Raw genomic sequence first — 114945 nt, 5'->3', positions numbered from 1 at the left:
AGCAGGAACAGCGGGTTGGACCGCTTGGCCTTTTTCATCGACTGCACGACTTTGCCGGGCATGGAGCCAATGTAGGTCCGGCGGTGACCACGGATCTCAGCCTCATCACGCACGCCGCCCAGCGCCATGCGGACATATTCACGTCCTGTGGCCTTGGCAATCGAGCGGGCGAGCGAGGTCTTGCCGACACCCGGAGGACCGACGAGGCACAGGATTGGGCCTTTCAGCTTGGTGGCACGGGCCTGCACAGCCAGATATTCAACGATCCGTTCCTTGACCTTGTCGAGGCCGAAATGATCCTCATCGAGGATTTTTTCAGCCGCGTTGAGGTCGATCCTCACCTTGGACTTCTTGTTCCAGGGTAGGCCGAGCAGCCAGTCGAGATAGTTGCGCACCACGGTGGCTTCCGCAGACATCGGGCTCATATGCTTGAGCTTTTTCAGCTCCGCATCGGCCTTGTCCTTGGCTTCCTTGGATAGCTTGGTCTTGGCGATGCGCTCTTCCAGTTCGGCCATCTCGTCGCGGCCTTCCTCGCCATCGCCGAGTTCCTTCTGGATCGCCTTCATCTGCTCGTTCAGGTAATATTCGCGCTGGGTCTTTTCCATCTGGCGCTTAACGCGCGAGCGAATACGCTTCTCCACCTGGAGAACGGAAATTTCGCCCTCCATGAAGCCAAGCGCCTTTTCAAGCCGTGTCTTGATGCTCACCGTTTCCAGCATTTCCTGCTTTTCGGTGATCTTGATCGACAGATGCGAGGCAACCGTATCAGCCAATTTCGAATAGTCTTCGATCTGACTGGCAGCCCCCACCACTTCCGGCGAGATCTTCTTGTTGAGCTTGACGTAATTTTCAAACTCCGACACCACCGACCGGCTCAGAGCCTCGACTTCGACCGGATCTTCGGCGGGTTCGGGCAACAGATCGGCATGGGCCTCGTAGAAGTCCTCACGTCCGGTGTAGCTAGAAATCCGGGCGCGCGCCTTGCCTTCGATCAGCACCTTGACGGTGCCGTCAGGCAATTTCAAAAGCTGCAAGACATTGGCGACAGTGCCAACCTCATAGATGGCATCTGCCGATGGATCGTCATCACTTGCATTGATCTGGGTGGCCAGCATGATCTGCTTGTCAGAGCCCATGACTTCTTCGAGGGCACGAATAGACTTCTCGCGCCCTACAAAGAGCGGCACGATCATGTGCGGGAACACCACGATGTCACGCAGCGGCAATACCGGATAGGTATTGGTTTCGCCGGTGACAGAGGTCACTTTAGTCATTCCAGTTCCTTTCATCGTCCCGTTGCCGGGACCCAAATCCGCGCTCAAAAGCCGCGGGGGACATGGTCCTGTCTCACCGGTTAAAGTGGAGACCCAAGAGCTAAAATTCAAGCCTTTGTGCCCTGTGCCACCACCGTGGCGCAACAGCTTGAGGCCTGCTGCATGATTCTGGCTCAGACCTATCCGGGTCGAGCCCATCATGCTGAAACACACTACAAATGGTTGATTGACGCGACAGCAAGCAACAACAAAACGCACCGGCGCGGCCCAACCACGGCGACCGAAGCCACCCTACCCTGATGCGCGCGCCAGGCATTCCAGCATTCGAAGAGATCAAACACTCGCCTGGGGCAAACCTGCCTTCGACCGAATCTGTCACATCGCGCGAAGCACCTTGTCATAGTCATAAACTATTCAAAAACGCCCTGCAAACGACTTAGAGTTTGGCAGGGAAAAGTGGGGTCCTGTTTTCCCGAAAAGACAAACGACGAGAAACATAGATCCAAGCACCGATACGGCCCCAGCCCGTAGAAACGCCGAAGCCCGCACGGTGGCGGGCTTCAAAGCTGTTCAGAGATTTGCGGAGGTTCACGCCGAAGCGTTAGCCTTTTCTTCCTGGCGATCCGCATAGATGTAGAGCGGACGGGCGGCACCGCGCACCACTTCATCGGAAATCACCACTTCGCGCACGCCTTCAAGTTCAGGCAGTTCGAACATCGTGTCGAGCAGGATCTTTTCCATGATCGAGCGCAGGCCACGAGCGCCGGTCTTGCGGGTAATCGCCTTACGAGCGATTTCGCGCAGCGCGTCCTCGTGGAAGGACAATTCGACGTCCTCCATTTCGAACAGGCGCTGATACTGCTTGACCAGTGCATTCTTAGGCTCGGACAGGATCTGGATCAGCGCGTCTTCGTCCAGGTCTTCAAGCGTTGCCAGAACCGGCAGACGACCGATGAATTCCGGGATCAGGCCGAACTTCACCAGATCTTCCGGCTCCAGTTCGCGCAGCACTTCGCCGACGCGGCGATCTTCCGGCGACACAACCGTCGCGCCGAAGCCGATCGAGGTCTTTTCGCCACGAGCAGAGATGATCTTGTCGAGACCGGCAAAAGCGCCACCGCAGATGAACAGGATATTGGTGGTATCCACCTGCAGGAATTCCTGCTGCGGATGCTTGCGACCGCCCTGAGGAGGAACCGAAGCGACAGTGCCTTCCATGATCTTCAGAAGCGCCTGCTGCACGCCTTCGCCAGACACGTCGCGGGTAATCGACGGGTTGTCGGACTTCCGGCTGATCTTGTCGACTTCGTCGATATAGACGATGCCGCGCTGGGCGCGCTCGACATTGTAATCGGCCGATTGCAGCAGCTTCAGGATGATGTTTTCAACGTCTTCACCGACATAGCCGGCTTCCGTTAGCGTTGTCGCATCCGCCATGGTAAAGGGCACATCGATGATGCGCGCCAGCGTCTGGGCAAGATAGGTCTTGCCGCAACCCGTTGGCCCGACCAGCAGGATGTTTGACTTCGCCAGTTCCACATCGCCGCCCTTTGAGGCATGCGACAGGCGCTTGTAATGATTGTGGACCGCGACGGACAGGATCTTCTTGGCCTGTCTCTGGCCGATCACATATTCGTCGAGGATCTTGATGATGTCCTGCGGTGTCGGCACGCCATCGCGCGACTTGACCATCGAACTCTTGTTTTCCTCGCGGATGATATCCATGCAGAGTTCGACGCATTCATCGCAGATGAAAACCGTCGGGCCGGCAATCAGTTTCCGGACCTCGTGCTGGCTCTTGCCGCAGAACGAACAATACAGGGTATTCTTCGAGTCACCGCCGTTGCTTCCGCTGACCTTGCTCATAACTTTTTCCTTCCAGCACGCCGCACCGCCATTTACCGGCTCGCGGTCTAGTCATGTCGCCCGATACCGCACGCCCGGCCATCCGGGCGACATTCGGTTCAGAGGTACTATTCAGCTCTCAAAAGTCACATTCATGAGCTGACGGCAACGAGAACCTCTGAGAATATTCAGGCTATGTCATAAAAGCTCAACATAGCCTTAATAACTATTAGCGCTTTCGGCGGCAGTTTAAACCCCCTGGATGGATCCGGCCTTGCGTTTCCATCGAAAGCCCGCCGCCAAAAGACATCAAGAAGGCGTTACCCCTTCGATTTCGGAACGCGTCGTCAGGATCTTGTCGATCAGACCCCAGTCCTTGGCTTCCGTGGATTCCATGAAGTGGTCGCGGTCGAGCGTATGCTCGACTTCTTCCAGCGTGCGGCCAGTGTGCTTGACATAAACCTCGTTCAAGCGACGCTTCATCTTGATGATGTCGCGGGCATGACGCTCGATGTCGGAGGCCTGACCCTGGAAACCGCCGGACGGCTGATGCACCATGATGCGGGCGTTGGGGGTCGCAAAGCGCATGCCCTTTTCGCCTGCAGCCAGCAGCAGCGATCCCATCGAGGCGGCCTGGCCGACGCACAGCGTCGAGACGGCCGGACGGATAAACTGCATCGTATCGTAGATCGCCATGCCGGCAGTCACGACGCCGCCGGGAGAATTGATGTAGATCGCGATTTCCTTCTTCGGATTTTCCGCTTCCAGAAACAGCAGCTGGGCGCAGACAAGCGACGCCATGTGATCCTCGACCGGTCCGGTCAGGAAAATGATGCGCTCCTTCAACAGACGCGAGTAGATGTCGTAGGACCGTTCGCCGCGATTGGTCTGCTCCACAACCATAGGCACCAGAGCCATGGCGGTATCAACTGGATTTCTCATGTCCGTCCTTTTCAACCCATTCCCGAAGCCTGTCAGGCCCGATGCCGATCCGGGCTGAGGGAATCAATTCAAATGCTGTCAATCCCTACATAGAGTGTTCGCCCCCAACACTTCAAGACGCGAGCATGCGATATCCTTAATCGCTTGCATGGATTGGTTCTCGCATTCTCGCTGTTTTACCGAAAGCGGCCCGTGGGCGGCGGCTTGCCCAGCCAAGCCATACACAGAAAATCGACAACATGGTGAATAGGGCGTGATAGGTCCAATCGGAATTTGCAACCAAAAGAAAAAATCGATTATGATCGCCGCGAACTCATCCCGGCTTTCGTTCGGAAGCATAAAACCAGAGAGTAATGAGGGCCGACCGCCTTGCTCGACATCAAGACAGCTTTTTTGATGTGGGGGACCCAGGCGATCACGCTGGCGGTCCTGCTGATCACCATATGGCTGCGTGCGCCACGGCATCGCTATTACGGTTACATGGCCATTGGGTTTGCCTGTCACGGCATCGGCGCAATACTGATCGCGCTTCGCAACGACCTGCCGCTGCCGCTGGCAATTTACGGCGGCAACGCCATCGTGCTGTGCGGCTTCTGTTTCTGGATCTGGGCGCTGCGGCTGTTTGACGGGCGCAAGCCCGGCTGGTGGATCGCTGCACCGCTGCTGCTCTGGGGCCTCGTCCTGATCCATCCGGTCATACGTGAGACCTACGCCTATCGTCTGGCGACCCACCAGTTCGCCAATGCGCTCTGTTTCGTGATGCTCGCGCTAACAGCCATGACATCGCGCATCACGGCACGGAAATATCGTCGGATGCTTGCCGCCTTGTGGACGCTGCAAGCGCTGTCATGTGCGGTGATCGGTTCCGCCAGCCTGATCGGCATGCCGGAAGGCCAGCACGAGGTTGCTCTCAGCGACTACATTGGCCTATTTGTTATCGTCTGCCTGGTATCGGCCATGGTGCTTCTGGCCCGAATCGTCATGGACAAGAACGAACGGGAACTTAAGCAATTGTCGCGCACCGATCCCCTCACAGGTATATTGAACCGGCGTGGTCTGATCGAAACCGTAGGCGAGCTGAAACACACGGTCGCCAAAGACCGGCTCCTGGCACTTCTGGTGTTCGATCTCGATTACTTCAAACATATCAATGATACATTCGGACATCAGGCAGGCGATGCGGTCTTGTCCAGCTTTGCACAGATGACGGGCAACGCACTTGGCAATGGCGCGATTTTCGCCCGCTCCGGCGGCGAGGAATTCTGTGCCGTCATGCCTGTTGAGGACCTTCGCCAAGCCGCCGGCGTTGCAGAGCGGGTCCGCTACATGATCGCGTCAACCCCGATCACCACAGAACAGGGCGTTGTCAGGCTGACCACCAGCATTGGCCTGTCTGCGGCCTCCGTCGAGGCCTTTGACTTCGATACAGCCATGCGCCAAGCCGATCACGGCCTCTATACAGCCAAGGCAGATGGCCGAAACAGAACCGCCGTGGCGCGCGGTGAAAGCGTTTTTTGCCTGACGCCCAACGAGGAACGCGGCACACCGGCGGCAATCGACAATGAGGCCGACCGCCAGGTCGCAGCCCTGCGCCGTCTCAGCCAGCGTTCCACACAGCAACATCTCGAGTGAGGAGGCTCTTTCAGCCTCGTCAAGAAAGCATCTGCGAACCGATCATGCCGCATTCCTCGTTTTTCTCAGTCGATTCCGTCCAGAGGTCGGTCAGTCTCGACACTGGTCATCCCGGTTTTTTCGAAGCCCCGAATGCGGTCTATGCCATGCTACATGCGCAGGCGCCGACATTTTTCTGGCGTGAGCAGCAGCAATGGTTTTTCACCGGTTACGATCTGGTCAATGGTTTGCTGCGCGACAAGCGATTCGGCAGGCAGATCCTGCACATCGCCAGCCGTGAAGAACTCGGCTGGCCGGAGCCTGCCGCCCACACGAGAGCCTTCGATGCTGCCGAGGCCTGGTCGCTGCTGGAACTGGAGCCGCCGGAGCATACGCGACTGCGGACGCTGGTTAACCGTGCGTTCGTGTCCCGCCATGTCGAGAAAATGACGCCGGATATTCTCGCGCTCGCCAACAGGTTGATTGATGATTTCGAAGCGCAAGGCAAAACGGAATTGCTGTCTTCCTTCGCCGAAATCATTCCGGTGACGATGATTGCCCGGATGATCGGCATTCCCGACGAGATGGGCCCGCAATTGCTGGCCTGGAGCCATGATTATGTCGGCATGTATGTGTTCAACCGCACCCGCGCCCATGAGGACGCCGCAGAGCGCGCTGCCCGGGAGTTTTCCGATTATCTGCGCGGCGTCATTGCCGAGCGCCGCAGTGAGCCGCGTGACGACCTGCTCAGCCACATGATCCATACCGAGCATAAGGGCCAATATCTCACTGATGACGAGCTGATCTCGACGACCGTGGTGCTGCTCAATGCCGGACATGAGGCAACCGTCCACCAGATTGGCAATGCGGTGCGGATCATTCTCGAAAGCGGACTGGACCCAACAGGGTTGTTTGGCAATACAGCCGCCACCGAGCGGACGGTCGAGGAATGTCTGCGGATCTGCGCGCCGGTGCATATTTTCCAGCGCTATTGCCTGGAGCCCTGCGAGATTGATGGTGTCTCCTTCAGCCGAGGCGATAAGATCGGCCTGATCCTGGCCGCGGCCAATCTCGACCCGCGCAAGCTTCCAGATCCACTGACCTTCAAGCCGCAGCGCAGTGACGGTGCCAATCTTTCTTTCGGCGCCGGCATTCATTTCTGCATCGGTGCGCCACTCGCCCGGCTGGAACTGTCGCTAGTGCTGCCGCTGCTGTTCCAGCGCCTGCCTGGTCTGGCGCTGGCAGGCACCCCAAAGGTCAAGGATCTCTATCATTTCCACGGGTTGGAAAAACTGGATCTCGTCTGGTAAGGCCAATGCTTGGTAAAGGCAGCGGCCTCAAAACCGAACGACGTAATCCTTCGTCGTGGTTTCCACCACTTCCCAAAGGCCTGTGAAGCCGGGCCGCAGAATCATCCTGTCACCCTTGCGCAGATGCATCGGCTCACCACCGTCTTCCGTGACGATCGAATAGCCTTCCAAAACGGAAAAATATTCCCATTCGTCGTAGACGATTCGCCACGTGCCGGGTGTGGATTGCCAGACCCCGGCGTAGAGCCCTTGACCGGGCTCATCGATACTCCAGGTCAGGAAGCGCGGATCTCCGGCGACCAGCCGGTCCGGCGCCGGAGCGCCCTCTTCCGGCTGAACGGCAGATAAATCAAAACGAAGCGATGTGATCATGATCTCTGTCTCGCACATCCATTAAATGGGGTTCATCAATGCCATCAATTGTCGGCAATGCTGATTTGATTGGAGAATAGACTTGGCTGCGCCAAATGTCTCCACCAAGGCAGCGACTTCCACATCTGTACGGCAGCAAGCTGCATGATTTTCTTTTGTAGCCGTAACGCGTTTAAAGAATCATGCAGCAGCATCACTGATCCAGATCGGCGTTTGCGCCGTTGTAGCCGATGACCTCTTGTCCAACGCACGGGTGCGACCAACATTCAAGGCCTTGACCAAATCAAGTCGCTACCTGCTGCGACCTCCGATCGTGACAGTGAAGAAGCCGGAAATAACAGCACGGAACAGGTCGCCTTGCCCGTCTACACCCCGAAAGAATAGAATTGATGTTTCATCTCATTTTTGGACTTCCCTGGCTGATCGTTGTCATCCGCTTCATCCAGCCCTTGCCCTGGATCTGGTCGGCGAAGGTGGCGCTGGCGGTTCTTCTGTTGATCGCCTCGCAATATCATTTCTTCAGCCGCCTTTCGTCCGGTTCGGTGTTTTCGCCCGAGTTCCCGCGCCCGCTGATTATCGCGTTCAATCTCCTGTTTGGCGCAATCGTCCTGCTCGCCGTGTTCCAGATCGCGCTGGATGTTATTTCCCTTGTGATCATGCTATTCAAGGGCAATTTCCCGTCGATTCCGGCCAGTCTGCGCTATGCCCTTGGAGGCGTGGCGCTGTGCCTTTCCGCATACGCGGTCAGCCAGGCAATCCGGGTGCCGCCATTAAAGGACATCGAAATTCCAATTGCAGGACTACCACCGGCGTTTGACGGCTACCGCCTCGTTCAACTGACCGACCTGCACATCAGCCGGCTGTTCCCTGCCCGCTGGGCAGAGGAGGTCGTAGCGAAAACCAACGGGCTCGATGCCGACCTGACCGTCATCACGGGAGACTTTATCGACGGAGACCTTGCCAGCAGGCGTGATGATGTCGCACCGCTTGCAAACTTACGGGCGCGCGACGGGGTTTATGCCATTCCCGGCAATCACGAATATTTCTTCAGTTACCAGGACTGGATGGCCCATCTCGCCACATTGAACATGACGATGCTGCCGAACGCTCATGCTGTGCTGACAAGAGGCGACGCCAAAATCGCCTTGGCAGGTGTGACGGATCGCTCCGCCGCCACGCACGGAGCACCGGCACCAGACCTTTCAGCAGCACTCCAGGGAGTGCCGTCAGATGCGCCGATCATTCTCCTCGACCATCAGCCGATGTCGGCAGCCAAGGCCGCCGCATCAGGGGTTGCCCTTCAACTGTCGGGTCATACGCATGGTGGCATGGTTCTCGGCCTTGACCGCATGGTCGCCCGCGCCAATAACGGCTTTGTTTCGGGCCGTTATGTCATCGGTGGCATGACACTCTATGTCAACAATGGCACGGCACTCTGGCCCGGCTTTGCGCTCAGGCTCGGCGTACCATCAGAACTGACAAGGATTACTCTCAGAGCTAAGAGGCCAAGCGGGATATAGAGCATTTCAGCGTTTCCATGGAAACGCTGAAATGCTCTGAAAGCAACCATCGTCGGCAAGCCTCGTCAAAGCTTCGACAAGGCCTGTTGAAGATCCGCAATAATATCATCGGGGTCCTCGATCCCGATGGACAGACGCACGACCTCCGGCCCGGCACCGGCCGCCACCTGCTGCTCCGGGGTCAATTGGGCATGGGTGGTCGAGGCGGGATGAATGACCAGCGAGCGGGTATCGCCGATATTGGCAAGGTGGGAAAACAGCTGCAATCCCTCCACCAGCGCCTTGCCCGCCTCATAGCCACCCTTCAGCCCGAAGGTGAAAACGGCGCCAGCCCCTTTCGGCGCGTAGCGCTGTTGCAGCGCATGGTTCGGATCATCCGGCAGGCCCGCATAATGCACCCAGGAGACTTTGGCATGGGCCTTTAGCCAGTGGGCGACTTTCAGGGCGTTGTCGCAGTGGCGCTGCATGCGCAGCGGCAGGGTTTCGATGCCGGTCAGAATGAGGAAGGCATTCATCGGCGCGATCGCTGGTCCGAGGTCGCGTAGGCCGAGCACCCGGCAGGCAATGGCAAACGCCATATTGCCGAAGGCCTCATGCAGAACCACATCGCCATATTCGCCGCGCGGCTGTGACAAGCTCGGAAACTTGTCCGATTGCGACCAGTCGAACGTGCCGCCATCAACGATCACCCCGCCCATGGAATTGCCATGGCCACCGAGAAATTTGGTGGCGGAATGCACGACGATATCGGCACCGTATTCCAGAGGCCGAACCAGATAAGGGCTGGCCATGGTATTATCGACGATTAGCGGTAGGCCATGGCGACGCGCAACATCGGCAATGGCGGCAATATCGACGAATGTCCCACCGGGATTGGCAAGGCTTTCGATGAAGATCGCCTTGGTTCGCTCATCGATTTGCGCCTCAAAGCTGACCGGATTGTCCGTATCGGCCCAGCGCACCTGCCAGCCGAAATTCTGAAAGGCGTGGCCGAACTGGTTGATCGATCCACCATAGAGCTTTTTGGCGGCGACGAAATTATCTCCCGGCTGCATCAGGGTATGAAAGACCAGCATCTGCGCGGCGTGCCCCGACGCCACCGCCAATGCCGCCGTGCCACCTTCCAAAGCAGCGACTCGCTCTTCCAGCACGCCCTGGGTCGGGTTCATGATCCTTGTATAGATATTGCCGAATTGCTTGAGGCCGAACAAGGCGGCAGCATGATCGGTGTTTTCGAACACATAAGCGGTGGTCTGGTAGATCGGCGTCGTACGTGCGCCGGTCGTCGGGTCCGGCTGAGCACCGGCGTGCACGGCCAGCGTCGCAAAGCCCGGATTGTTGTTTGCCATGGTTATCCTCCCTGAAATAGTGCGGCAGAGCATTACACCGATGCCGATGAAACGCTACCTCATGCCCTGTTTGAAAGTCCTGGCTTTTTTGGGCAATTGCACAATCGTTTGATGCCTATAGATTTCTTATCCGATCAGCCTAATGCCTGTCCGGCCCCAGTGTCCCTTGAAAAATTCTGGGATATTCGATGGCCGGGCAACGGTTCATCACCACCTTGACCCCGGCTGCCTCGGCGCGGGCGGCGGCCTGGTCGTCGCGCACGCCAAGCTGAGCCCAGATCACCTTCGGCAAATGTGTGAGCCCCAAGGCCTCATCCACCACTGCGGGCAGATATTCGGAAGCGCGGAATACATCGATCATGTCGACAGGCTCGGGAATGTCCCCAAGCGAAGCAAAGACAGTCTGCCCCAGAATGTCCTTTCCCACCTGCCCCGGATTGACCGGAATAACGCGGTAGCCTTGGTTCAGCAGAAAATGCATGACCCCATGGCTTGGCCGCGCCGGATTGGGCGAGGCTCCGGTCAGGGCAATGGTCTTGACCGTTTCCAGAATGGTCTTGAGATAAGCGCTCTCATAAACATCATGCTGCATGTCATTCTCCCAAGCACGCTGCTGTGATCCTTTGGAATTGCACCCTGTCTTGATCGTAGGCGCAACCGCCCCAGTTAAGAAGTGATATACAGCATGTCGCCCGAAAGTGTGCGCAGGGCTGGGGAAAAGGACATGCTATAGGCATTGGCCTATGATTTTTATGGAGATGTTTCAATGAACCCGATGATACGGCTAGGTTTTTGCGTTGCCATTTCCTTGTGGGGCAGCAGTGCCCTGGCGATCGAGCGCTACAATTCGACCACGCTTGCCTGCGAAAATGTCCGGCAAATCCTGCGAGACCAGGGGGCTGCCGTTCTGCGCTATCCCTCAAAGCGGGTGCCGGGCATGGCGCTTTACGATCGCTACGTTCGCAACACCAATTCCTGTTCGCCAGGCGAGTATGCCGAACGCGCCACGGTACCGACACGCGATAACCCTGCCTGCCCGGTGCTGAACTGCAAGCCGGTGGACAACCTGCAGGACGGCTTTATCCGCTTCGTCCCGCATTACTCCCTCTGAGAGAGCGCCTGGGCCATGGATAAGCCCACAAGACGGCGATAACCGCGCCATGCAGCACGATTATCGCCGGGGCCGCTATCAAGCGGCGGTGGGGGAACGATGGGCAATATGACTGGCCTGGTAGACCAGTGGATATTCTGCGACCAGCGCTCGGTTCATCACGACATCGATACCTGCCGCCTCGGCTTTTGCCGCAGCTTCATCGTCGCGGACACCCAATTGACCCCAAATCGCCTTTGGTCGTCTCTCCAATGCCAGGGCTTCATCCACCACCTCACTGAGGGCTTCCGAGCGGCGAAACACATCGATGAGATCGATCGGCACCCCTATATCGGCAAGGCGTGCATGCACAGGGCGACCAAGGATTGTCGTGCCAGCAAGTGCCGGATTGACGGGAAAGACCTGATAGCCCTTGCCGAGCAGAAAACCGAGCACCCAATGGCTTGGCCGGTCATCGCGTGCGGACGCTCCAACCAGCGCGACCGTGTGGGTGCGCGCCAAAATCGTGCAGAGATAGTCATCGGAATAATGGTCGTGGTTCATGGCTTATCCTCCCCGGCTTGACAGCCGTTTCTTCAGACAATCCGCCTCCATAGCATCGTGCAGAAAACCGGTTCCCACTTTTCAGTCCGATGCTGTACAGCATCTCCCAAAACCATGGGGAGCAGTTTTGCCAATCTGAAATGCTCTGGCTCCCAGGATAGGATAGCAAATTTGGCTTAACGGTTTGCCAAGACACAAATCCCGCAATGACACATTGGGCGCCACCGTTCTCCTCAACCAGCTCTCCCCTTGATTGAGTTTTTCATGCAGCAATCAATCTACTGACGTCGTAAGCACACAGCATCAGATAATTCCCCATCAACACTCTTACCAAACTCTGACAGAACAGGGAGGCTGGTTTCATGTTATCGCTATCATTAGCCCACTCTTTTTAAGGGAACTTTCATTTGATGTGTGACCAGCATCACATCAATGATGATCAATGCCAATATGTTCACTTTTAATTCACTATTTGTTCACGCGCATTTTAGCACCCTCAAACATTGAATTCCCTAATGATTACAAGTAGTTTTAGGTAAAAATCATTTACCCTGAAATCCGGACAAACGGAGAAGAGTTTAAATCGATTTGATCGCGTTTAGCTGTCCTTTTGTAAGCCCTCATTGACACAATAGTGTGCGATCAAGCCTGCAAAAACTCGGCAAATGCCACTTTTGATTGCAACTCACCCAATCCAGGGCGGACTGGAATAGCGCAGTCAATCTGTCTCGAAACGAGACAAGCACCTTACAATCCATCCAACATCTATTAAGCACCAATCACAACTATCTTTTGCGCCCGTCCGAGAGCGGAATCAGGCGATTACACAAGCCAGAAAAGCACTACGCCTGACCGGAAGACAGGGGGATAAAAAGCAAACGTTCTCAATGCAGCCTTATCGGCCTGCAGATATCAAATCGGGCGTCCTAACAGGGCCTCCCCGGCACCAGGCCCAACAAAGCAATATTGGTAGACTCCCTTCAGGCGCCCGTGCCGATAACGCAAAAATCCAACCAACAAAGCAAAGAATTTTGCGGTAAAATAATACCACATCATTAAACGCTTGTTTTATCTGTATATTTCCAGCACCATCGCGGATCAGCCATCCTTGACCGAACCCGGCACCGCGACTATAAAGCCGCCAGCTTGCGGCCCTTATGGACCGCATTCTTTTTGTGCGGGTCAAAGCGCACAAGACAAGCAACAAGAAACGCCCGACCGGCTCCCTATAAGAGCTGAAAGGGTTCAAAAGAAAGTTGAACCTCATGTCTACCTTCGTTCAGAAGCCTGCAGAGGTGGAGAAGAAGTGGATCATCATCGACGCCGAAGGGCTCGTTGTTGGTCGCCTCGCCACCGTGATCGCCACCTATCTGCGTGGCAAGCACAAGGTCACGTACACGCCTCACGTCGATGATGGCGACAACGTCATCGTCATCAATGCCGAAAAGGTCGTCCTGACCGGCAAGAAATACACCGACAAGACCTATTACTGGCACACCGGCTATCCGGGTGGCATCAAGGAACGCACGGCGCGCCAGATCATCGAAGGCCGCTTCCCGGAGCGCGTTCTTGAAAAGGCTGTCGAGCGCATGATACCCCGCGGTCCGCTTGGCCGTCGCCAGATGAAGAACCTGCGCGTTTACGCCGGGTCTGCACACCCCCACGAAGCCCAGCAGCCTGTCGCTCTCGACGTGGCCAAGCTGAACAGCAAGAACGTAAGGAGCGCCTAAGTATGGCTGACCTCTCTTCCCTGAAGGATCTCGGCACTGCGCAGGAAGCTTCGGCTCCCGTTCACGTCCGTAAGGTCGACGCTCAAGGCCGCGCCTACGCGACCGGCAAGCGCAAGAACGCAATTGCCCGCGTTTGGGTCAAGCCCGGCACCGGCAAGATCACGGTCAATGGCCGCGATTTCCCGGTTTACTTCGCCCGTCCGGTTCTGCAGATGATCCTGCAGCAGCCTGTCGTCGCTGCTGCCCGCACCGGTCAGTTCGACGTTATCGCCACTGTTACCGGTGGTGGTCTGTCCGGCCAGGCTGGCGCTGTGCGTCACGGCATTTCCAAGGCCCTCACCTACTTCGAACCGGGCCTGCGCTCAGTTCTGAAGAAGGGTGGCTTCCTGACCCGCGATAGCCGCGTTGTTGAACGTAAGAAGTACGGCAAGGCAAAAGCTCGCCGGTCCTTCCAGTTCTCCAAGCGCTAATCGCGCTTCTGGAATTTTACATTGGAAAAGCGGGGCTTCGGCTCCGCTTTTTTCATTTGTCCGATCACCAATTTGAATTGGTCTATTTCGACTGAAGGAGTAAACTGGCGGCACCCCTTTTCTCACTCGAGCCGAAAGCCGCAAGCGATGTCCCGTTTTGCCAAACGGCCTTCTCCCCCTTACTACGTCGTCTGTTTTTCCTCGGTCAGAACCGAAGTCGGCAATGGCTACGATGACATGGCCGAGGCCATGGTTACGCTTGCCAGCCAGCAGCCAGGCTTTCTCGGCGTGGAATCCGCCCGTGACGCGACCGGCTTCGGCATAACCAATTCCTACTGGAGCGATGAAGCCTCGATCCGGGCCTGGAAAAAGGTCGTGGATCATCTGGCGGCGCAAAACCAGGGCCGTGCGGAATGGTACAGCCGCTACGAGGTGCGCGTCGCAAAAGTGGAGCGGGCCTACAGCTTTGCGAAAGCCTGACACAGCAAGGATTGCGCAGCGCGATCGGTTTCATTTTGACCGATGCCGCGGACGTAACCTTGGAATTGAAGATGATAAAACGGCCTTACAATATTTGCATCGTGGAGCCGAAAGGCTTTGGTCACTCGAAGGCCTTCGAGGAGGTCGCTGAAGCTCTCGATTATTCTCTGAAAGAATTGGGGTATCCGACGGCTCTTAGCATCAATCGAGTGACCGACGACGCCGTCAACATCATCTTCGGCGCGCATCTCCTCCCCTTACAGGACCTTCACGACCTTCATCCGAGCACGATCATCGTCAATGCCGAACCTTTGTCGGTAACCTCGGAGCGGATACGAGACCGGGTTCTCATCTGCCTCAACGCCGGTTTGGAAATCTGGGACTACAGCCTCGCCAATATCGAAATCCTCAACCGAATCGGTGGCCGGCCAGCCAAATATCTGCAATTGGGTTTCCAGAAAGAACTGGACCGCATAGCACCCGCCCCGGTCCGGGATATCGATGTGCTCTTCTATGGCTCAATGAATGAACGTCGCGCAGATATTCTCTACGGCTTGCAAGCCCGGGGACTTGTCATCGAGCATCTGTTCGATGTGTATGGACGTGAGCGCGACGCCTGGATCGCCAGGTCCAAAGTGGTTTTGAACATGCATCTGCTGGAATCGCAGATTTTCGAAGTTGTGCGCGTGTTCTATCTGCTCATCAATGGCGTGGCCGTCGTCGGCGAGGTGAATGGGCCGGAAACGCTGATCGATGATCGGTTTGCGCAGGGTATCGTCGCCGCGCCCTATGGTGATCTGGTCGACGTTACAGAACAGTTGGTGCGCGATGCTGCCAGGCTCGAAAAACAACGCATCCTCGCCCGCGACGCTATCAAGCGCCATCCACAAGTGACCTTCACCCAACAGCTACTTTGATATGCTGTTGGAAAAAGTGGACGGCCTACAGGTTTGCGAAAGCCAACTGCGCCATGGTCACAGCTCTTACCGTCATGCACCGCGCGTGCATCACGGCCTCGTAACGACTGGTCGGCGACATGAGTTCTGAAAAATATAATATCTGCATCGTGAGGCCTGATGGCTTCATACACTCCATGGCTTTCGTGGAGGTCGCTGAAGCGCTGGGCTATTCGCTGCGAGCGCTGGGGCATCAATCGGTGGTGAATTTCAATGCCTTCGCGCATGACGCAATCAACATCATTTTCGGCGCCCATCTGCTGACGCCGCAGGATTTCGCCGATCTCAAGTCGAACACTGTCATCGTCAATGCCGAACCGCTCTCGGCGATCGATGCGCCGGTGCGTGAGCGCATTCTCACCTGGCTTGAGACCGGCCTGGAAATCTGGGATTACAGCCGGGCCAATATCGAGATCCTTAGCCAGATCGGCGGACGGCCGGCGAAATATCTGCAATTGGGCTTCCAGAATGAACTGGATCGCATTACTCCTGCGCCGCACCAGGATATCGACGTGCTATTCTATGGCTCGATGAATGAGCGGCGTGCCGCCATCATTGATGGTCTGCGCGACCGTGGCCTTACCGTCAAACGCCTGTTCAACGCCTATGGGCGCGACCGTGACATTTGGATCGCCAGGTCCAAAACCGTATTGAACATGCATTTTTTCGACGCGCAGATTTTCGAGGTCGTGCGGGTCTTCTATCTGCTCAGCAATGGCGTGCCTGTTGTCGGCGAGGTCAACGGACAGGCAACGCAGATCGAGGAGCGATTTACCCAGGGCATCGTGGCCGCACCCTATGGCGAGTTGATTGATGTCACCGAAAAGCTGGTGCGCGATCCCGAAAGGCTTGCACGGCAGCGCATCATCGCCCGCGATGCCATCACGCCCTATCCCCAGACCGTCTTTACGCAAATGCTGCTTTGACACAGGCTGAGTCCTCTATAGGATTGCTGCATAGATTTTGTCAGGGACAAGTGGAACCCGGTTTTCCCGAAAAGACAAACTAAAACAAGAGAAGCTAGAGTGTGTCTGGTTCAATATGAACCTGACACACTCTAGAATACTGGATGCGGATCAAATACTTTGGCAGATAAATCCATAGACCACGCCTTCACGGCAAACGATCTCACATCGGCAGCCACTGACCCGACCTATGCCGGGGTGCTCTCCTTCATGCGCCGGCGCTATACCAAACTGCTGGATGGGGTGGACACGGCGGTCTGGGGCATTCCCTTCGATGCCGCCACCTCCAACCGGCCCGGCGCCCGATTTGGGCCGCAGGCCATTCGCCGTGCCTCGGCCATTTTCGACAACGACCCGCAATATCCGTTCGAGCGCGACCTGTTTGCGGCCATGCCCACCGTGGATTACGGCGATTGCCGTCTGGACTACGGCAACCATTGGGAAACACCGGCTACCATTGAAAAGGAAGCGGCCGATATTCTCTCAAAGGCAAACTTCCTGCTGACGCTTGGCGGCGACCATTTCATCACCTGGCCGCTGCTGAAGGCCCATGTCGCCAAACATGGGCCGCTGGCGCTGGTGCAGTTCGATGCCCATCAGGATACCTGGTTCGACGATGGCAACCGGATCGACCACGGTTCCTTCGTCGGACGGGCGGTGCGCGAAGGCCTGATCGTCCCGTCCCGTTCGATCCAGATTGGCATTCGCACCCATGCGCCTGACGATTGCGGCATCCGCATGCTCTATGGTCATCAGGTGGAAGAGATGCGCGCTGCCGAGATCTCTGCGCTGATTGTCGAACATACGGCGGGCCAACCCGCCTATCTCACCTTCGACATCGATTGCCTCGACCCTGCCTTTGCCCCCGGCACCGGCACACCTGTGGCAGGTGGACCATCCAGCGCAAAAATCCTCTCGGTTCTGCAAAACCTTCATCCGCTCGACATAAGAGGAGCCGATATAGTCGAGGTGGCGCCCGCCTATGACCATGCCGATATCACTGCCATTGCAGGGGCAACGGTGGCGATGTATATGCTGGGTCTGCGCGCTGAACGACTGGCGCGATCTGGTTGATAAACTGATTCAAGCAATTCAGGATTTGAATCCGCAAAAGCGGGCAATCTCCTGAAAAGAGAGGGTAAAATGACAGCGAAAATCTTCATTGACGGCGAACACGGCACCACCGGTCTGCAAATCCGCAGCCGCATGGCCGACCGCCGCGATGTGGAGTTGCTGTCGATTCCGCAAGAGCAGCGCCGCAATGCCGCCCTGCGCGAGGACATGCTCAACAGCGCCGATATCGCCATTCTGTGCCTGCCCGACGACGCTTCGAAAGAGGCCGTGTCGATGCTAGCCGGCAACAACAGTGTGCGGATCATCGATACGTCCACCGCCTTCCGCGTCGCGACGGATTGGACCTATGGTTTTGCCGAAATGGACAAAGCCCAGGGTGACAAGATCCGCTCGGCCCGCTGCGTTGCCAATCCCGGTTGCTACCCGACCGGCGCTATCGCGCTGATCCGGCCGCTGCGGGCGGCTGGCATCCTGCCGAACGGCTACCCGGTGTCGGTCAATGCCGTGTCCGGCTATAGCGGCGGCGGCAAGCAGTTGATCGCGCAGATGGAAGACAAGAGCCATCCCGAGCATCTGACCGTCAATAATTATGTCTATGGCCTGAACCTTAAGCACAAGCATGTGCCGGAAATGCAGGCCCATGGCTTGCTGGATCGCGCCCCCCTGTTTTCGCCTTCGGTCGGTCGGTTCCCGCAGGGCATGATCGTGCAGGTTCCACTGTTCCTGGAGGATCTGGCCGATGGCGCGACCGTAGAAAGCATCCATGCGGCGCTTTCCGCCCATTACGCCGGGCAGGACATCGTCAAGGTCGTCGCCCTGGAAGACAGCGCCAAACTCGGCCGGGTCGATGCCGAGGAATTGGTGGGCAAGGATACGATGAAGCTCTTCGTGTTCGGCAATTCAGGCAATGGCCATGTCAATCTCGTCGCCGTGCTGGACAATCTCGGCAAGGGAGCATCCGGCGCTGCGGTCCAGAACATGGACCTGATGCTGTCGGCTTAATTGTTTGAGCAGCCCTTTGAAGGCCCCCGTGTTTCGTCAGTCTCTGATAGAGAAATGGGGGCTTTCGCATGTCAGTCTGATCGCCGATACCCCTAGCAGCCTCGTTTACCGCGCCATGCAGGACGAACGCCCCGTCGTTGTCAAAGCCCTGAAGCCGGAGGGTAGAGGCGAACGACCCGGCCTGGATTTTCTGCGCTGGCGGGCTGGCGATGGAGCCATCCCGCTCATCGATCAGGCTGGCGATATCGCCCTGCTGGACGATGCGGGTGACATGCTGCTGCGCCATCATCTTGGCAAGGTCGGAGATCCCGCAGCCACGGAGATCATCGTCAAGGTGCTGGCGCGCCTGCATGCGCCCTCGCCCTACCCTGTTCCCGATGCGCTGATGCCCCTAAAGGCCCATTTCAACGCCCTGTTTGCGCTTGAGAAAACCATGTCTGACCCGGCCATCGCCGAGATCATCCATTGGACGGCAGCACTTGCCCGCAGCCTGCTTGCCAAGCAACAGGATATCAAGCCGCTGCACGGCGACCTGCACCACGATAATATTATCGGCGATGACAGTGGCAATTGGCTGGCCATCGATCCACAGGGTCTGCTGGGCGATCCGGCCTATGATGTCGCCAATGTCTTCGGCAATCCGCTCCACGCCCCGGATCTCGTTCTTGATCGCCAGCGCGCGCTAGACCTCAGCCAGCGGTTTTCATTGGCATTGGGCTGTTCGCCACGCAAAATCCTCAGCTATGCCGCAGCCCATGCGGGTCTTTCCTGCGCGTGGACGCTGAGCCGCCCGCTGACCGCATCCGGCAATACCAATCTTGCCGAGCGGCTTGGCTTTGCCCGGCTTGCCCGGTCCATACTTGCTGAACAGTTTGTCGACTGATCCGCCTCTCGTGCTGGTTCCTCCTGCGGCGTACAATCGAGCCATATGTTCAGGAGCCACCCATGACCGATAGCCGTCTTCCCGTTTATTTCATCCCCCATGGCGGCGGGCCATGGCCCTTCATGGAGTTCCCGAAAGACGATCAGGGTAAAGGCCCCTGGGACGATCTGGCAGCCTTTCTGCAAGGCCTGCCTGCCGATCTCGGCGTCACGCCGAAGGCCATTCTCATCGTCTCCGGCCATTGGGAAAAGGAACCGCAGGTCACCGTCAGCACGGCAGCAGCCCCCGGCATGCTCTATGATTATTATGGCTTTCCCGCTCATACCTATGAGATAACCTATCCAGCTAAAGGCGATCCGACGCTGGCCGCCCATGTCCGCGAGTTGCTGCAACAGGCGGGCATTCCCTCGGCTGAAGACGATTCGCGCGGCTTCGATCACGGCGTCTTCGTTCCGCTGATGGTCGCCTATCCGGATGCGAATGTGCCTGTCGTGATGCTGTCGCTGAAGAATACGCTGGATGCGGAAAGCCATCTGGAGATCGGCAAGGCCTTGCAATCGCTGCGCGATGACAATGTGCTGATCATCGCGTCCGGCATGAGCTACCATAATATGCCGATGTTTCGCCGCCGCGATGCCGACCATGAGGCCGTTGCCAAGCGGTTTGATGATTGGCTGACCGCAGCGGTGGAAATATCCGATCCGGATGCCCGTGCAGCAACGCTCAGCCTCTGGAATCAAAATCCGGATGCACTTGCCTGCCATGTGCCTGACCATGACCATCTTGTGCCGCTGTTCGTGGCCGCAGGGGCTGCGGGTGCGGACAAGGGCGTGCGGACGTTTAACGGTCTGGCACTGGGCAAAGCCTATTCAGGCTACCGGTTTGGGTAGCGGATAGGCACCATAGAAGCCGCGCAGATGCGCGACTGTAAAGCCGAGCAGGATCAGCGCGCCGCCCTGATGGGCAAGCGCCGCATGAAGCTGCACCTGCATCAACAGCGCGGAAATCCCCAGCGCCGCCTGACAGCAGACGATGGCAAACAAGACGACGCTGCGGCGCGCATGGGTGGTTCCCGGTGCCGCCCGCAACGACGAGACCATGTGATAAAGCGCCACCAGAAACACGGTATAGGCGCCAATGCGATGCACGAACTGCACTGTTTTCGGATTTTCGAAGAAATTCAGCCAGACGGGATGCTGGACCAGCAGATCACCGGGTATCAGCGCGCCATCCATCAGCGGCCAAGTATTGTAGGACATGCCCGCATCCAGCCCTGCCACCAGCGCCCCCAGATAGATCTGGAACAGCACAAGGCACAGCAGCGCTATCGCCCAATGCCTCGAATGCGCGGTCGGGGCCGGGTCGGCGCTATGGCGGGCAAGGCCACGCATCACCCAGACACAGGATGAGAAGATCAGACAGGCTGTAACCAAATGAGTTGCCAACCGGTATTGGCTGACCTCCGTGCGCTCCGACAGGCCCGACGATACCATCCACCAGCCGATGAAGCCCTGAAAGCCGCCGAGCGCAAGTATGCCGACCAGCGGCCAGCGCAAACGCTTCTCGATCCGTCCGGTGACCCAGAAAAACACCAGCGGCAAAGCAAAGATCACGCCGATGCTGCGGGCCAGGAAGCGATGCGCCCATTCCCACCAGAAAATCGTCTTGAACGCCTCGACCGTCATGCCCTTGTTAACCAGCTCATATTGCGGGATTTGCTGGTAGAGCTTGAACTCCTCCTCCCATTCCGCCGCGCTCAACGGGGGAATGACACCGTGGATCGGCTTCCATTGGGTAATCGACAAGCCCGAATTGGTGAGCCGCGTCGCACCCCCAACCAGAACCAGGGCAAACAGCGCGAGAATCACCAGGCCGAGCCAGATGCGCAGGGCACGACGGTTGCGGCTCTGCCGATCGAGGGCGGCGGCTGCCGGGACGGGTGAAGCGGTGCTGGCGATGGTCATCGGTCCAATCTCTCCATTCTACGGCATAATCCCGGTCAGAACGCAGTCTTGCCAGGGGAACGGGTGCATTCCAGTTGATTTGCATCAGCACCCGGTGCAAAACAAGGGCGGAAGGTTTGCGACATCGCGTCGCGTCCTGCAATCAGGGTCATAGCATGCCGGTCAGACTGCGCAAATTCATCGGGACGATTTTGATCGTCGTGCTTGTCATGCTTTACGCGGTGCTGGCCACCACCATTGCCACATTGACATTGGCACAGTCACCCTGGTGGGTGCATCTCACCTATTTCCTGCTGTCCGGCGTGGTCTGGATCCTGCCAGCCATGGCGATCATCAAATGGATGGCGGGTCCGGTTCGCAAATAATCCGCTGTGTTGCATGATCCTTAAATACAAACCGGATAAGCTGGTGCTGCCTCGACAGGACCGGAGAATGCAGCGTGGCGATGATCGATCCGAAACGGCTGACTGAAACCGCCAGCGGCCAAGCTTCTGCGGCAGATATCGCTGTGGACGTTCTGCCCGCGATGGAGCCGCTGGAGGCCGACTGGCGCTGTCTGGAGCGCAACAACCAACTGTCGCTGCACCAAGGTTATGACTGGTGCCGCGCCTGGGTAAAAACCCATGGCAATCCGCTGGCCATCCTGCATGGCCGCAGCAACGGACGCAGCCTGTTCATCCTGCCGCTGGAAATCACCCGTCATGCGATGATCCGCAAGGCAAGCTTCATTGCCACCCGCTTCACCAATATCAATACCGGCCTGTTCGACCCGGATTTTTTCCAGCAAATCGAGCCGGACACGGTCAAACAGTTGGGAAAGCAGATTGTCCAGGCGATGACCGGGCATGCCGATCTCGTTCATCTCGGCAATATTCCGTTCTCCTGGCGTGGATTGTCTCATCCCCTGGCTGGCCTACCGGCTGTCGAACATCAGAACCATGCTTTCCAACTGCCGCTTCTAGGCGACTTCGAACAGACACTCTCCCAGATCAACGCCAAACGGCGGCGCAAGAAATACCGCAACCAAGTCCGCAAGCTGGAAGCGAGCGGTGGTTTCGAACATATTATTACATCCGGTGAAGAGCAGAAAGCCTGGCTGCTGGATATGTTCTTCCGGCAAAAAGCCGTCCGCTTCGAAACCCTCGGTCTGCCGGACGTGTTTCAGGAGCCGGAGACACAGGCATTCTTCCAGTTGCTGCTGCAAAGCGAGGCAGGCGGATTGAACGTGCCGCTGGAGCTGCATGCGCTGCGGTTATCGGGCAGTCATCATAACGGCAATATTGCCGCCATCGCCGGTCTGTCACGCAAGGGCGATCACGTTATCTGCCAGTTCGGCTCGATAGACGAAAGCATTGCCCCGGAGACCAGCCCCGGCGAATTGCTGTTCTGGCTGATGATCGAACAATGCTGCGCCGAGGGGGCCACCCTGTTCGACTTCGGCCTCGGCGACCAGATCTACAAGCGAAGCTGGTGTCCTATGGAAACCGTGCAACACGATATTTTGCTGCCAGTGACCCCTCTGGGAAAGCTAGCCGCCACAGCGGAGCGTAGCCTGATCCGCTCCAAGGCGTTCATCAAGGGGCATCCACACCTTTACAGCGCCCTGCAAAAACTCCGCGCCCGTAGCAATGCGCAGGCGGATGATCCGGGCAAGGATTAGAGCCTGAAGTCTACAAGGGAAAACCGAATCTGCCTTTTCCCGGACAAAGTCTAAGCCACCCGCTGGCCACCATCATCCGGCGTCATCGCACTGTCGTCACTCATCAGCACCAGATCACTATAGCCCACAGCTTCGAAGGCGGACATAATCTGCGCCAATTGCTTGCGGTCCGGATTGGGCGCGGAAAGAATGACTTCATGGTCCTGGGCCTTGCACAGGCCAACGACATTATCGGCGCTGGCCGGGCCGCATTCGATCAGGACCAGATCGTAAACGTCGGCAAGCGCCTCGACCACCATGGACAGCCGCTCGATGCCACGCAGCGCCTGACGGATATCGCTATTGCCCTTCGGCACGATATGGGCGTTTGACAATCGGTCGGAATGGATGGTTTCGCCGAAGGCCACGTCGCCGCACAGCAGATCGGTCACCCCGGGCAGATCGTTTCGCTCGGCCATCAGCGCTGTCGGATAACCGGAGCCGGTCATGTCGATCAGGATCACCGTGCGTTCGGCTTTGGCCACGGCGCGTGCCAAAAGCACGGTTGCCGCTGAACCATCATCGCCGGAAGGCGAGATGACCACCGCTTTGGAAACACCATGTCTCGTCAGATAACGCGCCACCGACGCGATTGAAAACTCATGATCGGCATCGGTGAAGGCCGCGTGATGTTGACCGCTTTCACGTTCAGGATCTACCGGTGCGATGGGCGGGGTTTCCTTTTCGATCCTTTCGGCCGCTGCCGTCGCTGCGATCGCCGCAGCCGCCGTATCCAGTCTTGGCCTCTGCCTTGTGGGCGTGGCTAGCGGTTCGTCAAAGGCAGGCTCACCGGTCCGGCGGCGGGGATATTCCTGCGCAAACCGCCCGCTGCGGTCTGGATCGACCGGGCCGACAGGCTTCAGCGCCCGGCCACTGAACAACTCCGCCAGCATGATGACGATCATGCTCAACACCAGAGCCGCCATGGCGGCCACCACTGTAATTGGCAGGACCTTGGGAAAATTCGGTTCACTCGGCTCGGAGGCGCGGGAAATCACCCGGGCATCGGCAGGCGTTGCATTGCTGTCCAACCGGCTGGTGGCTTCGCGGTAGCGGGCAAGATAGGTTTCCAGCAATTGCCGCTGCGCGCTGGCTTCCCGCTCCAATGCGGCAAGTCCGACCTGGCTGTCCCCAGCCTTGGCGCTTTGTGCCTTGAGGGTCGTCAGCTGCCGGTCAAGTTCCGCTTCGCGCATCCGCGCCACATTGGCCTCGGTTTCCAAGCTGGAAACCACTTTTCTGGTCTCTTCGGCCAGTTGCTGGCGCAGGTTGGCCAATTGCGCCCGCAGCGCCTTGATGCGTGGATGACCGTCCAGAAGGCTGGTGGAGAGGTCGGAAATCTGCGCCTGTACGGCGGCTTCCGCCTGTTTCAACTGTTGCACGGCAGGAGAGGCCATGACGATATCGAGATTGTCGGTTGATCGCCCGGCCTTCAACGATGCCTTGGCATTTTCGGCCCGTGCCTGCGCACTGGCCCGGTCGGTGCGCACCCGCGCCAATTCCGTCGATATATCGTTGAGCTGCTTGGAGGCGAATGTGCCGCCCTCGCCGGTCGACAGCAGATCGGCATTGCGGCGATAGTCCGCGACTTTCTTTTCCGCGTCGGACACCTTCTGGCGCAGGTTGGAAATTTCAGGTTCCAGCCAGCGGGCCGCGTCCTCATTGCTATCAAGCTTGGCGCCGCTCTGGAGCGCTAGATAGACCTTGACCATTTCATTGGGAATGGCGGCGGCGAGCCGTGCATCCTTGGAGGAAAACTCGATGCCGATAACCCGCGACTTCTCCACCTGATAGACCTGAAGCTTTTCCAGGAAGGTGCGGATCACCCGGTCTTCAGGCGCCAGATCGAGTGGGTTCTTTTTCAGATGCAGCATCACCATCAGATCCGACAGGGCGGAGGGATGCAGATCGGGATCGAATTCGGTCAGTTCATAGAGCTTGAGATCCTTCACCACCTGGCGGATCAGATCCACCGAGCGGAACAATTGCACCTGGCTGGCAATATTCAGCTCGTCCAGCACCGGTTCCGAGGCCGCCGACTTGGCATTTTCTGCATCGTAATTGGGCGCGCGCGGCTCGATCAGCACCGTGGTTTCGGCGCGGTAGGTTGGACGGATCATGCTGGCCCCGGCGAAGGCTACGCCAGCCGCCAGACAGGTGACGAGCAATACCCTGCCCTTTCGCTGCCAGACGGCGCGAAACAGCTGCAAGAGATCGATATCTACGTCCTGATGGGCGGCGACCGGTTGACCCGACATTCCATCCCTCCTTCAAATCTGTCCGGAGCGTAAACGAACATAGTAACTCAAGCGTTAACCGCCTGTGGTCATGGCAGCGATTGCAAGATAAGCTTGCCGGACTTGCGCTGCGATCTTTACACTCCCTTAACCATACTGGCCGATAAGAACATGATTATCTTCTATGGGAGCGTGCGCATGGTCACCGCCAAACAGATCTTGCTGGCTGTTGCCGTCACCCTGCTGGCGGCGCTTTCCAGTTGCGCCACCTACAAGCCGGCTTCGAAAGTCTTCCAGGAAGCGACGATCCAGCCCTACCGGCTGGACAGCGGCGACCGGCTGCGCATCACCGTGTTCGACCAGGCCAATCTGAGCAATACCTATACCGTAGACCAGGCCGGCTATATCGCCTTTCCGCTGATCGGCCAGGTCGCGGCGCGGGGCACCACCATGCCGCAGTTGGAAGGCACCATTGCCCAGCGGCTGCGCAAGGGCTATCTGCGCGATCCCGATGTCAGCATTGAGATCGACCGCTACCGCTCGATCTTCGTCATGGGCGAAGTCGGCCAGCCGGGGCAGTATTCCTATGTGCCGGGCATGACGGTGCAGAATGCCATCGCCGTAGCTGGTGGGTTCACCAGCCGCGCCAACGAACGCGATGTGGATGTGACCCGCAAGGTCAATGGTACCATCGCCACCGGTCGGGTGCCGATCACCGACCCGATCATTGCCGGTGACACGGTTTATGTGCGCGAACGGCTGTTCTGATGCCGGATGAAAATAGGCTGCGGATCATTCATTGCTTCCGCTCGCCAATTGGCGGCATTTTCAGGCATGTGCGCGATCTGGTCGAGCATCACGACGCGCTTGGCCATTCCGTCGGCATCATCTGCGACAGCAGCACCGGCGGCGACCATGAGGCCGCCCTGTTTGAGGAATTGTTGCCCCGCCTGAAGCTCGGCCTTATCCGCCAGCCGATCCGGCGCGCCATCGGCTTTGACGATATCAGCGCGGTACGCTCCTGCTATCGGCATATCAAGAGCCTGAAACCCGATGTGCTGCATGGTCACGGCGCCAAGGGCGGCGCGCTCGCCCGCATCATTGGCACGACCCTTCGCATGCAGGGATCAAAGGTTGTCCGCATCTATTCGCCACATGGCGGCAGCCTGCATTATCGCCGCAACAGGCCAGTTGGCAGGCTGATCTTTGCACTGGAAAAGCTGTTGGAACGCCAGACCGAAGCCATCGCCTTTGTCTGTGGCTTCGAGCAATGGTCCTACGGGTACAAGGTGGGAAAACCAAGCTGCGACTCCCGACTGATTTTGAACGGGATCAGCGACAGCGAATTTCGACCTGTGCCACTGCGTGACGCAGCCGTGGATTTCGTCTTTATCGGCATGTTACGCGATCTGAAAGGCCCTGACGTCTTCATCAATGCCGTGCTGGAGGCTGAACGGCTGCTGGGTCGTCCGCTGACTGCCGCTGTCATCGGCGACGGCCCAGATCGCGACACCTACGAGCACCAGATTCACCAGCGCGGCCTTGGCCTTCGCATGCAATTGCTGCCTGCCATGCGGGTCTCGGAAGCCTTTACCTTCAGCAATATTGTCGTCGTCCCCTCCAGGGCCGAATCCATGCCCTATATTGTGCTGGAGGCGATTGCAGCCGGAAAATCAGTGATTGCCAGCGCTGTCGGCGGCATTCCAGAAGCCCTGGGCAAAACCAGCGCCGCACTTGTTGCGCCCGACAATGTCGAGGAACTGGCCGCTACCATGGTCAAGGCACTGACCGAGCCCGACTGGAAACAGGTGGTCATGCCGGACCCAACGCTCTTCCATGCCCGATTTTCAGCCTCTGCCATGGCTGAGAAAATGCTGACGCTTTACCGCGATCATTCGGTTTGACAGCCGCTGCGACCTGCATCATCGTGGGACGGGTCCTGCCGAAGCTAAAGGTTTTTTAGCACATTTGCGGTATACAAACGTTGCAAAATGAATTGCCGCGATGAAGGCGCTAGAGACTTTGGATGTAGCAAAGCTCCGTCAAAAACTGAAGGAAGAGGCTGAACAGACCGGCGCAAGCGGCTCTTCATCGTCTCCGACCGTCGAATTGTCACCGCTCGCCAGCCGGGTGGCGGAGCAATTACGCCGTGCCAATCGCTCGCCCAGCATCATGCTCGGGCAATTCGGTCTGCTGGAATTTTCCTGGTTGATCGCCACCAGCCTGCTTTCCGGCTGGCTAACAATGGACGGACCGATCGACACACTCCTGCACATCGGTGCTTTCGGCGCCCTTGGTGCGGTGGTTTTTGTCCTGTTCACGCAATTTGCCGACGGCTACCAGATACATACGCTGCGCCGTCCGTTCCGCTCAGTAAAGCGAGCCCTGACCAGTTGGCTTCTGGTTGTCGCCTTGATGGTCGGCATCCACTTTGCCTGGAATGCCCAGTTGTTTAGCGCCAGCTGGCTGGCGACCTGGGCGGCAATCTCGGCTCTGTTTCTCCTGCTTGAACGCTATGGCATGGCACTGGCCATTCGCAGCTGGACCCGTAACGGCATCATAGAGCGACGCGCCGTGGTGGTTGGCGGTGGAGAGCCTGCCAAACAATTGATCCGCACGCTGGAAAGCCAGCAGGATAACGATATCCGGATCTGCGGTATATTTGACGATCGACAAGGCGACCGGTCGCCCAATATCGTCGCGGGTTATCCCAAGCTCGGCACCGTTGCCGAACTGGTGGCCTTTGCACGCGAAACACGGATCGACATGCTGATTATCGCCCTGCCAATCACCGCAGAAGCGCGTATCCTGGAATTGCTGAAACTGCTTTGGGTCCTGCCAGTGGATATTCGGCTGGCGGCCCATTCGAACGGCCTGAGATTCAGACCCCGCGCCTATTCCCATGTCGGCGATCTGCCGATGCTGGATCTGGTCGACAAGCCTATCCGCGACTGGGACCAGGTTGCCAAACGGGCCTTCGACATCATTTTCAGCCTGGCGGCCTTGGCCGTGTTCTGGCCGGTCATGGTTCTGGCCGCCATAGCCATTAAATCCACGTCCAAAGGGCCGGTGCTGTTTGTGCAGAAGCGCCATGGTTTCAACAATGAAGTCATCAAGGTCCTGAAATTCCGCTCGATGTATACGGAAATGAGCGACCCGACCGCCAAGCTGGCCGTCACCAAGAACGATCCGCGCGTCACAACCGTCGGCCGCTGGCTGCGCAAATCGTCGATGGATGAATTGCCGCAATTGTTCAATGTATTGCGCGGCGATCTTTCGCTGGTCGGGCCACGTCCGCATGCGGTCATGGCGCAAACCCGCAACCGCCATTACAGCGAAATCGTCGAGAGCTATTTCGCCCGCCACCGGGTCAAACCTGGCGTGACAGGCTGGGCGCAGATCAAGGGATGGCGCGGCGAAATCGATAGCGACGACAAGATCAAGGGCAGAACCGCCCATGACCTCTATTATATCGAAAACTGGTCATTGCTGTTTGACCTGAAAATCCTGTTGATGACGCCGATCAGCCTATTCAACACGGAAAACGCTTATTGAGTGCGGTCAGCCACCATAGCAGCCCGCCTTTCCGGCCAGGCTTTGCGGCCATAACCCTGACGGGATCGGCACTGGTCGGCTTTGGCGTATTCTTGCTCGGCTTCGTGTTCATGGAGCCAGCCCCTTACGAATTGTTCATGGCAGCACAGATCCCCCTGTGGTTCCTGCTGGGCCTGAAAATTTCTCGCAGCGTCGCACCGCTTCTGGCGCTGATGCTCACCTTCAATGTCGGCGGCCTGATCTCGCTGACAACAATGACGGACCTCAATGAAGGCCCGCTCTATGTTGCCGTCTCGACCTTCTTGGCTGTGACTTCGGTTTTCTATGCAGCGATCATCGAGGAACGGCACGAACGGCTGCGACTGATTTTCAACGCCTGGGTTCTGGCCGCAGTCGCCACCGCCCTTCTGGGCATCCTGGGCTATTTCCACGCCTTTCCCGGCGCTGCGATGTTTACGCGCTATGACCGGGCCATGGGGGCTTTTCAGGACCCCAATGTGTTTGGCCCGTTTCTGATCGCGCCGTCGCTCTACCTGATCCATGGCCTTCTGACTGGCAGGCTGCTGGACGCGCCCTGGAAGATCCTTTGCCTACTGATCCTCGCACTTGGCGTGTTCCTGTCGTTTTCCCGGGCGGCCTGGGCGCTTTTTCTGTTTAGCGCCATTGCCATGGTGCTGATCCTGCTGATCAAGGAGCGCAGCGGTGCCTTCCGCCTGAAAATCGTGCTGCTGGCACTGACGGCGGCCATCGCTCTTGTTGTGGCGCTGACCGTAGCCCTGCAATTCCAGCAGGTGCGCGACCTGTTTTCCAGCCGCACCCAGCTTGTACAGGACTATGATGGCGGCCATCTCGGGCGCTTCGAGCGCCACAAGATCGGCTTCCTGATGTCGATGGAAAAGCCCCTCGGGATCGGGCCGATGGTGTTCAGCAAGATCTTTCCGGAGGATGAGCACAATATCTGGCTGAAAACCCTGACATCCTATGGCTGGCTCGGCTTCGTCTGTTTTATCGCCATGCTGGTCTGGAGCATTTGCTTCGGCTTCAAATGTCTGCTCTACGACCGTCCTTGGCAACCCTATCTGATGATTGCCTGGATCGTGCTGATCGGCCACGCCCTGATCGGCAATGTCATCGATATCGATCACTGGCGACATGTGTACCTGCTGTTCGGAATCCTTTGGGGATGCAGGGCACTGGAAATCAATTGGCAAAGACACAACTGAACATCAGGGGAAGCGTTTGGTGGAGGAAAACGTGAGAGATGGCCAGGGAATTGCCGATGGGCAGCATCTGCGGATCTTGCAGGTCTTGGAGCCGAGCGGCGGTGGCTCCGGCCGGCATTTCATCGATCTTTGCGCAGGCCTCGCCGCCTGCGGCCAGACGGTGACGGCGGTCTATTCTCCATTAAGAGCCGAAAGCCGGTTCGTTGACGAATTGCTGGCCCTGCCGCTGCACGAGATCATAGCGCTGGACATGCACCGTGCAGTTGGCCCCTGGGATCTCGCCTCCTATAGGGCGCTAGGGCGGCTGATCCGCGACAAAGGCCCATTCGACATCGTCCATGGCCACAGTTCCAAGGCAGGTGCGCTGACCCGGCTGGCAACCCTGCCCGGGCGCAATCCACCGGTGCTTTACACGCCCCACGCCTTCCGCACTATGGACCCGACGCTCGGCTCCAAAGGCCGTCTGGTTTATGGCGGCGTGGAACGGCTGCTTGGACGATTTTTCAGCGACCGGGTCATTTGCGTTTCACCGGACGAATATCATCACGCCATCGCGCTGGGCATTCCGGCGCGTACACTCCGCATTGTCGCCAATGGCGTCAAATATCCGCCCGGCGACGTACGCTCGCAGACACGCGCGCACTTCGGCATTGCCCATGAGCACCTGGTTTTCGGTTTCATCGGCAGGCTCGTGGCCCAGAAAGCCCCGGAGCGGTTAATCCGCGCCTTTGCCAGTATTGCAGATCAGATGCCCCAGGCTCGCCTGGTGATGATCGGCAGCGGCGAGCGGGAAGCGGAATTGCGCGCCATGATCCAGACCCTTGGCCTTGACGGCAAGGCCCAGATCCGCAGCGACATGAGCGGACATGACGCCATCCAGGCCTTCGACATCCTGGTTGCTCCGAGCCGCTACGAGGCTATGTCCTATGCGATGCTGGAGGCCGCAGCCGGTGGCCTTCCCCTCGTTTTGACAGCAGTGGGCGGAACGAGTGTGGTGCTGGAAAATGGCGTCAACGGCTTTGCCGTGCCCAATAGCGATGAGATCAAGCCGCTTGCAGACGCCATGGTCGCCTTTCGCGATCCCTTGATGCGGGCGCAGCTTACAGCGGGGGCCTTGAGCCGCCGTAACAACTACCGGCTTGAAAAAATGGTGGCCGAAACACTGGCGATCTACCGGGACCTACTGCCGCAAACCACGCCATGCCCGGTGATTAAACACGAAACCGACAGCAGACTTCGAACGCCCGGAGACCACACGACCTTGCGGCTCGCCAATCAGATTGGCGAATGACCCAAGGCAACTGACAGGTATTTTTTCGCACGCATGGAACAATTTCTCTTCTGTCGCATTAAGCAGCGCGTTCAGCCGAAACAGTTGGCGGACGGACAGAAGAGGGACAGCATGAACCGCACAAACGGTCTTTACTTGATCATCGGCGCATTGGTCGTCATCGTCGTTGGCCTCGGGGCCTATGCCTATCACGAGGAAACCAAGCCAAAGGGCGTTGAGCTCAGCATTGGCAAGGACGGCGTCGCCGTCGAACAGAAATAATCCTTAGCCCGCGCGTTTGCCTTACAGAGCTGTGCGTTTTAAAACGCACAGCTCTGTAAGGCTTTATAATTCATGCGTAATTTTCAAATGTCGGCGGATCATGCGACCTTGCGTTTGCCTTCCGCCACGTCGAGACCCCAGCTTTCTACGAGCAGGGATGGCAAATGCAGGTCGCCAGGCAGCATATAGGGCATTGCCTGCCCCTCACCCGCCTTGATCGGCAAGCCATGCCCCAGGCCATCCATTACGGCATATTCCACCTTGATCGCACCGTCTGCGTCATGCCAGACATAGCCGTCGCTCCGGCCATAGGCCACGGGCTTTGCCTTGCCGTCCAGCAAGCCATGCACGGCAAGCCATTGAATGACCAGCGCATCGGCATTCTTCTGATGGACGACATTGTCATCCCTGCCCTGCCAGATCGAAATCCTTGGCCAGTCCTGACCTTCGGGCGCGGCCTGATAAACCAGTTGCGCCCATTCATCCGGGGCTTTGGCCACACCATTATGCATGATGTTCAAGGCATTCATCGCATCCCGTGCGCCACCAACTGGTAGGCCTGCGACTACGGCACCCGCCTTGAAGATATCGGGATAGGCGGCGAGAGCCGCAGCGGCCAGCGCACCACCGGCTGACAGGCCCATGATGAAAATATTGTCGGTGCTGAGGCCATGGGCCTCGACCATGGTGTCGATCATCTGGCGGATCGAGCCAGTCTCACCACGGTCACGGGCAACAGCACTCGGGCGAAACCAGTTGAAACACCCATTCGGATTGTTGGAACTGCGCTGTTCGGGGTAAAGCAGCGCAAAACCGTGCTGACGTGCCAGACGGCTCCAGCCGCTGCCATCATCGAAATCCTTGGCCGTCTGTCCACAGCCGTGCAGCACGACCACCAGCGGCGCGCTCGGCGGCAAGCCAGGAGGCACATAGGTCATCATCCGCAAATGTCCGGGATTGCTCCCAAAGCTGGTGTTTTCAACAAGGCGTGGCTGGGCGGGCTTTCTTGGTTTCGGCGCGACCTTCTCGCGCGGCGTGGCGCTCTCAACCAAATCCACAAATGCCTTTTGTAGTTTTTTTTGGCGGCGAACCATGGCGGCCACCGATTTTGGAACATTCAATCGCATCGCATCTGCCTTCCTGACGGCTGCATTCTCTCGTCTGCTTCACAAGCCGCCAATACTTCTGGCCCTCAAAAACTCATGGTGAATATCATCGCATGCTAATCTCGAAGGTTATGAGGACCAACGACAAGGCATATTGCTGCACTGCACCCAATATAAGGCAGAGACCGGACTTTATCGATACCGGAGCTACACCATTCGGTGCTTTTGCAGCCTGTCCAGTCTCTTCAAAGCCCAGAAAACCTGAGAATAACCCTTAAAATATAGAGGGTTACAGAAAAAATCTGTCTATTATGTGCACCGCAAAAAAAGCATTATACATTATAAACATAAAACTATTGAGATTAACTTACGCCCTGAAAGGAATACGCGAGCACAAAGCCGCCGCCTCTCCCCACAATAAAAGGGCTTCAGCAAACCTGAGTGTAAGGCACTGTAACGCTCAAAATCGCCATATGGTTTGAAGAGAGGCAATCACCCAAACCTGGGGGGGAGTGATTGAAATAAATGGTCGGGACGGCAGGATTTGAACCTGCGACCCCTTGACCCCCAGTCAAGTGCGCTACCGGGCTGCGCTACGCCCCGACCCGCTCCTAAGAGCAAGGTTCACTTAGAGTTTTTGACTTTCGGGCGCAAGCGGAATTTTGCCCGGACAGATCAAAAACGCGCAAAACACACCTCAAAGCTCATTCCGCCAAGATCGACGGTGGAAGCCTGACGGTATACGTCGTGCCGTTGGAGCTTGTCGCGCTGGCCAGGGAACCGCCGAGTTGCTTGACAAAGGCTTTGACGAACTGGGTGCCAAGCCCCGACCCTTCCGATTTGCCGCTGAGACCGATTCCATTGTCGCTGACGGTCAACGCGACTTCACCTTCCCGGCGCTGAAAGCCAAGAACAACCTCGCCCTGCCCCGATGGAAAGGCATATTTCACGGCATTGGTGGCGAGTTCATTGACAATCAAGCCGATCGATACGGCATAATCGGGTTGAATGCTCAACGGCTCGGTCTTGGTGCTGATCGTGATGTTCGAATTCGGGCTCAAAAGGCTCTTACGGATCGTGGTGGTGATGCCTTTCAGATAGGTTTCCATGTTGACGGGGCCAAAGGCACTGGATTGAGCAATCACGTCGTAAAGCTCGGCAACGGCCCTGATCCGCGCCTGCATGGCCTTATATCCTTCAGCGCAGGGTTCTGCGGCACGGCGAATCTCATGAGAGACGAAAGAGGAAATGATCTGCAAGCTGTTTTTGATACGGTGCGCCAGTTCCGCTGCCAATATATCCCTGTGTCTGTCAAGCATCACGGCCTCAGTCGCATCCTCGAACACGACGAGCATCCGAGTGACATGATTGCCTGGTCGAAATATTTTCCTGGCATTGATCTTGAACACACGCCGGCCCAGACCGGGAAAATCGTCCTCCAGCAGCAAGCCATCGACATGCTCGTCGCGCGGCAGAACACGTTCCAGAAGATCGTTGAGCGCCGCCACATTCCACTGGCCGTCCCCGAGCGTTTTCAACTGCTGGCCGACAACCTCCGTGGATTGAACGCCGAAAAGTTTCAGGAAAGAACGGCTGGCAAAAACAACGCTCATGTCGTGCTCCAGCACCAGCAGTGGATCACGGACCGTATCGACAATATTCTGCGCAAGAATCCAGCTCCGCTCAGCCTCTGCGCTAGCAAGACGCGCTTCTGTAATGTCGTCAATCGACATCAAAAACAGGCTTTCAGCATCGCTCGTGCGTTGAACCCTCCGCACGTTGACCAGCATGATCCTATGGCCCAGATCCGGAAAAACAACGTCAACTTCGTGAGCATTAACGACGGTATCGAGCGGAACGATCTGCTCCAACAGCGATCGAAGCCGAGGAATATTCCAATGGCCGCCCTTCAGGTCGTATAATTGCCGCCCCAGCGTCTCTTCTGACGCGATCTGGAAGTTGGCGTAAAAGGCTTGATTGGCGGCAAGCACAGTCAGATCCTGGCTCAGAATCAGCACTGCGTCACGGGATGTATCGATGATGTCCTGAGGCAGGATTTCGTTGAGCGGAAGATTGGTCAAGGGGTGTCGCTTTTCTAAGATGAGATAGGCTGTTTCCAGGTGCGGCTAGGCCGCGCGTGAAATAGGTGAGCTATGCCACGGTCCAAAGATACCAATGCATCACTGGCTTTGGATAGAGATCAGTGGAATAGCAAACATCGTTTTTAATGAAACATTTGCATCGGACGACCAAAACGGCATGCATGGCAACCAGCGGCTTGTCCCCGTCCGTCAGAGCATGCTTTGGCTAACCGCTCATTTTGTGGCACTGTCTCTCGAGGTTTTCGTGGGTTCATCTGGCCCGGGTCCTGCAATCAAACTCTCGAAAATCGCATCGTTTGTCTTGCGCCATGTCTCGTCGGTCAACCATTGATAATCCTGGTCCGGCATCAAAGGAACCGCCTTTACCTGCGCATTCGAAATCCGCAGAAAGAAGCTCTTCCTTTCCCGATCGACAAGCAGGTAGCGAAGCGGAACAACGAGACTATCCTTGCCCGGTACAAAGAACCCGCCAGCCGCAACGATTGCATAGTCCTGCCGGTCCCGGGTGCCGATGACCACATTGCGAACTTCGCCAACGATCTTGTCATCGGCAGTCCGAACCTCGGCACCGACAATTTCATTGACCAGCAAGCCAGGATCAAGATCGTTGATGCTGATCAAAGCCCCCTCATTGGCAGTGCCACGGCTTCCCTTGACCTGGCCCAGCCTATGCCATTGCGGCTCGCCGGCGGCCAATTGCTGGTCGGTCGCGTCTTCGTCATTGGTCCCCAACCGCGCCATGAACGGAGATGCGATCAATTCACGAATATTGCCCAGTAACCGCTCGCAATCTTTTTCCAGCCCGTAATTCCACAGAAGAAAGGCCGCATCGCGCAATTTGCGCAGGTCATGCACGAGATAACGGTTTTGAGGATCTCGAAATTCCGGCTTTTCCAGAATGGCTTCTTCAAGTCTCGCGTCGGAAATATTGCAGGCGGCTATCGCTGGCGTGCCACAAAGCGCAAGCAAAAGCGCTCCAGCCGCGGCTGATTTCATAAACATCATTCCTGGTCCGATCGGCGGGTTTTGCTATGACTTCGTGTTGCCCAGCACACTGATCGGAAGGAGGCGCACCGCATGACGCTATTCTTCACGAACCATAACGCGCGCCATCCTGATTTGTTCCAAAATTTAAGAAAATATTCCTTTTTGACATTCTTTTCTTATTGCCGAAACACACGCCAGACACGTCTTTGCCGTCGATCCCACAGCCCGCGATATACGGCCAAAATTTATTATTCGCATCGGATTTTTTCTGCGGAACCAATGGTTAACCGTGGCGTTATGAGCCGCGGAGAACATGACATGACATTAGACAGAGACTTTCAGCGGCCGGTCGCCTTGGTCATTGCCGGAACCACCCACATGGTAAGGTCGATTCGTGAAGCAGCCTGGCTGCTTGCCGATCAATGGCCGGATTTTTCCTGCGAATATTTTCGCAAGGCCTTGTCCGCCTGCGCAGCCGCCCTGGAAGGACGGCGTTCCGCCACCTATGCGCGGCGCGCGCTGATCCTTGCCGCGCATCGCGCCAATGTGGCGATTGCGCCTGAGCAAACTCAGGCGGCGTGAGGGGTGTTTTAGCGGACCTGATCCAATAGCCGCTTGCATTCCAGCAGATCGAACAGAGTTTCCTGAAGCAGCGCCCGGTCTTCCTTGCCGACCGAACCACGGCCAGCGGAAATGTCGAGAGCGCTATCGTCGCCACCGCCGAAGTTAAAGAATCGGCTGCTAGTACGCGACTTTGCATGACCGACGACCTGATCGTCGTCGCTGCCGAGTTTGGGATCGTCATTGCTGGATTGGCCAGCAGCAACCAGGGCTTCCATCGTCGCCAGATCGCCGGAAGCGACAGCCATGACGAATTTATTGCCATTGGTTTTCAGAAGCTTCTGCACACCTTTGATCGTATAGCCGTGATCATAGAGAAGATGGCGAATGCCTTTGAGAAGTTCGATATCGTCAGGACGGTAGTAACGCCGACCGCCGCCGCGTTTCAGCGGCTTGATCTGCGGAAACCGGGTTTCCCAGAATCGCAGCACATGCTGAGGCAAATCAAGATCGTCCGCCACTTCGCTGATCGTACGGAAAGCATCAGGGCTTTTATCCAAGACGGGCTCCATCATCTCACTCTCAACGACAGCATATCTCTCATCAGAAACTGAGGCTGTATCATCTTGTATTGCAGCCAGTGTTTGGAGGACTATTCAGTAAGTCGCCCATCCGTATGGCAGCTCGAAAGCGCCGTCCGCAACCAATAGGGACCGACATAATCAAGCTCAAAACTTGCCGGAACCGCTGGGTTGCTCCCAAGACCATTAAGCAGCCGGATTGGCCGGTTTCTGCTTGGCTTTGCGGGCCAGATGCGAGCGTAGGATACGCTGTTTCAACACGTTGGAGGCCTTGAACGTCATCACCTTGCGGGGCGAAATCGGCACTTCTTCGCCGGTCTTCGGGTTGCGGCCGATCCGCTCGTTCTTGGCGCGCACCTGGAAGGTAGCGAAAGAGGAAAGCTTGACCATTTCGCCACGCACGATGGCATTGCAAATCTCATCGATAACAGTTTCGACAAGTTCGGCGGATTCCGTCCGGGAGAGACCAACCTTGCGGAAGACCGATTCAGCCAAATCCGCGCGTGTTACCGTTTTGCCAGCCATAGCATCCCGTCCATTTATCAGTTCTGATCGTTATACTCAGAGACTATTGATATGAACGCAATCGGTCAAGCACCGTTAACAACTTGTTTTTGCGGCAACTACCAGCGCAGCAGCAGTGCACCCCAGGTAAATCCGCCGCCCATGGCTTCCAATAGCACCAGGTCGCCTTGCTTGATCCGGCCATCGGCGACCGCAACCGAAATCGCCAGCGGAATCGAGGCGGCAGATGTATTGCCGTGCTGATCGACGGTGATCACAACTTTTTCCAGGGGAATATCCAGTTTTTTCGCAGCGCCGTCGATAATGCGGCGATTGGCCTGATGCGGCACCAGCCAATCGACATCCTCAGCCGTCAGGCCCGACGCCGCGAAGGATTGCTCGATCACATCGGCGATCATGCCGACCGCGTGCTTGAAGACTTCACGGCCTTCCATGCGCAAATGGCCGACAGTGCCTGTCGTCGATGGGCCGCCATCCACATATAGCTTGTCCTTGTGCGAGCCGTCCGAGCGCAAATGCGCCGTCAGCACGCCGCGGTCGGCAATGGTTCCCTGCCCTTCGACCGCTTCCAGCACCAGAGCGCCAGCGCCATCGCCGAACAGCACGCAGGTGGTGCGGTCCTGCCAGTCGAGAATACGCGAAAAGGTCTCGGCACCGATGACCAGCACCCGCTTCGCCAGTCCGCCGCGAATATACGCATCCGCCGTCGTCATCGCATAGACGAACCCGGTGCAGACGGCCTGAACGTCAAAGGCAAACCCATGGGTCATGCCAAGCCGGTTCTGGATATTCACCGCAGCCGACGGAAAGGTGTTGTCGGGCGTCGATGTGGCGCAGATGATCATGTCGATATCGGCAGGCGCGAGACCAGCGGCCTCCAGCGCCTTCAAGGCAGCCTCAGCGCCAAGCGAGGCTGTAGTCTCCCCCTCACCGGCAATATAGCGCTGCTTGATGCCGGTGCGTTGAACGATCCAGTCGTCCGACGTGTCGACAAGCGTTTCCATTTCGCGGTTACTCAATAGCCGCTTGGGCAAAGCCGAGCCAACACCGCGAACAACTGAACGAATCATTTTATATTTATCCTGTCTTTCACGCTGCTTCCGGCCCGGCGCTGGAGGAACCAGCCCTGGACGTCGATGGAAAGCGAGTGTGATAAAGTTTCAAATCATTTTCAATTTTCTGGGTCAAACCGTTGCGCGCCATGTCATAGCCAACCTCGATGGCTGAACCGAAACCTTCCGCGTCCGTACCGCCATGGCTCTTGATGACGATGCCGTTCAGACCGAGAAAGACGCCGCCATTCACCTTGCGCGGGTCCATCTTGTCCTTCAGCGCATCGAACGCCCCCTTGGCGAAGAAATAGCCGATCTTCGACATCAGGCTGCGCGACATGGCAGCCCTCAAATAGGTGGCAATCTGGCGCGCCGTGCCTTCGGCAGCCTTCAGGGCGATATTGCCGGTGAAGCCTTCCGTGACGACGACATCGACCGTGCCCTTGCCAAGATCGTCTCCCTCGACGAAACCAGCATAGTTTAGGGTGTCCAGACCTGCCTCACGCAACATGCGGCCCGCTTCGCGCACTTCTTCCTGACCCTTGATTTCCTCGACGCCGACATTCAACAAGCCAATCGAAGGACGATCAATCTGGAATAAAGCCCGGGCCATAGCGCCGCCCATCACGGCGAAATCCAGCAGTTGTTGCGCATCGGCACCAATGGTGGCGCCAATATCGAGCACAATGCTTTCCCCTTTCAGGGTCGGCCAGATCCCGGCAATGGCCGGGCGTTCCACATTGGCCATGGTGCGCAGGCAGAACTTGGACATCGCCATCAGTGCGCCGGTATTACCGGCAGACACGACAACATCCGCCTCGCCTGTTTTGACGGCCTCAATCGAGCGCCACATGCTGGAGACATAGCGGCCACGCCGCAGCGCCTGGCTTGGCTTTTCGTCCATAGCGATTGCCACTTCGCAATCGTGGAAGACGGATTTTGCTTTCAATTTTGGATATTTGGCAAGAAAAGGCTCGCACTTTTCCCGCTGGCCAAACAGGATGAATGTAATCTCCGGATGGCGCTCCAGCGCCCGGGCGGCGCCCGGAATAACGACTTCGGGACCGAAATCGCCCCCCATGACGTCGAGAGAAATTTTGACCACGCGTCTTAATCCCTTCTTTTTCACCCCCAGGTGAAATTTTCGGCCAAAATACCGGTTTTGGTCTGGCGTACAACTTATTTGTGGTTCATCGTCAAGGCGCGACTGTCAATCTAGTCCTTTTTCCAGTCTTTAAGCGCGGCAAAGGGCGATGGGCGAATAATCTGCGCGCCTGTATCCTCGTTATGGCCTGAAAATTCAACGCCCGGCTTGCGCGGATAGGGGTCGATTGCCATGGCGGCAAACTCGGCGACCAGCGCGCCCGCATCGATCGTGTCACCGACGAAGGGTTCCGGCGCGTCCGGTCCATCCGGGTCCAGCACCATTTCGCCCTGGCCGTCCAGCACAATGCGGGCAAGCTTGGAGCCTTCAGGCACGAAAACCTGCTCCACCTGTTCGCTAATCTGCGTCAGCACCGGCTCCAGCGTCACGACGCAGGCCTGCTCGATCTCGCCTTCCACCACGCCCTTGATTCGCACACCGTCGCGCTTCCAGCGGCTGATCTGAAGTTCAGCCTTCAGGGATCGGACAGCCAGCACTTTCCACAACTGCGCCAGGCCTTGGCGCTCGGCGTCATTGGCCTCAAGGCGCACCCGTACGGCATTGGCGGAGACATGTCCGACCTTGACGTGATAGGAAAAAGGCGTGTTTGCCAGGGTTTGGCCTTGCGATTTCATCGATGAACCTGCTGCTCTGGAAGAGGAAATGCCAGCGATCCGGTGATCACGGCCTCTTCCGTCGTTTGTAAAAGATATGTTTCCGCTGTGATGGCCCAATGGGCCAGATCCGTCATGGCCGGAAGCGCAGCTTCTGGCACGTCTGGATGGATATTGCGCCGAAAGCCGGCGGCAAGCGCACTCTCATCCTTCAAATCGAGTGCCTTGCCGTAGGTTTCAAGGCGGCCGTAGAACATTCCCGCCAATTTTTTCATCCTCTTGGGCACGGTCTGGTCGCCGACGCCCAATTCCCGGATGGAATGATCGACATCCTGAAAAAACGCGTCAATGATTTCCTGCGCCACTTCCTGGCCGCTACGCTCAGATTTCGCCGTGCGGCGTAGATAGAGAATCAGCACCAGCGACAGCATTTCGAAACGGCCCATCACGGTATCCGGCACATTGAACGTCTCGTAGAATAGCGGTACGCGGGCGGTTTCCATCAGCACGGCATATTGGCGGTCGATAATCTGGCGGTTGTTGCGGCGGGTCTTGAACAGGGTGAAAATCATGGCAGCGCCTATTTTACGTGTTGCCGGCTATTCGTCCGATCCCTGGAGAAAGAGGCGCGACGGCCCGACCGATGTTGCATGATGACTAAAGCTGGTTTACCGAAGCAGTGATGAATTGCAATGCCGTTTTACCGGACAGGCCCTGCCGATGGCAATCGCATCGGCCAAAGCGGGTTCTGGTTTGAAACATATCGTTGCTCAGTCTTTTCAGTTTCCCCGGAAAGGCCACAATGATATGGGCAAGACGCAAGCGGATAAGTACAAGAAGCGACTGGCGCAAGAAATGGCTGGCGCAAGAACGAACCTGGCCTGCAGGCGGGCAGAAGAGAGCATGATGGGAGATGCATCATTGAAGAGACGGTATTTCCGGCCCGACGCCAAGGCAATCGGCCTGGCCGCGATGACCTTGCTGATCGCAACCGGCGGCTTGACCGGCTGCACGACCGGTGAAGTTTTCCATAACGGCTATATTGTAGACCCGAAGGCGCTGGATCTGGTGCCGGTCGGTGCCAGCCGCGAACAGGTCCTGCTATCGCTCGGCACGCCGTCGACCACGGCGACCTTCGATGGCGAGGTATTCTATTATATCTCCCAGACCCGCAAGCGCCCCGTGGCCTTCATGAAGCAGCAGCTGGTGGATCAGCAGGTTCTGGCGATTTACTTCGACAAGAACGGCACTGTCGCCCGGCGCGCCAATTACAGCATGAAGGACGGTAAGGTCTTCGACATGGTCTCGCGTACCACGCCAACCGGCGGCAAGGACCTCAGCTTCCTGCAACAGATCCTGTCGGGCGGCAACGGCGCTACCAACAGCATCAAGAACATGCTCGGCTTCCAATAAGCCGAGCCTCAATACCAAAACAAAACCCGCGGCCTCACGGTCGCGGGTTTTTCTATGTTTACACTGTTTAAAACCCTCAGCCGGCAAGAATGGCCAGCAGCAACAGGGCAACGATATTGGTGATCTTGATGGCCGGATTGACAGCAGGGCCTGCCGTATCCTTGTAGGGATCGCCAACCGTATCGCCGGTAACGGATGCCTTATGGGCGTCTGACCCTTTCAGATGCGTTGTGCCGTCCTTGTCAACAAAGCCGTCCTCGAAGCTCTTCTTGGCATTGTCCCAGGCGCCGCCGCCAGATGTCATGGAAATTGCCACGAACAGGCCGTTAACGATCACGCCCAGCAAGGATGCCCCCAAAGCCGCAAAGGCCGAGGCCTTGGAGCCGGAAACCAGCAGCACGCCGAAATAGACGACGATGGGCGCCAGCACTGGCAACAATGACGGCACGATCATCTCACGGATTGCCGCCTTGGTGAGGATATCCACAGCGCGGCCATAATCCGGCTTTTCGGTTCCCTGCATGATGCCGGGCTTTTCGCGGAATTGGCGGCGCACTTCCTCGACGATGGAGCCAGCGGCCCGGCCCACCGCCGTCATGGCGATGCCGCCAAACAGGTAGGGAATGAGACCGCCGAAGATTAGCCCGGCCACCACATACGGGTTGGAGAGGCTGAAGGAAATGTCGCCGATCCCGGCGAAATAGGGATATTGATCGCCATTGGCCGCGAAATATTGCAGGTCATTGGAATAGGCGGCAAACAGCACCAGCGCGCCAAGCCCTGCCGAACCGATGGCATAGCCCTTGGTGACGGCCTTGGTGGTATTGCCAACCGCATCCAGCGCGTCAGTAACCTTGCGCACCTCCGGTGGCAGATGCGCCATTTCGGCAATGCCGCCAGCATTGTCGGTCACAGGACCGAAAGCATCGAGCGCAACGATCATCCCGGCCAGCCCCAGCATGGTGGTGACGGCGATGGCTGTGCCGAACAGACCGGCCAGTTGATAGGTGGAGATGATACCGCCAATGATCACCAGCGCTGGCAGCGCAGTTGACTCAAGGGAAACCGCCAGACCCTGGATGACATTGGTGCCGTGACCGGTCACCGACGCCTGGGCGATGGAATTGACCGGGCGTTTGTTGGTTCCGGTATAGTATTCGGTGATGACAACGATCAGCGCGGTGACGACCAGGCCGAGAACGCCGCAGATGAACAGGTTAACCCCGGTAATCGCCTGACCCGCAACGCTGCCAATCGCACCCCAGCCGATAGTAAGCTGAGTTGCCACGGCCAGACCGATGATGGAGAGCAATCCGGTGACGATCAGGCCTTTGTAGAGCGCGCCCATGATCGAGCCATTGACGCCGAGCTTGACGAAAAACGTGCCGGCAATCGAGGTCAGGATGCAGGTGCCGCAAATCGCCAGCGGATAGATCATGGCACTTTCCAATATCGCACTGCCCGCGAAGAAAATCGCCGCCAACACCATGGTCGCAACCACGGAGACCGCATAGGTCTCAAACAGGTCGGCGGCCATGCCGGCGCAATCACCGACATTATCGCCAACATTATCGGCAATGGTCGCCGGGTTGCGCGGATCATCCTCGGGAATGCCCGCCTCGACCTTGCCGACGAGATCGCCGCCGACATCGGCGCCCTTGGTGAAGATACCGCCGCCAAGCCGGGCGAAGATCGAGATCAGCGACGCGCCGAAGCCGAGCGCCACCAGCGCATCGATCACATCGCGCGAGCCGCTGGCATGGTCGAGACCATAGGTCAGAATGAGATAATAAACGGAGACACCGAGAAGAGCGAGGCCCCCACCAACATGCCGGTAATGGCCCCGGATTTGAAGGCGATGTCGAGACCGGCAGCCAGGCTCTGGGCCGAGGCCTGCGCGGTGCGAACATTGGCGCGCACCGACACATGCATGCCGATAAAGCCCGCTGCACCGGAGAGAACCGCGCCGATCAGGAAACCGACGGCGGCCTCACCTGACAGCAGGTACCAGACGCCTGCGAACACCACGGCGCCGACGATGGCGATGGTCAGATATTGCCGGGCCAAATAGGCCTGCGCCCCCTCGCGGATATAGCCGGCGATTTCCTGCATACGCGGCGTGCCCTGGTCAGCGGCCAGAACCGCCTGCGTTGCCCAGACCGCATAGGCCACGGAAATCAAGCCACATAGAATTACGCCTAACAGAACTGCCATTCCAACGCCTCCCTGTTGTACACCGCCCTCTCCTCAAAGGACGTTGCCTGTTTCGAAGGCAGAGTGCGCTTCTCACGCCGCAAAGGTCAAGAGTGTGCAACCGGATTTCAAAGCGTCCTGCCGTGCCTGAACGCAACCAACAACCGTCGGGAAATGTTCCGCCGTGAAGAGCTGTGTTGGAGGGTAACAGGAGCTGTCAGGCCTTGACGTGACGCTCGGCAAGCAATTGCAGCGCAATCAGCACGAGGCAAAGCACGGTCACCGGCCAGATCACCAGGTTCATCACCGACCAGCCATAGGCGGTAAACACCTTGCCGGAAGAAAAGGACGAGAGAGCAACCGTGCTGAACAGGATGATGTCGTGGAAACCCTGGACCTTGTCAGCCTCCTGCGGCCGATAGGAGGAGGCGACGATGGCGGTAGCGCCGATGAAGCCGAAATTCCAGCCGATGCCGAGCAGCACCAGCGCGCCCCAGAAATTCCATAGCTCGACGCCCATGTGGGCGACGACGGCGCACCCCATCAGGATCAGCAGACCGGCGGCAACGATTTTTTCTGCCCCGAACCTGCGGATCAGTCGTCCGGTGAAGAAGCTTGGCGCGAACATGGCGATGACATGCCATTGAATGCCGAGAGTTGCCTGATCGGAGGTAAAGCCGCAGCCGATCACCATGGCGAGCGGCGCACCCGTCATCATGAAGGTCATCAGCGCATAGGTGCAGATACCGCAGATCATCCCGGTGATGAACCGTTGCGTCAGCACGATCTCGCGCAGCGGGCGCGCGGGCTTGGCGCTGTCATCCTGGTGGCCGAGCGGCTGCCCCAGATGAACGAAGCTGAGAATCCCAATGGCCAGCAGCATCAGCGGCGCCAGTGCCAGGAATGCACCGGCAAACAACACCGGCTCGAACAGATCTTTCAGCCAGATCGCCAATTGCGGACCAAGGATCGCCGAAACAATGCCGCCTGCGAGAATCCAGGAAATGGCCTCGCCCTTGAAATAGCTGGGCGAACTGTCGGCGGCGGCAAATCGGATCTTCTGGGTAAAGCCGCTGGACAGGCCGATCAGCAGCAGGCCGAAGGCAAACAGCCAGAAATCGATCCTGAACAGTGCCAGCGTGGCAACCAATCCGCCAATCGCCGCCGAGCCTGCCCCCATGATGAATGCAGCCTTGCGACCAAACAGCCGGGCCGCGACGGCAATAACCACCGCGCCGAGGGCAACGCCAATGTTGAAGCCGGTGAGCGGCGCTGTCGCCAGCGATTTATCGGCACCCAGCATTTGGTAACCGGCAAGCCCGCCCAGGGAAAAGGACAGGGGGGCAACAGAGCCCAGAACCGCCTGGGCAGCGGTCAGAATAGCAACGGTACGCTTGGCACCGCGCAACTGATGTTCAAGGCCAGTGCTGCTTTCCACTGCCATGGTCCTGCCCCCTCCCCCGAAGGGCTGTTACTTGACTGCGGGAGCCCTGACCTGCTTGGCAATCCGGTCCAGCACCGCATTCACCAGCTTGGGTTCGTCTTCCTGGAAAAAGGCGTGGGCAATCTCCACGTATTCCGTGACGATCACCGCAATGGGTACGTCTTTACGCTCCAGCAATTCGAACGTACCGGCGCGCAGAATGGCCCGCACGGTGCTGTCCACCCGGGCCAGCGACCAATCGTCCTGCAAGGCCTGACGGATCAGCGGATCGATCTTGGTCTGGTCGCGGACCACACCGGCCACGATGGAACGGAACCAGGAGGCATCGGCCTTCAGATAGGTTTCGCCGTCGATTTCCTGACCGAGACGATGGGTCTCGTATTCAGCAACGACTTCAAGAACGCCGGTGCCGCCGATATCCATCTGGTAAAGCGCCTGCACAGCGGCAAGCCGTGCCGCGCCGCGCTGGTTGGCGGTCTTGACCGGCGGTTTGTTATTTTCGGTCGTCATCGGTTCAACCACCAAATTTCTGCTTCAAGGCAATCATCGTCAAGGCGGCGCGAGCGGCAAAGCCACCCTTGTCCTTGTCCGTCCGCTTGACGCGGGCCCAGGCCTGTTCGTCATTCTCTACCGTGAGGATGCCGTTGCCGATGGCAAGCGATTCTGACACGGAAAGATCCATCAGGGCGCGGGAGGATTCGTTGGCGACGATATCGAAGTGATAGGTCTCACCCCTGATAACCATGCCGAGAGCCACATAGCCATCATAGACCACGCCGCCATTGTCGGCGCCGTCAAGCGCCATGGAAATAGCCGCAGGGACTTCGAGCGCGCCCATGACGGTAACGATGTCATAGCTGGCGCCAGCCTCATCCAGCACCGCCTTGGCGCCGTCCAGAAGCGCATCGGCCATGTCGTCGTAGAAACGGGCCTCGACAATAAGAAGGTGCGGTGCGGAATACTGGTCAGACATAAGCGGTCACCCCGGAACGGATGGAGAAAATGGCAATGATTGGATGCGGGGTCAAACCATGCCCTACCCCGAATGGCAAGTGTTTTTCCGCAAAACCCGCCGAAATGCCGCCAAAGCCTTGCAATCCGGCTCCCTTGGCCTCCCAACGCCAGCGCTATCGCACATTATTGTGACCAAGCCCGCAAAACACCGGTTTTGCGGCAGATGCAGACATTTTACTGACTCATCAGTCATTGGAAGGCGCGCCAATGAGATAGCCTCAACAGAGGACACGCTTCGTCAACCTGCTGATAAATATCAGTAATCTTGCGAAAATCCGAGCCAGAAAACCGGTAGTGATAATTGGTCAGCAGCGACACTTTCGCCCGCGCTAAAAATGGCGATTTGATGAAAATCAAGATGACGGATTTGTAACCCATCAAGGCGGTCCGAGGGCTGGAAATCGCCTTTGTTGCGACGCACATCAATCATCACCGGCAAGCGTCTTGGACGAGATAAGCCGGGGGATAATTTGGATCAGGAGATTACCGATGAACCGTGTCGGACATATGCTCAGTGCTTCTACCGTCGCCGCCATCTCTTTCGGTGGCGCATCCCAGGCCGCTATTGAAGTGGCCTCCGAAGATGGTCATCCCCAGTCAGTGCAAGCAATTGTCGGCAACCGACTGACAGTCGTGCCGCTGCGTGGCCTTCAGACATCCGACCCAATGCGCCAGGCGCTGGATGCCCAGGACCCGCATTCCGCCCAGGCGCGCAAGTTGCAGGCCGCTATTATTGCCAATCCGAAACTGATGCGTCAGCTCGATGGCCAGGGCGTCGATGTCACCACCATTGTTGGCATGGTGACGGTCGATGACGGTAGCATCTCAGTGTTTACCGCCTCGGCTTGATGGATGTGTGCGGAAGGAGCTACCCGGCCCTTCCGCCCTTTCTCACAAAGCGCATAAGTTTTTACGCCTTTGGAAATTCCGCGAGCCTTGCCGCATAGCGCGCCATGGTATCGACTTCGAAATTGACGAAATCGCCGACCTGCCGGTCGCCCCATGTCGTCACTTCCAGCGTGTGGCGGATCAGCAGGATGTCGAAGTCGCAGCCCTCGACACCATTGACCGTCAGCGAGGTTCCGTCCAGCGCAACTGAGCCCTTCGGGGCGACGAAACGGGCCAGGTTCTCAGGCACCCGCAGAGTGAAGCGGGTCGCATCGCCTTCGGCTTTGATCGCCAGAATCTCGGCCTTGCCATCGACATGGCCGGAGACGATATGCCCGCCCAGCTCATCGCCGATTTTCAAAGAGCGCTCCAGGTTGATCCGTGTGCCCTTTTGCCAGCTACCGATGGTGGTCAGCCGCAGGGCTTCTTCCCAGGCTTCCACTTCAAACCACCGTGCATTGCTGCCCGACTCTGGCAGACCGGTGACGGTCAGGCAGGTCCCGGAATGCGCAATGGAAGCGCCCATGTCGATTGTATCAGGATCATAGGCTGTGACGATGCGCAGCTTTACGCCTTCCTTCAGAGGCACGATGTCTTCCACGGTGCCGATATCGGTGACAATGCCTGTAAACATCAGAAATCCCGCTCATATTCACCAAACCTATCCGCGCCGAAGGTCACACCGCGCAGATGACGAAAATTTTCCGGTATATTGGCAGGCGTGAGCGGCGATGCAAGTCCACTATCGCCGATTTCATCCGGTCCTTGATAAAGATGGATGCGATCCACCAGGCCCGCGTTCAGAAAGGCTTTTGCCGCAGCGGCCCCACCTTCCACCAGCAGGGAAGACATCCCCTGCACAGCCAGTTGGCGCAGCAGATCGTCAAGATCGGCCACCGGCCAGACATGGACACCCGCAGCCTGCAATGCCGTGCGGCTCGCCTCGAAACTTTCCGTGCAGGTAAAGGTGGAAGGCTCACCGCAGGCGCAAACCGTTGGCACTTGACCTGCCGTTTGCACCAGTTTCGACCCAAGGGACAGGTCCAGCCGCCGGTCAAGCACGATGCGCAGCGGCGAAAGATGGGTCTGTCCAGCCAGCCGCACCGTCAGATCTGGATCATCAGCTTTTGCCGTGCCGAACCCGACCAGAATGGCATCAGTCTCGGCGCGCAGCAATTGCACCTGGATACGGGCCAGTGGTCCGGTGATCGCCACCTGCCCCTCGCCCGCCCGGCCAATCATGCCATCGCGCGATAGCGCCAGTTTCAGCGTTACATGCGGGCGCTGTTTCGTCTGCCGGGTCAGATAGGCAGCGAGGCCATAGCGCGCTTCACGCTCCAGCACGCCGGTTACCACCTCGATCCCCGCATCCGTCAGGATGGAAAGGCCACGGCCTGAAACGCGCGGGTCCGGGTCGGTCACGGCAACCACAACCCGTGCCACGCCAGCCTCAACCAGCGCATCCGCACAGGGCGGTGTCTTGCCATGATGAGAACAGGGCTCAAGCGTTACATAGGCCGTTGCGCCACGTGCTTTTTCGCCGGCCACGGCAAGAGCCTGACGTTCGGCATGCGGGCGTCCGCCAATCGCTGTGACAGCGGAGCCAACGATGGTTCCATCAGCAACAATCACGCAGCCGACAGACGGGTTGGTCAGGGTTTGCCCCAGATGACTGCGACCAAGCCTAATCGCCGCTGCCATAAACCGCTGATCGTCAGGCTGGTCGCACACCATGTTTACCCCGGTTCGTGATCCTGGGAAATCTTGGCGGTAATTTCAGAAATGACCTGCTCGAAATCCTCAGCATGGGAAAAATCACGGTAGACCGAGGCGTAACGCACGAAAGCCACGTCATCGAGGCTTTTCAGCGCTTCCAGCACCTGCAAGCCGATCTGTTCGGAGGAAATTTCCGTCTCGCCGGAGCTTTCCAGCCGTCGCACGATTCCCGAGACCGCCCGTTCGATCCGGTCCCGATCAACGGGACGTTTGCGAAGGGCAATCTCGAAAGACCGCACCAGCTTGTTGCGGTCGAAAGGCGCCTTGCGGCCCGTCTTTTTCAACACGGTCAGCTCGCGCAGTTGCACGCGCTCGAATGTGGTGAAGCGGCCGCCGCAATCCGGGCAGATCCGACGCCGGCGGATGGCGCTATTGTCCTCCGCCGGTCGGGAATCCTTGACCTGGGTATCGTCCGAACCGCAAAACGGGCACCGCATCTCTTCGCCTTACAGGTAAGGATACATCGGGAAGCGGCCGGTCAGGCCAACGACCTTATCGCGAACGCTTGCCTCGACGGCGCTATTGCCCTCGTCGGAATTGGCAACTTTCAGACCGTCGAGAACCTCAACGATCAGATTACCGATCTCGATGAATTCGGCCTCCTTGAAGCCACGGGTCGTGCCAGCTGGCGTGCCGAGGCGAACACCCGAGGTGACGAAAGGCTTTTCAGGATCGAACGGAATGCCGTTCTTGTTGCAGGTGACATAGGCGCGGCCAAGGGCTGCCTCGGCGCGCTTGCCGGTGGCGTTCTTCTTGCGCAGATCGACCAGCATCAAATGGTTGTCGGTACCGCCGGAGACGATATCGAGGCCACCCTTGACCAGGGTTTCTGAAAGGGCCTTGGCGTTCTTGACCACCTGGGCGGCATAATCCTGGAATTCCGGCTGCAAGGCTTCGCCAAAGGCAACCGCCTTGGCAGCGATCACATGCATCAGCGGGCCGCCCTGGAGACCGGGGAAGACAGCCGAATTGAACTTCTTGGCCAGATCCTCGTCATTGGTGAGGATCATGCCGCCACGCGGGCCACGCAACGACTTGTGTGTCGTGGTGGTGGCGACGTGGCAATGCGGGAACGGCGACGGATGCTGATTGCCAGCGACCAGACCGGCGATATGGGCCATATCGACCATCAGATAGGCGCCGACTTCGTCTGCGATCTCACGGAAGCGCTTCCAGTCCCAGATCCGCGAATAGGCTGTGCCACCGGCAATGATCAGCTTGGGCTTGTGTTTGCGGGCCGATTCAGCCACCGCATCCATGTCCAGAAGATTATCGTCCTGACGCACGCCATAGGAGACGACGTTGAACCACTTGCCTGACATGTTGACCGGCGAACCGTGGGTGAGATGGCCCCCGGAATTCAGGTCGAGACCCATGAAGGTATCGCCCGGCTGCAACAGCGCCAGGAACACGGCCTGGTTCATCTGCGAACCGGAATTGGGCTGAACATTGGCAAAATTGACGCCAAACAGCTTCTTGGCGCGTTCGATCGCCAATTCCTCGGCAATATCCACGAACTGACAGCCACCGTAATAGCGCTTGCCCGGATAGCCCTCGGCATATTTGTTGGTCATGATCGAGCCCTGCGCTTCCAGCACGGCGCGCGAGACGATGTTTTCAGAAGCAATCAGCTCGATTTCATGGCGTTGACGACCGAGCTCCTTTTCAATCGCACCAAAAATATCCGGATCGGTTTCGGCAAGCGGACGGGAAAAGAAAGCATCGGTATTGGCCATGATCGCAGTCTCCTGAAAGCGTTGATGCGTGCGCGTCTTAACGTCCTCGCGCCCCAAGAGCAAGACAACAGAACGACATTTGCGGGTCAAAGCGCGGAAGACGATGCTTGTTCTTGTATCACCCAGCCTGCTGCCCGCGTAAAAACGCAGAAGGCCGCGCAACTTGAGCGCGGCCCTTGATAAAAATGCCTGGAAGCAAGACTTACTGCGGCAAATTGTCGTCCTCAATCCGGCCTGGATTTTGCTCCACCCCAATGTTGGTTTGCAGCGCCAACTGGGCATCGCCATCACGCTTGTAGATATCATCACGGAACTGCACGACATTGTCCTTGGCAGACCACGCCGTGATGTACACGATATAGACAGGCACTTCCTGCGAAAGCTTGATCACATTGTTCTGGCGCGTGGAGATGACCCGCTCGATTTCCTGACGGTTCCAGCCGGGCGTATCCCTCAGCAACCATGTGATCAGATCGCGCACGTTCTGGACGCGCATGCAGCCGGAGGATTCAAAGCGCATCAGTTTGTTGAACAGGCCCTGCTGCGGCGTATCGTGCAGATATTCGTTGTTGGGATTGTGAAAGTTGATCTTCGTCGAGGCCATGGCGTTGATCTTGCCAGGGTCCTGACGGAACATCAGGTTCGGCGCCTTTGGCGCGTTCCAATCCACAGTTTCCGGAGCCACTTCCTGGCCTTTGCCATCGAAGAGACGGATATTGTTGCGCGTGAGATAGGTCGGGTCCTTGCGCATCAGCGGCACGATGTCCTTTTCGACGATCGAGCGCGGCGCAGTCCAGTAGGGATTCAGGATGACTTCATAGATCTTGGAATTGATGGAATGGGTCGGGCGGTCGATACGACCGACAACGGCATTGGTGCGCAGTGCGACGCGATCGTTTTCGACGGCCTCGATGGACATCGAGGGAATGTTGACCATGACATACCGGTTGCCCAGATCACCAGACATTGCCTGCAGGCGCACCAGATTGGTATTGAGCTGGTTGAGACGCACATCGGCAGAAATATTCATCGCTTTCAGCGTATATTCGCCAAGCGCACCATCGGTGGGCAGACCGTGACGAGCCTGAAAACGCTTCACGGCACCGTCGACATAGGTGTCGAAAGAATTGGACATGCCCGCTTCCTGGCCAAGATCGCCCGAGATCATCAGGCGTTGGCGCAGTTGCTGAACGACGGGATCAATGGACCCGAGTTTCAACTTCACCGAGGGATTGACCTGCGGCCAACCGCCCTGAGCAACGATCTGCTGATAGGCGGAAATGGCCAATTGCAGGTTCGGCAGGTTGGTGGCGCTCAACATCGGCGAATTTGATGTCACCGAGGCGACCGCACGTGATGTCTGGGCATCGAACTGGTCGTCCCAATTGCCCCGCGACCGGGCATTGATCAGCTCGTCGACGGCAGATTGCGCCATGGCGGTCCCGGCCAGCGTGGATGCTCCCACCAATGCCGCGCCTCTCAACAATGCTCTGCGAGAGACCGAAACCATATTCATCTTGTCCGCCATAGTCTTCTATTTCCCTACCGATCCACCGATCCCGAAACGCTTTAGCCCATGGGAGACGATCAGGTCCCATGAAGGCATTGTGCTTAATAAAGCCGGAGGCGTTCCGCAATCATTGTTTTCATCGCGGGAAACGTTTGCCGCTATCGCTTGTTCCAAAAGCCCTCTGCCCTAAAGAGTTTCTTTTGAACCCGGGCGAAGGCAAGGCTCTAGCGCGGGTCGAACAACCAGCTTATTCCACAGTCTGGCGGTCCCATATCAATATGGCCAAAGCTTGTCAGGCCCGAGGCGCTCACAACACTGTGTTGAATAAGCATCCACGCATCAAAACAAAGCGAGGCGATATCAACCTGCCGGGATTGAAGGACCGTTACCGGTCTATCAAGGCAGCAAAGCCAGACATTGCAGCCGGTTGGACTACATCCGATAGGCGATCGTGTCGTTCCAGAAGCGATCGAGACGCTGCAACAACCGGTTCATCTGGTTGAACTCGTCCGGACCGATGCCACCGACCTTCTGGATGGAGCCGACGTGACGCTCATAGAGCTTGGCAACGGTTTCGGCGATGTCCTGGCCTTCGGGCGTCAGGGAAATACGGACCGAACGGCGGTCGACACGCGAGCGGGAATGATTGATGAAACCAAGGTCCACCAGCTTCTTGACGTTATAGGAAACGTTGGAGCCGAGGTAGTAGCCACGCGAGCGAAGTTCGCCAGCCGTCAGCTCGGAATTGCCGATGTTAAACAACAGCAAAGCCTGGACGGCATTGACGTCGTTACGGCCCTGACGGTCGAATTCGTCCTTGATAACGTCGAGCAGGCGGCGGTGAAGGCGCTCCACCAGATGCAGGGAATCAAGATAGAGAGAACGGATGGTCTGCTCTTCGTGATCGATAGCGGACACCTGCGGTTTGATCTTTGTCGTGGTCATATCGTCTGCCTCACTGTTTGGGTGGCGGCCTTGTTGGTTTCCAACCGCCTTGTGAGTGACAATATCGAATGCAGATAAAATTCTATTTAAAACGCAGGCTTAACAGAGGCTTACCATTCAGCCTGCTTGTATCAGGGTAAACCATTCCTTATGCCGTGGCGCGCCGGCGCTTTTGCAGCAGGATCGCCAGGCGGAAAGCGATATAAACGACGGCGACAATCAGATGGAATGCGACGATCAGCGGATCGCGCCCGAAAATGCCCGGCCATACGGCGTGCATCAGGATCTGGCCACTGGCGGCAATCACCCAGATGACCGGCCCCCAGGAGACCGTCATCCACAACCCGACCCCTGCCACCGGCAGCATCACGGCAAGCCCGCAGCTGGCAATGCGCCAAGGCACATTCATCAGATCGAACCGCCCAAGGCCGTCGCCTGCAAAGCCCACCAGAAGCCCCCAGAACTGTAAGCCCAGCCAAAGGCAGGCAAGCGCAACAACGCGCAGGAAGAGCACGAACAACAGGTCTACCAGGCTGGGCTTTGGCGTATGGACGACATCATCAATCATGGCGCAACGATATCGCATAATTGACCCGACCGGTATCGGCGACCGGTGAAATTTATGGGGAGACACACGATCCGCAGACGGTTTTATTCGAGCATCGCTATGCCGGGGGGATGGGTGCGGTCAGGTTGCCGCAGTGGGCAAACATCCCAGCGCATGATAAACGGCATCACAAGAGAGCAGGCCTGAAGACTGGAGACCGCGATGACCAACAAGACCCACCTCGTCGACGATATTACCGGCCACCGACGCATGCGCCGCAACCGCAAGGCGGATTGGACGCGCCGGCTGGTACAGGAAAGCCGGTTGACGGTAGACGACCTGATCTGGCCGATCTTCCTCGTGCCCGGCAGCGGCATCGTCGAGCCGATCGCCGCTATGCCAGGGGTCAACAGGATGAGTGTCGACAAGGCCGTCGAGGCGGTGAAGGAAGCCGCCGATCTCGGCATTCCGGCCATTGCCACCTTTCCGAATATCGAGATGAACCTGCGGGACCAGACGGGTTCCCATATCCTGGAAGCCAATAACCTGCTCAACCAGGCGACGGCGGCCATCAAGAAGGCCGTCGCCAACATCGGCGTGATTACCGATGTGGCGCTGGACCCGTTTACCAGCCATGGGCATGACGGCATTTTGCGCGGCGATGATATCGTCAATGACGAAACGGTCGATCAGGTGGTTAAGGCCGCCATCCTGCAGGCCGATGCCGGCTCCGACATTATTGCGCCGTCCGAAATGATGGACGGGCGAATCGGCGCCATCCGCCGCGGGCTCGACGCCGCCGGTCACCAGTCGGTCGGCATCATGTCCTATGCGACGAAATTCTCCTCCGGCTATTACGGCCCCTATCGTGAGGCGATTTCCACCGCCGGTCTGCTGAAGGGCGACAAGAACAGCTATTACATCAGCCCGGCCAACGGCACCGAAGCAGTGCGCGATGCTGCCATGGATGTTGAGGAAGGAGCGGATATGCTGATGGTCAAGCCCGGCCTGCCCTATCTGGATATCTGCTGGCGTCTCAAGGAAGCGTTCAGCCTGCCGGTCTTCGCCTATCAGGTGTCAGGTGAATATGCGCAGATCAAAGCGGCGGGTCTGAATGGCTGGATTGACGAGGAGCGGGTGATGATGGAAACGCTGCTCTGCTTCAAACGGGCCGGATGCGATGGCATTCTGAGTTATTTTGCCGTGGAAGCGGCAAAGCGGCTGGCCAGAAGCTGAGCTTTTTCGGCCTGACATAACAGAGTGTCAGGCAATTGTATTGTGGAGCGGGGCTTCCCATATCATCGTCATCGACCAAGGAGACGATCATGAGCTTCGATCCGAATATGACCACCGTGGCTCCAACCGACTGGCGCGCCTATAGCGGCGTGCTGTCGCGCCGGGTCTTTGCCTTCATCATCGACTATGTCCTGGTCGGGCTCCTGTGGGTTCCCGCCGCCGTCGTGGTGTTCTTCCTCGGTGTCATCACGCTTGGCCTCGGCTGGCTCCTTTATCCCATTCTGTTTTTCATCGTCGCGGGCCTTTATTTCGGTCTGTCGCTGGCCGGACGCACTCAGGCGACGCCTGGCATGCGGGCCATGGGAATTGCAATGATTCGCCTGGACGGCACCAAGATTGATTTCGTCACGGCCATTGCTCATCTGGCACTATTCTGGATCCTCAATTCCGTGTTGACGCCACTGATCCTGCTGGCGGGACTGTTTACCGATCGCTCGCGACTGGTCCATGACTTGCTGCTCGGCACGGCTGCGCTTCGCGCTGGCTGAGTGAAAGCCGGCACCCGCTAAAAATTAGTAGTCGCATTAGAAATGACTACAATTTCACGTTGAGCAACCAAATCGTGAAATGAAAGAGTTGACCTTTTGAAATCTTGAGCCATGCTAGACATGAACTTGAAGGTTATGGGCAATACCGGGAATCATTGAAAGTGACTTTTGGTATTGCACTTTCGAGTATCTCAAGCGCTTGATGCATTTGAGATATTCGGCATTCCTGCAAGGTGAGGATGCGTTAGCACCTTCGATGTCTTGGTGTAATGTGCATTCCCGGCCAATGAAGCAAGCGCGCTTTTCCGGGTGCCTGAGAGGACGCATAGACAAAGCATGAACACGCAGGCTGCTACGTCTCCGCAGTTTTATCTGACAGCGCCCGCGCCCTGCCCTTACCTGGCGGGGGAAATGGAGCGGAAGGTCTTCACGCACCTTGTTGGACCACGCGCGCCGGAAATGAACGATCTTCTGACACAGGGCGGCTTTCGCCGATCGCAGAATATCGCCTACCGTCCAGCCTGCGAAACCTGCCGCGCCTGCATTTCCGTGCGGATCGTCGCCCGGGAATTCCAGCCGAACCGAACCATGCGGCGTGTGGCAGGCGTCAATGCCGATCTCACCAGCAGCGTCTTTGCAGCCCAGCCTTCGACCGAACAATTCTCACTGTTTCGTACCTATCTCGATCATCGCCACCAGCAGGGCGGCATGTCGGACATGTCGGCGCTCGATTTTGCAATCATGGTGGAAGACAGCCACGTGAAAACCAAGGTGATCGAATATCGTCTGCCGAAAGTAGATGAGGACAGCGACCGCCCAGGCGAACTGGTAGCCGTGGCGCTATCCGATATCCTCAGCGACGGACTGTCGATGGTTTATTCCTTCTTCAATCCCGTCATGGAAAAACGGTCTCTCGGCACATTCATGGTTCTCGACCATATCCGCCGTGCCAACGAGATGGGCCTACCCCATGTCTATCTGGGTTATTGGGTGAACGGCTCCCGCAAAATGGGATATAAAATTCGCTTCCTGCCGCAGGAACATCTGCTCAGCCAGGGCTGGACCCGTTATGAGCCAGAAAGCGGCGTCGAAGAGTAAACCGAAGCACTCTTCGTCTTCCTTTGCGATCTCCTCAAGAGGAGGATGCGTCAGCATCTTCGAGACTTGGTATGGATCAGGCGACCTGAGCCGCCTGATCAGCAGCTTCATGCCGATGGCGCAGCCATTCCGGCAGGACGTCCGCCGCCATGGGACGCGACAGCCAGAAGCCCTGGATCTCATCGCAACCCATCGCTTGCAAAAGATCAGCGGCCTCAAGCGTTTCGACGCCTTCCGCCACCACTTCATAACCTAGACTGTGCGAAAGGTTGATCATCGATCGCACCAACACGCGCTCGCGATTGCCTTTTGCCATATCCGCGACGAAAGAACGGTCGATTTTCACAACATCAGCAGGCAATTTTTGCATATAGGCCAGGCTGCTATAGCCAGTGCCGAAGTCGTCGATCGCTAGCCGGATACCATGGGCGCTCAGCGCGTGAAGAAGGTCGAGTGACTTTTCGGTCTCCCCCATCATCGCTGTTTCCGTCAGTTCAAATTCGATCTGACCCGGCAGGACATCGTATTTCTCCAGTTTCTCCTTCAGGAGTTCCAGAAACTCTGGCTCATTCAAATTAAGAGCCGAAATATTGATCGACAATCGCATATCGATGCCTTGACCTCGCAGAACGGCCAGATGGGACAGCGCCCTTTCGATCACCCAGGCGCTCATGGCGCGCACCAGATCGGAGGCTTCGATAACCGGTACAAATTCGGCTGGTGAAATCGACCCCAGTTCAGGGTGGGTCCAGCGCAGCAACGCTTCGGCGCATTCCGCCTGGCCGGTCTTCAAAGACAGCCTCGGCTGGAAAACCAGATGCAATTGGTCCTGCGAGGCCAGAGCGACAGGAAAATCCTGCAACAGGCGGAAGTTACGGCGATGCAGCAGGTCATGATCGTCGGAGAAAAAGGCAATGCCTGTTTCGCTGTCACGCGCGTCTTGAACCGCACTTTGCAGCGAGCGCAGCACGTTTTCCGGCTCCATTGCGCCCGGATTGAACCAGGTCACCCCAAGCGAGGGTGTCATCGTCAAACGAAGATTGGCCACCTCACCCACATCGGACAGCAAGCGTTCCAGCATGGGCAAAAGGCTTTCGGAGGTGGCATCCTCCGGTGGGATCAAGGCGAACTGCATCGCGCCAATGTGATAAGCGGCGGTATGATCACCCATCGACCTCTGTAGGAATTGCGCTACGGAACGGATAACACCATCCAGATGCGAAGGGCCCATGACGCGCGACAACCGATCGAACTGCATGGTGCGCGCAAGATCGAGAACGCCGATCAACCGTTCTTTGGCCCCGCCATGCCTGCTAATATCGGCAAGGTCGCTCAACAATTGGAAGCGATTGGGCAGGCCGCTGGCGGCTTCGATGCGGCCAACGGCGTGCTGCATTTCTATCTGCGCCATGACCATGGCCGCCATATCGGACAACACAGCCATTTCCCTGTCGCCGACCGTGTGAGGTTGATTGTCGAGAACGCAGAGCGCGCCCAGCGAATAACCATCGGTCGTCATCAGCGGCACACCGGCATAGAACCGCACACCGGCCTGACCGAGGGGACTATCGACATAAAAGGCGTCATTGTGAAAATCGTTGACGATCAGCGGCCGACAAGTTTCCGCGACTTCAGCGCAAGGCGCCTTGAACCGTGGAATCTGATTATGATCAATTCCCACTTTCGACTTGAACCACTGGCGATCGACATCTGTCAGCGACACCGCCGCGACCGGCAATCCAAAAAATTCCGACACAATTCGAGTAATTCGGTCGAAGCTTTCGGTCGGCAGGGTATCAAGTATTTTCAGGTTGCGTAGGCTGGTCAGCCTTGCAAGTTCGCGCTCTTGGTCCACGGTCATCGCCTTCTTAGTAGGGCTCGAAGCATTTGATTATCATGCCGAAAGCCGACCACGCAGAAACGCGGTTCCGAAAGGCGCAGCCAGGCAAAAAACTCTTCCGGCTTGCGTATTGAGCACGGTTTGAAATCCAAAACGCTCGCGCACAGCCTTTGTTCCATATGGAGCAGAAGTGATTAAAACCAAGTGATGATATTAACTGCAAAAAGTTTGAATTTATCTATGGTTATAGCATCATGAATCATTGTTTTCATTCAAAACAAAACCCAGAATTCCGAAGAATTCTGGGTTTGAATAATGCAGCCAGTCATTTGGGAGATATGCTGGCTGCAAAATAACTGAAATCGATTTTGTTTGACGCATCACGCACGCCAAAGGCACCAAGCAGGATCGTGTAATGTCTCGTAAATTCTGCACAAAACCGAAAATATAATATATTTACGGACTTATACAGTAAACCAATATTTAACCCTAGCCGATCTTGCGGATAAAGCCGTAGACAATATTGCGATTGGCACCGAAACGGACCTGAGCATCAATATCGCCTTCAGGTGTGCTTGCATGAATAACGCGCCACATATCCTGCTCGCTGCGCAGCAGCAGCGCCCAGTTCATGAAAGTTTCCATATAGCCATCGACGACAATATCTTCCGCAAAATTGGCGAACATAAAGACACCATTCGGCTTCAGCATGGAAAGGCACTTCTTCGTCAGCTTTACTGCTACCTTGTCGTTAAGGTAATCATAAAGGCCCGACGCATAGACGAAATCGAAAGTTCCGAGGTCATGCTGATTGGTCAAGAGGCTACGGACTGATCCATCGATAGGCTCTATGCAGGTGTTTGCGAAATCCCGGCGAATGGAACCGACACTCAAAGGGTCCTGATCCAGCGCGATCCAGCGCTTGATTCTGCCCTCTTTCAGAGCGACTGAACGATTGGCCTCGCGCAGATGGCCTGCGGCAATGGTGAGGATTTCGGCATCCGGCCCGCGTGACGTGGCAATTTCATCGACATGCTGGGTCAGGAGATCGCGGCGCTCCCGTACGGCGACCGATGACGACGCATCCTTGGTGTAATCATACAGCGCCAGCCCGAGAGGCGAAGCAGCGGCAATTTCATTCGCAACGCTTTCATGGCCGTAAATAAAATCGAGTAGTTGTGCATCCCCTGAATAGCCGCGCGGCTTGACGCAAGACCAGCGCGTGAAAGGATCCTCAAGAAAATACTTAGATACTTTATGATTTTGCGCCATCGGTATCAATGACTGCCATAAGACAGGAGAAACCTTATTGCGGAGATTGTGAAGCGCTCCAGCCATCATTGCAATGATAGCAGCGGGATCTCTACCGTGCTCAAATTGCTGATAAGCAATGTTGAGTGCCAGGGCCAATTCGGATTCCGCTAAAACCCGCTCACGATCATCGATTTTCTTGCCTTTCGGCGAAAAAACCTCTGCTGCAATTGCATCTGGAGTGACCAAGCTTTCGCCGTCCAAGACAGTTTCTATATACTGCATATCCGATCTACCTCTAATGTTTTATCGACAAAATTAAATGTTTGATAACTATAAAGTCTGATTCTAACTATGACGACTGGCGATTTAGGCAATTTTCTATTAAGGTTAATAGATGAGAGTGCGTCATATTCAGCGTGACACAGAGGTTTGACGCTTGTCTAAATTTCAATTAAATTTAAGGGTAATTGTGCGCTGTATTACATTAGGGATTCGGGTTTAAAATAAAAAGGCGTATCGTGCTGAGTGTGTGAATAGCGCGTATGAAGGAATAACTTGCATTCCTGTTCACGACGGTAAAACTCAGTGGAACAATCCAGCATGAAGCACCCCGGGTCGGACCCAATAAAAACCGGGCGGCGTGGCACCCCTGACAGAAAGCGAACTGCAGAAGTCGTGAAGCTGTATCGAGACCAGACCGAATCCGAGCGCATTGCCGCAGCACGCCATGGCCTTTGGATCGCTGTGATCGTCTATCTGATGTTTTCAGGGATGGATTACATCCTCATTCCTGACGTTGCATCAACCTTGCTGATCAGCCGTTTTGCGGTTGGCGCTTTGTCTCTCGTCATTTTGGAAGCCCAGATCTTCATTGGCCCGAGAGCCAATATGATAGACTTGACCTGCGCTATGGCGCTCATCATCGGCTATGGCGGCTGGCTTTTTCCGGCATCAATGACCGATTCGGTTGAGAATTTTCGCTATTACATGGTGTTTGGCGCGATTTTTATGATGGGTGCCAACCTGTTTTTCGGCCTGTATTTTCTGTTGTCGATCATCACCTCTGCTTCAGTACTTGCCTTGTTTCTTTGGGTTGTTGCGAGTGTCTTCGGTCGAGAAACGTCTTACATCATTGCTTTCGCTACGTTCTATGTCCTGTGCTTCGTCTTCACCAGCTATGTCAACTGGCGACTGAACAAGGAACGCTACCATGTTTTCCTGAATGCGCTGGAGGCACGCAAGCAGCATCGGGAAGCGATCGAACGCGGCAAAGCGCTGCTGCGTCTTTCCAACACAGACTACCTGACCGGCGTTGAAAACCGGCGTGCCATCGATCAGCGATTGCGAGACAATTGGGCTGAATGGCAAAGTTCAGGAACCGGCTTTGCCGCAATTCTGGTCGACGTCGATTTTTTCAAGAAATACAACGACTATTACGGCCATCAGGCTGGCGACCACTGTCTAGTCCTGGTCGCCAATGCTCTGAAGACAGCCCTCCTGCCATTCAATGCCTCTATTGGCCGCTATGGCGGCGAGGAATTTATCGTTCTGGCTCCAGCCGCTAGCCGTGACGATGTTGGGCTGCTAGCAGAGATGATTCGCGATACCGTGGAAAAAATGTCGCTGGTCCATGATCAGCGCAAGGATGGCATCAACGTCGTCACGGTTAGCGTCGGCGCGGCCTTTACACGCCCTCATTTCGGTCCACGACTGGAAAAGATCATTACCGAGGCGGACCGGGCGCTTTATTCGGCAAAGGCCAATGGTCGTAATTGCGTGCGGCTGTTCGACCCCAACGACCCGCAAAGCAGCGACGATAGCGAACATATTGCCGCCCTGTTGCGGGTGGCTGTGGCCAACAACCTTGTTTCCCTTGTCTATCAGCCGATTCTTAACCTCTCGACCGGCAAGATCGACGCTGCGGAAGCCCTGATGCGGCTGAAACTGTTGGATGGGACGCCTGTGCCACCCTCGGTGTTCATTCCGATTGCCGAGCGGACAGGGTCAATCCTCGATCTCGGCTTGTGGACGCTGCGGCAGGCTTGCGACGAAATCCTCGTTCCCGGCCACGCGCCGGTCGTCAGTATCAATGTCTCTCCCATTCAGTTGAAAACCCGCGGCTTTGCCGCCGCCGTCGCTGAAATCCTGATCGATACCGGTGTCGATGGGCAGCATGTCGCCTTCGAGATTACCGAAGGCATCAATATGGATCGTCAATCAGACATCCTGCGCTGCATCAAGGACCTTGAAAATATGGGCATCCGCATCTGGCTGGATGATTTCGGCACCGGTTTCGCTGGTCTGTCCTGGCTGCGGCTCTTCAATTTCGACACGGTGAAGATCGATCGGTCCTTCCTTCAGGACAGCGATACGCCGAAGGGACGCTCCATGCTGCGCGATATTATCGCGCTGGTGCGCAATCGCGGCCACCGCATTCTGGTCGAAGGCATCGAGACCGAGGAACAGCTGGAACTGATGCGGCAATTCGACATCGATCATGTGCAGGGCTTCTACATCGGCCGCCCCGCCACCTTGGACGTATTCAAGTCCAAACCCCTGAACCATTTTAGCCCAGCTGAGGCCGAAAGCACAGACGCGCCGCTGATTACCCATTTCATCAGCTAGGGCATTCAATGTTTCTCGGAAATGCAGAAATACGCTATAGCCTGAGCCATTGGCAAAACGGAACCGAAGGCCCTGCACACCGCATGATGCGCAGGGCGAAACGGGCAATCAGCCGCTGAATTTGCCGCTGCGCGGGAAGCCCTTGGGAACCGTCCGTCCGGCTCCGGCCCGGTCGCCCAGCCATTCCAACAGTTCGTCCTTGCTGCGGGTGAAGCTCCGGCCCGCGCTGTCTTCCCAGGAAAGCCCGTCTGCAAGGGTAAAGCACTTGATGTCGGAGACACCGCCGTCCTTGTAGCGTTGCAGACGCACGCCTTTGCCACGGCTCATTTCCGGGATCTGGGCCAGCGGGAAGACCACCATCTTGCGGTTTTCACCGACGACAGCCACGTGGTCGCCGGAAATCGGCACGACCAGCTTGGTTTCATCAGGCATGCCGACATTCATCACCTGCTTTCCCTTGCGAGTATTGGCGGTGATGTCGCTTTCCGCAACGATGAAGCCATTGCCACCCGTCGAGGCGATCAATAGCTTGCGTGCTGGATCGTGGACGAAGGCGGTCAGCACATCCTGATCGTTTTCCATATCGACCATGATGCGGATCGGCTCACCATGACCGCGCCCGCCAGGCAGCTTGTCGCCGCCAAGCGTGTAGACCTTGCCGCCGGTGGTCACCAGCAGGATCTTGTCGGTGGTCTGGGCCGGGAAGGCCACGCGCAGACCATCGCCTTCCTTGAAGGTCAGGCCGGCCTTATCGTAGCTGTGGCCCTTCAGCGCCCGTATCCAGCCCTTTTCGGAGATGACGACGGTGATCGGCTCTTTCTCGATCATCGCCTGCTGAATGGCATCGACATCGGCGTCCGGCGCATTGGCAAACAGCGTGCGACGGCGGCCAATGTCGGTCGCCTTGGCGTATTTCTTCTTCACCTCACCGATTTCCGAGGCGACAGTCCCCCATTGCAGGTCGTCAGAGGCCAGCAATGTCTCGATCTCTGCCTTTTCCTTGGACAGAGCATCATGTTCCTTGCGGATCTCGAATTCCTCGAGCTTGCGCAAATTGCGCAACCGCATGTTCAAGATGGCCTCGGCCTGATTGTCGGTCAGCTCGAAGCGGGCGATCAGCGCGTCCTTGGCCTCGTCTTCCTCACGGATGATACGGATCACCTCGTCGAGATTGAGATAGGCGATCAGCAAGCCGCCGAGAATTTCCAGCCGCCGGTCAATGGCCGCCAGCCGGAAGCGCGACCGGCGCACCAGCACGTCCTTGCGGTGGTCCAGCCACTCCAGCAGCACCTCGTTCAACGCCATCACCTTCGGTACTTTACCTTGGGAGAGGACGTTCATGTTCAACGGGATGCGGCTTTCCAGCTCAGACAGCTTGAACAGCGATTCCATAAGGATGGTCGGATCGACGGTACGGCTCTTCGGCACCAACACGACGCGAACGTCTTCGGCTGACTCATCGCGAATGTCTTCCAGCAACGGCAGGCGCTTGGCGATCAGCAATTCGGCGATCTTTTCGATCAACCGTGATTTCTGCACCTGGAACGGGATCTGGGTGATGACGATCTGATAGCCGCCGCGCCCGAGGTCTTCCGTCTCCCATTTGGCCCGCACCCGGAAACCGCCGCGTCCGGTGCGGTAGGTTTCCAACATGCTTTCGCGGCTTTCGATGACAATGCCACCGGTCGGGAAATCCGGTCCCTCGATGCCGCCGCGCTGCGGATGAGCCGGATCGGCGAACAGCTCTTCGACAGAAGCGCTACGGTTCTTGATCAGATAAAGCGCCGCATCGCACAACTCATGGGCATTGTGCGGTGGGATAGAGGTTGCCATGCCGACCGCGATGCCGGAGGCGCCATTGGCGAGCAGATTGGGAAAAGCGCCGGGCAACACGACCGGCTCATCGTCTTCCTCGTTATAGGTTGGGCGAAAATCCACCGCATCCTGCTCGATACCTTCGAGAAGAAGCCCGGCAACGTCGGTCATCCGTGCTTCGGTATACCGGTAGGCCGCCGCCGAATCGCCGTCGATATTGCCGAAATTGCCCTGCCCATCGACAACGGGATAGCGCTGCGAAAAATCCTGGGCGAGCCGCACCAGCGCGTCATAGACCGACTGGTCGCCATGCGGGTGAAATTTACCGATGACATCGCCAACGATACGGGCGCATTTCTTGAAGGCGGAATTGGGCCTGATCCCCATTTCGCTCATCGCATGGATGATGCGCCGATGCACCGGCTTCAGCCCATCGCGCACGTCAGGCAGCGCCCGGTGCATGATAGTCGACAGCGCATAGGCCAAGTAGCGCTCTTCCAGCGCGTATTTCAGATCGATCGGTGTGACGTTATCGCCACCGTCGCCAGGCGGTATAAGACTTTTTCCCATGCTCCTTGCGTAGCCGAGAACCCCTTGCACGGCAAGGATTCCGGGGGATGCACCTGTGGATTATCCGATCTGGGTGTGTAAGGTCGCTCAGACAAAATCAAACGAGTGCGACAAAAAGCATGGCGGATTTCCGCACTGTCTTATAAAGGATCATGACCGCGCAATCGCGCATATCCTTTTGTTCTTAGAGGGAATTGTTATGACGACGCATAAATCCGCCGGGCTTGCCCTGCGCCGTATCCTCTCGGTCAGTGCCGCCATTCTCGTGCTTCCCTCGGCAGCTTTCGCGCTGGATGGCCAGGATTTGCTCGCCAAGATCAATAAATCCTACACCGGGGGCAATGCCGCCATTACCGCTGGCTCAATCGATATCAACGGCGATGTCGTGACCCTGCGCGATACCAAATTGAAGCCGGCCAATGCTTCTGATACCGGCCCGGATTCGACGCCAGTCTCCATCGGCGACGTAAAGATGAGCGGCGTAATTGAAAACCAGGACGGCTCCTATGAGATCGACCGGGTCGATTTCCAGCCGCTCAACCTGGTTGAAAACAAATCGACCGTGACAGCTTCCGATCTCTATCTGTCCGGCGTCACCGTTCCCGCCAAGACCGATGGCGGCGACCTCGCCTCCATGCTGTTTTACGAAAAGGCCCATAGCGGCCCGATCAGCGTCAAGGCAGACGGCAAGGAAGTGTTGTCCATGGCCGAGGCCGAGGCGACAACGGCAATCGAGGACGATGGCGCCAGCCTCGCTTTCGAAGGGACTGTCAAAGGCTTCAAGCTCGATCTGTCCACCGTCGACGATCCAAAGAGCCGCGATGCCATCGAAAAGCTCGGGATCAGCATGCTGGATGGCGGCATGACCATGAAAGGCAGCTGGGAACTGCAATCGGGAACGATTGACGTTCAAAACTACACGCTCGATTTCAAGAATGTCGGTAAGCTGACGGTGGCGCTCGGTCTGTCCGGTTATACTCTGGACCTGGTCAAGCAACTTCAGGAAACCGCCCGGGCCATGGAAGCCAATGCCAAGGACCCGCAGGCGCAGCAGGCCTCCGGTATCGCCATTCTCGGCCTGATGCAGCAAATGTCCTTCCTGGGCGCCGATATCCGCTTCGACGACGCTGGCATTACTGAACGGGCACTGGCCTATAGCGGCAGCCAGCAGGGTATCTCGGGCAAGGATATGGGCCAGATGGTCAAGGCCATGACGCCTTTGATGCTGGCCCAGGCCAAGCTTGGCGATTTCCAGAGTGTCGTCACGTCAGCCGTCAATGCCTATATCGACAATCCGAAGAGCCTGACGATCTCCGCTGAACCGCAGAACCCGGTCCCCTTCCCGATGATCGTCGGCGCCGCCATGGGCGCACCGGAAACGCTGCCCAAGGTTCTGGGCGCCAAGGTAACGTCTAACGACTGAGGGTCATCGAACTCGAACATAGACGATAAAAGCCGCCAGACTGGCGGCTTTTTTTGTGAAATGCGTTATTGCAGATTGCGCTATTTTTCCTGCGGCCCCTGCCCTGCATCCTTGCTGGGCGCGGTCGCCGTTTCATGCAATTTCGTCGCATTGCGAAACAGGATGAGCGCGAAGACAAGACCGGTGGAAACGCCGATGATGACATCGAGAAAACGCACCAGCCCGCCGGTCGCGGGGCCAAGCAGGATGACCAGAAGTGCTGAGGCGCCAGCCTGGATAGGCGTGACGGGTGCCAGATTGGCCAGCGCGCCCAGAAACATCGCGGCGAATATGGCCAGCGAAATCTGGACGCCGAGCACGGTTATCGGCAGGAGAAAGATCAGCTCGCCGACCGCGATGCCGATGGTCACGCCAATAACAACATTGATACCTTGGCGCAGGTGATTGGGAATGCCCGGGGCCAGACAGATGATCGCGGCTATGGCAGCAAAGATCGGCTGCTGATGGCCGAACAGCCAGTGGGCACCATAAAATGCAATCGCCGCAGCTAAGGCTGCGGCGATTGCATGGCTGAAGGCATCCCGGATATGGCTCGCAACCCGGGACCACATCGGTTCAGTCTTTCTTCGGCGTCGGCACCACGCGCAACGCCAATTCGCGCAGTTGGGTTGGCGTTGCCGGAGCCGGTGCATTCATCAACAGATCCTGCGCCTGCTGGTTCATCGGGAACAGCGAGATTTCGCGCAGGTTCTTGGCGCCCACCAGCAGCATGACCACGCGGTCAATACCGAATGCGCAGCCGCCGTGCGGAGGTGCGCCGTATTGGAAGGCGCGGTAGAGGCCGCCGAAGCGCTCTTCCACGTCTGTTTGGCTCAGACCAACCTTCTCGAACGCCTTGACCATCAGTTCCGGCGACTGGTTACGAATCGAGCCAGAAGCGATTTCAAAGCCGTTACAGACAGCGTCATACTGGTAAGCCTTGATCGTCAGTGGATCTTGGCCGTCCAATGCTTCCATCCCGCCCTGCGGCATGGAGAACGGGTTGTGGGCGAAGTCGATCTTCTTTTCTTCCTCGCTCCATTCATAGAACGGGAAGTCCACAATCCAGCACATTTCAAACCGGTCACGGTCAATCAGGTTCAGCTCTTCGCCTGCACGGGTGCGGGCTTCGCCAGCGAACTTGTAGAACTTGGCCGGATCACCCGCCACGAAGAAGCAGGCATCACCAGCGCCAAGGCCGAGCTGGGCGGCGATGGCGGCGGTGCGCTCTTCACCAATGTTCTTAGCCAGAGGGCCGGAACCGCCAACCTTGCCGTCTTCTTCCTTCCAGAAGATATAGCCAAGGCCTGGCTGACCAGTCGATTGCGCCCAGGCATTCATGCGGTCACAGACGGCGCGGCCAATCGCGCCCGTTGCTTCCGTATGCTTGACCGGGATCGCCCAGACCTCAACCTTCGGGTTGGAGGCAATCATGCTTGCGAAAATCTTGAAGCCTGAATCCTTAAAATGCTCGGTCACAGCCTGCATAACAATAGGGTTACGCAGGTCTGGCTTGTCGGAGCCGTATTTGCGGATCGCTTCATCATAGGGAATACGTGGCCACTGCTTCGTCACAGGCTTGCCTTCGGCAAACTGTTCGAACACCTTGGTCATCATCGGTTCCATCGTGGTCCAGACATCTTCCTGGGTCACGAAGCTCATTTCCACGTCGAGCTGGTAGAATTCGCCGGGCAGACGGTCGGCGCGCGGGTCTTCATCGCGGAAGCAAGGGGCGATCTGGAAGTAGCGGTCGAAACCAGCCACCATCAACAGCTGCTTATACTGCTGCGGAGCCTGCGGCAGCGCAAAGAACTGGCCTTCATGGATACGGCTTGGCACCAGGAAATCACGCGCACCCTCTGGCGAAGAAGCGGTCAGAATTGGCGTGGTGTATTCGGCAAAGCCAAGCTCACTCATGCCGTTGCGCATCGACGAAATAATCTGGGTGCGCTTGACGATGTTCTTGTGCAGGGTTTCGCGGCGCAGATCGATGAAGCGATACTTCAGGCGCACATCTTCCGGATAGTCCGGCTCGCCGAACACCGGCAGCGGCAATTCCTTGGCCACGGCCAGAACTTCGATTTCCTGCGCATACAGCTCGATTTCACCAGTCTGCATGGCCTTGTTGACCGTCTCATCGGCGCGGGCCTTGACCACGCCGTCGATGCGGATCACCCACTCGCCGCGCACGGTCTCGGCCAGCTTGAAAGCCGGGCTATCGGGATCGGCCACCACCTGCGTGATGCCGTAATGGTCACGAAGGTCGATGAACAAAACGCCGCCGTGGTCACGGACGCGGTGGACCCAGCCGGAAAGGCGCACGGTGGCACCAACATCGGACTTGCGGAGAGCGGCACAGGTGTGGCTGCGGTAACGATGCATTTCGAACGATCCTGGACATGTGTAAAAGGTCAGCACGGACGCAAGGAATGCGCGCTTGGCTGGCATGGAAAATCGGGCGGAAAAGCGCATGGCCGGCCCGATTTGTCAAGGCTACAGGCTTTTACGCTTTGGATTTACGCTATATCGGCATCTCCTGCCGGGGTAAACGTCGCATGCTGTTATATAGCCCGACTCACCTGCTTTTGAAAATCCGGCCCACCATGAACGATATCCGTCCGCTTTTGCCCCTGCTCGTCACCGCCGGTATTCTGATCGGCGGCAATGGCTTGCAGGGCACGTTCATTTCGCTGCGCGCCCTTGAAGAAGGGTTCTCGACGACGATGATCGGCGTGGTCGGCACCGGCTATAATATCGGCTTTGCTATCGGCTGCATCTATGTCACCCGGCTGATCCGGGAAATCGGCCATATCCGCGCCTTTGCCGGGTTAGCGGCGATTGCCTCTGCCGCCTCCATCGCCATGCTGATCTTCATCCATCCTGCCGCGTGGTTTTCGATGCGGCTCATCCAGGGCATCTGCTTTGCCGGGCTGTTTGCCGTGGTGGAAAGCTGGCTCAATGCCCGCGTCACCAACGACACCCGGGCGCGCACCTTGTCCATCTACCGCTTCGTCGATCTCGGCTCGGTCACGGTCGCACAATATATCATTCCAGCCGTGGGGATTTCCGGTGTCGATCTGTTTGCGCTGATCGCCATGGCGCTGTCCCTGTCGCTGGTGCCGATTTCCTTTGCCGACCGCACCAGCCCCACCCCACCCCGGCATGTGGAGTTTAACATCAAGGCCCTATGGGGCATTTCGCCGCTGGCCACAGTCGGATGCATCGTCGTCGGGCTCACCAACTCCAGCTTCCGTTCGCTCGGCCCCATCTATGCCGAAGGTATTGGCATGTCGGTCACGGCCATCGTCACCTTCATGAGCATCGGGATTTTTGCAGGCATCGTGCTGCAATATCCACTCGGCCATTATTCTGACAAGCTGGACCGGCGCACCATCATTCTGGTGGCCGCAGGCGGTGCCATGCTGGCCGGGTTGTTCCTGGCCTTCGTGGCGGGAGCGAGCGAAATCCTCAATTTCATCGGCATTTTCCTGTTCGGTGCCTTTGCCATGCCGCTTTACTCGCTGTGTTCGGCCCATGCCAATGACCATGCCGCCCCCGGCCAGCATGCGCTGGTCTCGGCGGGCACGCTGTTCTTCTGGTCCTGCGGGGCCGTGGTCGGGCCGATGTTTGCCTCCGTCCTGCTCGATCATTTCGGACCAAGGGCGTTGTTTAGCTATATGGTCGTCGTGCTGGCGCTGTTTATCCTCTATACCCTGCTGCGGATGCGGGCGCGCGAAGCGGTCCCGACGGACGAGCGACGCTATCCCTTCCGGGCGCTACTGCGCACCTCGGCCTTTTTCAGCAAGCTTGCGGCGCCCGTCCGGACGAAGCGGAAATAGGCTCGGCTGTGTCGGCCTGGGATATTGCTGATTTCCACAATCAACTTTAAAAGATTTGCGTCCCGTCCGACGCTGGAACCCGCATCATGCCCATTCTCTCCCGCCGCACCCTGTTAAAAGCCTCCGCTGTTGTCGGCGCCTATGGCGCAGGGCTCGGCATTGCCAGCCGCTTCCAGGGCGCACGCATGGCCTTTGCCGCCCCCAAGCCGCTGGAAATCGAGGCGCGGTTTACCTCGGCCAACCTCGACGGCAGCCATGAGACGAAAAAGCTGATGAGCTTTGCTCTTCCTGGCCAGACGGCGGCAATGGCCCCGACCATTCGCATGCGCCGGGGCGAGCCTTTCGCGGCAAAACTGATCAATCATATCGATGATGCCACCACCATTCACTGGCATGGCTTACGGATTCCCAACGCAATGGATGGTGTGCCGTTCCTGACCCAGCCTTATGTTTATCAGGGCGACAGTTTCGATTATGCCTTCACGCCGCCGGATGCGGGCACGTTCTGGTATCACCCGCATTGCAACACGCTAACCCAGATGGCGACGGGCATGACCGGGATGATCGTGGTCGAGGACCCCGATGACCCGGTCTTCGACGCGGAAATCGATCTCAATCTGCGCGACTGGCGGCTGGGCGACGATGGCCAGTTCATCGCGCTATTTAAGCCGCGCGACACCGCCCGGGCCGGGACCTTCGGCACGGTGCGCACCGCCAACTGGCAGGTGGAGCCGCGCTACGATGCGCCTAGCGGCGGCTTTACTCGCGTGCGGATCGTCAATACCGATGTGACGCGGATCTATACGCTGAAGCTGGAAGGCGCGCAGGCGGTGATCGTCGCGCTGGACGGTCAGCCGGTGCCGACGATCCTGCCGTTGGAGCTTGCCATCGTCGCGCCCGGCCAGCGCATGGATATCATCCTGAAAATGCCCGACAGCGAAGGCAGTGAAGCGAGGCTGACCGATATTCGTCCCAGCACGCCGAAAACCGTCGTCAGCTTCCGCGCCACCGGCGCATCCTTGAAACGTGACTTGAAGGACGTGCCGCCGCTAAAGTCCAATCCCTTCGACAAGCCCGATCTCTCATCCGCTCAGCATATTCCGCTAGTGCTTTCCGCCACGGCGGAAAACGGCGCGAAAGAGTCAATCTGCGGCACGCTCGGCTATTCCTTCTGGGCAATCAACAAGGTGACATGGCCGGGCGACACACCGGACCCGACCGCGCCCCTGGCCGAGTTGAAGCTGGGCAAGAGCTATATCTTCGACCTCGTGAACGACACGCCTCACGCCCATCCCATCCATCTGCATGGCATGAACTTCCAGGTGATCGCCTCCAACAACCGCCCTGCCGTACCGCTTGTTTCCGATACCTATCTGGTCATGCCTGATGAAAAGGTTCAGCTGGCTTTCGTGGCCGATAATCCTGGCGACTGGGTTTTGCATTGCCATATCATTGAGCACCAGAAGACTGGCATGACAAGCTATATCCGGGTGGCGTAAAAAGACCCTGTCGCGCCGCATGCCATGGTGCCCGCTTTCGTCCAGAGGTGGAAACATGCCGCCAATCACGGCGGAGCATATTGAATGAAGTGCCTTGCGGCCAGCGTTGCAAGCAGGTCACAAAACCGTCACCTTCCGTGAAAAACCGGGGAGTTTTGAAGCTTGTCAGGCTCAAACCTTGTCATCAACTTGACAACCCCGACACAAGCGGAAAGGAAAGATATGAATTCGAAGAAATATGCCGGGGCCAAATGATTTCCACAACCCAAGATTTAGAAGCCGCTTGCGACAAACTGGCCGGATCTGAATTTATCACCATCGATACCGAGTTCCTGCGCGAAACCACCTTCTGGCCGGAACTGTGCCTGATCCAGATGGCCAGTCCCGATCTGGAAGTCATTGTCGATCCGCTGGCTGATGGGCTCGATCTTGCCCCATTTTTCAAGCTGATGGCCAATGGCGACGTGATCAAGGTGTTTCACGCCGCGCGCCAGGACATCGAAATCATTTTTCACCTCGGCAATCTCATTCCCCATCCGATCTTCGACACCCAGGTCGCGGCCATGGTCTGCGGCTTTGGCGACAGCGTGTCCTATGACCAGCTGGTCCAGAAGATCAAGAATATCCATATCGACAAAAGCTCGCGCTTTACCGACTGGAGCCGCCGTCCGCTCTCGGAAAAGCAGCTGGATTATGCGCTGGCCGATGTCACCCATCTGCGCGATGTCTACCTGACGCTGAAGGCGGAGTTGGAGCGTGAAGGTCGCGCCAGTTGGCTGAGCGAGGAAATGGCCATTCTCGAATCCCGCGACACCTACGACCTGCATCCCGACGACGCCTGGCAACGGCTGAAGATGCGGCTGAGAAAACCGCAGGAACTGATGGTAATGAAGGCCGTCACCGCCTGGCGCGAGCGTGAGGCCCGCGCCCGCAACGTCCCCCGCTCACGGGTGATCAAGGACGACGCCATTTTCGAAATCGCCCAACAGCAGCCCAGGGATGTCGAGGCGCTGGGACGGCTCCGGACCATTCCGAAGGGTTGGGAGCGCTCAACGCCGGGTGGCGCGATCATCGAGGCGGTCAATGCCGCTCTGGCGATCCCCAAGGCAGAATGGCCGCAGGTCCAGCGCCAGAACCACGTACCGGAAGGCACGGCACCGGCGGTGGAACTGCTCAAGGTGCTGCTGCGCCTGACCTGCGAACAGCATGGCGTCGCCGCAAAGATGATTGCCAATACCGACGACCTGGAAAAGATTGCCGTTGAGGGCGAACAGGCCGATGTGCAGGCTATGCGCGGCTGGCGGCGTGATCTGTTCGGCGAATCGGCGCTAAAGCTGATCAATGGCGGGGTTGCGCTGCGCTTCGTCGGCAAGAAGATCGAAGCCGTCGAATTTATCGAACCCTGATGGTGTCGCTGCGCGCGGCCACAGAAAGTGATATCGGGTTCATGATGTCGGCGGAGCGCCAGCCCGGCTACGACCTGCTGGTCGGTCGGTTCAGCGCGGCGGAACACCTTGCCAATCTCAATGATCCGGCGAAGGCCTATCGGATCGCCGTGTCGCCGGGGGGCGAACCGCTCGGCTTCGTGTTGTTCCGCGACATCAACGATCCGCAGGATAATCTCTATATCAAGCGCGTCGTGGTCGCCGCGCCCGAAAAGGGAACCGGCACAGCGATGATGCGGCTTGCGCTCACCTGGGCATTCACCACCACCTCCGCCTACCGGATCTGGCTGACCCACATACCGAATAACCGGCGCGCCCACGCGCTTTACAGCAAGCTTGGCTTTCAGCAGGAAGGCGTGCTGCGCGAGGCCTATGGCCACCGTCAGGACCAACGCGGCGATCTGGTGCAGATGTCACTGCTGAAACCGGAATGGGACAGCGTAACGTCAGGCTGATAAGACAGATCTTGCCTCACAGTCCGTTCAAGGATCGCCGCTGACCGTCACTGCTTCCCAACTCTTCAAACTGCCGGACCCTTACCTTGGAACTCCCCTCTCCGTTGAAAAGCGCCGTCGAGCGGCTGTTGGAAAACCAGCCGCTGGCACCCCTGATGAAGGCTGCCGAGCGCCTGTCGCAGCGTTACCGCAAGGAAGTGCGCGACGGACAGTTGCATATCAGCGATGATCTCGCCGCCCGCGCCTATCTGGCTGCCCGCCTGCCCGCCACCTTTGCCGCCGTCAGGGCGGCTATGGACATGGTGGCCGAAGTGCAGGCGGATTTTGCACCCAGAACCCTAAGCGACTTCGGCTCCGGCCCCGGCACCGCGCTTTGGGCCGCCGCCGATTGCTGGCCGCAATTGGAACAGGCGACGCTGATCGAGGCCAGCCCCGCCATTCGCGCCATCGGCAAAAGCCTGTCGCAGGCCCTGCCCTTTGCATGCGACTGGCAGGCGGGCGATCTCACCAAGACCCTGCCGCCTATGGCTCCTGCCGATCTGGTGACGCTTGCCTATGTGCTTGATGAATTACCCATCGATGCGGTGGCAAGCATGACGGCAAAGCTCTGGGCCTTGACCGCGGGCACGATCATCATTGTCGAGCCCGGCACGCCAGCCGGTTGGCAGCGGATCGTCACGGCGCGGCAGGCACTTCTCGACGCGGGCGCCCATCTGCTTGCACCCTGCCCTCACCAGCAGCTCTGTCCGATCGTCAGTCCGGACTGGTGTCACTTTTCAAGGCGCGTTGCCCGTTCCCGCCTGCATCGGCAAGTGAAACAAGGCGAAGTGCCGTGGGAAGACGAAAAGTACATTTTCATCGCTGCCTCGCGCCAGCCTGTGGCCTTATCTGGTGCACGGGTCTTGTTGCCGCCCCGGCTTGCCAGCGGCATGGTGAAGCTGAAACTGTGCCAAGGCAATGGAACGGCAGAGGAAACTACTCTCAGCCGCCGTGATGGCGCGCTGTTCAAGGCGGCGCGAAGGGCCGATTGGGGTGACTTGCTGATCGCCGAGGAGGAAGATTGATGGCCATGCCGCAGAGAATGCTGGATATCGAGACGGCGAACCGTTTTGCCGTGATTGCCCTTGACCATGTCACCAGGGAATATCCCAATCACATCATGCATGTGTTCGATGGACCGGAGGCTGACATCACGCCCTCGGCCCTGCATCCGGTGTTCTACGGCAGTTTCGACTGGCATTCCTGCGTGCATGGCTATTGGATGCTGGCGCGGCTGCTCAGGCTTTTCCCCAGCATGCCATCGGCACCGGCCATCCGTGACCTGTTCGATACCATGCTGGTGGCAGAAAACATCGCCGGAGAGTGCTGCTATTTCGACAGGCCGTCATCGCGCGGCTATGAAAGGCCCTATGGCTGGGGCTGGCTTCTGGCGCTTGCCGCCGAATTGGCGGGTCATGAAAAGCCGGATTGGGCGCAGGCCTTGCTGCCGCTGACCCAACGGATCGTCGCACGCTTTGAGGCATTCTTGCCGCTGGCGACCTATCCGGTTCGGGTCGGTACTCATTATAATACTGCTTTTGCCCTACGGCTGGCCGCAGACTATGGGCAAGTCTCCGGCAATTCCGCATTCCTGACGCTTCTTGAGCAAACGGCTAGGCGCTGGTATGGCGACGACCACACTTGCACGGCCTGGGGAGAGCCATCCGGCGACGAATTCCTGTCCTCGTCGCTGATCGAGGCCGAATGCATGCGTCGGCTTCTGCCACGTGAGGAATTTTCCACCTGGCTGTCGCGTTTCCTGCCAGATCTCGCCCGGGGCGAGCCTGCGCATCTGATGCAGCCGGCCAATGTTTCCGACCGCAGCGATGGCAAGATCGCCCATCTGGATGGGCTAAACCTCAGCCGGGCCTGGTGCTTTTATGCGCTGGCGGCGCCGCTGGTAGATCAAGATGCCAGCCTTGTGCTTACCCAAGCCGCCGAGCGACATCTCGATGCCGCTCTCTCCCATGTGGCGGGCGACTATATGGGCGAGCATTGGTTGGCAAGCTTTGCCGTGCTGGCGCTTACACAGCCCCGCTGAAGACATCCCAGAGCAGTTTGAGATTGAGCGCGATGATGATCGCAGCAATCACCCAGGCCAGGGCCGCCGTCCAGCGGGAAATGACGAACGACCCCATCTTGCGCTTGTCGCTGACGAATTGCACCAGCGGCACGACGGCAAAGGGCAATTGCATAGACAAGATGACCTGACTGAGCACCAGCAGCTCTGCCGTTCCCTTATTGCCGTAAAGCCAGGTGACGATCACCACAGGAATGATCGCCAGACAGCGGGTCAGCAGACGGCGCGCCCAATTGGGGATGGTCAGCCGCAGGAACCCTTCCATGACGATCTGCCCGGCCAGCGTTGCCGTGACGGTGGAATTGATGCCGGAGGCGAGCAGCGCCACGGCAAACAGGGTGGAGGCAAGGCCGAAGCCCAGAAGCGGTGACAGCAATTGATGCGCCTGCTCGATTTCCGCCACATCGGTGCGGCCATTGGCATGAAAGACCACGGCAGCGATAATCAGGATCGAGGCATTGACGAACAGCGCCAGCATCAGCGCAATCGTGCTGTCCAGCGTCGCCCATTTGATCGCATCCTTGCGGCCCCGGTCATTGCGCTCATAGGCGCGGGTCTGGACGATGGAGGAATGCAGGTAGAGATTATGCGGCATGACCGTCGCGCCGATAATGCCGATGGCGACATAGAGCATTTCGCGATTGGTTATCACTTCGGTGGACGGAATGAACCCCGACAGGATCTCGGCGACTGGCGGTTGGGCCGCGATGATCTGCGCCATAAAACACAGGGCGATAATCGTCAGCATCGACACCACGAAAGCTTCCAGGAAGCGGAACCCCTTGTTCATCAACATCAAAAGCAGAAACGTATCGAGCGCAGTGATCAAAGCGCCGCCGATCAGGGGAATGCCGAACAGCAATTGCAGGGCGATGGCCGTGCCGATCACTTCCGCCAGATCGCAGGCGATGATCGCCACTTCGCACGCCAGCCACAGACAGATGCGCACCGGCGGCGAATAATGATCGCGGCAGGCCTGGGCGAGATCCCGCCCGGTGGCAATGCCAAGCCGGGCTGACAGCGCTTGCAACAGGATCGCCATTAGATTGGAAATCATGATGACCGACAACAGCGTATAGCCGAACTGCGACCCACCGGCGATATCCGTCGCCCAATTGCCGGGGTCCATATAGCCAACCGAAATCATGTAGCCCGGCCCGGCAAAGGCCATCAGCTTGCGCATCCAGGAGCCGATCTTCGGCACATGGATAGAGGCATGTACTTCCGGCAGACTGGCGCGGTCGTCGCCCGGCCGCGCAAAACTCCACGACCCTTTGGGGGCCGGACTGGTTTCCAATTTCGACATAAGTGCCCGTAGCCTGTTTTTTATTGCGATTAATTCGCAACAATCTGCGCCGGTTTTTTTAATTATGCAATAGGCTATATTCTATTGCTTTGGCTCTATTCGAAGGCTCTGACCAAGGGGCGACACCCCACAATTCGGTGTCTTTATCGAAGCCTGACAGACTCTGGCCATCAAGGCCAAGACTTGCTACTGCATTGTTTCGCCCGAACCAGGCACAGCACCCGGTTGCGCCCAAAATGGCGCAGGGCGAACGAGCAATTGAACACGAGGACCAGCATTTGGCGCGCATATCTCCTTCAAAGCCCCGTACCGGCTCCCTGCCGGATGCCGATGCCCATTCCGAAGGGTTCCGGCAGGCGCGCGAGGCGCAGCGCAGCGCGCTGGTGGAGGACTATGTCGAACTGATCGCCGATCTGATCGCTGAAGGTCAGGAAGCCCGGCAGGTGGATATCGCCCAACGGCTCGGCGTCGCCCAGCCGACCGTGGCCAAAATGCTGGCTCGACTGACCGAAGGTGGGCTGATTTCCCGCAAACCCTATCGCGGAGTCTTCTTGACAGAGGCCGGTCAAAAACTGGCCCAGGAAAGCCGGGAGCGGCATGAAACCGTCGAGGATTTTCTAAAAATGCTTGGCGTTTGCGAAAAGACCGCCCGGATCGACGCCGAAGGCATCGAGCACTATGTCAGCGCTGAAACGCTCGCGGCTTTTCGCAAGGCATTGGCTGAGGGCGTGCCGTTGTCATTGGCAAAGACGCCAGACATCAGTGAGCGATAGAGTATTCCTGAACGGAAAACCGCGTCGCACTTTTTCTGGACCGGATCACTCAAACCGAAATGCCAGCCGCTTGCCGGTCAGTTTCGACAATTGCTGCAAACGTCCGTCCAGTCGCTCACCGGCAAAATCGTGATAGTCCTTCGGCACCACGAATTCGAGGTCGAGGTCCGTCCGCTTTGAGCGTTCAAACGTCAGGTGATGGACCACGCCAGGCATCGAGGCGGAAAACAGATAGACGACGCGCAGCAGCCCACCCAACAGCTTTGCCCGGTCCAGCAGTCTCTGCGTGGCGATGGTGGCAAGCGGTCCGGTCTGCCCATCATCGTGCAGGCCTTCGAAACGGTAGTAATTGCTTAGCGCTATAAAAGCCCGGCCCGGGTGGCTGATGCCGACAAAGGAGGAGTGGGCAATCAGGTTCAGCGCCTGCAAGCCGCGGTAATCGGGATGGGCGCGCCAGCTCAGATCAGCCAGAAGGCATGCGGCCTGACGATAGCGTGCCTCTTCCTCGGTCTCCACGACATCGAAAAATGGCATCATCGCGCCGGACCATTGCGCAAGCTCACGCGCATGTTCCGGCGAGCGGGCGCGCAGGATTGCCAATTCGTCGGCAGCTTCCAGCAATGGGTCCAGCGCCCGAATCTCGTCCGACAGCTTGGAATAAAGATAGCCCTCACGCACGCCTTGCGCGGAAAAGCAGACACGGGCGGGCTGCATGACCTCCAGCACTTCGCGAAGAGCAACCGCGCCAAAAGGGATCAATGTGCGGCGGCTCTTGGAGACCGTTTGCCAGGCCGGTGCGCGGGCACTGACACCGGTAATGATCTCATCGAGAAACTGCATCATCTCGGCTGTGGACACTTCATAGCCCTGCATCATGTGCAAGGGATAATTGCGGATTTCCATATGCAGCTTGGCAATGTTGCGCCATGTGCCGCCGACCGCATAAAATGTCCGACCCTGACCGTTTTTCAAAAGGCTGGCGGAACGCACCTGCTTACGGGTAAAGCTCGCCGCCTTTTCAAGGGAGCCTTCCGACTGTTCCGATAGCCGCAAGCCGCCGAGCGGCAGGGTAATACCCTTGCCGATTACCTGCCCCTTGACATCGACCAGCTCAAGGGATCCACCGCCCAGATCACCGGCAATGCCATCCGGGTCGTGAAAGCCGCTGATGATGCCATAGGCGGAATAGAGCGCCTCTTCCTCGCCGGTCAGCACTTCAATTTTATGGTCGAGAATCGCTTCGGCCTCGGCGATGAACGCGGGACCGTTTTGAGCCTCGCGTGCAGCCGCCGTTGCCAGAACATGCATGGAGACCGCACGGGCCTGCTGCGACAAAGCGTGAAAACGCCTCAGCGCCAAAAGCGCGCGCCTGACACCTTCTTCGTCCATCCTGCCGGTTTTGGCGAGCCCCTTGCCCAGGCCGCACAGCACCTTCTCGTTGAAGAGAATGGCAGGCGCCCGCGACAGGCCCTCGTAGATGACAAGACGAATGGAATTCGAACCGATATCGACAACGGAAACAGGGGAAATTCCGGGGAGGCGCCCCTGCGCTTCGGATTGGGTCATGCTATTCCAGTTTGCGTTCAGCTCTTGCGACCGGAAACAACCCCGGCGATCAGCTTCGGCGCACTCGATTTCAACGCCTCACCTCGCCCTGACAGGCTGGGATTAGTCATGAAATACTGCTGCGCGTTAAAAGGTTCCTCCCCCGCACGCACATCGATGCGCCTCGACGTTCCATCGGGCAATATCTCGTAGCTCTGCTGGTTGTCAATCAGATTGCCCAGCATGATCTGTGAGAGAACCTGTTCATGCACGGTCGGATTGACCAGCGGCACCAAGGTTTCGACCCGTCGATCAAGATTGCGCGGCATCATATCGGCCGAGCCGATATAGACAAGCGCCTTTTCGGAGGGCAGACGATGGCCGTTGCCGAAGCAGAAAATCCGGCTGTGCTCGAGGAAACGTCCGATAATCGACTTGACCCGGATATTCTCCGAGAGACCCGCCACTTGCGGCCGCAGGCAGCAGATGCCGCGAATGACCAGATCCACCTCAACGCCGGCGCGGCTGGCGCGGTAGAGCGCATCGATGATCTCAGGATCGACCAGCGAATTCATCTTCATCCAGATGCCGGACGGCTTGCCATCCTTGGCATTGCTGGTTTCTTCCTCGATATGGCGCAGAATGCGCGAACGCATCGTGTAGGGAGACACCGCCAGCTTCATGTTTTCCTCCGGCTCGCCATAGCCGGTGATGAAGTTGAAGACATTGGCCATGTCGTGAGCAATCTTCGGATTGCAGGTGAAGAACGACAGGTCCGTATAGATTTTCGCAGTAATCGGGTGATAGTTGCCGGTGCCGAGATGGCAATAGGTCCTGAGCTTGCCGTCTTCACGGCGCACCACCATGGACATCTTGGCATGGGTCTTCAGTTCGATGAAGCCGAACACCACCTGCACACCAGCCCGCTCCAGGTCGCGTGCCCAGCGGATATTGGCCTCTTCGTCAAACCGCGCCTTCAACTCCACCAGCGCCGTCACCGATTTTCCGGCATCGGCGGCATCGATCAGGGCGCGGACAATCGGGCTATCGTTGGAAGTACGGTAAAGCGTCTGCTTGATGGCCAGCACGTCGGGATCGCGGGCAGCCTGGAGCAGGAACTGCACCACGACATCGAAGCTTTCATAGGGGTGATGGACCACCATGTCCTTCTCGCGGATGGCCGCCAGGCAATCGCCCATATGCTCACGAACACGTTCCGGGAAACGGGCATTGTAAGGCTCAAACCGCAAATCTTCACGCGGGGCCTTGGTGATTTCAGAGATAGTATTCAGCGCCAACAGCCCCGGCAGAACCGCGACGCGGTTATCAGGCACATTCAATTCCTGCACCACGAACTGGCGCAGCGCCGCTGGCATTTCCGAATCGGTTTCGATGCGGATCACCTTGCCGCGACGACGGCGTTTCAGGGCGGTTTCGAAAAACCGAACCAGATCTTCGGCCTCTTCCTCAACCTCGATATCGCTGTCGCGGATGATGCGGAACGTGCCGTAACCCTTGACCTCATAACCTGGATAGAGCCGGTGGATGAACATGCCGACCACATCTTCGAGCGTGATGTAGCGGATGGTGTTCTTGTCGTCGGGCAGGCGAATGAAGCGGTCCAGCGCAGTCGGCAGGCGCAGCAGTGCCGTCATTGGCTCCTTGCCGTGCAGGCTTTCCAGTTGCAGCCCCATGGAAAAGCCGAGATTGGGAATGAAGGGGAACGGATGGGCCGGATCGATGGACAGCGGCGTCAGGACAGGAAAGATCGACTGCTCGAATTCGGTCCCCAGCCAGAGGCGATCTTCCTCGGAAAGAGCCGAGGGCCGAACAATCAGAATGTCTTCCTTGGCGAGATATTGCTGCAAGACGGCCAGCGAGGCCTGCTGTTCCATTTGCAGATTGTCGATTTCCTTGAGGATATCTTCCAGCTGCTCGACTGGTGTGCGTCCGTCCGGGCTTTTGATGACGATGCCCTGGCGCACCTGGCCTTCCAGCCCGGCGACGCGCACCATGAAAAACTCATCCAGGTTGGCGGCGGAAATCGATAGGAAGCGCACACGCTCCAGCAGCGGATGGGCGGTGTTCAGGGTTTCCTCAAGCACCCGCCGATTGAATTGCAGCCAGGAAAATTCGCGATTGATGAAGCGATGCGGGCTGGAGAGCAATTCCTCGCGCGCGACCTCTTCTCCCGCCAGGATAACCGTTTCCTGAGATACCGCCGATTCCGTTACCGATTCCATTGTTCCCGCCTTCGTTTTCAATGCCTTCCGGCATATAAAGGTTGGCGCATCATTCATGATACACCAGCCCCTTCCACCCGATAAACTACACGCCACCCTGAAACGGTTTCCGAGTCAGAGACTTGCCCCACTATACCAGCAACGCGACGTTCCTGTGACAGGCTCTAACGATCCAAGGCAAAGGCGCTGTCCAGAACCTCCGCCGCCAGCGCCCGCGAAATTTTGACACGCCGCGCCAGTGCCAACCGGTCAAGGTGCTCGACCACGGTCTGAGCGGCTGCCAGCGACCGTTCCATACGCTGAACGATATAATCGACGACCCGTTCGTCAATCGCCAATTGACGGTCGGCAAACAGCTTGACGATAACCTGTGACAGCAAGGCCTCGTCCGGCTCGCCGATTTCAACCAGGGTCGCGGCCTTCAGCCGGGAGCGCAGATCGGCCAGCTTGACCGGCCAGGACAACGGCCAGGTGCGCGAGGTAATCAACAGGCTCGTCCCATGCTGCTTGACGCTGTTGATCACATGAAACAGCTCGACCTCGTCGAAATCCACCCGGTCGGCATCTTCAAACAGCACCGCCCCCTTGGATGCGGTCATGGAGGCATCCGCCCCGGACAAAGGCAGAATATCGACAGCCCCACTTTGCGCCCGCCAGATTTCCGCCAGATGCGATTTGCCGGAGCCTTCCGGCCCCGACAGAATCACCACCGGCGACGGCCAATTGGGCCACGCATCGACAACGGACACGGCAGCTGCCAGCCGGCCGGAGACCAGCAGGTCATCACGGCCCGATGCCGGCCTGTGGCCCAAGGCGAGCGGCAATTGTTCGCCCGTTTTGCCGTCATATGCTGGGCGTCGGGCCGCTGTCTTGTCGATGTCACGCATTTACGTCTCTGAAATGACGGGAGGGCGGACGTCCTTGATCACGGTCGCCTCCTCACCATAGTATAGATCGCTGTCAAGATATCGCCGCACGGCAAAGCGAACAAGCACACCAACCGCCGCCGCGCAGGGAACCGCGACCAGAACCCCCAGAAAACCGAAGAGCGAGCCGAAGGCGAACATCGCAAACATCAGCCAGACCGGATGCAGGCCGACGCTGGAGCCGACCAGCTTGGGCTGAAGGACATTGCCTTCCAGAAATTGGCCGGTAAAGAAGAATACGCCTGTGATGACCACCCAGAGATAGTCCGGCCAGAACTGCACCGCTGCCATGCCGAGCGCCAGAATAAGACCAACGGATGAGCCGACATAGGGAATGAAGCTGATCATGCCGGTGAAAAACCCGATCAGCAGGCCGAAATTCAAACCGATCAGCGACAAGCCGACCGCGTAATAAATGCCGAGGATGAGGCAGAGCGAGCCCTGACCACGGACGAAACCGGCAATGGTCCGGTTCATTTCGCGGGCGATTTCCCGCACGGCGCCGACCTGGTTGCGCGGAATGAGGCTATCCAGCTTGGCCATCATCCGGTCCCAGTCGAGCAGAAGATAGAAGGCGACAACAGGGGTCACCACCAGCAGGGAGATGATATCAAGCAGCGCCTTGCCGGAATTCCACAATTGCGACAGAAGCGTGCCGATAAAGCCCGCTCCTTCCGCCAGATAGCGGGAAAAATTGCCCTTGATCGCCGCCATCTGGGTGCTCACCTGGCCATTCAGCCATTTCGGCACCCAGGATGCGTTGGATTTGGCAATCAGCGCCTGCAACTGGCTGACATAATCGGGAATATTGGTGATGAAGTCATTGAGCTGGGTGACGAGGACCGGAATGATGATCACCAGCGACAACACGAAGATCACCACGAAAGACACCAGGATCAGCACCGTCGCCATCATCCGTGACAGGCCCAGCCGCTCCAGCCGGTCGGCGACCGGATCGAGAAAATAGGCGAGCGCCATGCCAGCCACGAAGGGCAGCAGAATGGAGCTGAAGGTCAGCAAAAAGGCGATGACCACCGCCAGCGTGCCGATGCCGAAAAGAACCTGCCGCCAGAAAACGGGGCCGCTGACGCGCTTGATCATGACTTACTGTCCTTCCCGGCGGATTGCCTTTTTGCAAACTGGATATGCGGGCCGCAACAGGCCATCCTATCATCATGCCGATGAACATGAGATAGGATGGTGTTTCGTCAAGGGTCAAGGTGGCGCGACCGCAATTCGCATATGCAGCCACCACAGTCCTTGGAAAACGATGAAAAAGCGGCAGTTTCCAGCCCTTGCGCTTGCATCGCGGCCCCACCCATGCCATGGCGGGCGAAATGAGCCAAACCCTGCCAACCAGCGGAGACGAACGGATGAGCCAGTCGGGGAAAAACGGTCTGACCTATAGCGATGCAGGCGTCGATATCGATGCGGGCAATCTTCTGGTCGAAAAGATCAAGCCTGCGGTTCGCTCCACCCGCCGCCCCGGCGCCGATGGCGAGATCGGCGGCTTCGGCGGATTGTTCGACCTGAAGGCGGCAGGCTTTACCGATCCGATCCTGGTCGCGGCCAATGACGGCGTCGGCACCAAGCTGAAGATTGCCATCGACGCGGGCCTGCATGACACAGTCGGCATCGATCTCGTTGCCATGTGCGTCAACGATCTCGTCGTCCAGGGTGCCGAACCCCTGCTGTTTCTCGATTATTACGCCACCGGCAAGCTCGATCCCGACCAGGGCGCTGCTATCGTCGGCGGCATTGCGGCGGGCTGCCGCGAAGCAGGCTGCGCGCTAATCGGCGGCGAGACCGCTGAAATGCCCGGCATGTATTCCGGCGGCGATTACGATCTGGCCGGTTTTGCGGTCGGTGCCGCCGAGCGCGGTGAGCTTCTGCCTGCGGGTGATATTGCCGAGGGCGACGTCATTCTGGGGCTTGCCTCATCCGGCATCCATTCCAACGGTTTTTCGCTGGTGCGCAAGATCGTTGAGCTTTCAGGGCTTGGCTGGGACGCACCGGCACCGTTTGCGGAAGGCACAACGCTTGGCGCGGCCCTGCTGACCCCGACCCGCATCTATGTGAAGCCGCTGTTGAAGGCTATCCGCGAGACCAAGGCCCTGAAGGCACTGGCGCATATTACCGGCGGTGGTTTTCCCGAGAATATTCCGCGCGTCCTGCCCAAGCATCTGGCCGCTGAAATCGACCTCGGTTCCATTACGGTTCCGGCGGTGTTTTCCTGGCTGTCGAAAACCGGTGGCGTGGCACAGAATGAAATGCTGCGCACCTTCAACTGCGGCGTCGGCATGATCGTCGTGGTCGCAGCCGAAAACGCCGACGCGGTCACCGCTGCTCTCAAAGCCGAAGGCGAAACCGTCGCCCGTCTCGGCCGGATGATTTCCCGTGAGGAAGGCGCGCCCGGCACTGTGTATAAGGGAACGCTTGGCCTATGAGTTCGGCACCTTCATCGGCGGTCGAAAGGCCATCTCACGCCAAAAAGCGTGTCGCCGTGCTGGTTTCCGGCAGCGGCTCCAATATGGTGGCGCTGGCCAAGGCCTGTGAAGCGGCGGATTACCCGGCGGAAATTGTTGCCGTGTTCTCCGACAAGCCGGAGGCTGGCGGTCTGGCCAAGGCCAGCGATCTCGGCATTTTCGCTGCCGCGTTTCCCCGTAAGGACTATGCCAGCAAGGCGGACCACGAAGCCGCCATTCTGGCCGCGCTGGATCAGGTACAGCCCGATCTGATCTGTCTTGCCGGTTATATGCGGCTGCTGTCGGGCGATTTCATCCGTCGCTATCAGGGCCGCATTCTCAACATTCACCCGTCGCTTCTGCCGCTGTTTCCGGGTCTCCACACCCACCAGCGGGCGCTGGATGCCGGGATGAAGATTGCCGGTTGCACCGTGCATTTCGTCACTGAAGGCATGGACGAAGGGCCAATTGTCGCCCAGGCCGCCGTACCCGTATTGCCAACCGATACCGCCGAGACGCTGGCCACCCGCACCCTGACGGTAGAGCATCGCATCTACCCGGTCGCCCTGCAGCTGGTGGCAGGCGGCACCGTCACCATGCTGGAAGACGGTCAAATCGAGCGCTCCGGCTTTGTCGCGGATGCTGAGGCGCGGTTGCTCAGCGCGTAAACATCGCTCCGGAGCTTTTGTAGATTACATAGAAGGCAACCAGAAAAATCATCGCCGCAAACATCCGGTTGAGGGTGTTTTTATGCGCGCCGAGCCGTGTTGCCGAGAGGGTGCCGACAATCCCACCTAGTAGACCGCCCAAAATGAATTCCGCCGCCAAAGCCCAATCCACCAGACCTGACAGTGCATAGTTCGCAGCCGTTGCCAGCCCGAATGCCGTGACCGCCAGAAGCGATGTGCCAACCGCATTGATCATTGGCATGCCCGTCGCAAGCATCAGCCCCGGAACGATCAGGAATCCACCGCCAATCCCGAAAAAGCCGGAGGCGGCACCCGATACCAGTGCCACAAGCGCCGTCGTCAGACACATGCGGAGATCCACCGGCCTTGGAGCGGTAGTCACCGCTTTTCTGGGCCGCAGCATCCATACGCCGACCACCAGCATGACGATGCCGAACAGCAGAAGGAGTCTCGTGCCATCCATCGCCTTGCCAAGCGAGGACCCGGCCAGCGCGCCGACGACGCCCAGTGCTGCAAACACCGCGCCGCAGCGCCAGCGGACATTGCCTTTCAGGGCATGGCTGGCAAAATTGATAAGAGCATTGGCCGATACCGCCAGGGCGCCGGTACCGATGGCCACATGCGGTTGCGATACGCCAACCACATAGAGCAGCAGCGGGGTCGCCAGGATAGACCCGCCTCCCCCAAGCAGGCCAAGCGTGAAACCGACCAACCCGCCGGAACCGATAGCCGCAAAAAGCGTGTTCATCGGCTGCGTCCCGCCAGGAAGCGATCATGCACGACCATGCCGATCACCATCGCAGCGACGAAGATCAGGCTTTCACCATAGCCGAGCGGCAAAGCCGCCAGCGCCGGACCGGGACAGAACCCTCCAAGGCCCCAACCGATCCCAAAAATGGCCGAGCCTGCCACCAGCGGCAAATCGATGCGGGTTGCGGTCGGCATGGCGAAACGATCCGCCAGCACGGGACGAGCCATACGGCGCACAAGCACCATGCCCGCGAAAGCGGTGACAACAGCACCGCCCAGCACGAAGATCAGACTCGGGTCCCAGACGCCGAAAATATCGAGAAAACCTTGAACGCGGGCCGGGTCCAACATGCCGGACAAGGACAGGCCGAAGCCGAAGAGAAGACCGGATAGAAGCGCGGCGCCAGCCTGCAAGGGGACAGTTTTCATAAGCTGCCCCTCATGACTGTCACCGTGATAATGCCGGTGAAGAGAAAGGTGACGACCGCGACGAAGGAGCGCGGCGACAGTCTCGCCAGGCCCAGAACGCCATGGCCGCTGGTGCAGCCGGACCCCATGCGGGAGCCGAAGCCCACCAATAACCCGGCAAGGACCGCCAATGGCAGGCTGGCCGTCATCGTCACCTTTGGCCATGCTCCGAACAGGGTGAGGAAAAGGATGGGGCCAAGCATCAACCCAACAACAAATGCGCCATTGATAGCGGTGCTGGCCCCCTGGGCCAAACGGCCGACAATGCCGCTGATACCGGCGATGCGGCCTGTCATCACCAGAAACAGAATGGCGGAGGCACCAATCATCACGCCGCCGACGAGCGAAAGAAGATAGGTCTGAATCATGCCTCATCCTCCGCACAGAAAATCGTGAACAGGGCAGCAATCAACCGCTGGGTCTTCGCCTCCGTCAGGCGATAGAATATCTGCTTGCCCTCACGCCGGGTCTCGACGATCCCGGCCTCCCGGAGCACGGTGAGCTGCTGCGACAGGGTCGGCTGGTGAATATCCAGCTTTTCCTCCAGCTCACCCACTGACCATTCACCCTCGACCAGCGTGCAGACCAGCATGAGGCGCACCGGGTGGGCGAGCGTTTTCAAATGCCCGGCCACTTCATCAGCGCGCTCTTCCATCGCCTTCGGCGTCATGCCGGCGCGGCGTTTGATCTCAGCAAACGGATCTACCATGCAGCCCCCTCCAGAACATTAAGCGGAATTTTAAGATAGCGGCGGCCATTGTCTTCCGGCTCCGGCAACCGGCCGCCACGAACATTCACCTGCAAGGCATGCAGAATCAGCTTCGGCATCGGCAGCGTGCGGTCGCGAGCCTGACGCAGGGCGACGAACCCGGCCTCATCCGTATTGGCCAGATGCGGATTGGCGGCCTTCTGCGCTGCGACGGTGCTTTCCCAACGCGGATTGCGCCCGCCCGGCTGATAGTCATGACCAGTGAAAATCCTGGTGTCGTCAGGCAGGGCCAGAATATCCTGCATGGATTGCCACAGCATATGCGCATCGCCACCGGGAAAATCCGCCCTTGCCGTACCGCTGTCGGGCATGAACATCGTGTCATGCACAAAGGCCGCATCGCCAATGACATAAGTGACGGAAGCCAGCGTATGACCCGGCGAAAACATCACCTTCGCCTCGATAGAGCCGAGCTTGAAGGTCTCACCATGGCTGAACAGCCGATCCCATTGCGACCCATCGGTTTTCAGCGCCGGCCAATTGTAGATGCCCTTCCACAGGGCCTGCACATCAATGACATGCGCACCGATTGCCGTCGGCGCACCGGTCTTGTCCTTCAGATAGTCGGCAGCAGAAAAATGATCGGCATGGGGATGGGTTTCGAGAATCCAGGCAATCGTCAGCCCCTCGTCCTTGATGTAGCGAAGGATGCGGTCAGCATTGTCGGTCGAGGTCTGGCCGGATTTCTCATCGTAATCCAGTACCGGATCGACAATGGCGCAGACCTTCGTTGCGGGGTCGGACACCACATATTGGACGCTCCAGGTGCGCGGATCGAAGAAGCCCTTGACCTGCGGCCGACGCTCGGCCCGGCGATTGAGCCAGACGACGGCAGCGCTCAAATCCATGCCATGGGCGGCACCGAAAGATGAGACCTCGTCCACACTCATGCGACCATCGAGGACTTCGACCAGAACATGCAGGGTCAGCGCCCGCAAGCCGCTACGGCAATGGGCAAAGACCTTAAGCTTGCCTTGAGACGCTGCCCGGAACGCCTCCACGTCAGCCTCGGTGACATCGGCCATAGTGACCGGGATGAAATGATAGTCCAGCCCGGCCCTGTCCGCGGCCTCACCTTCGGCCTTCGTACCAGGGGCTCCTTCTTCAGCATCAGGGCGTAGGTTGATGAGCGTGGTGAACCCATCGGTCGCCAGCGCGGCAATCTCGTCCATGGATGGTTGGCTGGAAATGGTAAATGTATCGGAGATGCGGTTCGGCATGGTGGTTCGCCTTCCATCAATATACAATATCATATAATGTATATTTATAAGATGCGCAAGGGCCACAATGACGCAGGCCACGCATCCTCAGCGTCTCAAAACCATTGCTTGTTTGCCTTGGTCTGAACGGATTGCCCGACCGCTCTCCTCAGGCCAGATTGAGCGCCGCCCATTGCAGCAGCATGATCGTCTTGCCATCAACGATATCACCGCGCTCGATCATCGAAATCGCATCCTGAAGCGGCACTTCCACCAGTTCCAGATCTTCGTGTTCGGCTTCCAGCCCGCCACCGAGCGACAGTTTTTGCGCCTCATCGATGGGTGAGTAGAAGAAGTGGATCTTTTCCGTCACCGCTCCCGGCGACATATAGGCGGTGAACAGGAAGCGCGGCGCGGCAATGTGATAGCCCGTCTCCTCCTCGACCTCGCGGGTCACGGCCTTTTCGGCGTCCTCGCCATCGGTCATGCCCGCCGGGACTTCCAGCAGAAAGGGTTTGTCACCCATCATATAGGCGGGAATGCGAAACTGCCGCACCAGCAGCAAGGTCTTCTTGGAGGGATCATGCAGCAGGATTGCCACCGCATGGCCGCGATCGAAAACTTCCCAGCTAAGGCGCTGGGTGGTCCCATCCGGTTTTGCATAATCGAACACCATCTTGCGCAGATGGCTCCAGCCCTTCCACAGGGTCTTGTCCTCGACAATGGTAATGCCGGTCGCGTCAAACTTGCTCATGATAGCCGAACCCAAACCTTGTTATCGTGAAACGCAGCGCCGCCATGGGGTGCGGGCGCGTCGGCACCAGTCAGCACGTTGATACCCTCGCCGTCCAGATGTGCCTTGTTGGGCCAAAGACCTTCCGCCACCAGCACGCTGGGCTTGACCGCGTCGGTGATGTTGACGTGGATACGCAAGGCGCCGCGCCGGTTGCCGATCTGCACCACATCACCAGGACCGATACCCAGTGCCTCGGCGTCAGCCGGATTGACCATCACCTCCGGCCTGCCTTCCTTATCGCGTGAGGTCTTGGTCTCGGCGAATGTGGAGTTGAGAAAATTGCGGGCGGGTGACGTGGCGAGCCGGAACGGATGCTCGCTGTCTGCTGTCTCGATCACATCCATCTGATCGGGGAAAACCGGAAGCGCGGCCACCGGCCCCTGCGACCCCATCGCCCGTGGCGGTTTGTTGGGCGCGGGCGTGCCTTCCCAATCCGGCCTGAAGCGGAATTTCCCATCGGGATGAGCAAAGCCTTTGAGATAATGAGCGTCTTCGAACGGCGGCTGGCAATCCAGCCACTTATCCTGCTCGAAACTGGCAAAATCCGGCTTGCCGCTGGCAGCCAGAATACGGTCGATATGCTCGCGCTCGCTGAGGCCGAACCCCGGAAGATCCGACACGCCGAGCCGTTTGGCCAGTTCCTCAATAACAAAGAGATTGGTGCGCACCGTTTCCGGCGGCTCGACCAGTTTAGGGCCAATCAGCATATGGCTCTGGCCACCACCACGATAGAGATCGTCATGCTCGACAAACATCGTTGCTGGCAGCACGATATCTGCAAGCTCCGCCGTCTCGGTCATGAAATGCTCGTGCACAGCCACGAACAGATCATCCCGCAGAAAGCCCTGCTTCACCAGCCGTTGTTCCGGCGCAACATTGACCGGGTTGGTGTTCTGGATCAGCATCGCCGTCACCGGGCCACGATGGCGCAGCGCCTCCGCATCGCCGGTCAGCACCCGGCCAACCTGCGACTGGTCCAGCATGCGAATACCAGGGTCGACAAATGCCGTCCCCATCAACTCGGCCTTGTTGAGCTTGAAAATATCGCTGTTGGAATGAAACGCCCCGCCGCCCTCATATTGCCAGCTGCCCAGCACGGTCGAAAGCGACAGGGCCGCATGCATGGAAACCGCACCATTGCGGCTGCGGGTAAAGCCATAGCCAAGGCGGAAGAATGTCTTTTTGGTCTCGCCGACCAATTTGGCGAAGCCTTCGATCTCTTCAACCGAAAGACCGGTGATGCCAGCCGCCCATTCCGGGGTCTTGTCCTTCAGATGCGCTTCCAGCCCGGCGGGATCATCGGCAAAGTCAGCCATATAGTTCCGGTCGGCATAACCATCACGAAAGGCAATATGCATGGCGGCACAGGCCAGTGCCGCATCGGTTCCGGGGCGCAGAATGAGGCCCATATCGGCCTGTTTCATGGTCGGATTGTCATATATATCGATGACGACGATTTTCGCGCCGCGATTTTTGCGCGCCGCCACCGCATGGGTCATGACATTGACCTGGGTCGCCACCGCATTGGTACCCCAGATCACCACGCAATCGGCAACCGCCATTTCGCGTGGGTCCGGGCCGCGCAGCGTGCCGGTGCCCATCACATAGCCGGTCCAGGCGAGATTGGTGCAGATCGAGCCGAAAAAGCCGGAATATTTCTTGGCGTGGCGCAGCCGCTCTATCGAATCGCGCTGCACCTGCCCCATCGTCCCGGCATAGAAATAGGGCCAGACAGCCTCGCTGCCATGCAATTGCTCGGCTTTGATAAAGGCATTGGCGATCTCATCCAGCGCCGCATCCCAGGACATCTCCTGCCAGTTCCCCGCCCCTTTGGCGCCTTTCCGGCGCTGCGGCACCATCAACCGATCGGGGTGATAGAGCCGCTCGGTATAGCGCGCCACCTTGGCGCAGATCACGCCTGCGGTATAGCTATTGTCGCGCGCGCCGCGCATCCGTCCGATCCTGCCGTCCGGTGTCAGATCGACCTCAAGCGCGCAGGTGGATGGACAGTCATGCGGACAGGCCGTATGACCAACGGAAGTTTTCAAGGCGGGGCTGATGATGTTCATGGCAAAGTTATAGGCCAAGCCCGCCAAGCCCAAAAGCCCCATTCCAAAAATTCACCAGACCCATCGGAAAAGCGCATGAATTACCGCCACATCTACCACGCAGGCAATTTCGCGGACGTGCTGAAGCATGCCGTGCTGGCGCGGCTGGTCATTTATCTCCAGCAGAAGGACAAGGCATTCCGGGTGCTGGATACCCATGCTGGCATCGGTCTTTACGACCTATCCTCCGACGAATCGCAAAAAACCGGTGAATGGCTGGGCGGGATCGGCAAATTGCTCGACGCCGAGCTGACACCCGCAGCGGCACAAGTGCTGCAACCCTATCTTGACGTGGTGCGGGCGCTGAACCCGGACGGCGGTCTGACCCGCTATCCCGGCTCACCGAAGCTGGCGCGCGACCTGTTTCGCCCGCAGGACCGTCTGTCGGCGATGGAATTGCATCCGGACGATTGCCGCACACTTTCCCGGCTGTTCGAAGGCGACTATCAGGCGCGCATCACCGAACTGGATGGCTGGCTGGCGCTGGGCGCCCATCTTCCGCCCAAGGAAAAGCGCGGTATCGTGCTTGTTGATCCGCCCTTCGAGCTGGACGGAGAATATGAGCGGCTGGTCGATGGATTGGCGCGGGCCTATCGCCGCTTTTCCGCCGGTGTCTATTGCCTCTGGTATCCGATCAAGAAGGGCGCGCCGATTGCCGCTTTCCACGAGGCCTTGAAAGAAACAGGCATTCCCAAGATGCTCTGCGCCGAGCTCTCGGTGAAAAGCGACCGTGATTTGACCGGTCTGTCTGGCTCGGGCCTGATCGTCGTCAACCCGCCCTTCACCCTCAAGGATGAATTGCATGCGCTGCTGCCCGAATTGAAGCGGGTGCTGGCGCAGGACCGCTATGCCTCGCAACGCTGCTTCTGGCTGCGCGGCGAAGAGTAAACTCCACCTGACACGCGAACAGGACCAAACCGATGAAGCTGCTTTATGCTCCCGCCTCACCCTATTCCTCCAAGGTCAGGATGGCCGCCCGCGCCACCCGCATCACTCTTGAGGAAATCAAGGTCGACACCAATGCCAATCCGTCCGACCTGATCGACAACAATCCGCTCGGCAAAATCCCGACCCTGATTACCGACGAGGGCCAGGCGATTTACGACAGCCGCGCCATCATGCAGTATCTGAACCGCATCTCTGACGGTGGCCTCTATCCGAAAAAAGACGAGAAGCGCACCGAGGCCGAGGTGCTCGAAGCGCTGTGCGACGGCATCACCGATTGCCTTCTGGCGATTGTCTATGAGAAGCGCCTGCATCCGCCGGAAAAGATCCACCAGCCCTATATCGACCGGCAATGGGAAAAGGTCACACGCGGGCTGGACTATCTCGAAGCCCATATGCCGAAGATGGGCAAGAAGCTGAACGGCGGCCATTTTTCCATGGCGGGCCTGCTCGACTACCTGATGCTGCGCTTTCCCGGCGAATGGGAAAACGGTCATGTGGCGCTGACCGAATGGCCGGTGCTGTTTGCCAAGAAATTCGATGGGTATCAGTTGCTGCGACCGCAAGCCTGACAGTGTTCCCAGACTTAAAAAGTCTTCCCAGAATCAAGAAGCCCGGCGCTAAGGCCGGGCTTCTTTCGATATCACAACAATCGGCTGATCAGAACTTCATGCCGATACCAACCTTGACGCTCTGGTCGTCAAAGCCGCGCGAAACCTTGGAACCACCGATGTCGTAGTCCTTGTTCTGGTAATCGGTGTAGCGGTATTCGATACGGGTGGTGATGTTGTTGGTCACCATGGCTTCGACACCTGCACCGACCGTGTAACCGAGAGCAGCCTTGCTGTCGGAACCGCCTGCACCGGAAATCTTGGTGTCAGCCGCAGCCACACCAGCCGTACCGTAAACCATGAACGGGTTGAGATCGTAACCGACGCGGCCACGAATAGAGCCGTTTACGCCCTGCTTGCCGGTCAGGCCAGCGCCGGAGCGGCTACCATTGCCGTCATAACCAATGTCAGCTTCACCACCGTAAACGATCTTGTCGTTCTGCATGTTGTAGCCACCATAGACCTGGCCACCGAATGCACGGGCGCTGAACTTGCTGCCGTGCGAACGACCCATTGTATAGGTGCCGGCACCGCCGACGTAAGCACCGGCCCAGTTGGTGACCGGAGCCGGCATATCGACGGCTGCGGGCGCTTCCGGCACCGACATAACGGCATCGGCAGCGTGAGCGCCGGTGACGAGGGAAAGACCAGCAGACGATGCCAGCAAAATCATAACGAGAGTACGCATACCAAATTCTCCTATTTATAAAACGAACCGATGGCGATCATGTCGTCTCTTACGGTTCGAATACCTGCACGGATGTCCCTGCCCGCTTCAGTGTTGAAAATGGCCCTCAATTGCGGAATTGGAAGAGCCGAATTGTGAAATATTTTAGGCAAACACTAGGCAAAATTTAGACGTTGCTTTCGTGCAACAGGTGATTTGTTAACCCTAACAAATCGTCAACAAAATATTACTTAGCGCTCACGGCATTTTACTTTCGTAAATGCCGTGTGACATCAAATAATAAAGGGTTGGAAATCCAGGATTGGCGACCTTCAACTTAGCCACCCCCTGCCATATATCTTGCAGGTCATGACAGCGGCGCCGTGCGTGTCTCGCCAGTCCATACAAAACCGGAGATAACAAAAGGTGAAGAGCATGTCCGCCCCTCGTCCAACCGCTGGGCCACAAACCGCCCCAAGAACCGCACTTGTCACCGCTTCCGCCAAACGGATTGGCCGTGCCATTGCGGAGGATCTGGCAGACAACGGTTTTGCCGTCGCCATCCACACCCATGCTTCTCTTGACGAAGCTGAAACTCTGGCAGACCGGATAAGTTCCAAGGGCGGCAAAGCGGTGGCGCTGAAAGCCGATCTTCGCGACATTGCAGAGACCCAGGCGCTGATCGCCAATGCATCTCAAGCCCTCGGCCCTCTCGGTCTGCTGGTCAACAATGCCTCGGTGTTTGTGGATGACAAGGCAGACCAGTTCAATGCGGAGCATTTCGCCGCCCATTTCGATATCCATGTCCGCGCTCCGGCCATTCTCGCCGCTGAATTTCATCGGCAGGTGCCGGACAATGGCTCTGGCCTGATCGTCAACATCATCGATCAGCGGGTATTGGCTCTGAAACCAACCTTCTTTTCCTATACATTGTCGAAATCCACCTTGTGGACGGCGACGAGAACCATGGCGCAGGCCTTTGCCCCACAGATCCGGGTAAATGCCATCGGCCCCGGCCCGACACTGAAAAGCGAGCGGCAGGAGCAGAAGGATTTCCAGGCCCAGATCGATAGCCTGCCGCTGAAGCAGGGTGCGGGTCTTGAAGAATTCGGCCGCACCATCCGCTTTCTTTTTGACACGCCATCGATCACCGGCCAAATGTTCGCCCTCGATGGCGGGCAACATTTGATTTGGCCCGGCGCAAACGGTACGGAGATTGCGGAATGACCCCAGGGAAGCAGCCGGAAGGCGGCATTCTCTATGATGGCACAGAAGATGACGAGGACGACATTGCGGTAGAGGGCGCAATCGACCCCGCGATCGCTGCCGTGTTGCCGCCGATCGACTGGAACGAAGGCGCCCTGCATGGCAGCGGCCTGACCGGCGCCGACCTGATTGCCGAATTCGTCAAGAAGCTGCCCAATAATCCCGGCGTCTACCGGATGATGAATGGCGACGGCGACGTCCTTTATGTCGGCAAGGCCCGCAGCCTGAAAAAGCGCGTCAGCAATTACGCGCAAGGCCGCCTGCATTCCAACCGCTTGACCCGCATGGTGCGCGAAACCGCCCATATGGAATTCGTCACGACCCGCACCGAGGTCGAGGCGCTGTTGCTCGAAGCCAATCTGATCAAGCGTTTGCGGCCGCGCTATAACGTGCTGTTGCGCGACGACAAGAGCTTTCCCTATATCCTGATTACCGGCGATGGCCGCGCCCCCGCCATTTACAAGCATCGCGGTGCGCGCGCCCGCAAGGGCGATTATTTCGGCCCCTTCGCCTCGGCGGGCGCTGTTGGCCGCACCATCAATTCGCTGCAACGGGCCTTTCTGTTGCGTACCTGCACTGACAGCGTGTTCGAAAGCCGCACGCGACCCTGCCTTCTTTATCAAATCAAGCGCTGTTCCGGCCCCTGCACCCATGAAATCAGCGATGCCGATTATGGTGTGCTGGTGAAGGAAGCCAAGGATTTCCTCTCTGGCAAGAGCCAAAACGTCAAGGAAGCCATGGCGCGGACCATGAACGAGGCGGCGGAAGAGCTGGATTTCGAACGCGCCGCCGTGTTCCGCGACCGTCTGGCAGGCCTCTCCCATGTGCAGAGCCACCAGGGCATCAACCCGGCTGGCGTCGAGGAAGCCGATATTTTCGCCATCCATCACGAGGGCGGACTGACCTGTATCCAGGTGTTCTTTTTCAGGACGGGACAGAACTGGGGCAACCGCGCCTATTTCCCGAAGGCCGATCCGCAAATGACCGGCGCGGAAGTGTTGAGCGCCTTTCTGGCACAGTTTTACGACGACAAGCCCTGCCCCCGCCAAGTCCTGCTGTCGGAGGGGATTGACGAACAGGATCTGTTGAGTCTCGCGCTCTCCGAGAAGGCTGGTTACAAGGTGACGATCCTGGTGCCGCAGCGCGGCGAGAAGAAGGATCTGGTCGAGCATGTGCATGGCAATGCTCGTGAAGCGCATGGCCGCAAGCTGGCGGAGACGGCCTCGCAGGAACGCTTGCTGAAAGGCTTTGCCGAGACATTCGCACTCTCTTATGTGCCACGTCGGATCGAGATCTACGACAATTCCCACATCATGGGGACCAATGCGGTGGGCGGCATGGTCGTCGCTGGGCCGGAAGGCTTCGTGCGCAACCAGTATCGCAAGTTCAACATCAAATCGACCGACATCACCCCCGGCGACGACTTCGGCATGATGCGCGAAGTGATGACAAGGCGCTTTTCGCGACTGTTGAAGGAAGAAGGCAAGCCGGACCGCAAAACTGTCACCGAGGAAGGCGCGGATGCGGTTTTCCCGGCCTGGCCCGACGTGATCCTGATCGATGGTGGACAGGGCCAGATGACCGCCGTCAGGGCGATTTTGAAGGAACTGGACATTACCGATTGCGTCACCGCCATCGGCGTCGCCAAGGGCGTTGACCGCGATGCGGGCCGCGAACGCTTTTTTGCCGAGGGCAAGCCGGACTTCACCTTACCGCCACGCGATCCGGTACTGTATTTCATCCAGCGGCTGCGGGATGAAGCGCATCGCTTTGCCATCGGCTCGCACCGGGCGCGGCGTAAGAAGGAAATGGTCAAGAACCCGCTGGATGAAATCGGCGGCATCGGGCCGACCCGCAAACGGGCGCTGTTACAGCATTTCGGCACGGCCAAGGCGGTCTCAAGGGCAGCGATGAACGATCTAATGGCGGTGGATGGCATTTCGGAAGCCGTCGCACGACAAATTTACAATCATTTTCATGAAAACAGCGGCGAGTAGCGAGACCGGGCACAAAATGGCCTTTTCCATCGCAGAAATTCCACGGCATAATTTCTGTGCCTGAATCGGCGCAAAAGGAACATTATGCGGCAGATAAACAGTGTTACAGGCAAGCCAAGTGCCCATATAAAGTGAACCACACTACATTTTACCGGCTTGACGATCGATCTTCCTAAGCGCCATCTTCCAGCGCTTCATAACAAAGACAGGGCATCATGGCTTCGCGTACCTACAGCATCCCCAACCTGTTGACTTATGGCCGTATTCTGGCCGTGCCGTTGATCGTTCTGTGCTTCTATCTGGAAGGCAAGCTGCAAAGCACCGACTTTGCCCGTTGGGCTGCGCTGGCGATTTTTGTTGTCGCCTCGATTACCGATTTCTTCGACGGCTATCTGGCCCGAATCTGGAACCAGACCTCCAATATCGGCCGGATGCTCGACCCGATTGCCGACAAACTGCTGGTCGCCACCTGCCTGTTGCTGATGGCGGCCGATACCGAAAAAACCATTGCCGGCTGGTCGCTTTGGGCCGCCATCATTATCCTCTGCCGCGAAATTCTGGTCTCCGGCCTTCGGGAATATCTGGCCGAGCTGAAGGTCAGCGTGCCGGTGACGCGGATCGCCAAGTGGAAAACCACTGTGCAGATGGTGGCGCTGGCTTTTCTGCTGGCCGGTCCGGCGGGCGATAAGGTTCTGCCTTACACCACCCAGATCGGCATCGGCCTGTTGTGGATCGCCGCCGCGCTGACCATGTATACTGGCTATGACTATTTCAAAGCCGGTGTGAAGCATATGGTGGACGAATGACCGTCAAGCTCGTCTATTTCGCCTGGGTGCGTGAAAAGATCGGCCTCGACGAGGAAGAGTTTGCTCTGCCCGAGCAGGTCAAAACCGGCGCCGACCTGATCGCCTATCTAACTGAACGCGGCGAGAATTACGCCGAGGCGCTGCAATTTCCAAACGCCATTCGTATTGCTGTCAATCAGGAACATGTCGAGCATGACGAGCTTTTGGCCGGTGCGCGCGAAATCGGCCTGTTTCCGCCGATGACCGGTGGTTGAGGCCATGGTGCCGCCTCTGATCCGGGTCCAGCGCGAGGACTTCGATGCCGCCGCCGAGGCCGCACTGATCACTACGGGCCGCACAGATATCGGCGCGTTGGTTTCCTTCGTCGGACTTTGCCGGGATGAACAGGGCAGGCTCAATGCGCTGGAATTGGAACATTACCCCGGCATGGCAGAAGCCGAGATGAACCGGATTGCCACGCTTGCCATCGAGCGGTTCGATCTGATGGCGCTGACCGTGCTGCATCGCTATGGCAAGATCGCCGCTGGCGAACAGATCGTGCTGGTAATCGCCGCCTCAAGCCACCGACAAGCGGCCTTCGATGGTGCCAATTTCGTGATGGATTTCCTGAAAACCGCCGCCCCCTTCTGGAAGAAGGAGCATGGCAAGGATGGCACGTCAGGCGGCTGGGTCGCCGCCCGTGACGCCGACGACGCGGCCCGCGACCGGTGGACATGAAAAAACCGGAGCCTCACGGCCCCGGTCTTTTTATTTCAAATATTCTATAAGCCAAGAGCCTCGAAGAGGCTCAGCCGACGATTTCGGTCGCTGCGAACCAGTAAGCGATTTCTTCAGCGGCGGTTTCCGGGGCGTCGGAGCCGTGAACGGAATTTTCGCCGATGGAGAGGGCGAACTGCTTGCGGATCGTGCCTTCGGCAGCTTGGGCAGGGTTGGTCGCGCCCATGATTTCGCGGTTCTTGAGGATGGCGCCTTCGCCTTCCAGAACCTGAACCACGGTTGGGCCGGACGTCATGCCTTCAACCAGTTCGCCAAAGAAAGGGCGTTCCTTGTGAACAGCGTAGAAGCCTTCAGCTTCGCGCGTGCTCATCCAGACGCGCTTCGAAGCAACAACACGCAGGCCGTTGTCTTCAAAAACCTTGGTGATCGCGCCCGTCAGGTTACGCTTGGTTGCATCCGGCTTGATCATCGAAAAGGTGCGTTCAATCGCCATCGTCTCGTCCTTTGTTTGTAGGGAAAGTGGGCGGTTTCTACCTGCCCCGATTCGCGAAGACAAGGGGGAGACGCGAATTTCACGCCACCGTCACATGACGAGGCCTTTATGCTGCGTCAGCCTGCGCCAAGCCAAGAGCCGCGCAGCGCTCAAACCATTGCGCTGCCGGATCGTCTTCGGGCAGGAAGATCGAGCCTGTGACGATCTTCAACCATTGGAATGCGCCAAACACGATGTAATCGGCAAACAATGGCTTTTCCCCGCCGATAAAAGGTTGCGAGCGCAGCATATGCCGCAAAGGCTGGAGTTTTGCCGGAAAAGCCGCAATCGCACCGTCGCGATCGGGGAAAATCTCTTCCAGCACCTTGCCGAACAGCGCTTCGCGGGTTTTGCGAAAATGCGCCTGATCAGCTGGAGAGATCATATTATAAATGTCCATCAGGATGATGGCACTGATGGCCGGATGGATGGTGGATTGCGAATAGCCTTCCACAAACCGTGCCAGAGCCTTGCCGCCCTCGCCGCGAAACAGGCTGGGACGATCCGGATAGGCCTCTTCCAGATAAAGCGCGATCTGGAAACTGTCCGCGACCACGGTATCGCCATCGCGCAGGATCGGCACCAGTTTCGAGACACCCTCCTCCACCGTTGGAATTTCGGTAAAAGCCAGCGGCTTTTCCTCGAAGCTCAATCCCTTGTGGCGCAGCGCCAGGATGATCTTCCAGCAATGCGGTGAAAACGGACGAGTGAGGTCTGTTCCTGCAAGTGAGTAGAGAAGTCGGGTCATCGGTGGTGGCCTCCGGTCGAAACGATCCGACTATCGGATGTCAATCGTCCCAACTATTCAAATCAAAAATGCTTATATCAGCCATCAACATCAAGACTGACGCCCTTCCCCACTCCCGCCCCCTTGCCTTCCCGGCCATCATCGGCCAAAACGCCAGCCATGATTACCATCAATGACGTCTCCGCCCGTATTGCAGGCCGCCTGCTGATTGACCACGCCAGCATTTCGCTGCCAACAGGCACGAAAGCGGGTCTTGTCGGCCGCAATGGTGCCGGAAAATCCACCCTGTTCAGGGTGATCACCGGCGACCTGGGCGCCGAAAGTGGCTCGGTCTCCATTCCCAAGAATGCCAAGATCGGTCAGGTGGCGCAGGAAGCCCCCGGCACCGAGGACAGCCTGATCGAAATCGTGTTGGCTGCCGATAAGGAGCGCACCGCGCTGATGGCGGAGGCAGAAACGGCCACCGACCCGAACCGGATCGCCGACATCCAGATGCGGCTGGTGGATATCGATGCCCATTCGGCGGAAGCCCGCGCCTCCAGCATTCTTGCCGGTCTCGGCTTCGATCAGGAAGCGCAGTTGCGCCCAGCCTCGGCCTTTTCCGGCGGCTGGCGGATGCGCGTGGCACTGGCCTCGGTGCTGTTTGCCGAGCCGGACTTGCTGTTGTTGGACGAACCGACCAACTATCTCGACCTTGAAGGCACGCTGTGGCTGGAAGACTATATCCGCCGCTACCCGCACACTGTCATCATCATCAGCCATGACCGCGACCTGCTCAACAACGCGGTCAATGCCATCGTCCATCTCGACCAGAAAAAGCTGACCTTCTATCGCGGCGGCTATGACCAGTTCGAGCGCCAGAAGGCCGAGAACGACGAATTGCAGATGAAGTCGAAGGCCAAGAGCGATGCGGCGCGCAAGCATCTGCAAAGCTTCATTGACCGGTTCAAGGCCAAGGCCTCCAAGGCCAAACAGGCCCAGAGCCGCGTGAAAGCGCTGGAGCGCATGGGCACGGTCTCCGCAGTCATCGAGGATCACGTCCAGCCGATAACCTTCCCGGAGCCGGAAAAGCAGCCCGCCTCGCCAATCATCGCCATCAATGGCGGTTCCGTTGGATACGAACCCGGCAAGCCGATCCTCAAGAACCTCAACCTGCGCATCGATGCGGATGACCGCATCGCGCTGCTGGGATCAAACGGTAATGGTAAATCCACCTTCGCCAAATTCATTTCCGGTCGTCTTCCGCCGGAAAGTGGCGACCTGCGGCTGGCGCCAAGCCTGAAGATCGGCTTCTTCGCCCAACATCAGCTGGACGATCTGGTGCCGGGAGATACGCCAGTGGAACACGTGCGCCGGTTGATGCCGCAGGCACCGGAAGCCAAGGTGCGCGCTCGCGTCGCCCAGATGGGGCTGGCCACCGAAAAGATGGCGACAGCCGCCAAGGATTTGTCCGGTGGAGAAAAGGCCCGGTTGCTGATGGGCCTTGCCGCCTTTCACGCCCCCAACCTGCTGATCCTTGATGAGCCGACCAACCATCTCGACATCGACAGCCGCCGCGCGCTGATCGAAGCGCTGAACGATTACGATGGCGCCGTTATCCTGATCTCCCATGATCGCCACCTGATCGAAGCGACGGTGGACCGGCTCTGGCTGGTCAATAACGGCACCGTCACCACATTCGAAGGGGACATGGAAGAATACCGCGACCTGATTGTCTCTTCGGGTAAAAAAAAAGAAGAAAAAATTGACGTAACCGTCGAGGCCGGAAAAAAAGCCGACCAGCGCAAGGCCAATGCCGAAAAGCGGGCCGCGCTGGCGCCGCTGAAGAAAAAGATCAACGAAATCGAGTCGCTGACCAAGAAACTGGAAGCAGTGATTCAAGGCCTTGATGCAGAACTTGCAGATCCGGTTCTCTATGAAAAGCATCCGGCCAAGGCGGCGGAAAAGGTTAAGCAGCGCGGCGAGGCGGCCGCAAAGCTGAGCGCTGCCGAAGAGCAATGGCTGGAGCTTTCAACCGAATATGAAGAGGCGATGGCGGGCTAGACAGTCTTTCTCATCGTAATCGACCAGAATGCTTGGAAGCCATCGATGCTATAGCGGTCATTGAAATCGCAGGCAGATGTGCAAAACAAAAAACAACTTTAAATTTTAAATACTGTCTATAGTGAGCAATGCGTATTTCCGGTACTCGACAATCGGATTAAACATAAATTCCGGAATCCCGCCTTTCTATTATTATTTTTGCATTGCAAACAAAAACCATTCAACTGAATGCAGCGAAGCAATTCTCTAAACCCCTGAATCTTTTAGGATAAGTCGATAAACCCCTAAAATAACAGGGTTAATTATCTATTAGAGATATTTTAAATATTAAGCAACATCATCCTCACCAAGGACAGACTAGCAATAAACATGCCGGTTGCCATGTCCCTCCGTCGGCTGTCAACGCTCGCCCCCAGCGTAAATGTCGCGTCATATCTGTCAGCAGGTTCAGCCGCTCTCCGGCTTTTATATCCATTCCTCCACGGTGCTCTTCCAGCACGTGTCACATGATGAAACTCCAGGCCTCCGCGCAATGAATTGCGCGGAATGGTGCAAGCACGCTGTCGGACAAAGATGATATTTGCCATCGGCTCGATTGGAACAGATCAATGCATCTGAATTTCTCGCTCAAGACATCGTTGGCCAGCGCGTTTAGCGGCCTGATGCTACTCCTTCTCCTCCAGGGCTGCTTCGCCCTGTCGTCCATGTCCGGCGTGTTTGACAATGTAGAGGGATTGGCGAAAGACGCCGTTCCGTCGGTCGATATTACCAACCGCCTCAACATTTCACTCGCCAATTTGCGCGGCCTCGAAATGCGCCATATCCTGAGCAAAACGCCACAGGCCATTCAGGAAGCGGACGACGCCCTGAAAACGGAAATGCAGAAGCTGGACAAGCGGATGAAAACCTATGAAACGCTGATCTCGCTGCCTGAAGAGCGCAAGGCCTATGACGCCTTCAAGCTGGCCATGGTTTCTTACGTTACACTGCACAACCAGATGGTGGCCTATTCGTCCAAAGGTGAAAAGGACAAGGCTGCGGCCTTGCTGACCGGAGACATGGTCAGTGCCTATAACGCCATGGACGAACAGGCCGATATTTTCCGGGATGCCAATGTCGATGCGGCTGGCCGCATGTATGAAAATGCAGCATCGGCCTTTCAACTGTCGCTGCTGCTCAATGGCCTGGTTCTGGCGCTGGGCGCCATTGCGGGTATCGGGGCGATGGTCTTTGTGTTCAAGGGCGTTTCCAATCCCATCGAGCGATTGACCCGCGCAATGCGGCGTCTCGCCGATGGCGACCTGAACACCCAGGTGCTCTATCTGGAACGCGGCAACGAAATCGGCGACATGGCCCGGGCGCTCGAGGTGTTCAAACAGAACGGCCTGCGCGTCCAGACGATGAATGCTCAGGAACTGCATATGCGGCAGAAATCCGATGAACTGCGCGATAGTATCGGTGAAGTGGTCGCCGCCGCCGTTGTTGGCGATTTCAGCCAGCGGATCACCCGGGATTTCGATTTCGAAGATCTGAACGCCTTTGCCTCATCGATGAATAAACTGGTGCAGTCCATCGATACCGGCCTTGGCGAAACCCGCCGCATCGTCGCCGCCCTCTCGGATGGTGATCTGACCGATACGATGCGCGGCCAGTTCCACGGCGCGTTTGCCGAGTTGCAGCAGAATGTCAACGGGACGATGTCCGCACTGCGGGGCATTGTCGGCGAAGTGCGCTCCTCCATCGACATGATCAATTCCGGCTCCGGCGAATTGCGGTTTGCCTCGGACGATCTGGCCAAGCGCACCGAGCAACAGGCTGCCACCCTTGAGGAAACCTCTTCCGCATTGGAGGAAATCACCACGGCGGTGCATTCCTCCAATGATCGCGCCCAGCAGACCAGCCGCATGGTGGATGAGGCCCGCCGCAGCACCGAACAATCGGCCTCCGTCGTCCATGACGCCGTCTCGGCCATGGGCCGGATCGAGCAAGCTTCTGGCGAAATCGGCAAGATCATCAATGTCATTGACGAGATCGCCTTCCAGACCAACCTGCTGGCACTGAATGCTGGCGTCGAAGCCGCACGAGCAGGTGAAGCCGGCAAGGGCTTTGCGGTTGTCGCTCAGGAAGTGCGCGAATTGGCGCAACGCTCCGCAGGTGCTGCCAAGGACATCAAGTCGCTGATCACCAAATCGGGCGAGGAAGTCAATGCAGGCGTGCGGCTCGTTACCGCCACCGGCGATGCGCTCTCCAAGATCCGCGATCATGTGGTGGATATCAATGCGCAGGTGCATCAGATCGCCAATGCGGCCAAGGAACAATCCTTCAAGCTGCAAGAGGTCAATTCCGCCGTCAGCCAGATGGACCAGGTCACCCAACGCAATGCCGCCATGGTGGAGGAAACCACGGCGAGCACCAACCAATTGGCCGATGACGCCCAGAACCTCGCCCGGCTGATCTCGCATTTCAAGCTGGAGGCTGGCAGCGATCACCAAAGGCAGAAACGTCAGGCGGCCTGAGCCGGAAACGCCTGCGTCCCACCAATCACATTGACGCGGGCAACCGCGTCAATGTTTCGTTTCAAGCGTGAAACGACATTCTATCAAGCCTTCTTTTCCCATCGGCCCTGGTTGTTCTGTTGCCAATAGGTGAGCGCATGGCCCTCACCTTTCAGCCGTTTCCATTCGCCTCTCGCCGTTTCCAACTCGCCCTGATCATGGCCATCGAAGACGAAAACGATCCGCTCATAGACGAGCGGCAGGTCCGGCACGGCACCGTCGATATAAAAGCGCACCGTCGCCCCATTCGGATTGTCGGAGGACAGGCAAAGAAGGATCGGCTGTACCTCCGCCTGCTCGCCAGTGCTGATGCCATGCGCCAGAAAACTGTCGTCGCGAAAGGTCCATAAATGCTGATCCAGCCGGTCACACCGCTCCGCATCACGCATTTCCACGCCAACCTTCCAGCCGCGCTCGACGCTTTTTTCCAAAAGCGCCGGAAGCGCATCCTCCAGCCGGGTCTCGGTCAGGTGATAGAACAAGACATCGGTCAAGGCCGGGCTATCCCCTTACGCTTCATAGGCATCACGCACCAGCTGATCGAGCAGGCGCACACCAAAGCCCGATGCCCAGGACTGGTTGATCTCGTCCTTCGGCGAGGCCATCGCCGTACCGGCAATATCGAGATGCGCCCAGGGCGTGTCGCCAACGAAGCGCTTCAGGAACTGCGCCGCCGTGATCGAACCACCATACCGGCCACCGGTATTTTTCATATCGGCGAACTTGCTATCGATCAGCTTGTCATAATCCTTGCCAAGCGGCATGCGCCACAGGCGCTCATTGGTGGAAAGACCGGCTTTCAGCAGATTGTCCGCCAGCGTGTCATCATTGGAAAACAGCCCGGCATGCAGATTGGCCAACGCCACCAGGATGGCGCCGGTCAGCGTCGCCAGGTTGATCATCAAAGCAGGCTTGAAACGGTCGTTGCAATACCACAGCGCGTCGCACAGCACGAGACGGCCTTCGGCATCGGTATTGATCACTTCAATGGTCTGGCCGGACATCGAAGTGACGATATCGCCGGGGCGCTGGGCATTACCATCAGGCATGTTTTCGACAAGGCCGAGAATGCCGATAGCATTGACCTTGGCCTTGCGGGCCGCCAACGTATGCATCAAGCCGATGACGGCGGCGGCACCGCCCATATCGCCCTTCATGTCTTCCATACCGCCCGCCGGTTTGATGGAAATGCCGCCAGTGTCGAACACCACGCCCTTGCCGATGAAGGCAATGGGCTGACCATCCGGTGCGCCGCCCTTCCACTGCATGACAGCAAGGCGCGGCGGACGGACTGAACCCTGGGCCACACCCAGAAGCGCGCCCATCCCAAGGCTGGCCATTTCGGTTTCGGTGAGGATTTCCACCTCGACGCCTAGCGCTTCCAGCGCCTTGGCGCGGTCGGCAAATTCCACCGGACCCAGTACATTGGCCGGCAGGTTGACGAGGTTACGTGCCAGAAGAACACCATCGACAACCGCCCTGCCCTCAGCGGCAAACAACCGTTCCGCAGCGTCGGCCACAGCGGTCACCAGGGTGATCTGGACGGCGGACGGTGTCTTGTCGTCATCGTCCTTTTTCTTCGTCTTGTAATCGTCGAAGGAATAGGCGCGCAGCAACATGCCAATGGCAAAATCACGAACAGCCTCCGCCGTCACCGTCAATCCGTCCGCATCAAGAAAGACCGTCGCGGCCTCTGCGCCCTTCAGGTTTGCCGCTGCCACCCCACCCAGACGCAGCCAATCATGATCGACAAGATCGGCGGCCTTGCCAGCTCCGATGACGATCAGCCGGTCCGCAGACGAACCGGCGGGGGCAAGAATGTCGAGAGCCGACATCGCCTTGGCCTTGAACTTCGCTGTTGCGGCGGCCTTTGCAAAAATCCCGGACGGATCGACCGTAGCGGCCCCGGCCGGCAAGGTAGCCTCGGCCTCCTTCAGGCTAAGGACCAGCCCCGTCTCGATTAAGGCGGATGGGGCAAAGGAAATTTCCAGCTTCATGGACATGGCTTACTCCGGCACTGCATGTTTGATCGCGATTGTCACGATTTGCTTTGGGCGCCGATCATGTCGGTTTTGCGCATGATTGCAACAGGGCCTGCCCGCTTCTCCTCATGCCTTGTCCTCACTGCCGATCAAAGAAGCGCTTTGCCAAAGCCGCCCTTGTGGACATCGATCACCGCCCACACCACCAACAGACCCTAATTTAGCCGTTTCCGACCCATGAGCAGAGTAAAGATTTGTAATGCGTGGCCCGCCCGCAACTGTTCATTGTCTTATAACATCTATAAGCATTAGCTATGATGCAAATCAGCACCGGGGCGCATGAGGACCGGGGCATGCCCGAGCCGCGACGAGCCTCAAGAGTTAGACGATGAAGACCAGTGCCCGCAAACCCCAACTGACCGTCACGGATATCTTTGGACGGCACTGTCGTATTCCCGATCTTACCCGGTCCTCCTTTACGACCGCCGCCCTGCTTTCCACCGTCTGGGTGATGCTGCTGGTGGTGTTCTATTCAGCTCCCGGCTTCGACATCTCGGTGTCGGAACTGTTCTTTCGCGCCGGCAATTGCACAGCGCATGAGGCAAACACGATCTGCGGCGGCTTTCCCATTGCGCGCGAGCCGGTCCTGAAGGCGATCAGGCAAATCCTGTTCTATATGCCACATGTGGTTGGCGTCGGCGTGCTGGTGGCGCTGATCGTCAAGCTGTGTCAGCCGCGCGCCGCCTGGCAGCAGGAACAGATCGTCAAGCTGGTTCTGTCGCTGCTGGCAACGGCCATTGGACCCTATCTGTTGGTCAATGTGTTTCTGAAGGACATGTCAGGTCGGCCACGCCCCAATCAGACCGTGTTTTTCGGTGGACCCTATGGGTTCGAACCGGCGGGCAGTTTTGCGGGTGCCTGCGACCAGAACTGTTCCTTCATTTCCGGCGAGGCCGCGGGTGCGGGCTGGATCATCTGCATCGTTCCCCTGCTGCCAGCCACCTGGCGGCGGCGCATCGGTTGGCCGCTGGTCTTCGCGTCGCTAGCCTCGCCACTGCTGCGGCTGGCCTTCGGGGCGCATTACCTGTCCGACGTGGTTCTGGGCTGGCTGTCTTCCCCGGTGATTTTCGCCATCGTGTTTGCCGTGGCAAATGGATGCGGGCTTTTGCGGACCAGAAATCAGTCCCGTCTTTAGAGTCTGTCAGGTTCCTATTGAACCAGAGAGACTCTCAATTCTGTTGTTGCGTCGTCTCTTCGGGAAAACCGAATTCTACTTTTCCCTGACAAACCGCAAACAAGGCACATACATATGCCTGTTGCCAAGAAGCACCATTAAAAAGTCCTGCACAGGTGATTGAAGCATCGGCTCTTGTGTTTTGCCCTGACGATGGGCAAATAGGCGCTATTGGCAGGATCCGGCATGAAGCTTCTTGAGTCCTATATATTGCGGCGTGTCGCGCAGATGTTCCTGACGGCACTTCTGCCCGTGCTGGCGATCATCTGGACAACGCAGGTCCTGGCACGCATCAATCTTGTGACGGATACCGGACAGTCGGTCGGCTCCTTCGCCACGCTGGCAACGTTGATTCTGCCCACCATCATTCCCATCGTCATGCCGTTCGCGCTGGTTATTGGCATTACCCAGAGCCTGACGGCGATGAACAACGATTCCGAACTGGCCGTCATTGACGCCGCCGGTGCATCGCGTGCGGTCATTCTCCGGCCGATCCTGCTGTTTGCGCTGGCCATCAGCGTCATCACGCTTGTTATCACCAATGAAGTGCAGCCGAAGGTGAAGGTTGCCGCACGCCAGATGATCGCCAATGCCTATGCAGACCTTCTGTCAACGGTGATCGAGGAAAAAACCTTCCGCAAGGTGGAAGACGGTCTCTATGTGCAGATTTCCCAGCGGCTGGCCGGGCGTGTCCTGAAGGGGCTGTTCGTCGCCGATTACCGCGATCCGGCCTATTCGCTGATCTATTATGCCCGCGAAGGCGCGGTGGATGAGACGGGGACCGCCCTGATCATGCATGACGGCGAGGTCCAGCGCAAAGCACCGGGCGGCACGGTTTCGATCGTTCGCTTCGATTCCTATGCTTTCGACCTGTCCGACCTGACGGAAACCCGGGGCAAGGCCAAAATGCGGCCAAGCGACCGCAGCCTGGGCTTCCTGCTCAATCCGGATACAAACGACGACGATTACAAGGATCACCCGGGCGAATACCGGGCGGAGCTGCACAAGCGCATGACGGAATGGCTGCTGCCCTTTGCCTTCGCGTTGATGTCGCTGGCCATCGCCGGCGATGCGCGCTCCCACAGAGAGGCGCGGCTGCATCCCATGGTCGCGGCGTTGACCATCGCGCTGATCCTGCGCTGGCTGACCTTCTATGCCGCCAACAAGTCCGAATCGAATGCGGCTTTCATCGTTCTGATGTATGCGACACCGCTCGCCACTGCGGCGATTGCCACCCTGATGCTGATGCGCCAGAAGAAATCGCAATTGCCTGCTCCCCTGCGCCGCGTGATCGACACGACACGGCTGGCCTTCCAGCGGCGATTTACCTCCAATAGCGCCAACGGCCAGGACAATGGAGGCAGCGCATGATGCTCAACACGCTCAGCCGCTATTTTCTCAAGCGCTATGCGATCACCGTCTTCTGGTTCGTGATCGGCGTCGCGGCAATCATTTTCCTGATCGACTTCAGCGAAGTCAGCGGCCGGTTCTCCGACAATGAGCAATCCTCACTGTTCGGCGTCTTCCTGCTGACGCTGATGCGCCTGCCGCTGCTGCTACAGCAGACCGTACCCTTCATCGCGCTGTTTTCCGGAATGGTCACCCTGATCACCCTCAACAGGCGCTCCGAATTGGTGATTGCGCGTGCCGCAGGGATTTCGGTCTGGCAGTTCATGTTCCCCTTCCTGCTGGGCGCTTTCCTGCTCGGCTGCGCCACATCCCTGCTCATCAATCCGCTTGCCGCTCTCGGGCAGAAACAGGCCGCGACACTGGAAGCCGAATACAGCGACCCAGGCAAGGCCAGCAATAACAAGAACTCCGTGCCATGGATGCGCCAGATTACCGGCAAGGAAGACACTATCATCGGCGCGACCTCGGTTCTGGAAGACGGTACGTTGCTGATGCAGGCGGTGTTTATCCACTTCGATGGACAGGGTCGAATCACCTCCCGTCAGGATGCACGCACAGCGAAGTTGCAAGATGGTTACTGGTTGCTTAAGGATGTCGTCGAGACCAAGCCTGGCGAAACGCCCAGGCGCGAGTCCTCGGCACAAGTTAGCACCAATTTGAAACAGGAATTTGTACAGGAGCGTCTCGCACAGCCGGATACTGTTGCTTTTTATGAACTTTCTCAGAAAATCGCAGTTGCCAAATCCTATGGCGTCTCAACGAAGAATTTGGAAACGCAGTTTCATACGCTGCTCTCCACTCCCTTCCTTTTCGTTGCGATGACTCTGATTGCTGCAACTGTTTCTCTCAAATTCAGCCGGTTCAACCAGTCACGTTCCGTGATTCTGGGTGGAATCATTTCGGGCTTCGTGCTTTATGTGGCGACAGTGCTCGTGAAGGCGTTCGGAAGCAGTGGCGTTGTGCCTCCGTTCGTTGCGACCTGGGTTCCTGTCATCGTTGCGACAGCGCTCGGGGCGACGATCCTGCTTCATCAGGAGGATGGTTAGTGGCGGCAATTGACCGCGGAAATATAAAACGGCTTTTCACAGCCCTGCTGGCAGGTGTCGCCTTGAGTGCGACCCTCGTTCCTGTGCCTTTTTCATATGCACAGACTGCCACCAGCAATGGTTTGGTGTCACCGAAAATTCCCGCCGATGCGAAGCTCATGCTCGCAGCGAATGAAATGATATATAACAAGGACGCCCAGAAGGTGACTGCGGTCGGCGGCGTCCAGATCAATTACGCCGGTTACCAGATGGTATCCAAGCGCGTCGAATACGACCAGAAGACCGGTCGGATGATGGCCTATGGCAATATCGAACTGATAGAGCCTGATGGTAACCGCATCTATGCCGACAAGATGGACGTCACCGATGATTTCGCCAACGGCTTCGTCAATAGCCTGCGGGTGGAAACCACTGACAATACCCGTATTGCCGCCCAGAAGGGCGAGCGGGTCAATGGCGACCAGATGATCCTCTATAAGGGTGTCTACACTGCCTGTCTGCCCTGCGCAGAACAGGGACGTGCGCCTTTCTGGCAGATCAAGGCGGAACGGGTCATCCAGAATGGCAAGACCCATACTATCCGTCTTGAAAATGCTCGCTTCCAGCTTTTCGGCAAATCGATTGCGCTGATCCCGTCAATCGAGGTTCCCGACAATACCGTCAAGCGCAAGTCGGGTTTCCTGTTTCCCGAATTCAGCACGACTCAAAAACTCGGGTTCGGGGTCATTGTTCCCTATTACTGGGCCATTTCTCCACAGACAGACGCCACGATCAAACTGGGTGGCTTTACCAGCCAGGGCGTGCTGCTCGATGCAGAAGTGCGCCATCAGTTCGAGGATGGATTGGCGACCTTGCGAATCGCCGGCATCGATCAGTTGAATCCAGGCAAGTTCGACAGTGGCACCACGGATGCCGAGAAGACCTTCCGGGGAATGGTCGGCTCGACCGGCAAATTCGACATCAATCCAAACTGGAGCTTCGGCTGGGATGTGATGTTGGAGAGCGACAACAACTTCGCCCGCACCTACGATCTGGAGGGTTTCAACCAGAAAACCCACACCAATCAGGTCTATCTGACCGGCCTTGGGGATCGCAATTCCTTCGACATGCACGCCTATTACTTCGACATCCAGGATGCCGACAGTAAGGATGTCGCCGAGCGCAAACAGCCGATTGTCACCCCGACCATCGACTACAGCTATTATGCGCCGGAACCGTTCATGGGCGGGGAATTGTCGGCAACCATCAACTTCACGGCTCTGACACGCTATAACAGCGATATTCTAAACCTGAACAATGGCACGCAACGCTTCAGCGGGCTGAAGGGCAATACGACCCGTCTGACCGGTGAATTGGAATGGAAACGCACCTTCGACACACCGGAAGGCGTTTTGCTGACACCGATCCTTGCTGCGCGTGGCGATGCCTTTGGCAATAACATGGATTCGCCAGGGACAAGCTATTCCGGCAACTATAACGACGCTGCTGGCGTGACCCGTTCGATGGTAACGGCAGGGCTTGAGGTTCGCTATCCGTGGCTGATCAGCGCGCCCGGCAGCACTCACGTTATCGAGCCGATTGCTCAGATCTTCGTGCGGCCCGACGAGCAACAGGCTGGCAGGCTTCCGAATGAAGACGCACAAAGCTTCGTCTTTGACGCCAGCAACCTGTTCGAGCGCGACAAGTTCTCCGGCTATGACCGAGTCGAAGGCGGCACACGCGCCAATGTCGGCGTGCGCTACACCGGCTCGTTCGACAGTGGCTATACATTGCGCAGTATCTTCGGGCAGTCCTATCAACTGGCCGGCAAGAACTCCTTTGCCTCCTCCGACCTGGTCGCGGCAGGAAACGAATCGGGTCTGGAAACCGCAGTGTCCGATTATGTCGGCATGGTCGGGCTGGATACGCCCTACGGCATTTCCACCTCGGTCAATGCGCGGTTTGATGAAAAGACCTTCGAGGTCAAACGGACAGATTCGGCCATTGGTTATCACAATGACCGGCTGCAAACGAATTTCATCTACACCCAGATCGCGGCACAGCCCAATTACTTCTATGATTACGACCGCGAAGAGATACAGAACGCCAGCTCGGTCAAGATTGGCGATTTCTGGTCGGTCTTCGGTTCGGTTACCTGGGATGTGAAGAAGGACAACGTCAACCGCTATGGCATCGGCGTGTCCTATGCCGACGATTGCACGATCTTCTCCATCGTCTACAAGAACAAGGACGACGACGAATCCGCCAATGACTGGTCCATCGGCGCCCGACTGACATTCCGCACACTGGGCGATGTCAAAGTCGGCGATACCGACGTCACCGGGTTCAATTGATCTGTCTCGCCTTTCGAAGCCCGCTGTTTTCCCCTGGAGAGCAGCGGGCTGACACTCCTATTCATCCAAAATATCAATAGCATCGTGCGGAAACTGGAATCGGCTTGATGCTATGGTTTTATTTTCGTATCGGATTTTTCGAAATCCGGTTTCCGCTTTTCGGTCTGAAGCCGTAGAACAGATGACTTTTCATAAGAAACGATGTTGCACCGTTGGTTGAAGCGCCGTTTCTTATGGAAAAGCCATTGTTTCGCCGCAGGGTTTGTGCAATCGATCCTGTAATAAAGCATTTTCAGCAAAAGTGCGGTGCGGCTTTGTGGTGAAAATGCCTGGAAGTAAAAACGGAGCATTCTACGATTCACTTGGAAGCGGGAATTCTCCAATATGCTGTGACTGCTGCATAATTCTTTGAATCAATGCCGATTTAAGAAATTATGCAGCAGAGTTTACCGGGCGAAAACATGCGTGTTTTTAACGGTAGGCCCTGAACACGATCATTCAGAGGGTGCCGCGCGCCATTCGATCGCTGCGACACGGGAAAAGGACAGGTGATGACCTTGAACAATAAAACTTTGCGCGCCGCTGTTGTTGCAACGGTGGCTTTGGTTTGCGTGACAGGCTTTGCGCCAGCGGCGATCACTCCAGCCCTGGCCGATACGGGCGTGGCTGTGGTCGTCAATAAAACCGCGATTACCAATACCGATTTGGCGCGGCGGATCGCCTTCCTGAAACTGCGCCACGAGACCGGTGACGTCGCTAAGAAGGCCCGTCAGGAATTGATCGACGAGCAGCTGAAACGCCAGGAAATCGCCCGGGTTGGAATGTCCGTCAGCACCACGGATGTCGATCAGGCTTTTGGGCGGTTCGCCGCTTCCAACAAGCTATCGACGCAGCAGATGGGCCAGATCCTTGACAAGGCCGGCGTCGGCGTCGAGCACTTCAAAGCCTATATTGCGGTGCAGATGAGCTGGCCACGACTGGTGAATGCCCGCTATGCGTCGCGCTCGAAGATGAGTACCCAAGACATGGTCACCCGCCTGCTTGAAAACAAGCAGAAGCCGGTAACGACGGAATACACCCTGAAACAGGTTATTTTCGTTGTTCCCGTCGCCAAACGCGCCACCTTGACCGCCAAGCGCAAGGCAGAGGCCGACGCGTCCCGCGCTAAATTCCCCGGCTGCGACCAGGCCATGGATTTTGCCAAGAACTATCTCGACGTATCGATCCGCGACCTTGGCCGGGTGATGAAGCCTGAACTGCCTGACGACTGGAAGCCTTTGATCGAAGGCGCCAGCGGCAACACCACGGGTACGCGCGTTACGGAACGCGGGGTTGAATATCTGGCGATCTGCGAACAGAAACAGGTCTCCGACGATCTGGCCGCCGAAGCGGTTTTCAAGGCCGAAGACATCGGCAAGGAAGACAAGTCCAAGGGCGACCCGAACTCCGAAAAATACCTGACCGAACTGCGCTCCAAGGCCCAGATCATCAATCGTTGAGCATCATCATGTCGGATACCAGCCAGCGTCTTCCCCTCGCCTTGACTCAAGGCGATCCAGCGGGGATCGGCCCGGATATCGCCTTGGTGGCATGGACGAAGCGCAAGGCGCTCGACCTGCCGCCATTCCTGTTTCTGGGCGATCCTGCGGTGCTGAAAAACCGTGCGAGACTGCTGGGGCTGGACATTCCCTTCAAGGAAACCGGGGCAGAGGATGCGGTTGCGGTTTTCGAAACCGCGTTTCCGGTTCTGCCGATCCCTGTTGGTATCGATGTCGTGGCTGGCGAGCCGCATGTTGCAACAGCACGCTCAACCATCGCCGCCATCGAAATGGCGGTCGATCTTTGCCTGAAAGGCCAGGCTGGCGCGGTCGTGACCAATCCCGTCGCCAAATCCGTGCTCTATGAAGGCGGATTTGGGTTTCCCGGTCATACCGAGTTTCTGGCCGCTCTTGCCGAAAAGGCCACGGGCCGCCCGGTCATGCCTGTCATGATGCTGGCCGGAGCGCAATTGCGGGCAATTCCCGTCACAATCCACGTGCCGCTGAACGCAGTGGCGCCAGCGCTGAGCCAAGACCTGATCATTCGCACCTGCCGGATCACCCATGCCGACCTGCGCGATAAATTCGGAATTGCCGAACCTCGGCTCGCCGTTGCGGGGCTCAATCCGCATGCTGGCGAAGGCGGCGCGATGGGCCGTGAAGACGACGAGATCATTGCCCCGGCGCTCAAAATCCTCCGCGCGGAAGGAATCGACGCCTTCGGGCCGCTGCCTGCCGACACCATGTTTCATGAGGAAGCGCGCAGCCGCTACGATGTCGCCGTCTGCATGTATCACGATCAGGCGCTGATACCGGTCAAGACTCTGGATTTCGACGGTTCAGTCAACGTCACGCTCGGCCTGCCCTTCGT

Annotated in this window: 105 protein-coding genes, 1 tRNA gene and 1 pseudogene (2 of these 107 cut by a window edge); 53 read left to right on the top strand and 54 right to left on the bottom strand. The window is 57.8% G+C overall.

The window, feature by feature from the left end:
- From lon to clpP, 3 genes are all read right to left on the bottom strand, one after another.
- On the bottom strand, positions 1–1274 hold the 5' portion of the coding sequence (gene lon / locus ASB66_RS11415; protein ID WP_060715778.1) for an endopeptidase La. 1147 nt of this gene lie to the left of the window's left edge; 1274 of the gene's 2421 nt are visible here — the first part of the coding sequence; its start codon is at positions 1272–1274; the stop codon falls past the left edge of the window.
- A 588-nt stretch (positions 1275–1862) separates the two neighbouring features.
- Positions 1863–3140 (bottom strand): ATP-dependent Clp protease ATP-binding subunit ClpX, encoded by a 1278-nt coding sequence (clpX, locus tag ASB66_RS11410; protein ID WP_015915639.1) that lies wholly within the window; start codon positions 3138–3140, stop codon positions 1863–1865.
- Positions 3141–3428: 288 nt separating this feature from the next.
- Positions 3429–4061 (bottom strand): ATP-dependent Clp endopeptidase proteolytic subunit ClpP, encoded by a 633-nt coding sequence (clpP, locus tag ASB66_RS11405; protein ID WP_015915638.1) that lies wholly within the window; start codon positions 4059–4061, stop codon positions 3429–3431.
- Positions 4062–4457: 396 nt separating this feature from the next.
- Between clpP and ASB66_RS11400 the strand changes: the two genes are divergently transcribed.
- Positions 4458–5693 (top strand): GGDEF domain-containing protein, encoded by a 1236-nt coding sequence (locus ASB66_RS11400; RefSeq protein ID WP_147274035.1) that lies wholly within the window; start codon positions 4458–4460, stop codon positions 5691–5693.
- A 44-nt stretch (positions 5694–5737) separates the two neighbouring features.
- Positions 5738–6982, top strand: a complete 1245-nt coding sequence (locus tag ASB66_RS11395; RefSeq protein WP_060715780.1) for a cytochrome P450 — start codon at positions 5738–5740, stop codon at positions 6980–6982.
- 27 nt (positions 6983–7009) lie between these two features.
- Here the strand turns inward: ASB66_RS11395 and ASB66_RS11390 are convergent, their stop codons facing one another.
- A complete protein-coding gene (locus ASB66_RS11390) occupies positions 7010–7354 on the bottom strand; it encodes a cupin domain-containing protein (protein ID WP_015915635.1) in 345 nt (114 codons plus the stop codon).
- Between the two features lie 44 nt (positions 7355–7398).
- Positions 7399–7548 carry a hypothetical protein gene (locus ASB66_RS26225; protein WP_156545048.1) on the bottom strand — a complete coding sequence of 50 codons (150 nt, stop codon included), beginning with the start codon at positions 7546–7548 and terminating at the stop codon, positions 7399–7401.
- Positions 7549–7743: 195 nt separating this feature from the next.
- Between ASB66_RS26225 and ASB66_RS11385 the strand changes: the two genes are divergently transcribed.
- Complete coding sequence (locus ASB66_RS11385; RefSeq protein WP_060715781.1) at positions 7744–8874, top strand: metallophosphoesterase; 1131 nt, start codon at positions 7744–7746, stop codon at positions 8872–8874.
- A 65-nt stretch (positions 8875–8939) separates the two neighbouring features.
- On the opposite strand, the gene ASB66_RS11380 is transcribed toward ASB66_RS11385, so the two are convergent.
- Both ASB66_RS11380 and ASB66_RS11375 read right to left on the bottom strand, forming a co-directional pair.
- Positions 8940–10223 carry an O-acetylhomoserine aminocarboxypropyltransferase gene (locus ASB66_RS11380; protein WP_060715782.1) on the bottom strand — a complete coding sequence of 428 codons (1284 nt, stop codon included), beginning with the start codon at positions 10221–10223 and terminating at the stop codon, positions 8940–8942.
- 139 nt (positions 10224–10362) lie between these two features.
- On the bottom strand, positions 10363–10815 hold the full coding sequence (locus ASB66_RS11375) for a CoA-binding protein (RefSeq protein WP_060715783.1): 453 nt from the start codon (positions 10813–10815) through the stop codon (positions 10363–10365).
- Positions 10816–10989: 174 nt separating this feature from the next.
- On the opposite strand from ASB66_RS11375, the gene ASB66_RS11370 reads away from it, so the two are divergent.
- Positions 10990–11334: a hypothetical protein gene (locus ASB66_RS11370; RefSeq protein ID WP_322267438.1), complete on the top strand. Its 345-nt coding sequence runs from the start codon at positions 10990–10992 to the stop codon at positions 11332–11334.
- A gap of 78 nt (positions 11335–11412) precedes the next feature.
- Here ASB66_RS11370 and ASB66_RS11365 read toward each other — a convergent pair whose 3' ends face one another.
- Positions 11413–11877 (bottom strand): CoA-binding protein, encoded by a 465-nt coding sequence (locus ASB66_RS11365; RefSeq protein ID WP_060715784.1) that lies wholly within the window; start codon positions 11875–11877, stop codon positions 11413–11415.
- A 1265-nt stretch (positions 11878–13142) separates the two neighbouring features.
- Between ASB66_RS11365 and rplM the strand changes: the two genes are divergently transcribed.
- From rplM to ASB66_RS11320, 9 genes are all read left to right on the top strand, one after another.
- Entirely contained in the window at positions 13143–13607 is a 465-nt protein-coding gene (gene rplM / locus ASB66_RS11360; RefSeq protein ID WP_060715785.1) for a 50S ribosomal protein L13, read from the top strand.
- Positions 13608–13609: 2 nt separating this feature from the next.
- On the top strand, positions 13610–14077 hold the full coding sequence (gene rpsI, locus ASB66_RS11355; protein WP_015915627.1) for a 30S ribosomal protein S9: 468 nt from the start codon (positions 13610–13612) through the stop codon (positions 14075–14077).
- A gap of 147 nt (positions 14078–14224) precedes the next feature.
- Positions 14225–14557 carry an antibiotic biosynthesis monooxygenase family protein gene (locus ASB66_RS11350; protein WP_060715786.1) on the top strand — a complete coding sequence of 111 codons (333 nt, stop codon included), beginning with the start codon at positions 14225–14227 and terminating at the stop codon, positions 14555–14557.
- 71 nt (positions 14558–14628) lie between these two features.
- Positions 14629–15474, top strand: coding sequence for a CgeB family protein (locus ASB66_RS11345; protein WP_060716017.1), 846 nt, complete (start codon positions 14629–14631; stop codon positions 15472–15474).
- Positions 15475–15593: 119 nt separating this feature from the next.
- A complete protein-coding gene (locus ASB66_RS11340) occupies positions 15594–16439 on the top strand; it encodes a hypothetical protein (protein WP_060715787.1) in 846 nt (281 codons plus the stop codon).
- 159 nt (positions 16440–16598) lie between these two features.
- Positions 16599–17552 carry an agmatinase gene (gene speB / locus ASB66_RS11335; protein ID WP_060715788.1) on the top strand — a complete coding sequence of 318 codons (954 nt, stop codon included), beginning with the start codon at positions 16599–16601 and terminating at the stop codon, positions 17550–17552.
- A 69-nt stretch (positions 17553–17621) separates the two neighbouring features.
- Positions 17622–18554: an N-acetyl-gamma-glutamyl-phosphate reductase gene (gene argC, locus ASB66_RS11330; protein ID WP_060715789.1), complete on the top strand. Its 933-nt coding sequence runs from the start codon at positions 17622–17624 to the stop codon at positions 18552–18554.
- Positions 18555–18582: 28 nt separating this feature from the next.
- The gene (locus ASB66_RS11325) at positions 18583–19437 is read left to right on the top strand and encodes an aminoglycoside phosphotransferase family protein (protein WP_234823928.1); all 855 of its coding nucleotides are present in this window, start codon (positions 18583–18585) and stop codon (positions 19435–19437) included.
- A gap of 62 nt (positions 19438–19499) precedes the next feature.
- Positions 19500–20327 (top strand): DODA-type extradiol aromatic ring-opening family dioxygenase, encoded by an 828-nt coding sequence (locus tag ASB66_RS11320; protein ID WP_060715791.1) that lies wholly within the window; start codon positions 19500–19502, stop codon positions 20325–20327.
- Here the strand turns inward: ASB66_RS11320 and ASB66_RS11315 are convergent.
- Positions 20307–21401: a COX15/CtaA family protein gene (locus ASB66_RS11315; RefSeq protein ID WP_060715792.1), complete on the bottom strand. Its 1095-nt coding sequence runs from the start codon at positions 21399–21401 to the stop codon at positions 20307–20309. The two genes, ASB66_RS11320 and ASB66_RS11315, sit on opposite strands and share 21 nt — an antisense overlap.
- 155 nt (positions 21402–21556) lie before the next feature.
- Here ASB66_RS11315 and ASB66_RS11310 point away from each other — a divergent pair, with 155 nt between their 5' ends.
- Together ASB66_RS11310 and ASB66_RS11305 are read left to right on the top strand one after the other, a co-directional pair.
- On the top strand, positions 21557–21766 hold the full coding sequence (locus ASB66_RS11310; protein ID WP_041696430.1) for a DUF2842 domain-containing protein: 210 nt from the start codon (positions 21557–21559) through the stop codon (positions 21764–21766).
- 80 nt (positions 21767–21846) lie between these two features.
- Positions 21847–23061: a GNAT family N-acetyltransferase gene (locus ASB66_RS11305; RefSeq protein WP_060715793.1), complete on the top strand. Its 1215-nt coding sequence runs from the start codon at positions 21847–21849 to the stop codon at positions 23059–23061.
- Positions 23062–23111: 50 nt separating this feature from the next.
- On the opposite strand, the gene ASB66_RS11300 is transcribed toward ASB66_RS11305, so the two are convergent.
- A complete protein-coding gene (locus tag ASB66_RS11300) occupies positions 23112–25355 on the bottom strand; it encodes a GumC family protein (RefSeq protein ID WP_060715794.1) in 2244 nt (747 codons plus the stop codon).
- A gap of 177 nt (positions 25356–25532) precedes the next feature.
- Between ASB66_RS11300 and ASB66_RS11295 the strand changes: the two genes are divergently transcribed.
- The 6 genes from ASB66_RS11295 to ASB66_RS26470 all read left to right on the top strand — a co-directional run bounded on the left by ASB66_RS11295 (position 25533) and on the right by ASB66_RS26470 (position 31664).
- Positions 25533–26102 carry a polysaccharide biosynthesis/export family protein gene (locus ASB66_RS11295; RefSeq protein ID WP_060716018.1) on the top strand — a complete coding sequence of 190 codons (570 nt, stop codon included), beginning with the start codon at positions 25533–25535 and terminating at the stop codon, positions 26100–26102.
- Positions 26102–27238 (top strand): glycosyltransferase family 4 protein, encoded by a 1137-nt coding sequence (locus ASB66_RS11290; protein WP_060715795.1) that lies wholly within the window; start codon positions 26102–26104, stop codon positions 27236–27238. The genes ASB66_RS11295 and ASB66_RS11290 overlap by 1 nt, the downstream gene beginning before the upstream one ends.
- A 100-nt stretch (positions 27239–27338) precedes the next feature.
- Positions 27339–28889: an undecaprenyl-phosphate glucose phosphotransferase gene (locus tag ASB66_RS11285; protein ID WP_060715796.1), complete on the top strand. Its 1551-nt coding sequence runs from the start codon at positions 27339–27341 to the stop codon at positions 28887–28889.
- Entirely contained in the window at positions 28886–30112 is a 1227-nt protein-coding gene (locus ASB66_RS11280; protein WP_060715797.1) for an O-antigen ligase family protein, read from the top strand. Before ASB66_RS11285 ends, ASB66_RS11280 begins: the two co-directional genes overlap by 4 nt.
- Positions 30113–30143: 31 nt before the next feature.
- Positions 30144–31403 carry a glycosyltransferase gene (locus tag ASB66_RS11275; RefSeq protein ID WP_060716019.1) on the top strand — a complete coding sequence of 420 codons (1260 nt, stop codon included), beginning with the start codon at positions 30144–30146 and terminating at the stop codon, positions 31401–31403.
- Between the two features lie 111 nt (positions 31404–31514).
- Positions 31515–31664 carry a hypothetical protein gene (locus ASB66_RS26470; RefSeq protein WP_015915610.1) on the top strand — a complete coding sequence of 50 codons (150 nt, stop codon included), beginning with the start codon at positions 31515–31517 and terminating at the stop codon, positions 31662–31664.
- A gap of 98 nt (positions 31665–31762) precedes the next feature.
- Here ASB66_RS26470 and ASB66_RS11265 read toward each other — a convergent pair whose 3' ends face one another.
- The 4 genes from ASB66_RS11265 to ASB66_RS11250 all read right to left on the bottom strand — a co-directional run bounded on the left by ASB66_RS11265 (position 31763) and on the right by ASB66_RS11250 (position 35877).
- Positions 31763–32791 carry an extracellular catalytic domain type 1 short-chain-length polyhydroxyalkanoate depolymerase gene (locus ASB66_RS11265; RefSeq protein ID WP_060715798.1) on the bottom strand — a complete coding sequence of 343 codons (1029 nt, stop codon included), beginning with the start codon at positions 32789–32791 and terminating at the stop codon, positions 31763–31765.
- A gap of 505 nt (positions 32792–33296) precedes the next feature.
- Positions 33297–33373 (bottom strand) — tRNA-Pro (locus tag ASB66_RS11260).
- Positions 33374–33474: 101 nt separating this feature from the next.
- A complete protein-coding gene (locus ASB66_RS11255; protein WP_060715799.1) occupies positions 33475–34851 on the bottom strand; it encodes a sensor histidine kinase in 1377 nt (458 codons plus the stop codon).
- 234 nt (positions 34852–35085) lie between these two features.
- A complete protein-coding gene (locus ASB66_RS11250) occupies positions 35086–35877 on the bottom strand; it encodes a PRC-barrel domain-containing protein (protein ID WP_060715800.1) in 792 nt (263 codons plus the stop codon).
- A gap of 300 nt (positions 35878–36177) precedes the next feature.
- Between ASB66_RS11250 and ASB66_RS11245 the strand changes: the two genes are divergently transcribed.
- On the top strand, positions 36178–36441 hold the full coding sequence (locus ASB66_RS11245; RefSeq protein ID WP_060715801.1) for a DUF982 domain-containing protein: 264 nt from the start codon (positions 36178–36180) through the stop codon (positions 36439–36441).
- 8 nt (positions 36442–36449) lie between these two features.
- Here ASB66_RS11245 and ASB66_RS11240 read toward each other — a convergent pair whose 3' ends face one another.
- The 6 genes from ASB66_RS11240 to ASB66_RS11215 all read right to left on the bottom strand — a co-directional run bounded on the left by ASB66_RS11240 (position 36450) and on the right by ASB66_RS11215 (position 40908).
- On the bottom strand, positions 36450–36995 hold the full coding sequence (locus ASB66_RS11240; RefSeq protein WP_015915593.1) for a MerR family transcriptional regulator: 546 nt from the start codon (positions 36993–36995) through the stop codon (positions 36450–36452).
- Between the two features lie 192 nt (positions 36996–37187).
- Positions 37188–37526 carry an integration host factor subunit alpha gene (locus ASB66_RS11235; RefSeq protein ID WP_015915592.1) on the bottom strand — a complete coding sequence of 113 codons (339 nt, stop codon included), beginning with the start codon at positions 37524–37526 and terminating at the stop codon, positions 37188–37190.
- A 98-nt stretch (positions 37527–37624) separates the two neighbouring features.
- Positions 37625–38596 (bottom strand): beta-ketoacyl-ACP synthase III, encoded by a 972-nt coding sequence (locus ASB66_RS11230; RefSeq protein ID WP_015915591.1) that lies wholly within the window; start codon positions 38594–38596, stop codon positions 37625–37627.
- Between the two features lie 19 nt (positions 38597–38615).
- Positions 38616–39683, bottom strand: a complete 1068-nt coding sequence (gene plsX / locus ASB66_RS11225; RefSeq protein ID WP_041696419.1) for a phosphate acyltransferase PlsX — start codon at positions 39681–39683, stop codon at positions 38616–38618.
- A gap of 110 nt (positions 39684–39793) precedes the next feature.
- Positions 39794–40357 carry a YceD family protein gene (locus tag ASB66_RS11220; protein WP_060715802.1) on the bottom strand — a complete coding sequence of 188 codons (564 nt, stop codon included), beginning with the start codon at positions 40355–40357 and terminating at the stop codon, positions 39794–39796.
- Positions 40354–40908, bottom strand: coding sequence for a ubiquinol-cytochrome C chaperone family protein (locus ASB66_RS11215; protein ID WP_060715803.1), 555 nt, complete (start codon positions 40906–40908; stop codon positions 40354–40356). The genes ASB66_RS11220 and ASB66_RS11215 overlap by 4 nt, the downstream gene beginning before the upstream one ends.
- 334 nt (positions 40909–41242) lie before the next feature.
- Here ASB66_RS11215 and ASB66_RS11210 point away from each other — a divergent pair, with 334 nt between their 5' ends.
- The gene (locus ASB66_RS11210) at positions 41243–41749 is read left to right on the top strand and encodes an outer membrane protein assembly factor BamE (protein ID WP_060716020.1); all 507 of its coding nucleotides are present in this window, start codon (positions 41243–41245) and stop codon (positions 41747–41749) included.
- A 76-nt stretch (positions 41750–41825) separates the two neighbouring features.
- Here ASB66_RS11210 and ASB66_RS11205 read toward each other — a convergent pair.
- The 5 genes and pseudogenes from ASB66_RS11205 to ASB66_RS26220 form a co-directional block, all read right to left on the bottom strand.
- Positions 41826–43963 (bottom strand): annotated as a pseudogene (locus ASB66_RS11205) (sodium-translocating pyrophosphatase).
- 196 nt (positions 43964–44159) lie between these two features.
- A complete protein-coding gene (locus tag ASB66_RS11200; protein WP_060715804.1) occupies positions 44160–45386 on the bottom strand; it encodes an MFS transporter in 1227 nt (408 codons plus the stop codon).
- A gap of 27 nt (positions 45387–45413) precedes the next feature.
- Positions 45414–45896, bottom strand: a complete 483-nt coding sequence (nusB, locus tag ASB66_RS11195) for a transcription antitermination factor NusB (protein ID WP_060716021.1) — start codon at positions 45894–45896, stop codon at positions 45414–45416.
- A gap of 4 nt (positions 45897–45900) precedes the next feature.
- Complete coding sequence (ribH, locus tag ASB66_RS11190) at positions 45901–46359, bottom strand: 6,7-dimethyl-8-ribityllumazine synthase (RefSeq protein ID WP_015915583.1); 459 nt, start codon at positions 46357–46359, stop codon at positions 45901–45903.
- A 297-nt stretch (positions 46360–46656) separates the two neighbouring features.
- On the bottom strand, positions 46657–46830 hold the full coding sequence (locus tag ASB66_RS26220; protein WP_156544987.1) for a hypothetical protein: 174 nt from the start codon (positions 46828–46830) through the stop codon (positions 46657–46659).
- Positions 46831–46889: 59 nt separating this feature from the next.
- Here ASB66_RS26220 and ASB66_RS11180 point away from each other — a divergent pair, with 59 nt between their 5' ends.
- Entirely contained in the window at positions 46890–47249 is a 360-nt protein-coding gene (locus ASB66_RS11180; protein WP_060715806.1) for a hypothetical protein, read from the top strand.
- A gap of 61 nt (positions 47250–47310) precedes the next feature.
- Here ASB66_RS11180 and ASB66_RS11175 read toward each other — a convergent pair whose 3' ends face one another.
- The 7 genes from ASB66_RS11175 to ASB66_RS11145 form a co-directional block, all read right to left on the bottom strand.
- Positions 47311–47922: a riboflavin synthase gene (locus tag ASB66_RS11175; protein ID WP_060715807.1), complete on the bottom strand. Its 612-nt coding sequence runs from the start codon at positions 47920–47922 to the stop codon at positions 47311–47313.
- A complete protein-coding gene (gene ribD, locus ASB66_RS11170) occupies positions 47922–49022 on the bottom strand; it encodes a bifunctional diaminohydroxyphosphoribosylaminopyrimidine deaminase/5-amino-6-(5-phosphoribosylamino)uracil reductase RibD (protein WP_060715808.1) in 1101 nt (366 codons plus the stop codon). Before ribD ends, ASB66_RS11175 begins: the two co-directional genes overlap by 1 nt.
- A gap of 2 nt (positions 49023–49024) precedes the next feature.
- The gene (nrdR, locus tag ASB66_RS11165; RefSeq protein ID WP_015915579.1) at positions 49025–49501 is read right to left on the bottom strand and encodes a transcriptional regulator NrdR; all 477 of its coding nucleotides are present in this window, start codon (positions 49499–49501) and stop codon (positions 49025–49027) included.
- A 9-nt stretch (positions 49502–49510) separates the two neighbouring features.
- Positions 49511–50800, bottom strand: coding sequence for a serine hydroxymethyltransferase (gene glyA / locus ASB66_RS11160; RefSeq protein WP_060715809.1), 1290 nt, complete (start codon positions 50798–50800; stop codon positions 49511–49513).
- Positions 50801–51002: 202 nt separating this feature from the next.
- A complete protein-coding gene (locus ASB66_RS11155; protein WP_060715810.1) occupies positions 51003–52328 on the bottom strand; it encodes a L,D-transpeptidase family protein in 1326 nt (441 codons plus the stop codon).
- A 414-nt stretch (positions 52329–52742) separates the two neighbouring features.
- Complete coding sequence (ldtR, locus tag ASB66_RS11150; protein WP_015915576.1) at positions 52743–53255, bottom strand: transcriptional regulator LdtR; 513 nt, start codon at positions 53253–53255, stop codon at positions 52743–52745.
- 148 nt (positions 53256–53403) lie between these two features.
- Positions 53404–53823: a DUF6163 family protein gene (locus ASB66_RS11145; protein WP_060715811.1), complete on the bottom strand. Its 420-nt coding sequence runs from the start codon at positions 53821–53823 to the stop codon at positions 53404–53406.
- A gap of 201 nt (positions 53824–54024) precedes the next feature.
- Here ASB66_RS11145 and hemB point away from each other — a divergent pair, with 201 nt between their 5' ends.
- The 3 genes from hemB (at position 54025) to ASB66_RS11130 (ending at position 56684) form a co-directional block, all read left to right on the top strand.
- Entirely contained in the window at positions 54025–55038 is a 1014-nt protein-coding gene (hemB, locus tag ASB66_RS11140; RefSeq protein WP_114386544.1) for a porphobilinogen synthase, read from the top strand.
- Between the two features lie 89 nt (positions 55039–55127).
- Positions 55128–55586: an RDD family protein gene (locus ASB66_RS11135; RefSeq protein ID WP_060715813.1), complete on the top strand. Its 459-nt coding sequence runs from the start codon at positions 55128–55130 to the stop codon at positions 55584–55586.
- A gap of 336 nt (positions 55587–55922) precedes the next feature.
- Positions 55923–56684, top strand: a complete 762-nt coding sequence (locus ASB66_RS11130) for an arginyltransferase (RefSeq protein ID WP_060715814.1) — start codon at positions 55923–55925, stop codon at positions 56682–56684.
- 76 nt (positions 56685–56760) lie between these two features.
- Here ASB66_RS11130 and ASB66_RS11125 read toward each other — a convergent pair whose 3' ends face one another.
- On the bottom strand, positions 56761–58545 hold the full coding sequence (locus tag ASB66_RS11125) for a sensor domain-containing phosphodiesterase (protein ID WP_060715815.1): 1785 nt from the start codon (positions 58543–58545) through the stop codon (positions 56761–56763).
- Positions 58546–59013: 468 nt separating this feature from the next.
- The gene (locus ASB66_RS11120; protein ID WP_060715816.1) at positions 59014–60060 is read right to left on the bottom strand and encodes a class I SAM-dependent methyltransferase; all 1047 of its coding nucleotides are present in this window, start codon (positions 60058–60060) and stop codon (positions 59014–59016) included.
- A 318-nt stretch (positions 60061–60378) separates the two neighbouring features.
- On the opposite strand from ASB66_RS11120, the gene ASB66_RS11115 reads away from it, so the two are divergent.
- Entirely contained in the window at positions 60379–62403 is a 2025-nt protein-coding gene (locus ASB66_RS11115; protein WP_060715817.1) for a putative bifunctional diguanylate cyclase/phosphodiesterase, read from the top strand.
- A 108-nt stretch (positions 62404–62511) separates the two neighbouring features.
- Here ASB66_RS11115 and parC read toward each other — a convergent pair whose 3' ends face one another.
- Positions 62512–64788 (bottom strand): DNA topoisomerase IV subunit A, encoded by a 2277-nt coding sequence (gene parC / locus ASB66_RS11110; protein WP_060715818.1) that lies wholly within the window; start codon positions 64786–64788, stop codon positions 62512–62514.
- Positions 64789–64987: 199 nt separating this feature from the next.
- Here parC and ASB66_RS11105 point away from each other — a divergent pair, with 199 nt between their 5' ends.
- Positions 64988–66211 (top strand): AsmA family protein, encoded by a 1224-nt coding sequence (locus tag ASB66_RS11105; RefSeq protein ID WP_060715819.1) that lies wholly within the window; start codon positions 64988–64990, stop codon positions 66209–66211.
- An 80-nt stretch (positions 66212–66291) separates the two neighbouring features.
- On the opposite strand, the gene ASB66_RS11100 is transcribed toward ASB66_RS11105, so the two are convergent.
- Both ASB66_RS11100 and aspS read right to left on the bottom strand, forming a co-directional pair.
- Positions 66292–66822: an FUSC family protein gene (locus tag ASB66_RS11100; protein WP_060715820.1), complete on the bottom strand. Its 531-nt coding sequence runs from the start codon at positions 66820–66822 to the stop codon at positions 66292–66294.
- A gap of 4 nt (positions 66823–66826) precedes the next feature.
- A complete protein-coding gene (gene aspS, locus ASB66_RS11095) occupies positions 66827–68632 on the bottom strand; it encodes an aspartate--tRNA ligase (RefSeq protein WP_060716022.1) in 1806 nt (601 codons plus the stop codon).
- A 221-nt stretch (positions 68633–68853) separates the two neighbouring features.
- Between aspS and ASB66_RS11090 the strand changes: the two genes are divergently transcribed.
- From ASB66_RS11090 to ASB66_RS11065, 6 genes are all read left to right on the top strand, one after another.
- Positions 68854–70089 (top strand): MFS transporter, encoded by a 1236-nt coding sequence (locus ASB66_RS11090; protein WP_060715821.1) that lies wholly within the window; start codon positions 68854–68856, stop codon positions 70087–70089.
- Positions 70090–70175: 86 nt separating this feature from the next.
- Positions 70176–71588: a multicopper oxidase family protein gene (locus ASB66_RS11085; RefSeq protein WP_060715822.1), complete on the top strand. Its 1413-nt coding sequence runs from the start codon at positions 70176–70178 to the stop codon at positions 71586–71588.
- Positions 71589–71839: 251 nt separating this feature from the next.
- Positions 71840–72994 (top strand): ribonuclease D, encoded by a 1155-nt coding sequence (gene rnd, locus ASB66_RS11080; RefSeq protein WP_114386542.1) that lies wholly within the window; start codon positions 71840–71842, stop codon positions 72992–72994.
- The gene (locus tag ASB66_RS11075) at positions 72994–73488 is read left to right on the top strand and encodes a GNAT family N-acetyltransferase (RefSeq protein ID WP_060715824.1); all 495 of its coding nucleotides are present in this window, start codon (positions 72994–72996) and stop codon (positions 73486–73488) included. Before rnd ends, ASB66_RS11075 begins: the two co-directional genes overlap by 1 nt.
- A gap of 86 nt (positions 73489–73574) precedes the next feature.
- Positions 73575–74552 carry a small ribosomal subunit Rsm22 family protein gene (locus ASB66_RS11070; RefSeq protein WP_060715825.1) on the top strand — a complete coding sequence of 326 codons (978 nt, stop codon included), beginning with the start codon at positions 73575–73577 and terminating at the stop codon, positions 74550–74552.
- On the top strand, positions 74552–75568 hold the full coding sequence (locus ASB66_RS11065; protein WP_171430953.1) for a DUF2891 domain-containing protein: 1017 nt from the start codon (positions 74552–74554) through the stop codon (positions 75566–75568). Before ASB66_RS11070 ends, ASB66_RS11065 begins: the two co-directional genes overlap by 1 nt.
- Here ASB66_RS11065 and ASB66_RS11060 read toward each other — a convergent pair.
- On the bottom strand, positions 75552–76913 hold the full coding sequence (locus tag ASB66_RS11060) for an Nramp family divalent metal transporter (RefSeq protein WP_060715826.1): 1362 nt from the start codon (positions 76911–76913) through the stop codon (positions 75552–75554). The genes ASB66_RS11065 and ASB66_RS11060 overlap by 17 nt on opposite strands.
- A 278-nt stretch (positions 76914–77191) precedes the next feature.
- Here ASB66_RS11060 and mntR point away from each other — a divergent pair, with 278 nt between their 5' ends.
- Complete coding sequence (gene mntR / locus ASB66_RS11055; protein ID WP_081088862.1) at positions 77192–77686, top strand: manganese-binding transcriptional regulator MntR; 495 nt, start codon at positions 77192–77194, stop codon at positions 77684–77686.
- 45 nt (positions 77687–77731) lie between these two features.
- Here the strand turns inward: mntR and ppx are convergent, their stop codons facing one another.
- From ppx to ASB66_RS11035, 4 genes are all read right to left on the bottom strand, one after another.
- Positions 77732–79252, bottom strand: a complete 1521-nt coding sequence (gene ppx, locus ASB66_RS11050) for an exopolyphosphatase (RefSeq protein ID WP_060715827.1) — start codon at positions 79250–79252, stop codon at positions 77732–77734.
- Positions 79253–79269: 17 nt separating this feature from the next.
- Entirely contained in the window at positions 79270–81474 is a 2205-nt protein-coding gene (locus tag ASB66_RS11045; protein WP_060715828.1) for an RNA degradosome polyphosphate kinase, read from the bottom strand.
- 164 nt (positions 81475–81638) lie between these two features.
- Positions 81639–82361 (bottom strand): DnaA regulatory inactivator HdaA, encoded by a 723-nt coding sequence (gene hdaA, locus ASB66_RS11040; RefSeq protein ID WP_060715829.1) that lies wholly within the window; start codon positions 82359–82361, stop codon positions 81639–81641.
- Complete coding sequence (locus ASB66_RS11035) at positions 82362–83501, bottom strand: AI-2E family transporter (protein WP_060715830.1); 1140 nt, start codon at positions 83499–83501, stop codon at positions 82362–82364.
- A gap of 272 nt (positions 83502–83773) precedes the next feature.
- Between ASB66_RS11035 and purM the strand changes: the two genes are divergently transcribed.
- Both purM and purN read left to right on the top strand, forming a co-directional pair.
- Entirely contained in the window at positions 83774–84847 is a 1074-nt protein-coding gene (gene purM, locus ASB66_RS11030; protein ID WP_060716025.1) for a phosphoribosylformylglycinamidine cyclo-ligase, read from the top strand.
- On the top strand, positions 84844–85533 hold the full coding sequence (purN, locus tag ASB66_RS11025; protein WP_114386540.1) for a phosphoribosylglycinamide formyltransferase: 690 nt from the start codon (positions 84844–84846) through the stop codon (positions 85531–85533). The genes purM and purN overlap by 4 nt, the downstream gene beginning before the upstream one ends.
- On the opposite strand, the gene ASB66_RS11020 is transcribed toward purN, so the two are convergent.
- From ASB66_RS11020 to ASB66_RS10990, 7 genes are all read right to left on the bottom strand, one after another.
- Positions 85523–86302 carry a sulfite exporter TauE/SafE family protein gene (locus ASB66_RS11020; protein WP_060715832.1) on the bottom strand — a complete coding sequence of 260 codons (780 nt, stop codon included), beginning with the start codon at positions 86300–86302 and terminating at the stop codon, positions 85523–85525. The genes purN and ASB66_RS11020 overlap by 11 nt on opposite strands.
- Complete coding sequence (locus ASB66_RS11015; RefSeq protein WP_060715833.1) at positions 86299–86733, bottom strand: YeeE/YedE family protein; 435 nt, start codon at positions 86731–86733, stop codon at positions 86299–86301. Before ASB66_RS11015 ends, ASB66_RS11020 begins: the two co-directional genes overlap by 4 nt.
- Positions 86730–87137, bottom strand: coding sequence for a YeeE/YedE family protein (locus ASB66_RS11010; protein WP_060716026.1), 408 nt, complete (start codon positions 87135–87137; stop codon positions 86730–86732). The genes ASB66_RS11015 and ASB66_RS11010 overlap by 4 nt, the downstream gene beginning before the upstream one ends.
- The gene (gene bigR / locus ASB66_RS11005) at positions 87137–87481 is read right to left on the bottom strand and encodes a sulfite-sensing transcriptional repressor BigR (protein ID WP_015915547.1); all 345 of its coding nucleotides are present in this window, start codon (positions 87479–87481) and stop codon (positions 87137–87139) included. Before bigR ends, ASB66_RS11010 begins: the two co-directional genes overlap by 1 nt.
- Positions 87475–88761 carry a bifunctional sulfur transferase/dioxygenase Blh gene (gene blh / locus ASB66_RS11000; RefSeq protein ID WP_114386538.1) on the bottom strand — a complete coding sequence of 429 codons (1287 nt, stop codon included), beginning with the start codon at positions 88759–88761 and terminating at the stop codon, positions 87475–87477. The genes bigR and blh overlap by 7 nt, the downstream gene beginning before the upstream one ends.
- A gap of 148 nt (positions 88762–88909) precedes the next feature.
- Entirely contained in the window at positions 88910–89494 is a 585-nt protein-coding gene (locus ASB66_RS10995) for an NUDIX domain-containing protein (protein ID WP_060715835.1), read from the bottom strand.
- Positions 89491–91605, bottom strand: coding sequence for a molybdopterin-containing oxidoreductase family protein (locus ASB66_RS10990; RefSeq protein WP_060716027.1), 2115 nt, complete (start codon positions 91603–91605; stop codon positions 89491–89493). Before ASB66_RS10990 ends, ASB66_RS10995 begins: the two co-directional genes overlap by 4 nt.
- 75 nt (positions 91606–91680) lie before the next feature.
- On the opposite strand from ASB66_RS10990, the gene ASB66_RS10985 reads away from it, so the two are divergent.
- Both ASB66_RS10985 and ASB66_RS10980 read left to right on the top strand, forming a co-directional pair.
- The gene (locus ASB66_RS10985; protein WP_060715836.1) at positions 91681–92532 is read left to right on the top strand and encodes a 23S rRNA (adenine(2030)-N(6))-methyltransferase RlmJ; all 852 of its coding nucleotides are present in this window, start codon (positions 91681–91683) and stop codon (positions 92530–92532) included.
- A 32-nt stretch (positions 92533–92564) separates the two neighbouring features.
- Positions 92565–93161 carry a glutathione S-transferase gene (locus tag ASB66_RS10980; RefSeq protein ID WP_060715837.1) on the top strand — a complete coding sequence of 199 codons (597 nt, stop codon included), beginning with the start codon at positions 92565–92567 and terminating at the stop codon, positions 93159–93161.
- Positions 93162–93249: 88 nt separating this feature from the next.
- Here the strand turns inward: ASB66_RS10980 and ASB66_RS10975 are convergent, their stop codons facing one another.
- Complete coding sequence (locus ASB66_RS10975) at positions 93250–93888, bottom strand: outer membrane protein (RefSeq protein ID WP_060715838.1); 639 nt, start codon at positions 93886–93888, stop codon at positions 93250–93252.
- Between the two features lie 414 nt (positions 93889–94302).
- On the opposite strand from ASB66_RS10975, the gene ASB66_RS10970 reads away from it, so the two are divergent.
- The 5 genes from ASB66_RS10970 (at position 94303) to ASB66_RS10950 (ending at position 98653) form a co-directional block, all read left to right on the top strand.
- Positions 94303–95094 (top strand): SDR family oxidoreductase, encoded by a 792-nt coding sequence (locus tag ASB66_RS10970; protein WP_060715839.1) that lies wholly within the window; start codon positions 94303–94305, stop codon positions 95092–95094.
- Positions 95091–97130, top strand: coding sequence for an excinuclease ABC subunit UvrC (gene uvrC / locus ASB66_RS10965; protein WP_060715840.1), 2040 nt, complete (start codon positions 95091–95093; stop codon positions 97128–97130). The genes ASB66_RS10970 and uvrC overlap by 4 nt, the downstream gene beginning before the upstream one ends.
- 215 nt (positions 97131–97345) lie before the next feature.
- Positions 97346–97936, top strand: coding sequence for a CDP-diacylglycerol--glycerol-3-phosphate 3-phosphatidyltransferase (gene pgsA / locus ASB66_RS10960; protein WP_015915538.1), 591 nt, complete (start codon positions 97346–97348; stop codon positions 97934–97936).
- The gene (moaD, locus tag ASB66_RS10955; RefSeq protein ID WP_060715841.1) at positions 97933–98190 is read left to right on the top strand and encodes a molybdopterin converting factor subunit 1; all 258 of its coding nucleotides are present in this window, start codon (positions 97933–97935) and stop codon (positions 98188–98190) included. Before pgsA ends, moaD begins: the two co-directional genes overlap by 4 nt.
- Positions 98191–98194: 4 nt before the next feature.
- Complete coding sequence (locus ASB66_RS10950; protein ID WP_060715842.1) at positions 98195–98653, top strand: molybdenum cofactor biosynthesis protein MoaE; 459 nt, start codon at positions 98195–98197, stop codon at positions 98651–98653.
- A 70-nt stretch (positions 98654–98723) separates the two neighbouring features.
- Here the strand turns inward: ASB66_RS10950 and ndk are convergent, their stop codons facing one another.
- Together ndk and ASB66_RS10940 are read right to left on the bottom strand one after the other, a co-directional pair.
- The gene (gene ndk, locus ASB66_RS10945) at positions 98724–99146 is read right to left on the bottom strand and encodes a nucleoside-diphosphate kinase (protein ID WP_041696404.1); all 423 of its coding nucleotides are present in this window, start codon (positions 99144–99146) and stop codon (positions 98724–98726) included.
- 106 nt (positions 99147–99252) lie between these two features.
- Complete coding sequence (locus ASB66_RS10940; protein WP_081088849.1) at positions 99253–99933, bottom strand: glutathione S-transferase family protein; 681 nt, start codon at positions 99931–99933, stop codon at positions 99253–99255.
- Between the two features lie 159 nt (positions 99934–100092).
- On the opposite strand from ASB66_RS10940, the gene ASB66_RS10935 reads away from it, so the two are divergent.
- A complete protein-coding gene (locus ASB66_RS10935; protein WP_114386536.1) occupies positions 100093–101976 on the top strand; it encodes an ABC-F family ATP-binding cassette domain-containing protein in 1884 nt (627 codons plus the stop codon).
- A gap of 608 nt (positions 101977–102584) precedes the next feature.
- Positions 102585–104492 carry a HAMP domain-containing methyl-accepting chemotaxis protein gene (locus tag ASB66_RS10930; protein ID WP_060715844.1) on the top strand — a complete coding sequence of 636 codons (1908 nt, stop codon included), beginning with the start codon at positions 102585–102587 and terminating at the stop codon, positions 104490–104492.
- Positions 104493–104575: 83 nt separating this feature from the next.
- Here ASB66_RS10930 and ASB66_RS10925 read toward each other — a convergent pair whose 3' ends face one another.
- Both ASB66_RS10925 and ASB66_RS10920 read right to left on the bottom strand, forming a co-directional pair.
- Entirely contained in the window at positions 104576–105025 is a 450-nt protein-coding gene (locus tag ASB66_RS10925) for a DNA polymerase III subunit chi (RefSeq protein WP_060715845.1), read from the bottom strand.
- Between the two features lie 15 nt (positions 105026–105040).
- A complete protein-coding gene (locus tag ASB66_RS10920) occupies positions 105041–106534 on the bottom strand; it encodes a leucyl aminopeptidase (RefSeq protein ID WP_060715846.1) in 1494 nt (497 codons plus the stop codon).
- 367 nt (positions 106535–106901) lie between these two features.
- Between ASB66_RS10920 and ASB66_RS10915 the strand changes: the two genes are divergently transcribed.
- From ASB66_RS10915 to pdxA, 6 genes are all read left to right on the top strand, one after another.
- Positions 106902–107708: a phosphatase PAP2 family protein gene (locus tag ASB66_RS10915; protein ID WP_060715847.1), complete on the top strand. Its 807-nt coding sequence runs from the start codon at positions 106902–106904 to the stop codon at positions 107706–107708.
- A gap of 225 nt (positions 107709–107933) precedes the next feature.
- Positions 107934–109118 carry an LPS export ABC transporter permease LptF gene (lptF, locus tag ASB66_RS10910; protein ID WP_060715848.1) on the top strand — a complete coding sequence of 395 codons (1185 nt, stop codon included), beginning with the start codon at positions 107934–107936 and terminating at the stop codon, positions 109116–109118.
- On the top strand, positions 109115–110203 hold the full coding sequence (gene lptG, locus ASB66_RS10905) for an LPS export ABC transporter permease LptG (RefSeq protein WP_060715849.1): 1089 nt from the start codon (positions 109115–109117) through the stop codon (positions 110201–110203). The genes lptF and lptG overlap by 4 nt, the downstream gene beginning before the upstream one ends.
- On the top strand, positions 110203–112536 hold the full coding sequence (locus ASB66_RS10900; RefSeq protein ID WP_060715850.1) for an LPS-assembly protein LptD: 2334 nt from the start codon (positions 110203–110205) through the stop codon (positions 112534–112536). The genes lptG and ASB66_RS10900 overlap by 1 nt, the downstream gene beginning before the upstream one ends.
- Positions 112537–113087: 551 nt before the next feature.
- Positions 113088–114035, top strand: coding sequence for a SurA N-terminal domain-containing protein (locus ASB66_RS10890; protein ID WP_060715852.1), 948 nt, complete (start codon positions 113088–113090; stop codon positions 114033–114035).
- Positions 114036–114043: 8 nt separating this feature from the next.
- On the top strand, positions 114044–114945 hold the 5' portion of the coding sequence (gene pdxA, locus ASB66_RS10885; protein ID WP_060715853.1) for a 4-hydroxythreonine-4-phosphate dehydrogenase PdxA. Its footprint extends 139 nt past the window's final position; only the first 902 of its 1041 coding nucleotides appear in the window; its start codon is at positions 114044–114046; its stop codon lies off the right edge, out of view.

It is taken from the genome of Gillisella vitis, assembly GCF_001541345.2.
Lineage (GTDB): Bacteria > Pseudomonadota > Alphaproteobacteria > Rhizobiales > Rhizobiaceae > Allorhizobium > Allorhizobium vitis.
Note: the sequence above shows the minus strand (reverse complement) of the source record. Positions and strands in the feature narration are given on the sequence as shown.

What these genes read in the sequence shown, in the direction of transcription:
- ASB66_RS11310 (WP_041696430.1), top strand. Translation starts at nt 21,557, where the DNA reads ATGCCGGTCAGACTGCGCAAATTCATCGGGACGATTTTGATCGTCGTG.
- rpsI (WP_015915627.1), top strand. Translation starts at nt 13,610, where the DNA reads ATGGCTGACCTCTCTTCCCTGAAGGATCTCGGCACTGCGCAGGAAGCT.
- glyA (WP_060715809.1), bottom strand. Translation starts at nt 50,800, where the DNA reads ATGGCCAATACCGATGCTTTCTTTTCCCGTCCGCTTGCCGAAACCGAT.
- ASB66_RS11365 (WP_060715784.1), bottom strand. Translation starts at nt 11,877, where the DNA reads ATGAACCACGACCATTATTCCGATGACTATCTCTGCACGATTTTGGCG.
- ASB66_RS10970 (WP_060715839.1), top strand. Translation starts at nt 94,303, where the DNA reads ATGTCCGCCCCTCGTCCAACCGCTGGGCCACAAACCGCCCCAAGAACC.
- rnd (WP_114386542.1), top strand. Translation starts at nt 71,840, where the DNA reads ATGATTTCCACAACCCAAGATTTAGAAGCCGCTTGCGACAAACTGGCC.
- ASB66_RS11105 (WP_060715819.1), top strand. Translation starts at nt 64,988, where the DNA reads ATGACGACGCATAAATCCGCCGGGCTTGCCCTGCGCCGTATCCTCTCG.
- clpX (WP_015915639.1), bottom strand. Translation starts at nt 3,140, where the DNA reads ATGAGCAAGGTCAGCGGAAGCAACGGCGGTGACTCGAAGAATACCCTG.
- ASB66_RS11145 (WP_060715811.1), bottom strand. Translation starts at nt 53,823, where the DNA reads ATGATTGATGATGTCGTCCATACGCCAAAGCCCAGCCTGGTAGACCTG.
- ASB66_RS11290 (WP_060715795.1), top strand. Translation starts at nt 26,102, where the DNA reads ATGCCGGATGAAAATAGGCTGCGGATCATTCATTGCTTCCGCTCGCCA.
- ASB66_RS11380 (WP_060715782.1), bottom strand. Translation starts at nt 10,223, where the DNA reads ATGGCAAACAACAATCCGGGCTTTGCGACGCTGGCCGTGCACGCCGGT.
- ASB66_RS10995 (WP_060715835.1), bottom strand. Translation starts at nt 89,494, where the DNA reads ATGAGCAAGTTTGACGCGACCGGCATTACCATTGTCGAGGACAAGACC.
- ASB66_RS11230 (WP_015915591.1), bottom strand. Translation starts at nt 38,596, where the DNA reads ATGATTCGTTCAGTTGTTCGCGGTGTTGGCTCGGCTTTGCCCAAGCGG.
- ASB66_RS10890 (WP_060715852.1), top strand. Translation starts at nt 113,088, where the DNA reads ATGACCTTGAACAATAAAACTTTGCGCGCCGCTGTTGTTGCAACGGTG.
- ASB66_RS11400 (WP_147274035.1), top strand. Translation starts at nt 4,458, where the DNA reads ATGTGGGGGACCCAGGCGATCACGCTGGCGGTCCTGCTGATCACCATA.
- ASB66_RS11390 (WP_015915635.1), bottom strand. Translation starts at nt 7,354, where the DNA reads ATGATCACATCGCTTCGTTTTGATTTATCTGCCGTTCAGCCGGAAGAG.
- ASB66_RS11125 (WP_060715815.1), bottom strand. Translation starts at nt 58,545, where the DNA reads ATGACCGTGGACCAAGAGCGCGAACTTGCAAGGCTGACCAGCCTACGC.
- uvrC (WP_060715840.1), top strand. Translation starts at nt 95,091, where the DNA reads ATGACCCCAGGGAAGCAGCCGGAAGGCGGCATTCTCTATGATGGCACA.
- ASB66_RS10915 (WP_060715847.1), top strand. Translation starts at nt 106,902, where the DNA reads ATGAAGACCAGTGCCCGCAAACCCCAACTGACCGTCACGGATATCTTT.
- ASB66_RS10930 (WP_060715844.1), top strand. Translation starts at nt 102,585, where the DNA reads ATGCATCTGAATTTCTCGCTCAAGACATCGTTGGCCAGCGCGTTTAGC.
- ASB66_RS10940 (WP_081088849.1), bottom strand. Translation starts at nt 99,933, where the DNA reads ATGACCCGACTTCTCTACTCACTTGCAGGAACAGACCTCACTCGTCCG.
- parC (WP_060715818.1), bottom strand. Translation starts at nt 64,788, where the DNA reads ATGGGAAAAAGTCTTATACCGCCTGGCGACGGTGGCGATAACGTCACA.
- ASB66_RS11075 (WP_060715824.1), top strand. Translation starts at nt 72,994, where the DNA reads ATGGTGTCGCTGCGCGCGGCCACAGAAAGTGATATCGGGTTCATGATG.
- ASB66_RS11220 (WP_060715802.1), bottom strand. Translation starts at nt 40,357, where the DNA reads ATGAAATCGCAAGGCCAAACCCTGGCAAACACGCCTTTTTCCTATCAC.
- ribH (WP_015915583.1), bottom strand. Translation starts at nt 46,359, where the DNA reads ATGTCTGACCAGTATTCCGCACCGCACCTTCTTATTGTCGAGGCCCGT.
- ASB66_RS11065 (WP_171430953.1), top strand. Translation starts at nt 74,552, where the DNA reads ATGGCCATGCCGCAGAGAATGCTGGATATCGAGACGGCGAACCGTTTT.
- ASB66_RS11385 (WP_060715781.1), top strand. Translation starts at nt 7,744, where the DNA reads ATGTTTCATCTCATTTTTGGACTTCCCTGGCTGATCGTTGTCATCCGC.
- ASB66_RS11090 (WP_060715821.1), top strand. Translation starts at nt 68,854, where the DNA reads ATGAACGATATCCGTCCGCTTTTGCCCCTGCTCGTCACCGCCGGTATT.
- ASB66_RS11155 (WP_060715810.1), bottom strand. Translation starts at nt 52,328, where the DNA reads ATGGCGGACAAGATGAATATGGTTTCGGTCTCTCGCAGAGCATTGTTG.
- ASB66_RS10950 (WP_060715842.1), top strand. Translation starts at nt 98,195, where the DNA reads ATGGTGCCGCCTCTGATCCGGGTCCAGCGCGAGGACTTCGATGCCGCC.
- moaD (WP_060715841.1), top strand. Translation starts at nt 97,933, where the DNA reads ATGACCGTCAAGCTCGTCTATTTCGCCTGGGTGCGTGAAAAGATCGGC.
- ndk (WP_041696404.1), bottom strand. Translation starts at nt 99,146, where the DNA reads ATGGCGATTGAACGCACCTTTTCGATGATCAAGCCGGATGCAACCAAG.
- ASB66_RS11135 (WP_060715813.1), top strand. Translation starts at nt 55,128, where the DNA reads ATGAGCTTCGATCCGAATATGACCACCGTGGCTCCAACCGACTGGCGC.
- ASB66_RS11345 (WP_060716017.1), top strand. Translation starts at nt 14,629, where the DNA reads ATGATAAAACGGCCTTACAATATTTGCATCGTGGAGCCGAAAGGCTTT.
- ASB66_RS11210 (WP_060716020.1), top strand. Translation starts at nt 41,243, where the DNA reads ATGGGAGATGCATCATTGAAGAGACGGTATTTCCGGCCCGACGCCAAG.
- ASB66_RS11035 (WP_060715830.1), bottom strand. Translation starts at nt 83,501, where the DNA reads ATGATCAAGCGCGTCAGCGGCCCCGTTTTCTGGCGGCAGGTTCTTTTC.
- ASB66_RS10935 (WP_114386536.1), top strand. Translation starts at nt 100,093, where the DNA reads ATGATTACCATCAATGACGTCTCCGCCCGTATTGCAGGCCGCCTGCTG.
- argC (WP_060715789.1), top strand. Translation starts at nt 17,622, where the DNA reads ATGACAGCGAAAATCTTCATTGACGGCGAACACGGCACCACCGGTCTG.
- ASB66_RS11060 (WP_060715826.1), bottom strand. Translation starts at nt 76,913, where the DNA reads ATGTCGAAATTGGAAACCAGTCCGGCCCCCAAAGGGTCGTGGAGTTTT.
- ASB66_RS26470 (WP_015915610.1), top strand. Translation starts at nt 31,515, where the DNA reads ATGAACCGCACAAACGGTCTTTACTTGATCATCGGCGCATTGGTCGTC.
- ASB66_RS11215 (WP_060715803.1), bottom strand. Translation starts at nt 40,908, where the DNA reads ATGATTTTCACCCTGTTCAAGACCCGCCGCAACAACCGCCAGATTATC.
- ASB66_RS11285 (WP_060715796.1), top strand. Translation starts at nt 27,339, where the DNA reads ATGAAGGCGCTAGAGACTTTGGATGTAGCAAAGCTCCGTCAAAAACTG.
- ASB66_RS11320 (WP_060715791.1), top strand. Translation starts at nt 19,500, where the DNA reads ATGACCGATAGCCGTCTTCCCGTTTATTTCATCCCCCATGGCGGCGGG.
- nrdR (WP_015915579.1), bottom strand. Translation starts at nt 49,501, where the DNA reads ATGCGGTGCCCGTTTTGCGGTTCGGACGATACCCAGGTCAAGGATTCC.
- ASB66_RS11115 (WP_060715817.1), top strand. Translation starts at nt 60,379, where the DNA reads ATGAAGCACCCCGGGTCGGACCCAATAAAAACCGGGCGGCGTGGCACC.
- ribD (WP_060715808.1), bottom strand. Translation starts at nt 49,022, where the DNA reads ATGGTGTGCGACCAGCCTGACGATCAGCGGTTTATGGCAGCGGCGATT.
- ASB66_RS26220 (WP_156544987.1), bottom strand. Translation starts at nt 46,830, where the DNA reads ATGATTGATGTGCGTCGCAACAAAGGCGATTTCCAGCCCTCGGACCGC.
- ASB66_RS11295 (WP_060716018.1), top strand. Translation starts at nt 25,533, where the DNA reads ATGGTCACCGCCAAACAGATCTTGCTGGCTGTTGCCGTCACCCTGCTG.
- ASB66_RS10980 (WP_060715837.1), top strand. Translation starts at nt 92,565, where the DNA reads ATGAAGCTGCTTTATGCTCCCGCCTCACCCTATTCCTCCAAGGTCAGG.
- ASB66_RS11340 (WP_060715787.1), top strand. Translation starts at nt 15,594, where the DNA reads ATGAGTTCTGAAAAATATAATATCTGCATCGTGAGGCCTGATGGCTTC.
- ASB66_RS11300 (WP_060715794.1), bottom strand. Translation starts at nt 25,355, where the DNA reads ATGTCGGGTCAACCGGTCGCCGCCCATCAGGACGTAGATATCGATCTC.
- hemB (WP_114386544.1), top strand. Translation starts at nt 54,025, where the DNA reads ATGACCAACAAGACCCACCTCGTCGACGATATTACCGGCCACCGACGC.
- rplM (WP_060715785.1), top strand. Translation starts at nt 13,143, where the DNA reads ATGTCTACCTTCGTTCAGAAGCCTGCAGAGGTGGAGAAGAAGTGGATC.
- ASB66_RS11175 (WP_060715807.1), bottom strand. Translation starts at nt 47,922, where the DNA reads ATGTTTACAGGCATTGTCACCGATATCGGCACCGTGGAAGACATCGTG.
- lptG (WP_060715849.1), top strand. Translation starts at nt 109,115, where the DNA reads ATGATGCTCAACACGCTCAGCCGCTATTTTCTCAAGCGCTATGCGATC.
- aspS (WP_060716022.1), bottom strand. Translation starts at nt 68,632, where the DNA reads ATGCATCGTTACCGCAGCCACACCTGTGCCGCTCTCCGCAAGTCCGAT.
- nusB (WP_060716021.1), bottom strand. Translation starts at nt 45,896, where the DNA reads ATGACGACCGAAAATAACAAACCGCCGGTCAAGACCGCCAACCAGCGC.
- purM (WP_060716025.1), top strand. Translation starts at nt 83,774, where the DNA reads ATGAGCCAGTCGGGGAAAAACGGTCTGACCTATAGCGATGCAGGCGTC.
- ASB66_RS10975 (WP_060715838.1), bottom strand. Translation starts at nt 93,888, where the DNA reads ATGCGTACTCTCGTTATGATTTTGCTGGCATCGTCTGCTGGTCTTTCC.
- blh (WP_114386538.1), bottom strand. Translation starts at nt 88,761, where the DNA reads ATGCCGAACCGCATCTCCGATACATTTACCATTTCCAGCCAACCATCC.
- ASB66_RS10990 (WP_060716027.1), bottom strand. Translation starts at nt 91,605, where the DNA reads ATGAACATCATCAGCCCCGCCTTGAAAACTTCCGTTGGTCATACGGCC.
- ASB66_RS11085 (WP_060715822.1), top strand. Translation starts at nt 70,176, where the DNA reads ATGCCCATTCTCTCCCGCCGCACCCTGTTAAAAGCCTCCGCTGTTGTC.
- ASB66_RS10985 (WP_060715836.1), top strand. Translation starts at nt 91,681, where the DNA reads ATGAATTACCGCCACATCTACCACGCAGGCAATTTCGCGGACGTGCTG.
- ASB66_RS11245 (WP_060715801.1), top strand. Translation starts at nt 36,178, where the DNA reads ATGACATTAGACAGAGACTTTCAGCGGCCGGTCGCCTTGGTCATTGCC.
- ASB66_RS11370 (WP_322267438.1), top strand. Translation starts at nt 10,990, where the DNA reads ATGAACCCGATGATACGGCTAGGTTTTTGCGTTGCCATTTCCTTGTGG.
- lptF (WP_060715848.1), top strand. Translation starts at nt 107,934, where the DNA reads ATGAAGCTTCTTGAGTCCTATATATTGCGGCGTGTCGCGCAGATGTTC.
- ASB66_RS11315 (WP_060715792.1), bottom strand. Translation starts at nt 21,401, where the DNA reads ATGACCATCGCCAGCACCGCTTCACCCGTCCCGGCAGCCGCCGCCCTC.
- ASB66_RS11375 (WP_060715783.1), bottom strand. Translation starts at nt 10,815, where the DNA reads ATGCAGCATGATGTTTATGAGAGCGCTTATCTCAAGACCATTCTGGAA.
- ASB66_RS11020 (WP_060715832.1), bottom strand. Translation starts at nt 86,302, where the DNA reads ATGAACACGCTTTTTGCGGCTATCGGTTCCGGCGGGTTGGTCGGTTTC.
- ASB66_RS11045 (WP_060715828.1), bottom strand. Translation starts at nt 81,474, where the DNA reads ATGGAATCGGTAACGGAATCGGCGGTATCTCAGGAAACGGTTATCCTG.
- ppx (WP_060715827.1), bottom strand. Translation starts at nt 79,252, where the DNA reads ATGACCCAATCCGAAGCGCAGGGGCGCCTCCCCGGAATTTCCCCTGTT.
- ASB66_RS11240 (WP_015915593.1), bottom strand. Translation starts at nt 36,995, where the DNA reads ATGATGGAGCCCGTCTTGGATAAAAGCCCTGATGCTTTCCGTACGATC.
- pgsA (WP_015915538.1), top strand. Translation starts at nt 97,346, where the DNA reads ATGGCTTCGCGTACCTACAGCATCCCCAACCTGTTGACTTATGGCCGT.
- purN (WP_114386540.1), top strand. Translation starts at nt 84,844, where the DNA reads ATGAGTTCGGCACCTTCATCGGCGGTCGAAAGGCCATCTCACGCCAAA.
- ASB66_RS11250 (WP_060715800.1), bottom strand. Translation starts at nt 35,877, where the DNA reads ATGATGTTTATGAAATCAGCCGCGGCTGGAGCGCTTTTGCTTGCGCTT.
- ASB66_RS11120 (WP_060715816.1), bottom strand. Translation starts at nt 60,060, where the DNA reads ATGCAGTATATAGAAACTGTCTTGGACGGCGAAAGCTTGGTCACTCCA.
- bigR (WP_015915547.1), bottom strand. Translation starts at nt 87,481, where the DNA reads ATGGTAGATCCGTTTGCTGAGATCAAACGCCGCGCCGGCATGACGCCG.
- clpP (WP_015915638.1), bottom strand. Translation starts at nt 4,061, where the DNA reads ATGAGAAATCCAGTTGATACCGCCATGGCTCTGGTGCCTATGGTTGTG.
- ASB66_RS11180 (WP_060715806.1), top strand. Translation starts at nt 46,890, where the DNA reads ATGAACCGTGTCGGACATATGCTCAGTGCTTCTACCGTCGCCGCCATC.
- ASB66_RS11350 (WP_060715786.1), top strand. Translation starts at nt 14,225, where the DNA reads ATGTCCCGTTTTGCCAAACGGCCTTCTCCCCCTTACTACGTCGTCTGT.
- ASB66_RS11265 (WP_060715798.1), bottom strand. Translation starts at nt 32,791, where the DNA reads ATGCGATTGAATGTTCCAAAATCGGTGGCCGCCATGGTTCGCCGCCAA.
- ASB66_RS11305 (WP_060715793.1), top strand. Translation starts at nt 21,847, where the DNA reads ATGATCGATCCGAAACGGCTGACTGAAACCGCCAGCGGCCAAGCTTCT.
- ASB66_RS26225 (WP_156545048.1), bottom strand. Translation starts at nt 7,548, where the DNA reads ATGCTGCTGCATGATTCTTTAAACGCGTTACGGCTACAAAAGAAAATC.
- ASB66_RS11235 (WP_015915592.1), bottom strand. Translation starts at nt 37,526, where the DNA reads ATGGCTGGCAAAACGGTAACACGCGCGGATTTGGCTGAATCGGTCTTC.
- ASB66_RS11015 (WP_060715833.1), bottom strand. Translation starts at nt 86,733, where the DNA reads ATGAAAACTGTCCCCTTGCAGGCTGGCGCCGCGCTTCTATCCGGTCTT.
- ASB66_RS11130 (WP_060715814.1), top strand. Translation starts at nt 55,923, where the DNA reads ATGAACACGCAGGCTGCTACGTCTCCGCAGTTTTATCTGACAGCGCCC.
- ASB66_RS11100 (WP_060715820.1), bottom strand. Translation starts at nt 66,822, where the DNA reads ATGTGGTCCCGGGTTGCGAGCCATATCCGGGATGCCTTCAGCCATGCA.
- ASB66_RS11200 (WP_060715804.1), bottom strand. Translation starts at nt 45,386, where the DNA reads ATGGCAGTGGAAAGCAGCACTGGCCTTGAACATCAGTTGCGCGGTGCC.
- ASB66_RS10920 (WP_060715846.1), bottom strand. Translation starts at nt 106,534, where the DNA reads ATGTCCATGAAGCTGGAAATTTCCTTTGCCCCATCCGCCTTAATCGAG.
- ldtR (WP_015915576.1), bottom strand. Translation starts at nt 53,255, where the DNA reads ATGACCACGACAAAGATCAAACCGCAGGTGTCCGCTATCGATCACGAA.
- ASB66_RS11395 (WP_060715780.1), top strand. Translation starts at nt 5,738, where the DNA reads ATGCCGCATTCCTCGTTTTTCTCAGTCGATTCCGTCCAGAGGTCGGTC.
- hdaA (WP_060715829.1), bottom strand. Translation starts at nt 82,361, where the DNA reads ATGCGTGACATCGACAAGACAGCGGCCCGACGCCCAGCATATGACGGC.